This is a genomic window from Pseudomonas sp. MBLB4123 (assembly GCF_051904775.1).
Lineage (GTDB): Bacteria > Pseudomonadota > Gammaproteobacteria > Pseudomonadales > Pseudomonadaceae > Aquipseudomonas > Aquipseudomonas benzenivorans_B.
Genome location: NZ_CP196711.1, coordinates 1,188,671 through 1,301,244 on the forward strand (window position 1 = coordinate 1,188,671; position 112,574 = coordinate 1,301,244).

98 protein-coding genes and 6 pseudogenes (2 of these 104 running past the window's edge) are annotated in these 112,574 nt (G+C 65.8%); 44 read left to right on the plus strand and 60 right to left on the minus strand.

Annotation, left to right across the window (positions count from 1 at the left end; genetic code table 11):
• Positions 1-777: the 5' portion of a TRAP transporter substrate-binding protein gene (locus ACSX1C_RS05675; protein ID WP_439888611.1), read on the minus strand. The gene continues 228 nt to the left of window position 1, outside the view; only the first 777 of its 1,005 coding nucleotides appear in the window; its start codon is at positions 775-777; its stop codon lies beyond the left edge, outside the window.
• A gap of 416 nt (positions 778-1,193) precedes the next feature.
• On the opposite strand from ACSX1C_RS05675, the gene ACSX1C_RS05680 reads away from it, so the two are divergent.
• Positions 1,194-1,928 carry an SDR family oxidoreductase gene (locus tag ACSX1C_RS05680; protein ID WP_439888612.1) on the plus strand — a complete coding sequence of 245 codons (735 nt, stop codon included), beginning with the start codon at positions 1,194-1,196 and terminating at the stop codon, positions 1,926-1,928.
• 90 nt (positions 1,929-2,018) lie between these two features.
• Here the strand turns inward: ACSX1C_RS05680 and ACSX1C_RS05685 are convergent, their stop codons facing one another.
• From ACSX1C_RS05685 to ACSX1C_RS05700, 4 genes are all read right to left on the minus strand, one after another.
• Entirely contained in the window at positions 2,019-3,407 is a 1,389-nt protein-coding gene (locus ACSX1C_RS05685) for an efflux transporter outer membrane subunit (protein WP_439888613.1), read from the minus strand.
• Positions 3,404-6,580 (minus strand): efflux RND transporter permease subunit, encoded by a 3,177-nt coding sequence (locus ACSX1C_RS05690; protein ID WP_439888614.1) that lies wholly within the window; start codon positions 6,578-6,580, stop codon positions 3,404-3,406. Before ACSX1C_RS05690 ends, ACSX1C_RS05685 begins: the two co-directional genes overlap by 4 nt.
• Positions 6,581-6,593: 13 nt before the next feature.
• Entirely contained in the window at positions 6,594-7,841 is a 1,248-nt protein-coding gene (mexE, locus tag ACSX1C_RS05695; protein WP_439888615.1) for a multidrug efflux RND transporter periplasmic adaptor subunit MexE, read from the minus strand.
• 150 nt (positions 7,842-7,991) lie between these two features.
• On the minus strand, positions 7,992-8,909 hold the full coding sequence (locus ACSX1C_RS05700) for a LysR family transcriptional regulator (protein WP_439888616.1): 918 nt from the start codon (positions 8,907-8,909) through the stop codon (positions 7,992-7,994).
• A 212-nt stretch (positions 8,910-9,121) separates the two neighbouring features.
• Between ACSX1C_RS05700 and ACSX1C_RS05705 the strand changes: the two genes are divergently transcribed.
• A complete protein-coding gene (locus ACSX1C_RS05705) occupies positions 9,122-10,135 on the plus strand; it encodes a zinc-dependent alcohol dehydrogenase family protein (protein WP_439888617.1) in 1,014 nt (337 codons plus the stop codon).
• A 178-nt stretch (positions 10,136-10,313) separates the two neighbouring features.
• Positions 10,314-11,006 (plus strand): phosphoribosyltransferase, encoded by a 693-nt coding sequence (locus ACSX1C_RS05710; RefSeq protein WP_439888618.1) that lies wholly within the window; start codon positions 10,314-10,316, stop codon positions 11,004-11,006.
• A 16-nt stretch (positions 11,007-11,022) separates the two neighbouring features.
• On the opposite strand, the gene ACSX1C_RS05715 is transcribed toward ACSX1C_RS05710, so the two are convergent.
• Positions 11,023-12,147, minus strand: a complete 1,125-nt coding sequence (locus ACSX1C_RS05715) for a CapA family protein (RefSeq protein ID WP_439888619.1) — start codon at positions 12,145-12,147, stop codon at positions 11,023-11,025.
• Between the two features lie 437 nt (positions 12,148-12,584).
• Between ACSX1C_RS05715 and ACSX1C_RS05720 the strand changes: the two are divergent.
• A pseudogene (locus ACSX1C_RS05720) lies at positions 12,585-13,738 on the plus strand (IS3 family transposase); the annotation flags it as partial.
• A gap of 285 nt (positions 13,739-14,023) precedes the next feature.
• On the opposite strand, the gene ACSX1C_RS05725 reads toward ACSX1C_RS05720, so the two are convergent.
• From ACSX1C_RS05725 to gorA, 3 genes are read right to left on the minus strand one after another with little or no spacing between them, the layout of a single operon-like run.
• Positions 14,024-14,404 (minus strand): VOC family protein, encoded by a 381-nt coding sequence (locus ACSX1C_RS05725; protein WP_439888620.1) that lies wholly within the window; start codon positions 14,402-14,404, stop codon positions 14,024-14,026.
• A 2-nt stretch (positions 14,405-14,406) separates the two neighbouring features.
• Positions 14,407-15,030, minus strand: coding sequence for a trimeric intracellular cation channel family protein (locus ACSX1C_RS05730; RefSeq protein ID WP_439888621.1), 624 nt, complete (start codon positions 15,028-15,030; stop codon positions 14,407-14,409).
• 7 nt (positions 15,031-15,037) lie between these two features.
• Positions 15,038-16,396: a glutathione-disulfide reductase gene (gene gorA, locus ACSX1C_RS05735; RefSeq protein WP_439888622.1), complete on the minus strand. Its 1,359-nt coding sequence runs from the start codon at positions 16,394-16,396 to the stop codon at positions 15,038-15,040.
• A gap of 94 nt (positions 16,397-16,490) precedes the next feature.
• Here gorA and ACSX1C_RS05740 point away from each other — a divergent pair, with 94 nt between their 5' ends.
• On the plus strand, positions 16,491-16,913 hold the full coding sequence (locus tag ACSX1C_RS05740) for a VOC family protein (RefSeq protein ID WP_439888623.1): 423 nt from the start codon (positions 16,491-16,493) through the stop codon (positions 16,911-16,913).
• A 45-nt stretch (positions 16,914-16,958) separates the two neighbouring features.
• Here ACSX1C_RS05740 and galU read toward each other — a convergent pair whose 3' ends face one another.
• From galU to ACSX1C_RS05780, 8 genes are all read right to left on the minus strand, one after another.
• A complete protein-coding gene (gene galU, locus ACSX1C_RS05745; protein ID WP_439888624.1) occupies positions 16,959-17,798 on the minus strand; it encodes a UTP--glucose-1-phosphate uridylyltransferase GalU in 840 nt (279 codons plus the stop codon).
• A 39-nt stretch (positions 17,799-17,837) separates the two neighbouring features.
• A complete protein-coding gene (locus ACSX1C_RS05750; RefSeq protein WP_439888625.1) occupies positions 17,838-19,199 on the minus strand; it encodes a UDP-glucose dehydrogenase family protein in 1,362 nt (453 codons plus the stop codon).
• A gap of 354 nt (positions 19,200-19,553) precedes the next feature.
• The gene (locus ACSX1C_RS05755; protein ID WP_439888626.1) at positions 19,554-20,681 is read right to left on the minus strand and encodes an acyl-CoA dehydrogenase family protein; all 1,128 of its coding nucleotides are present in this window, start codon (positions 20,679-20,681) and stop codon (positions 19,554-19,556) included.
• A 14-nt stretch (positions 20,682-20,695) separates the two neighbouring features.
• Complete coding sequence (locus ACSX1C_RS05760) at positions 20,696-21,883, minus strand: acetyl-CoA C-acyltransferase (protein WP_439889372.1); 1,188 nt, start codon at positions 21,881-21,883, stop codon at positions 20,696-20,698.
• Between the two features lie 80 nt (positions 21,884-21,963).
• Positions 21,964-22,731, minus strand: coding sequence for a 3-hydroxyacyl-CoA dehydrogenase (locus ACSX1C_RS05765; protein WP_439888627.1), 768 nt, complete (start codon positions 22,729-22,731; stop codon positions 21,964-21,966).
• A gap of 16 nt (positions 22,732-22,747) precedes the next feature.
• Positions 22,748-24,397 carry an acyl-CoA synthetase gene (locus ACSX1C_RS05770; RefSeq protein WP_439888628.1) on the minus strand — a complete coding sequence of 550 codons (1,650 nt, stop codon included), beginning with the start codon at positions 24,395-24,397 and terminating at the stop codon, positions 22,748-22,750.
• Positions 24,398-24,508: 111 nt separating this feature from the next.
• On the minus strand, positions 24,509-25,543 hold the full coding sequence (locus tag ACSX1C_RS05775) for an AraC family transcriptional regulator (RefSeq protein WP_439888629.1): 1,035 nt from the start codon (positions 25,541-25,543) through the stop codon (positions 24,509-24,511).
• Positions 25,544-25,565: 22 nt separating this feature from the next.
• Positions 25,566-27,245, minus strand: coding sequence for an AMP-binding protein (locus tag ACSX1C_RS05780; protein ID WP_439888630.1), 1,680 nt, complete (start codon positions 27,243-27,245; stop codon positions 25,566-25,568).
• 637 nt (positions 27,246-27,882) lie between these two features.
• Here ACSX1C_RS05780 and ACSX1C_RS05785 point away from each other — a divergent pair.
• From ACSX1C_RS05785 to ACSX1C_RS05850, 14 genes are all read left to right on the plus strand, one after another.
• Entirely contained in the window at positions 27,883-29,526 is a 1,644-nt protein-coding gene (locus ACSX1C_RS05785) for a S8 family peptidase (RefSeq protein WP_439888631.1), read from the plus strand.
• A gap of 562 nt (positions 29,527-30,088) precedes the next feature.
• Positions 30,089-31,720: a S8 family peptidase gene (locus ACSX1C_RS05790; protein ID WP_439888632.1), complete on the plus strand. Its 1,632-nt coding sequence runs from the start codon at positions 30,089-30,091 to the stop codon at positions 31,718-31,720.
• A 214-nt stretch (positions 31,721-31,934) separates the two neighbouring features.
• Positions 31,935-32,333 carry a MerR family transcriptional regulator gene (locus ACSX1C_RS05795; RefSeq protein WP_439888633.1) on the plus strand — a complete coding sequence of 133 codons (399 nt, stop codon included), beginning with the start codon at positions 31,935-31,937 and terminating at the stop codon, positions 32,331-32,333.
• 29 nt (positions 32,334-32,362) lie between these two features.
• Positions 32,363-33,526 (plus strand): isovaleryl-CoA dehydrogenase, encoded by a 1,164-nt coding sequence (locus tag ACSX1C_RS05800; protein ID WP_439888634.1) that lies wholly within the window; start codon positions 32,363-32,365, stop codon positions 33,524-33,526.
• 105 nt (positions 33,527-33,631) lie between these two features.
• A complete protein-coding gene (locus tag ACSX1C_RS05805) occupies positions 33,632-35,239 on the plus strand; it encodes a carboxyl transferase domain-containing protein (RefSeq protein WP_439888635.1) in 1,608 nt (535 codons plus the stop codon).
• Between the two features lie 14 nt (positions 35,240-35,253).
• Positions 35,254-36,054 (plus strand): gamma-carboxygeranoyl-CoA hydratase, encoded by an 801-nt coding sequence (locus tag ACSX1C_RS05810; RefSeq protein ID WP_439888636.1) that lies wholly within the window; start codon positions 35,254-35,256, stop codon positions 36,052-36,054.
• Positions 36,051-38,006: an acetyl/propionyl/methylcrotonyl-CoA carboxylase subunit alpha gene (locus ACSX1C_RS05815; RefSeq protein WP_439888637.1), complete on the plus strand. Its 1,956-nt coding sequence runs from the start codon at positions 36,051-36,053 to the stop codon at positions 38,004-38,006. Before ACSX1C_RS05810 ends, ACSX1C_RS05815 begins: the two co-directional genes overlap by 4 nt.
• 184 nt (positions 38,007-38,190) lie before the next feature.
• Entirely contained in the window at positions 38,191-39,093 is a 903-nt protein-coding gene (locus ACSX1C_RS05820) for a hydroxymethylglutaryl-CoA lyase (protein WP_318646250.1), read from the plus strand.
• Positions 39,094-39,315: 222 nt separating this feature from the next.
• Positions 39,316-41,271, plus strand: coding sequence for an acetoacetate--CoA ligase (locus tag ACSX1C_RS05825; RefSeq protein ID WP_439888638.1), 1,956 nt, complete (start codon positions 39,316-39,318; stop codon positions 41,269-41,271).
• A 164-nt stretch (positions 41,272-41,435) separates the two neighbouring features.
• Positions 41,436-42,134: a GNAT family N-acetyltransferase gene (locus tag ACSX1C_RS05830; RefSeq protein ID WP_439888639.1), complete on the plus strand. Its 699-nt coding sequence runs from the start codon at positions 41,436-41,438 to the stop codon at positions 42,132-42,134.
• A gap of 40 nt (positions 42,135-42,174) precedes the next feature.
• Positions 42,175-42,486: a chorismate mutase gene (locus ACSX1C_RS05835; protein WP_439888640.1), complete on the plus strand. Its 312-nt coding sequence runs from the start codon at positions 42,175-42,177 to the stop codon at positions 42,484-42,486.
• Between the two features lie 199 nt (positions 42,487-42,685).
• On the plus strand, positions 42,686-43,324 hold the full coding sequence (locus ACSX1C_RS05840; protein ID WP_439888641.1) for a glutathione S-transferase: 639 nt from the start codon (positions 42,686-42,688) through the stop codon (positions 43,322-43,324).
• A gap of 67 nt (positions 43,325-43,391) precedes the next feature.
• A complete protein-coding gene (locus tag ACSX1C_RS05845) occupies positions 43,392-43,706 on the plus strand; it encodes a cupin domain-containing protein (RefSeq protein WP_439888642.1) in 315 nt (104 codons plus the stop codon).
• Between the two features lie 51 nt (positions 43,707-43,757).
• On the plus strand, positions 43,758-44,201 hold the full coding sequence (locus tag ACSX1C_RS05850; protein WP_439888643.1) for a bleomycin resistance protein: 444 nt from the start codon (positions 43,758-43,760) through the stop codon (positions 44,199-44,201).
• Positions 44,202-44,304: 103 nt separating this feature from the next.
• Here the strand turns inward: ACSX1C_RS05850 and ACSX1C_RS05855 are convergent, their stop codons facing one another.
• Together ACSX1C_RS05855 and ACSX1C_RS05860 are read right to left on the minus strand one after the other, a co-directional pair.
• Positions 44,305-44,907, minus strand: coding sequence for a DJ-1/PfpI family protein (locus tag ACSX1C_RS05855; protein ID WP_439888644.1), 603 nt, complete (start codon positions 44,905-44,907; stop codon positions 44,305-44,307).
• A gap of 152 nt (positions 44,908-45,059) precedes the next feature.
• The gene (locus tag ACSX1C_RS05860; protein ID WP_439888645.1) at positions 45,060-46,271 is read right to left on the minus strand and encodes a PilT/PilU family type 4a pilus ATPase; all 1,212 of its coding nucleotides are present in this window, start codon (positions 46,269-46,271) and stop codon (positions 45,060-45,062) included.
• Positions 46,272-46,419: 148 nt separating this feature from the next.
• On the opposite strand from ACSX1C_RS05860, the gene ACSX1C_RS05865 reads away from it, so the two are divergent.
• Positions 46,420-46,698: a peptidylprolyl isomerase gene (locus ACSX1C_RS05865; RefSeq protein WP_439888646.1), complete on the plus strand. Its 279-nt coding sequence runs from the start codon at positions 46,420-46,422 to the stop codon at positions 46,696-46,698.
• On the opposite strand, the gene ACSX1C_RS05870 is transcribed toward ACSX1C_RS05865, so the two are convergent.
• Positions 46,686-47,114: a group II truncated hemoglobin gene (locus tag ACSX1C_RS05870; protein ID WP_439888647.1), complete on the minus strand. Its 429-nt coding sequence runs from the start codon at positions 47,112-47,114 to the stop codon at positions 46,686-46,688. The two genes, ACSX1C_RS05865 and ACSX1C_RS05870, sit on opposite strands and share 13 nt — an antisense overlap.
• Positions 47,115-47,253: 139 nt before the next feature.
• Between ACSX1C_RS05870 and ACSX1C_RS05875 the strand changes: the two genes are divergently transcribed.
• Both ACSX1C_RS05875 and ACSX1C_RS05880 read left to right on the plus strand, forming a co-directional pair.
• Positions 47,254-48,894, plus strand: coding sequence for a VRR-NUC domain-containing protein (locus ACSX1C_RS05875; protein ID WP_439888648.1), 1,641 nt, complete (start codon positions 47,254-47,256; stop codon positions 48,892-48,894).
• Positions 48,891-51,158 (plus strand): ATP-dependent DNA helicase, encoded by a 2,268-nt coding sequence (locus ACSX1C_RS05880; RefSeq protein ID WP_439888649.1) that lies wholly within the window; start codon positions 48,891-48,893, stop codon positions 51,156-51,158. The genes ACSX1C_RS05875 and ACSX1C_RS05880 overlap by 4 nt, the downstream gene beginning before the upstream one ends.
• Before the next feature lie 19 nt (positions 51,159-51,177).
• On the opposite strand, the gene ACSX1C_RS05885 is transcribed toward ACSX1C_RS05880, so the two are convergent.
• The gene (locus ACSX1C_RS05885) at positions 51,178-51,705 is read right to left on the minus strand and encodes a DUF934 domain-containing protein (protein WP_439888650.1); all 528 of its coding nucleotides are present in this window, start codon (positions 51,703-51,705) and stop codon (positions 51,178-51,180) included.
• Positions 51,693-53,372, minus strand: a complete 1,680-nt coding sequence (locus ACSX1C_RS05890) for a nitrite/sulfite reductase (RefSeq protein WP_439888651.1) — start codon at positions 53,370-53,372, stop codon at positions 51,693-51,695. The genes ACSX1C_RS05885 and ACSX1C_RS05890 overlap by 13 nt, the downstream gene beginning before the upstream one ends.
• A 314-nt stretch (positions 53,373-53,686) precedes the next feature.
• Between ACSX1C_RS05890 and ccoG the strand changes: the two genes are divergently transcribed.
• The 4 genes and pseudogenes from ccoG (at position 53,687) to ACSX1C_RS05910 (ending at position 58,451) form a co-directional block, all read left to right on the plus strand.
• Positions 53,687-55,102, plus strand: coding sequence for a cytochrome c oxidase accessory protein CcoG (ccoG, locus tag ACSX1C_RS05895; RefSeq protein WP_439888652.1), 1,416 nt, complete (start codon positions 53,687-53,689; stop codon positions 55,100-55,102).
• 71 nt (positions 55,103-55,173) lie between these two features.
• A complete protein-coding gene (mapR, locus tag ACSX1C_RS05900; RefSeq protein WP_439888653.1) occupies positions 55,174-56,583 on the plus strand; it encodes a GntR family transcriptional regulator MpaR in 1,410 nt (469 codons plus the stop codon).
• 25 nt (positions 56,584-56,608) lie between these two features.
• Positions 56,609-56,791 (plus strand): annotated as a pseudogene (locus tag ACSX1C_RS05905) (hypothetical protein); the annotation flags it as partial.
• Positions 56,792-56,861: 70 nt separating this feature from the next.
• Positions 56,862-58,451: an ABC-F family ATPase gene (locus ACSX1C_RS05910; RefSeq protein ID WP_439888654.1), complete on the plus strand. Its 1,590-nt coding sequence runs from the start codon at positions 56,862-56,864 to the stop codon at positions 58,449-58,451.
• Between the two features lie 126 nt (positions 58,452-58,577).
• On the opposite strand, the gene cysB is transcribed toward ACSX1C_RS05910, so the two are convergent.
• From cysB to ACSX1C_RS05935, 5 genes are all read right to left on the minus strand, one after another.
• A complete protein-coding gene (gene cysB, locus ACSX1C_RS05915; protein WP_318646232.1) occupies positions 58,578-59,552 on the minus strand; it encodes an HTH-type transcriptional regulator CysB in 975 nt (324 codons plus the stop codon).
• A gap of 116 nt (positions 59,553-59,668) precedes the next feature.
• Positions 59,669-60,169 (minus strand): universal stress protein, encoded by a 501-nt coding sequence (locus ACSX1C_RS05920; RefSeq protein ID WP_318646231.1) that lies wholly within the window; start codon positions 60,167-60,169, stop codon positions 59,669-59,671.
• A gap of 114 nt (positions 60,170-60,283) precedes the next feature.
• Entirely contained in the window at positions 60,284-61,189 is a 906-nt protein-coding gene (locus ACSX1C_RS05925; protein WP_439889373.1) for a 5'-nucleotidase, read from the minus strand.
• A gap of 15 nt (positions 61,190-61,204) precedes the next feature.
• Positions 61,205-62,161 (minus strand): putative 2-dehydropantoate 2-reductase, encoded by a 957-nt coding sequence (locus ACSX1C_RS05930; RefSeq protein WP_439888655.1) that lies wholly within the window; start codon positions 62,159-62,161, stop codon positions 61,205-61,207.
• A complete protein-coding gene (locus ACSX1C_RS05935; RefSeq protein ID WP_439888656.1) occupies positions 62,158-62,544 on the minus strand; it encodes a thioredoxin in 387 nt (128 codons plus the stop codon). Before ACSX1C_RS05935 ends, ACSX1C_RS05930 begins: the two co-directional genes overlap by 4 nt.
• On the opposite strand from ACSX1C_RS05935, the gene ACSX1C_RS05940 reads away from it, so the two are divergent.
• Both ACSX1C_RS05940 and ACSX1C_RS05945 read left to right on the plus strand, forming a co-directional pair.
• On the plus strand, positions 62,543-62,962 hold the full coding sequence (locus tag ACSX1C_RS05940) for a PilZ domain-containing protein (protein ID WP_318646228.1): 420 nt from the start codon (positions 62,543-62,545) through the stop codon (positions 62,960-62,962). The two genes, ACSX1C_RS05935 and ACSX1C_RS05940, sit on opposite strands and share 2 nt — an antisense overlap.
• 161 nt (positions 62,963-63,123) lie before the next feature.
• Positions 63,124-64,200 (plus strand): 3-deoxy-7-phosphoheptulonate synthase, encoded by a 1,077-nt coding sequence (locus ACSX1C_RS05945; protein WP_439888657.1) that lies wholly within the window; start codon positions 63,124-63,126, stop codon positions 64,198-64,200.
• 61 nt (positions 64,201-64,261) lie between these two features.
• Here ACSX1C_RS05945 and ACSX1C_RS05950 read toward each other — a convergent pair whose 3' ends face one another.
• Positions 64,262-64,543, minus strand: a complete 282-nt coding sequence (locus ACSX1C_RS05950) for a GNAT family N-acetyltransferase (RefSeq protein WP_318646226.1) — start codon at positions 64,541-64,543, stop codon at positions 64,262-64,264.
• A gap of 20 nt (positions 64,544-64,563) precedes the next feature.
• The gene (locus ACSX1C_RS05955; RefSeq protein ID WP_439888658.1) at positions 64,564-65,829 is read right to left on the minus strand and encodes a hypothetical protein; all 1,266 of its coding nucleotides are present in this window, start codon (positions 65,827-65,829) and stop codon (positions 64,564-64,566) included.
• Positions 65,830-66,328: 499 nt separating this feature from the next.
• Here ACSX1C_RS05955 and oprI point away from each other — a divergent pair, with 499 nt between their 5' ends.
• Positions 66,329-66,580 carry an outer membrane lipoprotei OprI gene (gene oprI / locus ACSX1C_RS05960; RefSeq protein ID WP_003239826.1) on the plus strand — a complete coding sequence of 84 codons (252 nt, stop codon included), beginning with the start codon at positions 66,329-66,331 and terminating at the stop codon, positions 66,578-66,580.
• Between the two features lie 136 nt (positions 66,581-66,716).
• Here oprI and ACSX1C_RS05965 read toward each other — a convergent pair whose 3' ends face one another.
• From ACSX1C_RS05965 to ACSX1C_RS05975, 3 genes are all read right to left on the minus strand, one after another.
• The gene (locus ACSX1C_RS05965) at positions 66,717-67,673 is read right to left on the minus strand and encodes a L,D-transpeptidase family protein (protein WP_439888659.1); all 957 of its coding nucleotides are present in this window, start codon (positions 67,671-67,673) and stop codon (positions 66,717-66,719) included.
• 75 nt (positions 67,674-67,748) lie between these two features.
• Positions 67,749-68,030, minus strand: a complete 282-nt coding sequence (locus tag ACSX1C_RS05970; protein WP_439888660.1) for a hypothetical protein — start codon at positions 68,028-68,030, stop codon at positions 67,749-67,751.
• A 58-nt stretch (positions 68,031-68,088) separates the two neighbouring features.
• Positions 68,089-68,694 (minus strand): arylesterase, encoded by a 606-nt coding sequence (locus tag ACSX1C_RS05975; RefSeq protein ID WP_439888661.1) that lies wholly within the window; start codon positions 68,692-68,694, stop codon positions 68,089-68,091.
• Positions 68,695-68,704: 10 nt separating this feature from the next.
• On the opposite strand from ACSX1C_RS05975, the gene ACSX1C_RS05980 reads away from it, so the two are divergent.
• Genes ACSX1C_RS05980 through greB form a run of 3 tightly spaced genes read left to right on the plus strand, consistent with a single transcriptional unit; the run spans position 68,705 to position 72,432 of the window.
• The gene (locus tag ACSX1C_RS05980) at positions 68,705-69,388 is read left to right on the plus strand and encodes an ABC transporter ATP-binding protein (protein WP_439888662.1); all 684 of its coding nucleotides are present in this window, start codon (positions 68,705-68,707) and stop codon (positions 69,386-69,388) included.
• Positions 69,388-71,892 (plus strand): ABC transporter permease, encoded by a 2,505-nt coding sequence (locus ACSX1C_RS05985; protein ID WP_439888663.1) that lies wholly within the window; start codon positions 69,388-69,390, stop codon positions 71,890-71,892. The genes ACSX1C_RS05980 and ACSX1C_RS05985 overlap by 1 nt, the downstream gene beginning before the upstream one ends.
• A gap of 42 nt (positions 71,893-71,934) precedes the next feature.
• Positions 71,935-72,432 carry a transcription elongation factor GreB gene (gene greB, locus ACSX1C_RS05990; protein WP_439888664.1) on the plus strand — a complete coding sequence of 166 codons (498 nt, stop codon included), beginning with the start codon at positions 71,935-71,937 and terminating at the stop codon, positions 72,430-72,432.
• A 10-nt stretch (positions 72,433-72,442) separates the two neighbouring features.
• Here the strand turns inward: greB and ACSX1C_RS05995 are convergent, their stop codons facing one another.
• The gene (locus ACSX1C_RS05995) at positions 72,443-72,751 is read right to left on the minus strand and encodes a class I SAM-dependent methyltransferase (RefSeq protein WP_318646217.1); all 309 of its coding nucleotides are present in this window, start codon (positions 72,749-72,751) and stop codon (positions 72,443-72,445) included.
• A gap of 224 nt (positions 72,752-72,975) precedes the next feature.
• On the opposite strand from ACSX1C_RS05995, the gene thpR reads away from it, so the two are divergent.
• The 3 genes from thpR to ACSX1C_RS06010 all read left to right on the plus strand — a co-directional run bounded on the left by thpR (position 72,976) and on the right by ACSX1C_RS06010 (position 75,774).
• Positions 72,976-73,500, plus strand: coding sequence for an RNA 2',3'-cyclic phosphodiesterase (thpR, locus tag ACSX1C_RS06000; protein WP_439888665.1), 525 nt, complete (start codon positions 72,976-72,978; stop codon positions 73,498-73,500).
• Between the two features lie 221 nt (positions 73,501-73,721).
• Positions 73,722-74,666 carry a triacylglycerol lipase gene (locus ACSX1C_RS06005; protein ID WP_439888666.1) on the plus strand — a complete coding sequence of 315 codons (945 nt, stop codon included), beginning with the start codon at positions 73,722-73,724 and terminating at the stop codon, positions 74,664-74,666.
• Positions 74,667-74,739: 73 nt separating this feature from the next.
• Entirely contained in the window at positions 74,740-75,774 is a 1,035-nt protein-coding gene (locus ACSX1C_RS06010) for a lipase secretion chaperone (RefSeq protein ID WP_439888667.1), read from the plus strand.
• 46 nt (positions 75,775-75,820) lie between these two features.
• Here ACSX1C_RS06010 and ACSX1C_RS06015 read toward each other — a convergent pair whose 3' ends face one another.
• Positions 75,821-76,255, minus strand: coding sequence for a DoxX family protein (locus tag ACSX1C_RS06015; RefSeq protein ID WP_439888668.1), 435 nt, complete (start codon positions 76,253-76,255; stop codon positions 75,821-75,823).
• A gap of 112 nt (positions 76,256-76,367) precedes the next feature.
• Positions 76,368-77,759: a transglycosylase SLT domain-containing protein gene (locus ACSX1C_RS06020; protein ID WP_439888669.1), complete on the minus strand. Its 1,392-nt coding sequence runs from the start codon at positions 77,757-77,759 to the stop codon at positions 76,368-76,370.
• A gap of 233 nt (positions 77,760-77,992) precedes the next feature.
• Between ACSX1C_RS06020 and ACSX1C_RS06025 the strand changes: the two genes are divergently transcribed.
• On the plus strand, positions 77,993-78,817 hold the full coding sequence (locus tag ACSX1C_RS06025; protein WP_439888670.1) for a TatD family hydrolase: 825 nt from the start codon (positions 77,993-77,995) through the stop codon (positions 78,815-78,817).
• Positions 78,818-78,827: 10 nt separating this feature from the next.
• On the opposite strand, the gene ACSX1C_RS06030 is transcribed toward ACSX1C_RS06025, so the two are convergent.
• The 9 genes and pseudogenes from ACSX1C_RS06030 to selD form a co-directional block, all read right to left on the minus strand.
• Entirely contained in the window at positions 78,828-79,631 is an 804-nt protein-coding gene (locus ACSX1C_RS06030) for an acyl-CoA thioesterase (RefSeq protein ID WP_439888671.1), read from the minus strand.
• A 114-nt stretch (positions 79,632-79,745) separates the two neighbouring features.
• Positions 79,746-81,740, minus strand: a complete 1,995-nt coding sequence (locus ACSX1C_RS06035; RefSeq protein WP_439888672.1) for a transglutaminase TgpA family protein — start codon at positions 81,738-81,740, stop codon at positions 79,746-79,748.
• On the minus strand, positions 81,737-82,693 hold the full coding sequence (locus tag ACSX1C_RS06040) for a DUF58 domain-containing protein (RefSeq protein WP_439888673.1): 957 nt from the start codon (positions 82,691-82,693) through the stop codon (positions 81,737-81,739). The genes ACSX1C_RS06035 and ACSX1C_RS06040 overlap by 4 nt, the downstream gene beginning before the upstream one ends.
• Positions 82,690-83,607 carry an AAA family ATPase gene (locus tag ACSX1C_RS06045; RefSeq protein WP_439888674.1) on the minus strand — a complete coding sequence of 306 codons (918 nt, stop codon included), beginning with the start codon at positions 83,605-83,607 and terminating at the stop codon, positions 82,690-82,692. Before ACSX1C_RS06045 ends, ACSX1C_RS06040 begins: the two co-directional genes overlap by 4 nt.
• A 221-nt stretch (positions 83,608-83,828) precedes the next feature.
• Positions 83,829-84,213, minus strand: a pseudogene (locus ACSX1C_RS06050) (methyl-accepting chemotaxis protein); the annotation flags it as partial.
• A gap of 348 nt (positions 84,214-84,561) precedes the next feature.
• Positions 84,562-85,671 (minus strand): annotated as a pseudogene (locus ACSX1C_RS06055) (HAMP domain-containing protein); the annotation flags it as partial.
• A gap of 304 nt (positions 85,672-85,975) precedes the next feature.
• Positions 85,976-86,254 carry a hypothetical protein gene (locus tag ACSX1C_RS06060; RefSeq protein ID WP_318646203.1) on the minus strand — a complete coding sequence of 93 codons (279 nt, stop codon included), beginning with the start codon at positions 86,252-86,254 and terminating at the stop codon, positions 85,976-85,978.
• 47 nt (positions 86,255-86,301) lie between these two features.
• Positions 86,302-87,437, minus strand: a pseudogene (mnmH, locus tag ACSX1C_RS06065) (tRNA 2-selenouridine(34) synthase MnmH).
• Complete coding sequence (gene selD / locus ACSX1C_RS06070; protein WP_439888675.1) at positions 87,437-88,471, minus strand: selenide, water dikinase SelD; 1,035 nt, start codon at positions 88,469-88,471, stop codon at positions 87,437-87,439. The pseudogene mnmH and the gene selD overlap by 1 nt, the downstream one beginning before the upstream one ends.
• 111 nt (positions 88,472-88,582) lie before the next feature.
• On the opposite strand from selD, the gene ACSX1C_RS06075 reads away from it, so the two are divergent.
• Positions 88,583-89,602 carry a patatin-like phospholipase family protein gene (locus ACSX1C_RS06075; protein WP_439888676.1) on the plus strand — a complete coding sequence of 340 codons (1,020 nt, stop codon included), beginning with the start codon at positions 88,583-88,585 and terminating at the stop codon, positions 89,600-89,602.
• 27 nt (positions 89,603-89,629) lie between these two features.
• On the opposite strand, the gene ACSX1C_RS06080 is transcribed toward ACSX1C_RS06075, so the two are convergent.
• The 9 genes from ACSX1C_RS06080 to ACSX1C_RS06120 form a co-directional block, all read right to left on the minus strand.
• The gene (locus tag ACSX1C_RS06080) at positions 89,630-90,709 is read right to left on the minus strand and encodes an AI-2E family transporter (RefSeq protein ID WP_439888677.1); all 1,080 of its coding nucleotides are present in this window, start codon (positions 90,707-90,709) and stop codon (positions 89,630-89,632) included.
• Positions 90,710-90,850: 141 nt separating this feature from the next.
• A complete protein-coding gene (locus tag ACSX1C_RS06085) occupies positions 90,851-91,651 on the minus strand; it encodes a DUF4892 domain-containing protein (protein ID WP_439888678.1) in 801 nt (266 codons plus the stop codon).
• A gap of 8 nt (positions 91,652-91,659) precedes the next feature.
• A complete protein-coding gene (locus tag ACSX1C_RS06090; protein WP_439888679.1) occupies positions 91,660-92,322 on the minus strand; it encodes a glutathione S-transferase family protein in 663 nt (220 codons plus the stop codon).
• 51 nt (positions 92,323-92,373) lie between these two features.
• A complete protein-coding gene (locus ACSX1C_RS06095) occupies positions 92,374-93,237 on the minus strand; it encodes an alpha/beta fold hydrolase (RefSeq protein ID WP_439888680.1) in 864 nt (287 codons plus the stop codon).
• Positions 93,234-94,043, minus strand: coding sequence for an alpha/beta fold hydrolase (locus ACSX1C_RS06100; protein ID WP_439888681.1), 810 nt, complete (start codon positions 94,041-94,043; stop codon positions 93,234-93,236). The genes ACSX1C_RS06095 and ACSX1C_RS06100 overlap by 4 nt, the downstream gene beginning before the upstream one ends.
• 195 nt (positions 94,044-94,238) lie before the next feature.
• Entirely contained in the window at positions 94,239-95,906 is a 1,668-nt protein-coding gene (locus ACSX1C_RS06105; protein ID WP_439888682.1) for an AMP-binding protein, read from the minus strand.
• 110 nt (positions 95,907-96,016) lie between these two features.
• A complete protein-coding gene (gene sixA, locus ACSX1C_RS06110) occupies positions 96,017-96,484 on the minus strand; it encodes a phosphohistidine phosphatase SixA (RefSeq protein WP_439888683.1) in 468 nt (155 codons plus the stop codon).
• A 10-nt stretch (positions 96,485-96,494) separates the two neighbouring features.
• Positions 96,495-96,842: a DUF4389 domain-containing protein gene (locus ACSX1C_RS06115; protein ID WP_439888684.1), complete on the minus strand. Its 348-nt coding sequence runs from the start codon at positions 96,840-96,842 to the stop codon at positions 96,495-96,497.
• A gap of 25 nt (positions 96,843-96,867) precedes the next feature.
• Positions 96,868-97,890, minus strand: a complete 1,023-nt coding sequence (locus tag ACSX1C_RS06120; RefSeq protein ID WP_439888685.1) for an NAD(P)H-dependent glycerol-3-phosphate dehydrogenase — start codon at positions 97,888-97,890, stop codon at positions 96,868-96,870.
• Positions 97,891-98,221: 331 nt separating this feature from the next.
• Here ACSX1C_RS06120 and ACSX1C_RS06125 point away from each other — a divergent pair, with 331 nt between their 5' ends.
• The 3 genes from ACSX1C_RS06125 (at position 98,222) to fabB (ending at position 102,103) form a co-directional block, all read left to right on the plus strand.
• Complete coding sequence (locus tag ACSX1C_RS06125) at positions 98,222-100,150, plus strand: ATP-binding protein (RefSeq protein WP_439888686.1); 1,929 nt, start codon at positions 98,222-98,224, stop codon at positions 100,148-100,150.
• Positions 100,151-100,354: 204 nt separating this feature from the next.
• Positions 100,355-100,870 (plus strand): 3-hydroxyacyl-[acyl-carrier-protein] dehydratase FabA, encoded by a 516-nt coding sequence (gene fabA / locus ACSX1C_RS06130; RefSeq protein WP_318646189.1) that lies wholly within the window; start codon positions 100,355-100,357, stop codon positions 100,868-100,870.
• A gap of 12 nt (positions 100,871-100,882) precedes the next feature.
• Positions 100,883-102,103, plus strand: a complete 1,221-nt coding sequence (fabB, locus tag ACSX1C_RS06135; RefSeq protein WP_439888687.1) for a beta-ketoacyl-ACP synthase I — start codon at positions 100,883-100,885, stop codon at positions 102,101-102,103.
• 101 nt (positions 102,104-102,204) lie between these two features.
• Here fabB and ACSX1C_RS06140 read toward each other — a convergent pair whose 3' ends face one another.
• Positions 102,205-102,669, minus strand: a complete 465-nt coding sequence (locus tag ACSX1C_RS06140) for a DUF3859 domain-containing protein (protein ID WP_439888688.1) — start codon at positions 102,667-102,669, stop codon at positions 102,205-102,207.
• A 63-nt stretch (positions 102,670-102,732) separates the two neighbouring features.
• Positions 102,733-103,749 (minus strand): amidohydrolase family protein, encoded by a 1,017-nt coding sequence (locus tag ACSX1C_RS06145; protein ID WP_439888689.1) that lies wholly within the window; start codon positions 103,747-103,749, stop codon positions 102,733-102,735.
• A gap of 256 nt (positions 103,750-104,005) precedes the next feature.
• Here ACSX1C_RS06145 and ACSX1C_RS06150 point away from each other — a divergent pair, with 256 nt between their 5' ends.
• Complete coding sequence (locus ACSX1C_RS06150) at positions 104,006-104,869, plus strand: pirin family protein (RefSeq protein ID WP_439888690.1); 864 nt, start codon at positions 104,006-104,008, stop codon at positions 104,867-104,869.
• Here the strand turns inward: ACSX1C_RS06150 and ACSX1C_RS06155 are convergent.
• The 3 genes from ACSX1C_RS06155 to ACSX1C_RS06165 all read right to left on the minus strand — a co-directional run bounded on the left by ACSX1C_RS06155 (position 104,866) and on the right by ACSX1C_RS06165 (position 109,016).
• Complete coding sequence (locus tag ACSX1C_RS06155; protein WP_439888691.1) at positions 104,866-105,651, minus strand: dienelactone hydrolase family protein; 786 nt, start codon at positions 105,649-105,651, stop codon at positions 104,866-104,868. The genes ACSX1C_RS06150 and ACSX1C_RS06155 overlap by 4 nt on opposite strands.
• 104 nt (positions 105,652-105,755) lie before the next feature.
• On the minus strand, positions 105,756-107,660 hold the full coding sequence (htpG, locus tag ACSX1C_RS06160) for a molecular chaperone HtpG (RefSeq protein ID WP_439888692.1): 1,905 nt from the start codon (positions 107,658-107,660) through the stop codon (positions 105,756-105,758).
• A gap of 99 nt (positions 107,661-107,759) precedes the next feature.
• Positions 107,760-109,016 carry an MFS transporter gene (locus ACSX1C_RS06165; RefSeq protein ID WP_439888693.1) on the minus strand — a complete coding sequence of 419 codons (1,257 nt, stop codon included), beginning with the start codon at positions 109,014-109,016 and terminating at the stop codon, positions 107,760-107,762.
• Between the two features lie 451 nt (positions 109,017-109,467).
• Here ACSX1C_RS06165 and ACSX1C_RS06170 point away from each other — a divergent pair, with 451 nt between their 5' ends.
• On the plus strand, positions 109,468-109,758 hold the full coding sequence (locus ACSX1C_RS06170; RefSeq protein WP_318646181.1) for a hypothetical protein: 291 nt from the start codon (positions 109,468-109,470) through the stop codon (positions 109,756-109,758).
• A gap of 58 nt (positions 109,759-109,816) precedes the next feature.
• Here the strand turns inward: ACSX1C_RS06170 and ACSX1C_RS06175 are convergent, their stop codons facing one another.
• Together ACSX1C_RS06175 and ACSX1C_RS06180 are read right to left on the minus strand one after the other, a co-directional pair.
• On the minus strand, positions 109,817-110,206 hold the full coding sequence (locus tag ACSX1C_RS06175; protein WP_439888694.1) for an MAPEG family protein: 390 nt from the start codon (positions 110,204-110,206) through the stop codon (positions 109,817-109,819).
• On the minus strand, positions 110,203-110,940 hold the full coding sequence (locus ACSX1C_RS06180) for a DUF599 domain-containing protein (RefSeq protein ID WP_439888695.1): 738 nt from the start codon (positions 110,938-110,940) through the stop codon (positions 110,203-110,205). The genes ACSX1C_RS06175 and ACSX1C_RS06180 overlap by 4 nt, the downstream gene beginning before the upstream one ends.
• Before the next feature lie 990 nt (positions 110,941-111,930).
• Here ACSX1C_RS06180 and ACSX1C_RS06185 point away from each other — a divergent pair.
• Positions 111,931-112,119 (plus strand): annotated as a pseudogene (locus ACSX1C_RS06185) (HAMP domain-containing protein); the annotation flags it as partial.
• A 141-nt stretch (positions 112,120-112,260) separates the two neighbouring features.
• Positions 112,261-112,574, plus strand: partial view of a methyl-accepting chemotaxis protein gene (locus tag ACSX1C_RS06190; RefSeq protein ID WP_439889374.1) — the start only. Its footprint extends 415 nt past the window's final position; the window shows 314 of its 729 coding nt (coding positions 1-314); the start codon lies at positions 112,261-112,263; its stop codon lies off the right edge, out of view.

Below are 112,574 nucleotides of genomic sequence, written 5' to 3' on the forward strand. Positions count from 1 at the left end.
GCCCTCCAGTTCAACCCGGATCGCATGGGGAATGGCGTACCAGAAGCGCGGATTGCTCACCAGCATGTAGTCGAGCACGCCGTGGTTGGTCTCGCTGATATAGGGCTGCACGCGGTGCAGGTTCTTGCTGTAGATGTTTGACCAGGGATTCTCCGCCCCCTGTACCCGTCCGCTCTGCAGTGCCTCGAACACCTCGGCGAACGGCATGGCCTGTGACTGCGCCCCGAGTTGCCGGAACTGCGCATCGAGCACCTCGGAAGACTGGATGCGGAAGTTCAGCCCCGCCGCGTCGGTCGGCAGCAGCAAGGCCTTGCTCGCCGACAGTTGCTTCATGCCGTTGTGCCAGTAAGCCAGCCCGACGATATCGTGCGCCTCCATGGCGCGCAGCAATTGGCGGCCCTTGGCGCGTTTCTGGAAGCGATTGACCGCGTCCAGGTCATCGAACAGAAAGGGCAGGTCGAACACCTGCAGCTGCTGGGTGTACTGGCCGAACTTGGCCAGGGACGGAGCCAGCAACTGGACCTCGTTCTTGCGCAGCGCCTCCAGCTCATCGGCATCGCCATGGAGCGAAGAGTTGGCGTAGACCTCGACCCTGACCTTGCCGGCCAACCGCTCCTCGACCAGTTGCTTGAACAGCAGGGCGCCTTGGCCCTTCGGGGTGTTGTCGGCGACCACATGGGAGAACTTGATCAGGATCGGCCCCTGGGAGGCGGCCTGGGCACTGACGACGGCGAGCGCCAGGGCACACGCGGCCATGGCGAGGAATGACTTGAGCATTGAGATGTCCTTTCTTGTTGTCGGGATCGGCGGCTGCGACCGGCCTGCTCGCGGGGCGTCCCGGCAATACCGCGCGCGGCCTTAGCGCCTGGGCTCTGCGTAGTGCAATGCCTGAGCCAAAAGCCGGATACCGCGCGAAGCCGGGGTTCGGCGAAAGAACGGCGTGACGCACCTCACAGCCAGTGGCGGTTTTCCGCCAAGCTGGCGTGCAGCAGTGGCGGATTGTTGCTTATCGGCGGCGCCTGGCCCCGGCCACGGCCCATGCAGTGCCAGTCGAACGTTGCACCTCCGTCCGGGTCGGGGATGGCCGGTCGAACGCGATGGGGCAAAGGCGGCTATACCACAGCGTATGACCTGCACTGCATCCGCCCAGACCTGGGGCGGATGCTCATCCAGCCCCACGCCCAGGAGTGCTCATGTCGAAAGTAGCCATAGTCACAGGCGCCTCACGGGGAATCGGCGCGGCCATTGCCAGGCGGCTGGCCGGCGACGGTATCCGCGTGGTGGTGAACTACAGCTCGCGACCCGCCGATGCCGAGCAGGTGGTGCGCGCTATCGTCCGTGCCGGCGGCGAGGCCTATGCGGTGCTGGCCGATGTCACCGACCCGGTCGCCGTCGAAGCCCTATTCGACCAGGCCGAAGTGCGCTTCGGCGCCGTCGACATCCTGGTCAACAACGCCGGCATCATCCAGCCCGGCATGGTCAGTCTCGCCGACAGCGACGACGCCCTGTACCAGCGCCTGTTCGCGACCAACACCAAGGGGACCTTCAACACCCTGCGTCTGGCGGCGACACGCCTGCGCGAGGGCGGCCGGATCGTCAACTTCTCCTCCAGCGCGGTGGCCATGGCGCTACCCGGCTATTCGCTCTATGCCGCGTCCAAGGCGGCGGTGGAGAGCCTCACCCGGATATTCGCCAAGGAGCTGCGGGGACGGCATATCTGCGTCAACGCCATAGCGCCGGGCCCCACGGCAACCGACCTGTTCCTCGATGGCAAGAGCGCCGAGATGGTCGAACGCCTGGCCAAGCAAGCCCCACTGGAGCGGTTGGGCACGCCGCAGGACATCGCCAATGCCGTGGCCTTCCTGGTCGGCGCGCAGGGCGCCTGGGTCAATGGCCAGGTGTTGCGGGTCAACGGGGGACTGATCTAGAGCGGCGAATAAAAAAAGTCCCACGGCCGGGAGCGGCACCGTGGGACTGCAAAGGGTTGGCGAGCGACACCAACCGAGGAGTAGGTCGAATCAGGCCTGGGGTTGCCAACCGCCGCCGAGGGCCTTGTAGATGGCGACTATGCCGCGGTACAGCTCGACTTCCGCCTGGGCCTGGGCATCCTCGGCGGCCAGCCGTTCGCGCTCGGCATCCAGCAACACGAGGAAGTCCACGGTGCCTTCGCGGTAACGTACGGCAGCCTGCGCGGCCGCGGCGCGGCTGGCTTCGGACTGGCGCAGCAGGGCGAGCAGGCGCTGTTGTCGCTTGCCATAGTCGCTGAAGGCGTTCTCCGACTCCTCCAGGGCCAGCAGCACCCGCTGTTCATAGTTGGCCAGGGCGCCCTCGGCTTCCGCTTCGGCCCCCCGCAGCCGGGTACGCACGCTCCCCAGGTCGAAAGCGGCCCAGTCGATGGTCGGTGCGACGCCCCAGGCACGCGCCGCCGAGGCGCCCAACTGCGAACCCCGGCCGGCGGTGAAACCGAGAAAGCCACTCAGGCTGACCCGCGGGAACAGGTCGGCGGTGGCCACGCCGATGCTGGCGGTGGCGGCCGCCAGTTGCCGCTCCGCGGCCCGCACATCGGGGCGCCGGCGCAGCAACTCGGCCGGATCGCCGATCGGCAGGGCCTTGGCGATCGCCGGCAGCGGCTGCGCCGACAGATCGACGCTGAGCTGCTCCGGACGCTGGCCGAGCAGGGTGGCGATACGGTTGCGAGCACGCACCTGCTCGGCCTGCAGTTGCGGCAGGCTGGCCTCGGTGGCGGCCAGGCGTGCGTCGCTGCGCAGCACGTCCAGCTCGCTGCCGACTCCGGCATCGCGCAGCTGTTCGGTGATGCCGCGGGACTCGCGCTGGTTGTCCAGGTTGGCGCGGGCGATGCGTTCGCGCAGCTGGGCGCCACGCAGGCTGCCATAGGCATCGACCAGCTCGCCGATCAGGCTGACCTGCAGCTGCTGGTAGTCGGCTTCGGCCACCTCGATCTGCGCCTCGCTGGCCTCCAACTGGCGCTGGATGCGGCCGAACAGATCGAGCTCCCACGCCAGATCCAGGCCCAGGTCGTAGCGTTCGGCGTTCAGCCGTCGTTCGCTGACGCCGGGCTGCTGGGCCTTGCCGATCTCGCCGCTGGCGCGCCCGGTAACGGTCGGCAGACGATCGTTGGCGACATCGTCGCGGATGGCCCGGGCGGCACGCAGGCGGGCGAAGGCCACCCGCAGTTCGCGGTTGTCCTCGAGCGACTGCTCGACCAACTGGTTCAGGGTCGGGTCCTCGAACTGCTGCCACCACAACGCCTCGAAACGCGAGCGGTCATGGCCGGCTGCTGCGGCGTGGCTCAGCTGTGCCGGTGCGGTAGCCGGCGTCCGGTAGTCCGGGCCCAGGGCGCAGGCGCTCAGCGCCAGGGCGAGCAGGGCAGGGATGAACGGCTTCATGCGTTCACCTCCTGCAGTTCGGTGGCGCTCTTGCGGGCTTCGCGTCTTTCGACGAAGGCGCGGATCAGCACATAGAACACCGGGGTCAGCAGCAGGCCGAAGACCGTCACCCCGAGCATGCCGGAGAACACCGCCACCCCCATGGCCTGTCGCATCTCGGCACCGGCGCCCGAGGACAGCACCAGCGGCACCACGCCCATGATGAAGGCGAAGCTGGTCATCAGGATCGGCCGCAGGCGCAGGCGGCAGGCCTCCAGCACCGCGGCGATGCGGTCCAGACCTTCCTCCTGTTTCTCCTTGGCGAACTCGACGATGAGGATGGCGTTCTTGCACGCCAGGCCCACCAGCACGATCAGGCCGATCTGGGTGAAGATGTTGTTGTCGCCACCGGACAGGATCACCCCGGTGATGGCCGACAGCAGGGTCATCGGCACGATCAGGATCACCGCCAGCGGCAGGCTCCAGCTCTCGTACTGGGCGGCCAGCACCAGGAAGGCCAGCAGCACGCAGAGTGGGAACACGTAGATCGCGCTGTTGCCGGCGAGAATCTGCTGGTAGGTCAGGTCCGTCCACTCGTAACTCATGCCGTTGGGCAGTTCTTCCTCGAGCAGCTTTTCCATCGCCGCCTCGGCCTGGCCCGAGCTGAAGCCGGGCGCCGCGCCGCCGTTGATCTCGGCGGTGAGGAAACCGTTGTAGTGCATCACCCGATCCGGTCCGGCGCTGGGCTCGACCTTGACGAAGGTCGACAGCGGCACCATCTCGCCACGCTTGTTGCGCACCTTGAGCTGGCCGATCTGCTCGGGCTCGAGGCGGAAGCGCTGCTCGGCCTGGACGTTGACCTGGTAGGTGCGGCCGAAACGGTTGAAGTCGTTGGCGTACAGCGAGCCGAGGTAGACCTGCAGGGTGTCGAAGATGTCGTCGATCGCCACGCCGTGGGTCATGGCCTTCTCCCGGTCGATGTCGGCATCGATCTGCGGCACGTTGACCGTGTAGCTGGTGAACAGCCCGGCCAGCTCCGGTACTTCATGGCTCTTGGCGATGACGTTCTGCACCTGCTTATACAGCTCTTCGTAGCCGAGGTTGCCGCGATCCTGGATCTGCACGCGGAAGCCACCGATGGTGCCCAGACCCTGCACCGGGGGAGGCGGGAAGATGGCGATAAAGGCGTCCTGAATCTCGGCGAACTGGGCGTTCAGTTCGCCGGCGATGGCCCCGGCGCTCATGGACGGATCGCGGCGCTCAGCGAAGGGCTTGAGTGGGGTGAAGACGATGCCGCTGTTCGGGCTGTTGGTGAAGCCGTTGATCGACAGCCCCGGGAAGGCCACGGTGTTCTCCACCCCCGGGTGCTGGCCGGCGATCTGCGACATGCGCTTGATCACCGCCTCGGTGCGGTCGAGTGTGGCGGCGTCCGGCAGCTGGGCGAAGGCCACCAGGTACTGCTTGTCCTGGGGCGGCACGAAGCCGGTAGGCGTGTTGGCGAAGCCCAGGTAGGTCAGGCCCATCAAGCCGCCATAGACCAGCAGGGCGATGGAGCTGCCGCGCAGCACGCGCTTCACGGTGCCGACATAGCCGTGACTGGCGCGGTCGAACACGCGGTTGAAGGGGGCGAACAACCAACCGCCGAACAGCCGGTCGAGCAGTCGGGAGAAGCCGTCCTTGGGCGCGTCGTGGCGACGCAGCAGGGCGGCGGCCAGGGCCGGCGACAGGGTCAGGGAGTTGAAGGCGCTGATCACCGTGGAGATGGCGATGGTCAGGGCGAACTGCTGGTAGAACTGGCCACTGAGACCGGAGATAAACGCGGTCGGCACGAACACGGCGCAGAGCACCAGGGCGGTGGCGACAATGGGGCCGGTGACTTCCTTCATCGCCTGGCGGGTGGCCTCGATCGGCGACTTGCCCAGGCCGATATTGCGCTCGACGTTCTCCACCACGACGATGGCGTCGTCCACCACGATGCCGATGGCCAGCACCAGGCCGAACAGCGACAGGGCGTTGAGGGAGAAGCCGAACAGGTGCATCACCGCGAAGGTACCGATCAAGGACACCGGCACGGCGGCCAGGGGGATGATCGAGGCGCGCCAGGTCTGCAGGAACAGGATCACCACCAGCACCACCAGGACGATGGCCTCGAGCAGGGTGTGCACCACCGCCTCGATCGAGCCGCGTACGAAGATGGTCGGGTCGTAGACGATCTCGTAGTCCACGCCCTGGGGGAAGCCCTGCTTCAGCTCGGCCATGCGCGCGCGCACCGCATCGGAGATGGCGATGGCGTTGGAACCGGGCCGCTGGAACACCGGGATGGCCACCGCCGGTTTGTTGTTCAGCAGCGAACGCAGGGCGTACTGGCTGGAGCCCAGTTCGATGCGGGCGATGTCCTTGAGGCGAGTGATTTCGCCGTTGTCGCCGGCGCGGACGATGATGTTCTCGAACTCCTCCTCGCTGACCAGGCGGCCCTGGGTGTTGATCGACAACTGGAAGCTGTTGTCGCCGGCGGCGGGCGGCGCGCCGAGGGCGCCGGCGGCGACCTGGCGGTTCTGCTGGCGAATGGCATTGACCACATCGCTGGCGGTGAGATTGCGCGAGGCCACCTGGTTCGGGTCGAGCCACACGCGCAGCGAATAGTTGCCCAGGCCGAACAGCTGCACGTCGCCGACGCCGTCCAGCCGCGCCAGCTCGTCCTTGACGTTGAGCGCGGCATAGTTGGACAGGTAGAGCATGTCGTAGCGGTCGTCCGGCGAGGTCAGGTGGACCACCATGGTCAGGTCCGGCGAGGCCTTGTCGACGGTCACGCCGAGGCGCTGCACTTCGCTGGGCAGGGTCGGCATGGTGCGAGTCACGCGGTTCTGCACCTGGACCTGGGCGTTGTCCAGCTCGGTGCCCAGGGCGAAGGTGATGGTCAGGGTCAGCTTGCCGTCGGCGGTGGCCTGGGACGACATATAGAGCATGCCTTCCACGCCGGTGATGGCCTGTTCCAAGGGCGAGGCGACGGTTTCGCCGATCACCTTGGGGTTGGCCCCGGGGAAGTTGGCGCGCACCACCACGGTGGGCGGCACCACTTCGGGGTATTCGCTGATCGGCAGTTGGAACAGCGAGATGGCACCGCCGATCAGGATCAGCAGCGACAACACGGCGGCGAAGATCGGCCGCTGGATAAAGAATTGCGAGAAGTTCATGGTCGTTTACCTGTTAGCCGCGCGGCGCAGTGGCGGTGCGTTCGCCGTGTTCGGCAACCCGGGGGGCATCGCGGTCTTCGACGGCCTTACGCTGGCGGGCCAGGGTGGCCAGGGTGGCCAGGGTCTCGGCATCGGCCATGGGCACCTCCTGCGGGTCGACGGCCGAGCCGGGCAGGGCACGCTGCAGGCCGTTGACCACGATTTTCTCGCCCTTGCCCAGGCCCGCACGGACGATGCGCAAGCCTTCGACCTTGGGCCCCAGCTCGATGGCACGGTAGGCGACGGTGTTGTCGTCGCCGAGCACCAGGACGAACTTCTTGCCCAGGTCGGTGCCGACGGCAACGTCCCGAATCAGGGTGGCGGCGTAGGTGCCGCTGCCGACCAGTTTCAGCCGGGCATAGAGGCCCGGGGTGAAGCGTCCGTCCTGGTTGTCGAACACCGCGCGGCCGCGGATGGTGCCGGTCTGCGGGTTGACCTGGTTGTCGAGGAAGTCCAGTTGGCCCAGGTGCGGGTGGCCATCCTCGCTACTCAGGCCGAGGTACACCGGGCTGGCATCCCGGGCATCGCTGCCGGACTGACGCGCCAGCTCGAGGTACTTGAGGAATACCCGCTCGTCGGCGTCGAAGTAGGCGTAGACCTTGTCGGTGCTGACCAGGCGGGTGAGCAGGCTTTGCCCGGCCGTGACCAGGTTGCCGGCGGTGATTTCGGCGCGGCTGACCCGCCCATCTATCGGCGCGGTGACCCGGGTGAAGCTGAGGTTGAGGCGGGCATTGTCCAGTTCGGCCTGAATACCGGCCACGGCCGCCTGGGCCTCCTGGGCGGCACTGGCACGGGCATCGGCCAGCTCCGCGGAGATCGCGTTGCTCTTGCGCAGGCGCTCGCCGCGCTTGGCCTCGCTGGCGGTACGTGCCTGATTGGCCCGGGCTTGCTGCAGTTGGGCTTGCAGGCGCTTGACCTCGGCCTGGAACGGCCGCGGGTCGATCTGGAACAGCAGGTCTCCCTGCTTCACCAGGCTGCCTTCGGCGAAGGCCACGCGGTCGATGAAACCGGAGACGCGCGGGTGAATTTCCACCGACTCCGGGGCTTCCAGGCGTCCGGTGAATTCGTCCCACTCGTTGAGCGGCTGTTCGATGACTTCGGCGACGCTGACCTGGGCCGCCGGCATCTGCGCGGTGGCCTGGGGCGACTCACCGCAGGCGCCGAGGGTCACTATTGCAGCAAGGGCCAGAGGCAGGCGCCAAAGGTGGTTGAGCTGTTCCATGTGAGGTTCCGCCACTTGAGTTTGGAGTGGGCGGAGTCTGCGACGCGATCCGGGGCAATACGAATCGAACGCCGCGAAGGTGACTATCAGCGGCAGTGATGAACAGCTTGCTGTTATCGATGCGGGCGATAGAGGGGCAGGGGGAGCCTCTCAGCCCAGGCTGTCCGGGTCGCCGACGAACATCTGGATGCGCGAGCGCAGCCAGCGTTCGGCGGGATCGTTGTCCTGTGCGCCGCGCCAGGCCATATGCAGCTCGAAGGTCTGGGCGTCCAGCGGCAGGTCCTCGGCACGCAAGCCACCGGAGGCGGTCAGGGCATCGGCGGTGTAGTCCGGCACCGTGGCGACGATGTCGGTACCGCTGAGCAGGGGGCCGAGGCCATTGAATTGCGGCACGGCCAGCACCACGCGGCGGCGCCGGCCGAGCGCCTCCAGCTCTCTATCGATGAAACCGCTAAGGTCGCCGGCGAAGGACACCAGGGCATGGGGGCGCGCGCAGTAGTCGTCCAGGCTCAGCGGCCCGGGCACGCTGTCGGCGCGCAGCAGCTTCGGCTTGCTACGGCGCATCACCTTGCGCTTGGCATTGGCCGGCAGCTCCTCCGTATAGCCGACGCCCACGGATATCTCGCCGGAGGCGAGGAGCCCCGGCATCAACAGGTAGTTGGTACGGCGGATTACCAACACCACGCCCGGCGCCTCGGCGCGCAGGCGCTTGATCAGCGGCGGCAGCAGGCCGAACTCGACGTCATCGGACAGGCCGATGCGGAACACCGCCGTGCTGGTCGCCGGATCGAACTCGGCGGCGCGGCTGACCGCCGTGGAGATCGAGTCCAGCGCCGGCACGAGCAGGGAGAAGATCTCCTGGGCCCGGGTCGTCGGCTCCATGCTGCGGCCGGTGCGGACGAACAGCGGGTCGTCGAACAGACCACGAAGGCGGGAGAGGGCGGCGCTGATCGCCGGCTGGCCGAGGAACAGTTTTTCCGCGGCGCGCGTCACGCTGCGTTCATGCATCAGCGTTTCGAACACGACCAGCAGGTTGAGGTCGACTCGGCGGAGGTCGTTGCGGTTCATCCGGTGTCCATTCTGGAGAGGGCGCGCGGCGCGCTGCTCGGCTCAGGCTAATGCCGAACACTGCCGCGAAGCAACTCGCCAGTCGCCTCCATTGATATTGGCTGACGCAATCATCACCGACAGACATGGTGAATATCAGGCCTGGCTGGTGGCATTGCCGATAAAGCCCGGATAAAGTCGAGGTCAATAGGGGTCAACCGGCGAGGTTTGCGATGTCCCGCATCATCCGTTTCCATCAGTTCGGCGAGGCCAACGTCCTCAAGATCGAAGAGCGCTCGTGCCCGTCGCCCGCCGCCGGCGAGGTGCTGATCCGGCCCCAGGCGGTCGGTATCAGCTGGTATGACGTGCTCTGGCGGCAGAACCTGGCCAACACCCCGGCACAGCTGCCTGCGGGTCTAGGCCATGAACTGGCCGGCGAAGTGGTGGCCGTGGGCGAGGGGGTCGAGGACCTGGCAGTAGGGGACCAGGTCGCCAGTTTCCCGGGCCACAACGTCAACCGCTATCCCGCCTATGCCGAGGAAGTGGTACTGCCGCGCAGTTCGCTGACGCGCTATCCGGAACAGTTGACCCCGCAGCAGGCCAGCGTGCACTACTTGCCCTCGCTGGTAGGCTGGTTCGGCTTCGTCGAGTTGGCACGTCTGAACCCCGGCGAGACGGTACTGGTGACCGCGGCCAACCGTTGTTGGGGGCCCTATATCGTGCAACTGGGCAAGGCCCTGGGGGCCAAGGTGATCGCCGCGACTGCGGACGCCGAGGACCGGGACTTTCTCCGTGAGCTGGGCGCCGATCACATCATCCTCACCGAGGAGCAGGACCTGGTCAGCCGGGTCATCAAGCTGACCGACGGGCGTGGCGCCGATATCGTCATGGATGCCCTAGGCGGGCCGCAGATGTGCTTGCTCGGCGATGCCCTGGCACCGCGCGGGCGCCTGGTGCTGTACGGCCTGCAAGGTGGCAACGAGACGCCGTTTCCGGCTTGTGCCGCGTTCCAGAAGAACATCCAGTTCTTCGTCCACTGCATCGGTAACTTCACCGGCAAGGAGGAACTGGGCATCCCGCAGGACGAGGCGGCGGTGGCCAAGGCGCTGCAGGGCATCAACCAGCTGACCCGCGACGGCCTGCTGCGGCCACTGATCAACCAGGTATTTCCCTTCGACAAGGTGGTCGAAGCCCACAAGCTGATGGAAACCTGTCCGAGCCGGGGGCGGGTGGTGCTGCAGGTCTGATCCGCTAGAGGTCCACCGACCGACCTGCGTCGGCTCGACAGCGGCTCGTGCACTCGTCCTGCCGTTTCCCTCCGCGATGTTCCACTTGTCGCGACGTCCCGCGCGGAGGGCTGCGACGCTGGATCGAGGGCGTCGCCGGGGGCATAGTTAAGAAAGCTTTCTTGCCGAGGGTGCGAAGATGACGCAGGAAGCCCTTATCCCCGTTCCCATTCCCGACCGAATAGCCGCAGGCCAGGGGCTGGCTCGACTGTTGTCGGCCTATCGCCGTCGCCCCGATGTCATCGTGCTGGCCTTGCCCCGCGGCGGCGTGCCAGTGGCCTATCAGATCGCCGCAGCACTTGAGGCGCCCCTGGATCTGATGCTGGTGCGCAAGCTCGGGGTGCCGGGGCATGCGGAATTGGCCATGGGCGCCATCGCCAGTGGCGGAGTGCGGGTGATGAATCCCGACGTTCTGGACTGTGCCCATGTCGATCAAGCCAGCATCGAGGCCGTCGCAGAACGGGAGGCCGCGGAGTTGCAGCGCCGGGCCCGGGTCTATCGCGGCGAGCGGCCAGCGCCCGTGCTGCGTGACCGGCAGGTGATACTGGTCGACGACGGCGTGGCCACCGGCGCCACCATGCAAGCGGCGGTGCAGGCTGTGCGCCAACAGGCCCCGACGCGCATCATAATCGCCGTGCCGGTCGCCGCCGCAGAGAGTGCTGCGCAGCTGCGTGGCCAAGCCGACGAGCTGGTTTGCCCCTGCGAACCGATGATGCTGATGGCTATCGGCCATTGGTACGTGGATTTCGGCCAGACGCCGGACGAGGAGGTGGTCGATCTGCTCCACCGCGCCTGGCAGCGCGAAGACGAATGGCGGCCCTTGCATCGGTGATGCCCCGATCATGACGCTAGTGTGGCGAGTCGGGCCAGACCAGGGCGAAGCCGTTCTCGCTGGTCGGGCGAACGGTACAACCGAACCGTGCGCACTCACGGCTGAGGGTATGCTGCAGCCATTGCCGGTCCGCGCCTTCGGCTCTCTGGATGCTCAGACGTTGCTGGCGCGTGGGCTGCAACTCCAGGGACAACAGGCGACCATGGGCGTCCAGATCGGCGAAATACAGCAGCCCCAGATCGCCACGATAGGCGGCATAACCATCGATGCCCTCGTAGTCGTCCAGCAGGTCGCCGCAGCCATAGAGGATCAGATGCTGCCGGTAGACCTCGATGGCCTTGATATGGTGCGAGGAGTGGCCGTGCAGCAGGTCCACGCCGGCTTCTTCGATCAGGCCATGGGCGAAGTCGATCTGTTCCTCGGGGATGGCGAAGCCCCAGTTGCCCCCCCAATGAACAGACGCCACCACCCGGTCCCCAGGCTGCTTGGCCGTCTGTATGTGCTGCGCAATCTGCTCCAGGCTCTGTCGCGAGAGATCAGCCAGGCGGGCGACACCCGCGCGCTGCGGTGCGGCCGCCCAGTCTGCCGGGACGCCGCTGTCCTCGGTGGCGAAGGCAAAGAGTAGTAGCCGGCCACCAGGCAGGGGCAGGATGGCCGGCGCCGTGGCGTCCTCCTGGTCGAGCCCGGCCCCGGCATGGCTCAAGCCATGGGCGCTCAGGCCATGCAACGTGTCGATCAGGCCGGACTCGCCCCAATCCAGCACATGATTATTGGCCAGCGCACAGCAGTCGATCCCGGCCACCTCCAGCAATGGCAGGTTGGCGGGATTCATCCGGTAGTTGATGCCCTTGGGTTGCGGCCGCCCGCGACGGGTTACTGCGGTTTCCAGATTGACCAGGCGAAGGTCTGGGCGACGACGCCTGAATTCATCCAGGGCAACCCCCCAGACATAGGCGAAATCCACCGGCCAGGGAATAGGCCCATTGCGCCGTTCAGCCAACTGCACATAGTCACCGGCGTGCTTGACGTAAGGCTCATGGAGACGAGGGTCACCAGGGTAAGGCAGTATCTGATCGATGCCCCGTGCGCACATCAGGTCGCCGCCGAGAAACAGGGTGATGCACGGATTGCAGTGAGGCATGGCAACCTCCCGAGAGATCACGGGCGTCCCTTAAACCTCTGATCGAATTCCCTTGGTTCAGCCTGCAATGTTCAGCGGCAGCATTCAAGACCCTCGCGCCCGTGGCACCGGCCCAACACTTCGCATAATGTATATTATGTTAAGTGAGTGCCGTTTCAGGGGTGTTGCGTTTACGAGCCTCAGGAACCTATTGCAGCCCTCTGCTTCCTTACACGAAGCTTGCCAGTGCTAGTTCTTCGTCTCTAGCATCGCCGTCCTATGGCATGCATCAAGCTTCGAAATTCTTCTATTCCCAAATCGACCAAGGGTTGGCTTCTGATTGATGATCTGAGCCTTCCCAGGTTTTGGGCGACTGTGTGGGCCGATGTCCTCAAGGGGTTCTACCCCGTTAGCACGGACACTTTCGAGTAAGCTCACATCGAGTTAAAGGAGTGTTCATGTCCAAGCGCAAGAAATACAGCCCGGAATACAAACGGGAAGCCATCGAACTGGCTCGTCGCTCTGGGACGAGTTGCCGGCAGGTGGCCCTAGAGATTGGTGTTGCGCCACCCCTGCTCACGCGCTGGGTTAGAGAGGCGCAGCCAGACGGAGAAAGGGCATTACCTGGTACTGGAAGCCCTCGGGATGAGGAGCTTGCCCGTCTCAAGCGTGAGCTGGCCCGAGTGACCAAGGAACGTGATTTTTTAAGAGACGCGGCAGCGTACTTTGCCAAGGAGTCATCGAGCGGTACACGGTGATCCAGCGCTGCCGCAACGAGTACCCGGTGCGATTGATGTGCCGCTGCCTGAAGGTATCTGCCAGCGGCTATTACGCCTGGCAGGATCGCGAGCCCAGTCCGCGCGCTCAAGAGAATGCGCGCCTGATGAAGCGCATTCGTGAAATCCATGAGGACAGCCGTGGCGTGATCGGAGCACCGCGCATGCGCGAAGATCTGCTCGACGAAGGCGAAACCGTGAGCCTGAATCGTATTGCTCGTCTGATGGCGGCAGAGCGAATTCAAGGTTGGCCACGTCGAAAGAGGCGCGGCTTCGGTCGAGCAGCTACCAGCCGCCCAGCAGGCGTAAAAAATCTGCTGGAGCGCAACTTCACCGCCTTGGAGCCGGAACGCAAATGGGTCACGGACATCACGGAGATTGCCACCCTAGAAGGCAAACTGTTCCTGTGTGTGGTGCTCGACCTGTACAGCAAGTTGGTGATCGGTTGGTCGATGCATCATCGCCAGGATCGGTAGATGGTGATCCGAGCGGTGGAAATGGCGATTTGGCAGCGCCAGGGTGACTGGTCAGTGATCCTGCATTCAGATCGAGGCAGCCAGTTCACCAGCGCTGACTATCAACGCTTTCTGAGTCGCAACACGCTGGCTTGCAGTATGAGTGCGGTCGGACATTGTGGCGATAATGCTGCCTGCGAAGGCTTCTTCGGCCTACTCAAGCGGGAGCGGATTGCCCATCAATCGTATCGGACTCGCGACGAAGCACGAGCGGATCTATTCGACTACATCGAACGATTTCATAATCCAAGGATGCGTCGTAGAGTCGCCCGGCAAGATCTGAAGTTTTCAGCCCTTTTAAAACCGTCCGTGGAAATGGGGGAGAACCCAAGGGCCCGCCAATCGTCTAAGAGAAGCAATGAGGAAGCAGGAAGGAGAACGCCGCCGAGAGCGCCTGGGCCCTCCAGCATTCGCGAAAAAATGAGTGCTCTTGAGATTTGTAACTGTCTGTGTGCAACACCAAGGGGGAATCCCAGGTGCAACGGCCTGTCTCTCCATAGAACCCATAAACCCTAGTGTTTACTTGGAATCTGAGCTTGAGAGCAACGCAACACCGTTCGAAACGGCCTTCACTGTTAAAATAAGTTATACCGACAGTGAGACGGCTCAGCGCAAATACCGACCGATCTCTATCAGATTCCCGTCCGGGTCACGGAAATACACCGATTCGATTGGTCCGAGTGCTCCTGTACGCAGGACCGGCCCCTCTTCTATCTCGACCCCTTGCTCAGCCAGATGGCGGAGTATTCGCTCGAGGGCCCAGTCGCTGATCAGGCACAAGTCGATGGCCCCCGGTGTCGGGCGCGCGGCCTTGGGCTCGAATTCGCGACCGGCCTGATGCAGGTTGAGTTTCTGCTTGCCGAACACCAGAGCACTGCGACCACTGCCGAACAGTTCATGACGCATGCCCAGTACACGCTCGTAGAACGCCACGGTGGCGCCGACATCGGCAACGGTCAGCACTAGGTGATCCAGGCGTTCGATCATCGTTAGTCTCGATCCAGCAAATGAAAACGCGGCAAGGAAAAGCGCCAGCGAATGGCCGCCATGCGGATGCTCAGCACGGTCAGCATGGCAATGCCGGTGTCCATCCAGTGCGGCGTGTTGAGCAGGCGCAGGCCAATAAACACCAGCGCACCGGCGATGCAGGCGGTGGCGTAGATTTCCTTTTTGAAGATCAGCGGGATCTCGTTGCAGATCACGTCGCGCATCACCCCGCCCGCCACGCCCGTCATCACGCCCATGATCACCGCCGTACTGAGCGGCACGCCGTGCTGCATGGCTACTTCGGTGCCGATCACGGTGAAGACGGACAAACCGAAGGCATCGGCGATCAACAGGCCGGTCTCGTGGATCGGCTGGGTCAAGCGCACCCAGACGACGGTCCCCACGGCCACCAGGGTCGCCACGGCGATATAGGTATCGTCGCGAATCCAGCTGACCGGGTGGTTGTCCAGAATCAGGTCGCGCAAGGTGCCGCCGCCGAGGGCAGTGATCACCGCGATGACCAACACGCCGAACAGATCCATGGACTTGCGTCCGGCCATCAGCGCACCGGTGATGGCGAACACCGCCACGCCGAACAGGTCGGCCAGGTAGAAGAGTTGTGCCATGTGCTCCTCAGGCCGGAATCGGGGTTCGCATGGTCACGAACTCCTCGGCGGCGGTTGGGTGCACGCCTACGGTGTCGTCGAACACCTGCTTGGTGGCTCCGGCTTTCAGGGCGACGGCCAGGCCCTGGACGATCTCGCCCGCCTCCGGACCGACCATGTGACACCCCAGCACGCGGTCGCTGGCGGCATCGACCACCAGCTTCATCAGGGTGCGCTCCTGGCATTCGGTGAGCGTCAGCTTCATCGGCCGGAACCTGCTCTCGTAGACCGTCACCTGAAAGCCATCCGCCCTCGCCTGTTCCTCGGTCAGACCGACGGTGCCGATATTCGGCAGGCTGAAGACCGCGGTCGGGATCGTCTGGTAATCGACGCGGCGATACTCGTCTGGCTTGAACAGCCGCCGTGCCACCGCCATGCCCTCGGCCAGGGCGACCGGGGTCAGCTGCACTCGACCTATTACGTCGCCGATGGCCAGGATCGAGGGAACGCTGGTCTGGAAGTGTTCGTCGACCCGGATGAAGCCCTCATCGTTCAGCGCGACCGCGGTATTCTCCAGGCCCAGGTTGTCGAGCATCGGCCTGCGGCCGGTGGCGTAGAACACGCAGTCGGCCTCCAGCGTGCGGCCGTCCTGCAAAGTGGCCAGAAGGCTGCCATCGGCCTGCTTGTCGATGCGTACGATGTCGCTGTTGAACTGCAGATCCAGACCGCGCTTGCTCAACTCGTCACGCAGGTGGCGGCGCACCGCGCCATCGAAACCACGCAGGAACAACTCGCGGCGATACAGCAGCGAGGTCTGCGCCCCCAGGCCATGGAAGATCGAGGCGAATTCCACGGCGATATAGCCGCCACCGACCACCAGCACGCGCCTGGGCAGTTGTTCGAGGAAGAACGCCTCGTTCGAACTGATCGCATGCTCGCTGCCGGGGAACTCGGGAATGTGCGGCCAGCCGCCGGTGGCGATAAGGATGTGCCGGGCGCTGTAACGCCGGCCGTCCAGTTCCACGCTGTGGCCATCGAGCAAGCGCGCATGGCCTTCGAGCAGGGTCACCCCGCTGCTTTCCAGCAGGTTGCGGTAGACGCCGTTGAGACGCTGGATTTCGCTGTTCTTGTTGGCGATCAGGGTCGACCAGTCGAACTGGGCCTTGCCGAGCGACCAGCCGAAGCCCGTGGCCTGTTCGAAGTCCTCGGCGAAGTGCGCGCCATACACCAGCAATTTCTTCGGCACGCAGCCGACATTGACACAGGTACCGCCCAGGTAGCGGCTCTCCGCCACCGCTACGCGCGCGCCGAAGCCTGCGGCGAAGCGCGCGGCCCGTACGCCGCCGGAACCGGCACCGATCACAAACAGGTCGAAGTCGTAGGTCATGTCAGCCTCCTTAGCAGGTCGCCAGCATACCGCAAACCTCGCGCCACCCTGCACACCACGCCTATGCTTGGAGGATGTGCACGGGAGAACGCTCATGCCCCCTACCCTCACCCACCTGGCTCTGCATGTGCCCGACCTGGATGCCTGCGTAGCCTTCTACGCCGAGTTCTGCGGTATGCGGGTGATCCACGAGCGGGCCGGCAAGGGTTCGCGCATCGTCTGGATGGCCGAGCCGGGCAAGGAGCACAGCTTGATCTTCGTGATCATGCCGGGCGGTGCGGATCGCCAGCTGGCCGCGGACGATTACAGCCACTTCGGCTTTGCCCTGGCCAGTCGCGAGGAGGTCGACGCCGTGGCAGCCAGGGCGCAGGCGGCCGGCTGTCTCATCTGGGCGCCGCGGGATGAGCCCTACCCGGTCGGCTATTACTGCGGCCTGCGCGACCCGGCGGGCAACTATGTGGAGTTCAGCTATGGTCAGCCCCTGGGTCCGGGCTCGGAGGCCATGCCGATTCCCTAAAGGAAAAGAGCCGCCTTCAGGCGGCTCTTGCTCCATGGCTGTGCCTCAGTAGGCCTTGCCAGGTTTGTAGAGGTTCTGGAAGCAGAAGTTGGTGGCGTCGATATAGCCTTCCGCACCGCCACAGTCGAAACGTTGGCCCTTGAACTTGTAAGCCAGCACGCAGCCGTCCTGGGCCTGCTTCATCAACGCATCGGTGATCTGGATCTCGCCGCCCTTGCCCGGTGGGGTGTTCTCGATGATCTCGAAGATATCCGGGGTGAGGATGTAGCGGCCGATGATCGCCAGGTTGGACGGGGCATCCTCAGGCTTGGGCTTCTCGACCATGTTATGCACCCGGTAGATGTCGTCGCGGATCATCTCGCCGGCGATCACCCCGTACTTGTGGGTCTCTTCGGCGGGCACTTCCTGGATCGCCACGATCGAGCAGCGGAACTGGTTGTACAGCTTGACCATCTGGGTCAGTACGCCGTCGCCCTCCAGGTTCAGGCACAGGTCGTCGGCCAGCACCACGGCGAAGGGCTCGTCGCCGATCAGCGGGCGGCCGCTGAGGATGGCATGGCCGAGGCCTTTCATTTCCACCTGACGGGTGTAGGCGAAGCTGCACTCGTCGATCAGGCGGCGGATGCCGACCAGGTATTTCTCCTTGTCAGTGTCGCGAATCTGGTGCTCGAGCTCATAACTGATATCGAAATGATCCTCCAGCGAGCGCTTGCCGCGGCCGGTGACCATGGCGATCTCGGTCAGGCCGGCATCGAGCGCCTCTTCGACGCCATACTGGATCAGCGGCTTGTTCACCACCGGCAGCATCTCCTTGGGCATGGCCTTGGTCGCGGGTAGAAAGCGCGTGCCGTAACCGGCGGCTGGGAACAAGCATTTCTTAATCATGGGACTCCTTGGAGGGGAACAGAATGCCGACGCAGTCTATCAGGCTGCGCCGGCCAGACAACGGCCGAGCGCCGGCCTCCCGATGCCACGGTAGAGAAAACCCAGCTCGGCGAGCTGCTTGGCGTCGTAGATGTTGCGCCCGTCGAACAGCGCCGGCATGCGCATCAAACCGCGGATGCGGGCGAAGTCCGGCTGGCGAAACTGCTTCCATTCCGTCACCAGCACCAGGGCATCGGCGCCCTCGACGACGCCGTAAGGCGATTCGCTCAGGCGCAGCTGGCCGCTCTCCAGCGCCTGGACATAGCGCGCGGCGACGCCGCTCGTGGCGACCGGGTCGCAGGCCTGAACATTGGCCCCGGCCGCCAGCAGCGCCTCCAACAGCACCAGGCTGGGAGCTTCGCGCAGATCGTCGGTGCCTGGTTTGAAGGCGAGTCCCCAGAGGGCGACCACGCGCCCCTGCAGATGGCCGGAGAAGTGCTCGCGTAATGCCTGGAACAGCAGGGTCTTCTGCAATGCGTTGCGCGCTTCTACGGCACGCAGGATGCCCGGCTCTATGCCCTCCTGCTCCGCCGCGCGGATCAACGCGCGCACGTCCTTGGGGAAGCAGGAGCCCCCATAACCGCAACCCGCGTAGATGAAGTGGGTGCCGATGCGCGTGTCGCTGCCGATGCCCCGACGCACCTGCTCGATATCCACGTTCAGGCGCGCGCAGAGTCCGGCCATTTCATTGATGAAGGAGATCTTGGTGGCGAGGAAGGCATTGGCCGCGTACTTGCTGAACTCCGCAGCACGCACGCCCATGCACAACAAACGCTCGTGGTTGCGCAGGAAGGGCGCGTAGAGACGGCGCAGCAGTTCGGTGCCTGCCGCATCCTCGCAGCCGATAATCACCCGATCCGGGCGCATGAAGTCGTCCACGGCCGAGCCTTCCTTGAGAAACTCCGGGTTGCTGGCCACCGAGACCCGAAACGTTTTGCCGCGCTTCCCCAGGCAACCATTGATCCGCTGGCCGACCCGCTCCGCCGTGCCGACCGGCACCGTCGACTTGTCGACCACCAGGCAAGGCTGTTGCAAGACCGCGCCCAACTCCTCGGCCACCGCCATGACGTGGGACAGATCGGCCGAACCGTTTTCCCCGCTAGGCGTGCCCACGGCAATGAACACCACATCGGCCTGGGCGGTGCCCGCCGCCAGGGACTGGCTGAAGCTGAGTTGGCCGCTGGCCAGATGCGCCTTGAGCATCGGCTCCAAGGCCGGTTCGTAGATAGTCGCCTCGCCGCGCTTCAGGCGTGCGACACGAAAGGGATCACGCTCGACACAGACCACCCAATTGCCCATCTCGGCAAAACAGGCCGCCGTCACCAAGCCCACATAGCCAGCGCCAATCACGCAGATTCTCATCGTCGCCTCTCCGAAAGACCTGCTTCGATTGCAGCCAATCCATGTGGCAGGCAGATGGCGCAGTCATGACAGTGCAGTGACCGGGACGAGGCTTAAGTAGAGGCGAAGACTCCGAGCAGCGAGCGCAACATCTGATGCCATGGCGGTACCACTACAACTCGGCCACGCGCCAGACTCGGTTACGCCCCGTCTTTGAGTCTTGCGCCACCTCCACTGAACAAGGTACGGGGTTTACACCGCTAGACTGAGGCAAGGCAAAACAGCCAAGGAGACTGAGTTTGCTGATTGTGAATGAGCATTCCGAGGCTGCTTTAACGCAGTATCGCCAGCGTGCCGCAGGCCCGAGACCGCTTTTCAGAGGCTGCGGGCGATCACCAGGCGCTGCACGTCGCTGGTGCCTTCGTAGATCTGGCACACGCGCACGTCGCGGTAGATGCGCTCGACCGGGAAGTCCTGCAGGTAGCCGTAGCCGCCGAGGGTCTGGATGGCCGCCGAGCAGACCTTCTCGGCCATCTCCGAGGCGAACAGCTTGGCCATCGAGGCCTCGGTCAGGCAGGCCAGGCCGGCCTCGCGCAGACTGGCGGCGTGATGCACCATCTGCCGCGCCACGGCGATCTGGGTGGCCATGTCGGCCAGGCGGAATGCCACCGCCTGGTGCTCGATGATCGGCTTGCCGAAGGTCTGCCGCTCGTGGGCATAGTCGCGGGCCGCCTCAAAGGCGGCGCGGGCCATGCCCACCGCCTGGGCGGCGATGCCGATGCGCCCGCCCTCGAGGTTGGCCAGGGCGATGCGGTAGCCCTCGCCTTCCTCGCCCAGGCGCAGGCTGGCCGGCAGGCGCAGCTCGTCGAACTGGATCTGGCAGGTGTCCGAGGCGTGCTGGCCGAGCTTGTCCTCGACCCGCACCACCGAGTAGCCGGGCGTATCGGTGGGCACGATGAAGGCGCTGATGCCCTTCTTGCCGGCTTGCGGGTCGGTGACGGCGAAGACGATCACCATGCCGGCGTGACTGCCGGAGGTGATGAACTGCTTGCTGCCGGTGAGCACGTAGTGGTCGCCGTCGCGCCGGGCGCGGGTGCGCAGGTCGCTGGCGTCCGAGCCGGCCTGGGGCTCGGTGAGGGCGAAGGCGCCGAGTTGTTTGCCTTCGGCTAGGGGCTGGAGGAAGCGGCGCTTCTGTTCCTCGCTGCCGTACTTGAGGATGGGCATGCAACCCACCGAGTTGTGCACGCTCATGATGGTCGAGCAGGCGCCGTCGCCGGCGGCGATCTCCTCCAGGGCCATGGCGTAGGCCAGGTGGCCGGTCTGCGCCCCGCCCCACTGCTCCGGCACCAGCATGCCCATGAAGCCCAGCTCGCCCATCTCGCGCAGGGCCTCGACAGGGAAGCGGTGCGCGCGGTCCCACTCGGCGGCGAAGGGCTTGAGCCGCTCCTGGGCGAACTGGCGGGCCACGTCGCGAATCTGCAACTCTTCTTCGGATGGAATCATGACGTTCTCCCGGTTCAGTTCAGCAGTTCGATGGCCATGGCCGTGGCTTCGCCGCCGCCGATGCACAGCGAGGCGACGCCGCGCTTGAGGTCGTATTGCCGCAGGGCGCTGAGCAGGGTCACCAACACCCGCGCACCGGACGCGCCGATCGGGTGGCCGAGGGCGCAGGCGCCGCCGTGCACGTTGAGCTTGTCGTGGGGAATGTCCAGGTCGCGCATCGCCGCCATCGGCACCACGGCGAAGGCCTCGTTGACCTCGAACAGGTCGACCTCTCCCAGGCTCCAGCCGGTGCGGTTCATCAGCCGCTGCAGGGCGCCGACCGGCGCGGTGGCGAACAGGTTGGGCGCGTGGGCGAAGCTGGCATGCCCGCGGATCGCCGCCAGGGGCGTGAGGCCGCGCTTCTCGGCCTCGGACAGACGCATCAGCAGCAGCGCGGCGGCGCCGTCGGAGATCGAACTGGCGTTGGCCGCGGTCACGGTGCCGCCCTCGCGAAAGGCCGGCTTGAGCGTGGGGATCTTGTCCAGGCGCGCCTTGGGCGGCTGCTCGTCGCTGTCGATCAGGCGCGCCTCGCGGCCGGCCGGGGCCTGCACCGCGACCATCTCGGCGCCGAAGCGTCCCTCGGCCATGGCCTGCTGCGCCCGCTTGAGCGAGGCGATGGCGAAGGCGTCCTGCTGCTCGCGACTGAAACCGTAGGCCTGGGCGCAGTCCTCGGCGAAGGTGCCCATCAGCCGGCCCTTGTCGTAGGCGTCCTCCAGGCCGTCGAGAAACATGTGGTCGAGCACCCGGCCGTGGCCCATGCGGTAGCCGCTGCGCGCCCGCTCCAGCAGGTAGGGCGCATTGGACATGCTCTCCATGCCGCCGGCGACCACCACCTCGGCACTGCCGGCCAGCAGCAGGTCGTGGCCGAGCATCGCCGCCTTCATGCCCGAACCGCACATCTTGTTGACCGTCGAGCACGGCGTGCCCTGGTCCACGCCGGCGCCGAGGGCCGCCTGGCGTGCCGGGGCCTGGCCCTGGCCGGCCTGCAGCACACAGCCCATGATGACCTCCTCCACCGCATCGGCGGCCAAACCGGCACGCTCCAGGGTGGCGCGGATCGCGGCGGAGCCCAGCTGCGCGGCGGTGACCTCCTTGAAGTCGCCGAGAAAGCCGCCCATGGGCGTGCGCGCGGCGCTGACGATTACCACCGGATCGGAATTCATGGACATCTTGCTACCTCTCATAAGCAGTCTCGGTGGCCCACTCAGCATTCGGGCCACCCTTTCAGATTAGTTGGACCGTTTTATTTGGCCGCCATGCGCAAGGCGCCATCCAGGCGGATGACCTCGCCGTTGAGCATGGGGTTCTCGATGATGTGCCGCACCAGCGCGGCGTATTCGTCCGGGCGCCCCAGGCGTGGCGGGAACGGCACGTTGGCGGCCAGGGAGTCGCGCACCTCCTGGGGCATGCCGGCCATCATCGGCGTCTCGAAGATGCCCGGGGCGATGCACATCACGCGGATGCCGGAGCGCGCCAGGTCGCGGGCCGCCGGCAGGGTCAGCGCCGCCACCCCGCCCTTGGAGGCGGCATAGGCGGCCTGGCCCATCTGCCCGTCGTAGGCGGCGACCGAGGCGGTGTTGACTATCACCCCGCGTTCGCCTTCCTCGTTCGCCTCCCCCTGGGCCATGGCCTCGGCGGCCAGACGCAACATGTTGAAGCTGCCGACCAGGTTGATCTGGACGACCCGGCTGAAGCTGTCCAGGCCGTGGGCGCCGCCCCGCCCCAGGACCTTCTCCGCCGGGGCAATGCCGGCGCAGTTGATCAGCCCGTGCAGGCCGCCGAAGGCCTGCAGCGCAGCGGCTACCGCACGCTGGCCGTCCTCCTCGCGAGTGATGTCGGTCGGCACGAAGCGGGCGTTGCCGCCCAACTCTTCGGCCCGCGCGGCGCCGGCTTCGGCGTTGATGTCGGCCAGTAGCACCCTGGCTCCTCGCTCGAGCAGCGCGCGGGCGCTGGCCAGGCCAAGGCCGGAACAGCCGCCGGTGATCAGAAATACCCGGTCTTGGATACGCATGCTTTCGACTCCTTATTCAGTGGGCGGCCGCCTGGGCCTTGGCGATCTCCTGGTTGCGCAGGAGAAAGCGCTGGATCTTGCCGCTGGGGGTCTTCGGCAGCTCGTCGACGAATTCCACCTCACGGGGGTAGGCATGGGCCGACAGGCGTCTGCGCACATGCTGCTGCAGTTCTTCGGCCAGCTCGGCCTCGGCGCGGTACTGGCCGTGCAGCACGACGAAGGCCTTGACCAGCTCGGTGCGCTCCGGGTCCGGCTTGCCGATCACGGCAGCCTCGATCACCGCCGGGTGCTCGATCAGCGCGCTCTCCACATCGAAGGGGCCGACCCGGTAGCCGGAGGTGGTGATCACGTCATCGCTACGGCCGACGAAGCTGATGCTACCGTCCTCGTTCAGCTCCACGGTGTCGCCGCTCAGGTAGTAGTCGCCGACGAAGGCCTTGGTCGGCAGGCCCTGGTAACCGGGGAACCAGAACAGCGGCGAGCGCGGCCGGTCGACGGCGAGGATGCCCGGCTGCCCGGCCGGCAGTTCGCGCTGCTGCTCGTCCAGCACCACCACCCGATGGCCGGGTATGGCGAAGCCGGCGGCGCCGACGCGCACCGGATGCTCCAGAGCATGATGGTTGCACAGCACCATGCCCAGCTCGGTCTGGCCGTAGTGGTCGTGGATGGTGGCGCCCAGGCCGCCTTCGAACCAGCGGATCACCTCCGGGGTCAAGGGCTCGCCGGCGCTGCTTACCGCACGCAGGCGTCCCTTGAGTTGCGCTTCGACCTGTTCCCTGGCCGCCAGCAGCAGGCGATAGGCCGTGGGCGAACCGGCCAGGTTGGTGATGCCGTACTTGCGGATGATCCGGCAGGTGCTCTCCACGCTGAACGAGCCTTCGTAGAAGGTCGTGGCGTGGCCCATGGCCAGGGGGCCGGTCACCGCGTAGTAGAGGCCATAGGCCCAGCCCGGATCGGCCAGGTTCCAGAAGGCATCGTCCTCGCGCAGGTCCACGGCGTCGCGCAGATAGCCGACGAACGCCAGGATCGCCTTGAGCGGCACCGGCACGGGCTTGGCCAGGCCGGTGGTGCCGGAGGTGAACATCATCAGGAAGGGATCGGAGGCCGAGCGCATGACCGGCTCGAACTCGGTCGAATGGCGCTCCAGTTCCTCCCAGAAGCCGCACTCGCCGCGCTGGATGCCCTGATCCCGGGGGCCTGCGACCGTGACGATCATTGGTACGCCCTGCACCTCATCGAGCTTGGCGCGGTTGGCCGCGTCGGTCACCACCAGCCTGGCGCCGGAGCTCTGCACCCGGTGTTCGATGGCCTTGGGCCCGAAGGCGGTGAACAACGGCTGATACACCGCGCCCAGGCGCCAGGTGCCGAGCACCGTGATCAGCAGTTCGACGGTGCGCGGCAACAACCCGGCCACGCAGTCGCCGGGGCGCACGCCCTGGGCCTGGAGGAAGTTGGCGAAGCGCGCGGCCTGCTCCTGCAGCTCGCAGAAACTGTAGCGCGCGCTGCCGCCCTCGTGGCCCTCCCAGAACAGGGCGATGCGCCCCGGCACGGCATGCCGGTCGCAGCATTCGACGCAGGCATTGAGCGCATCCAGCGACCCCGCGAGGGTCGTGGCGACGGCAGTCGGATAATCGAACTCGCGGGCGGCGGTCAGGTAATCGCGCATCGGGGGGCTCCCGGTTGTTGTTCTTTGGAGTACCGGCAATAGTCGGCGCGCGACCTCCTGGCGGCAATGTCGACAGGCGTCAACCTGGCCGAGCGGTTTGGACAACCCGGCTCAGGCCGAGGGCAACTCGGGGTGCATCAGCGCGCGATACTGCCCCGGCGTGGTGCCGGTCCATTTCTTGAACGCCTTGTAGAAGGCACTGGCATCGGCGAACCCGAGCTCGAAGGCCAGCTCGGCGAAGTTGCCGGCACCGCCGTCCAGGCGGGCGATGGCCAGGTCTCGGCGCACCTGGTCCTTGAGTCCCTGGTAGGACTGGCCCTCCAGCGCCAGCTTGCGCCTCAGGGTCGAGGGCGCCATGTAGAAATGGCCGGACAAGGCCTCGAAATCCGGCCAGCGCTCGGCCTTGAGGCTGCGCAGATAGGCCTTGATTCGCGCGCCGTGACTCTGCGGATCACGGTAGCGCACCAGGATATTGGCCGGCGCCCCGGCGAGGAAACGCCTGAGCTCGCGCTCGCTGCGGCGCACCGGTTGCGCCAGGCATTCGGCGTTGAACAGCAGGCGGCTGTGGGGCCGGCCGAAGCGCAGGTTAGTGGTGAACATCACCCGGTAGTCGCCGATATAGTCCGGTGCCGGACAACGCAGTTCGGCCGCCAGGATCGGGATGCGCCTTCCGGCCAGCCAGCAGGCCAGGCCATGCACGATCATCCACAGGGTGAAGCAGGCGAAGGCCCGGCTGCCCTGCCCCGGGGCCTCCTCGATGACGATGGCCGCCATTCCGCCCTGGCGTTCCAGGCGCGGGGCAAATCCCTCGAAGACCAGCCGCAGGAAGGCCAGGGCGCTGTCCAGGGCCGTGCCGAGGGTCGGCTCGCGCAACGCCGCCTTGGCCATGAAGGCGAAACTGCCGACCTTCATCCGCCGCGGGTTCATGCCGAAGAACTCGTCGTCCATCGCCTGTGCCAGCGCCCGCCACAGCCGTGCATAAGCCTGGGCGGGCACCCGCGCGTTGCCCCTGCCGAGCAGCTCGGCGGCGATGCCGGCCCTGGCCAGCAAGCCACCGGCGTCCAGGCCCTTCGCCTGCCATTCGCGCAGGGCCTCATCCACCAGCCTGACCGAGATGGTGCCCTTCTCGACCCTTGCGTCGGTCATGCCGCCCCCGCACCCTGCGGCATCAGGGCGCCGCCTGCCCCAGCTCCGCCTGCATCTGCTCGCGCATGCGGAACTTCTGCACCTTGCCGGTCACCGTCATGGGGAAGGCATCGACGAACTTGAAATAACGCGGCACCTTGAAGTGGGCGATATTGGCCTTGCAGTAGGCCCGCAGGGCCTCGGCATCGCAGGCATGGCCGGGGTGCAGCTGGACCCAGGCGGCGATCTCCTCGCCGTACTTCTCGTCTGCCACGCCGATCACCTGCACGTCCGCCACTGCCGGGTGGGTGAAGAGGAACTCCTCGACCTCCCGCGGATAGATGTTCTCGCCGCCGCGGATGATCATGTCCTTGCTGCGTCCGACTATGCGCACGTAGCCCTGCTCGTCCATCACCGCCAGGTCGCCGCTGTGCATCCAGCGCCCCGGGTCTATGGCCTCGGCCGTGGCCTGGGGGTTGTCCCAGTAGCCGAGCATCACGCTGTAGCCGCGGGTGCACAGCTCGCCGGTCTCGCCCCGGGGCAGGATGCGCCCCTCGGCGTCGACTATCTTGGTCTCCAGCTGCGGCTGGGTGCGGCCGACGCTGGTCACCCGCAGCTCCAGCTCGTCGTCGGCGGCGGTCTGCAGCGACACCGGGCTGGTCTCGGTCATGCCGTAGGCGATCTGCACCTCGCCCATGTGCAGCTCGTCGATCACCCGGCGCATCACCTCGATCGGGCAGGTGGCGCCGGCCATGATCCCGCTGCGCAGGCTGGACAGGTCGAACTCCGCGCGGCGCGGATGATCCAGCGCGGCGATGAACATGGTCGGCACCCCGTACAGCACGGTGGCACGTTCCTCGGCCACCGCCAGCAGGGTGGCCTCGGGCTCGAAGCTCGGCGCCGGGTAGATCATGGTGCTGCCATGGGTCAGACAGCCGAGGTTGCCCATCACCATGCCGAAGCAGTGATACAGCGGCACCGGGATCACCAGGCGGTCGCGCTCGCTCAGGCCCAGGCTCTCGCCGACCATGTAGCCGTTGTTGAGGATGTTGTAGTGGCTCAGGGTCGCGCCCTTGGGCGATCCGGTGGTGCCGGAGGTGTACTGGATGTTGATCGGCTCGTCGAACTGCAGCAGCGCCTGGCGTTCGGCCAGCCGCCGCGACGCGACCTCCGCGGCCAGGCCCGCCAGCTCATGCCAGCAGAGGAAACCCGCCGGCGCCTGGCGTGCCAGGCTGATCACCCCGCGCAGCTGCGGCAGGCGCGCGCTGCGCAGCGCCCCCGGCTGGCTGGCGGCCAGCTCCGGCAGCAGCGCCACCAGCATGGCGTGGTAGTCGGAGGTCTTGAAGGCATCGGCGCAGACCAGCCAGGCGCAGCCGGACTGCTTCAGGGCGTAGTCCAGCTCGCTGCCGCGGTAGGCCGGGTTGATGTTGACCAGCACCGCGCCGACCTTGGCCGTGGCGAACTGGGTGATGCACCACTCGGCGCAGTTGGGCGCCCAGATGCCCACCCGTTCGCCCTGCTGCACGCCCAGTGCCAGCAGGGCGCGGGCGCAGCATTCGACCTGCTCGGCCAGCTCGGCCCAGCTGTAACGCAGGCTCTGGTGGCGCACCACCAGGGCCTCGCGTTCGGCGAAACGCGCTACCGTGGCGTCGAAGGCCTGGCCTATGGTCATGGCCAGCAGGGGCTTGTCCTGGGGGCCGCGGGTGTAACTGAGATGGTTCATGGGCTTCCCTTCTTGTACTTGTCATGGGTTATGACTTGCCGCTGGCGACTGTACCGCCGCCGTCAATTTACGTTGACGTTAACGTAAGCAAGCCATTGCAGGCTGTCCATACTCTTTTCGTCGAATGCCGCACGAAGAGCGACCACTCCTCTGACGCTCACGCAACCGGAGCGTGACCGCGCTAGCACTCTGAAGAATCGGGGCTATGCTGACCAGCTCAACTGGGACCATAGTGCATCAAGCCTGCCTCGCGCGCCTTTCCAACCCGATTGGACTGGGCGATCGACGCGGGTCTGGTGGTACCAGGCAATTGAGTATGGCAATACCCGCAACACCAGGAAGTGAAAGGACCACGAGGCGACAACACACCTCGGGCGTACACAGGGATGTGCAGTCCGCAGACAGGGCATGAGCCCTTGCATTCGCGAGAGTTCGGTCGAGGCAGAAGCCGTGCCGGACTCTGCAGGCGCCACAAGCACGCTGCAGAACATCCTTATTTGGTCAGGAACCAACACGGCCGTAATCCGCGGCCGCGTTACCCACCTACTACAGGGGATATGCAAACGTGAATCCTATCCGCACTCGCACTACCCGTGCACTGCGCATCCATGCGCTGGCTACCGCCTGCGCATTGGCGATGGTTGCACCTACAGCCTTCGCCGCACCGGACGTCGGTGCCGCGCGCATCAACACCAGCATGCTCAAGGAAGGCAAGACCTACGACCGCTTCATCGTCAAGTACCGCAGCGGCAGCAGCGAGCTGGCCAGCAGCAGCATGCGCGCCCAGGCCCTGAACCAGGCCGGCATGCTGCAGGGCCTGGGCGTCGGCCATCTGCGTCGCACCTCGGTCGGCGCCGATGTCATCAAATCCGCCCGCAAGCTCGACCGCGCCGGCGCCGAGGCCCTGATGCAACAGATCGCCGCCAACCCCAACGTCGAATACGTCGAGGTGGACGCCCTGCTCAAGCCGGTATTCACCCCGAACGACGCGCGTTACAACGAGCAGTGGCACTACTACGAGGCCACCGCCGGGATCAACGCCCCCACCGCCTGGGATCGCTCCACCGGCAGCGGCGTGGTGGTCGCCGTGCTGGATACCGGGATCACCGACCACCCGGATCTCAACGGTAACGTCATCGCCGGCTACGACATGATCTCCGACACCACGGTGGCCAACGACGGCGACGGCCGCGATGCCGACCCCTCCGACCCGGGCGACTGGACCACCGGCCAGTGCGACGAACCCAGCGACTCCAGCTGGCACGGCACCCATGTCGCCGGCACCATAGCGGCCGTCACCAACAACGGCCTCGGCGTGGCGGGCGTGGCCTATGGCGCGAAGATCATGCCGGTGCGTGTGCTCGGCACCTGTGGCGGCTACACCTCCGACATCGCCGACGGCATCGTCTGGGCCTCCGGCGGCAGCGTCAGCGGCGTGCCGAATAACCGCACCCCGGCCCAGGTCATCAACATGAGCCTGGGCGGCGGCGGCAGCTGCAGCCTCACCACGCAGAACGCCATCAACGGTGCGGTGAGCCGTGGCACCAGCGTGGTGGTGGCCGCGGGCAACAGCAACGCCAACGCGGCCAACTTCAACCCGGCCAACTGCAACAACGTCATCACGGTGGCGGCCACCACCCGTAGCGGCTCGCGTTCGAGCTTCTCCAACTACGGTTCGGTGGTCGATGTGGCCGCTCCGGGCTCTGGCATCCTGTCCACGCTCAACAGCGGCACCACCACTCCGGGGAGCGCCAGCTACGCCGCCTACAACGGCACCTCCATGGCCGCGCCCCACGTCGCCGGGGTGGTGGCCCTGATGCAGGCGGCCGCCCCCAAGACCCCGGCGCAGGTGGAGAGCAACCTGAAGAGCAGCACCCGCCCCTTGCCCGGCAGCTGCTCGGGGGGCTGCGGCACCGGCATAGTCGATGCCAGCGCGGCACTCGACGCTCAGCTCGGTAGCCCGCCGGTCAACAACGATACCCTGTTCAATGGCCAGCCGATCAACGGCCTGTCCGGTAGCAAGGGCTCCAGCAAGACGTACAGCATCACGGTTCCGGCGGGCGTTTCCAGTCTGAGCTTCACCCTGTCCGGCGGTAGCGGCGATGCCGACCTGTATGTCCGTTTCGGCTCGGCTCCGACCACCGGCAGCTATGACTGCCGTCCTTACCTGAACGGCAATAACGAAACCTGCACCTTCAACGCCCCGCAAGCGGGCACCTACCACGTGATGGTGCGTGGTTACTCCAGCTACTCCAGCGCCAGCCTGGTAGCACGCTACTAGGCTCAGGCGCCTCCCCTTGCCCCCGCCGCCTGTGCGGGGGCTTTTTTACCGCCACAGCGCGGCCTGTCCGCTCCGTCCAGCACCTCTTTCCAGCCGCCACCGCCGCTGGTCAGTGTCCGTTCGTCGCAATGTGAAGGCAGTCGCAGTCCAGGGTTCCAGCGCTATGCCGATAAGCAGAAGCGACTCCATAGTGCGCCGCGTCGGCTCACCCAGTTGAGCCAACCATGATGCCCCTCGAGTCTCGCCCCAACGGGCTCGGAGATAGGCGCAGCAGGATCGCGACGGCCCCAGGCAGTCGCCCCCGCACAGGGACGCGCAGTCCGTTAACTAGGAACAGGACCTCTTGGCTTCGCAATCGCCCGGCATCGCCTGACCGTGAACCGGGCACCCCCTGCAAGCGCTGGAAGCACTCTGCAGTAGTTCCCTTAATCGGGGTCGCAGCTTGCGGCCCTTAACCATGCCTATAGGGGTTGCACCAGTGTTTTCTACTCAGACTCGTACCCATCGAACGCTTCGCGTCCATGCATTGGCTGCCGCCTGTGCCCTGGCCATCGCAGCGCCCATGGCCTTTTCCGCGCCCGGCAGCGACGCCGCCCGCATCAACGCCAGCATGCTCAAGGAAGGCAAGACCTACGACCGTTTCATCGTCAAGTACCGCAGCGGCAGTGGCGAGCAGGCCAGCAGCAGCCTGCGCGCCCAGGCCCTGAACCGGGCCGGACTGCGTCGCGGCTTGGCCATCGGCCACTTGCGACGTACCGCAGTCGGCGCCGACGTCATCAGGTCCGTACGCAAGCTCGACCGTCTGGAGGCCACCGCCTTGCTGCAGGAACTGGCGAACAACCCCAGCGTCGAGTACGTCGAGGTCGACGCCCTGCTCCAGCCGGTCTACACCCCGAACGATTCGCGCTACAACGAGCAGTGGCACTACTACGAGCCCACCGGTGGCATCAACCTGCCTACGGCCTGGGATCGCTCCACCGGCAGCGGTGCGGTGGTTGCCGTGCTGGACACCGGCATCACCCATCACCCGGACCTCAACGGCAACATCATCGCCGGCTACGACATGATCGCCGACACCACTGTGGCCAACGACGGCAACGGCCGCGACGCCGACCCGAGCGATCCGGGCGACTGGACCAGCGGCCAGTGCGGCACGCCGAAGAACTCCAGCTGGCACGGCACCCATGTCGCCGGCACAGTCGCGGCCCTCACCAACAACACAGAAGGCGTTGCCGGTGTGGCCTACAACGCCAAGATCATGCCGGTGCGCGTGCTCGGCACCTGCGGCGGCTACACCTCGGACATCGCCGACGGCATCATCTGGGCGTCCGGCGGCAGCGTCAGCGGCGTGCCGATGACCAGCACGCCGGCCCAGGTGATCAACCTGAGTCTGGGCGGCACCGGAACCTGCAGCCTCACCACCCAGAACGCCATCGACAGCGCGGTCAGCCGTGGAACCACCGTAGTGGTCGCCGCGGGCAACAGCAACGCCAACGCGGCCAACTTCACCCCGGCCAACTGCAACAACGTCATTACGGTCGCCGCCACTACCCGTAGCGGCGCCCGCGCCAGCTTCTCCAACTACGGCTCGGTCGTGGATGTCGCCGCCCCCGGCTCGAGCATCCTCTCGCCCCTCAACAGCGGCAGCACCGTGCCGGGAGCCCCCGCCTACGCTTACTACAGCGGCACCTCCATGGCCGCGCCCCACGTCGCCGGGGTGGTGGCGCTGATGCAGGCGGCCAACCCGCAATTGCCGGCGCAGGTGGAAAGCAACCTGAAGAGCACGGCCCGGCCACTACCCGTCGCCTGTGCCGAAGGTTGCGGCAGCGGTCTCGTCGATGCGCGGGCGGCAGTGGATAGGCAGGCCGGTCCACCCGCCGGCAACCAGGACACCCTGTTCAATGCTGTAGCGATCACAGGCCTGTCCGGCGGCAGGCGCTCGATGAAGACCTACAGCATCACCCTGCCGGCAGGCGTCGGCCGCCTGACCATCAGCCTGTCCGGCGGCACGGGCAATGCCGACCTCTACGTGCGCTACGGTGCCGTGCCCTCCAGCTCCAGCTATGACTGCCGCCCACGGCGCAGCAACAACAACGAGAGCTGCACCTTCAACAACCCGCAAGCCGGCACCTACCATGTGGTGGTCAGTGGCGCGTCCAGCTACAGCGGCGCCAGCCTGGTGGCACGCAACTGATAGGTGTTGTTCGTCCTTTATTCCACCGGGTCGCCTCGGCGGAATAAAGGACAGACCCGCCACTGAATCCGCCTTCCTCTACCCGTCCGGGACAGGTCAGGGCCCCGGCGGCGCCCTGCCCGCTCGACCCCGTGATCATTCACCGTACTCGCCCGTTGACTAAATCCTCTTTCAGCCTTACGTTAACGTAAAGGTAAATCAACGGAACCCCGTCATGGCTGCGACCTACAGCATCTCCGATCTGGCCCGCGAGCTGGACATCACCACCCGCGCCATCCGCTTCTACGAGGAGCAAGGCATGCTCAGTCCCGAGCGGCGCGGCCAGGAGCGCATCTACAGCGGCAAGGACAAGGTCACCCTGAAGCTGATCCTGCGCGGCAAACGCATCGGCTTCTCCCTGGCCGAATGCAAGGAACTGATCGAGTTGTACGACCCGGGCCACGGCAATCGCAAGCAGCTGGAGACCTTCATGGGCAAGATCACCGAGCGCCGCGCCCAGCTGCAACAGCAGTTGCTGGACATCCAGCAGATGCAGCTGGAACTGGATACGGCCGAAGAGCGCTGTCTGACAGCTCTAGCCGAAATTGATAAAAAACAAAGCATTAACTCCTGAACCTAATCCGAACAATCACAGGTGGAACCATGAGCTATCCGTCCCTCAACTTCGCCCTGGGCGAAACCATCGACATGCTGCGCGAACAGGTTCAGGCCTTCGTCGCCGCCGAGTTGGCGCCGCGCGCCGCGGCCATCGACCATGACAATCTGTTCCCCGCCGACATGTGGAAGAAGTTCGGCGAGATGGGCCTGCTCGGGGTCACCGTGAGCGAGGAGTACGGCGGTGCCGGGCTCGGCTACCTGGCCCACGTGGTCGCCATTGAGGAGATCAGCCGGGCCTCGGCATCGGTCGGCCTGTCCTATGGCGCCCACTCCAACCTGTGCGTCAACCAGATCAACCGCAACGGCACCGCCGCGCAGAAGGCCAAGTACCTGCCCAGACTGATCAGCGGCGAACATGTCGGCGCCCTGGCCATGAGCGAGCCCAATGCCGGCTCCGATGTGGTGTCGATGAAGCTGCGCGCCGAGCGCCGCGGCGATCGCTTCGTGCTCAATGGCTCCAAGACCTGGATCACCAACGGCCCGGACGCCAACACCTACGTGATCTACGCCAAGACCGACCTGGACAAGGGCGCCCACGGCATTACCGCCTTCATCGTCGAGCGCGACTGGAAGGGTTTTTCCCGCGGCAACAAGTTCGACAAGCTGGGCATGCGCGGCTCCAACACCTGCGAGCTGTTCTTCGATGACGTCGAGGTGCCGGAGGAGAACATCCTCGGCGTGGAGAACGGCGGCGTGAAGGTGCTGATGAGCGGCCTCGACTACGAGCGCGTGGTCCTGGCCGGCGGGCCGATCGGCATCATGCAGGCCTGCCTGGACGTGGTGGTGCCCTACATCCACGACCGCAAGCAGTTCGGCCAGTCCATCGGCGAGTTCCAGCTGATCCAGGGCAAGGTCGCCGACATGTACACCCAGCTCAACGCCAGCCGCGCCTATCTGTATGCCGTGGCCCAGGCCTGCGACCGCGGCGAGACCACCCGCAAGGATGCCGCCGGGGTGATTCTCTACAGCGCCGAACGCGCCACCCAGATGGCCCTGGAGGCGATCCAGATCCTCGGCGGCAACGGCTATATCAACGAGTTCCCCACCGGCCGCCTGCTGCGCGACGCCAAGCTCTACGAGATCGGCGCCGGCACCAGCGAGATCCGCCGCATGCTGATCGGCCGCGAGCTGTTCAACGAAACCAAGTAAGGCTTGGTCGACAGTGATGGTTCCCACGCTTCCGCGTGGGAACCCATGAGAAGCACGCTCCCACGCAGAGCATGGGAGCGATCAGAACAGAGTGGAGCGCCCCAGATGGCCATCCTGCACACCAAGATCAATACCCGTTCGCCGGAGTTCGCCGCCAACAGCGCGGCCATGCTTGAGCAGGTCGACGCCCTGCATACCCTCCTCGCCCGCATCCACGAAGGCGGCGGCGAGAAGGCTCAGCACCGCCATACCTCGCGCGGCAAGCTGCTGCCGCGCGAGCGCATCAACCGCCTGCTCGACCTCGGCTCGCCCTTCCTCGAGATCGGCCAGCTGGCCGCCTTTGAGGTGTACGGCGAGGAGGTGCCGGCCGCCGGGGTGGTCGCCGGCATCGGCCGGGTCGAGGGCATCGAGTGCATGATCGTGGCCAACGACGCCACGGTGAAGGGCGGCAGCTACTACCCGCTGACCGTGAAGAAGCACCTGCGCGCCCAGGCCATCGCCCAGCAGAACCGCCTGCCCTGCATCTACCTGGTGGACTCCGGCGGCGCCAACCTGCCGCGCCAGGACGAGGTGTTCCCCGATCGCGAGCACTTCGGGCGGATCTTCTTCAACCAGGCCAATATGAGCGCCATGGGCATCCCGCAGATCGCCGTGGTGATGGGCTCCTGCACCGCCGGCGGCGCCTATGTGCCGGCCATGGCCGACGAGGCCATTATGGTGCGCCAGCAAGCAACGATTTTTTTGGCTGGCCCGCCGCTGGTGAAGGCCGCCACCGGCGAGGTGGTCAGCGCCGAGGACCTCGGCGGCGCCGACGTGCATTGCAAGACCAGCGGCGTGGCCGACCACTACGCCGACAACGACGAACACGCCCTGGCCCTGGCCCGGCGCAGCATCGCCAACCTCAACTGGCGCAAGCAGGGCGTGCTCAACCACCGCGAGCCGATCGCCCCGCTGTACGGCGCAGAGGAGCTCTACGGAGTGATCCCCTGCGATGCGAAGCAGCCGTTCGATGTGCGCGAGGTGATCGCGCGGATCGTCGACGGCTCGGTGTTCGACGAGTTCAAGGCGCTGTTCGGCGCCACCCTGGTCTGCGGCTTCGCCCATATCCAGGGCTACCCGGTGGCGATCCTGGCGAATAACGGCATCTTGTTCGCGGAGTCGGCGCAGAAAGGCGCGCACTTCATCGAACTGGCTTGTCAGCGCGGCATCCCTTTGCTGTTCCTGCAGAACATCACCGGCTTTATGGTCGGGCAGAAATATGAAGCGGGAGGAATTGCGAAACACGGCGCCAAGCTGGTCAACGCCGTGGCCTGCGCCAAGGTGCCTAAGTTCACCGTGATCATCGGCGGCAGCTTCGGTGCCGGCAACTACGGCATGTGCGGCCGCGCCTACGACCCGCGTTTCCTGTGGATGTGGCCGAACGCGCGGATCGGCGTGATGGGCGCCGAACAGGCCGCTGGCGTGCTGGTCCAAGTCAAGCACGAGCAGGCCGCGCGCGCCGGCCACGCCTTCTCCGCCGAGGACGAGGCCAAGCTCAAGCAGCCGATCCTCGAGCAGTACGAGCGCCAGGGCCATCCCTACTACTCCAGCGCGCGGCTGTGGGACGACGGCGTCATCGACCCGGCGCAGACCCGCGAGGTGCTCGGCCTGGCGCTGTCCGCCAGCCTCAACGCCCCGATCGAGCCGAGCCAGTTCGGCGTGTTCCGCATGTAAGCCAGGGGAAAACCATGACCGACTTCAGCACCCTCGAACTGGACAGAGACCCGCGCGGCTTCGCCACCCTGTGGCTCGCCCGCCCGGAGAAGAACAACGCCTTCAATGCGCAGATGATCCGCGAGCTGATCCTCGCCCTGGACGCGATCAAGGACGACAAGGGCCTGCGTTTCCTGCTGCTGCGTGGACGCGGCAAGCATTTTTCCGCCGGCGCGGACCTGGCCTGGATGCAGGCCTCGGCAGCACTGGATTACAACGCCAACCTGAACGATGCTCGCGAGCTGGCCGAGTTGATGTACAACCTGCACCGCCTGCCGATTCCCACCCTGGCGGTGGTCCAGGGCGCGGCCTTCGGCGGCGCCGTCGGCCTGGTGAGTTGCTGCGATATGGCCATCGGCACGACGGACGCGCTGTTCAGCCTGTCCGAGGTGCGTATCGGCCTGGCCCCGGCGGTGATCAGCCCCTTCGTGGTCCAGGCCATGGGCGAGCGGGCCGCCCGCCGCTATGCCCTGACCGCCGAACGCTTCGACGGAGAACGGGCCCGCGAGCTGGGCCTGCTCGCCGAATGCTACCCGGCCGCCGAGCTGGACGGCGCGGTCGAGGCCTGGATCGCCAACCTGTTGCAGAACAGCCCCCAGGCCATGCAGGCGACCAAGGACCTGCTGCGCGAAGTCGGCAGCGGCGTGCTGACCCCGGCGCTGCGCCGCTACACCGAGAACGCCATCGCCCGCATCCGCGTCAGCGCCGAGGGCCAGGAGGGCCTCAACGCCTTCCTCACTAAACGCCAACCCGCCTGGCAGGAGCCGCAAGCATGACCCTCACGCATATCGACACCCTGCTGGTGGCCAACCGCGGCGAGATCGCCTGCCGGGTGATGCGCACCGCCAGAGCCATGGGCATCAAGACCGTGGCGGTGCACAGCGCCATCGACCGTGACGCCCGCCACGTGCGCGAGGCCGACATGGCCATCGACCTGGGTGGCGCCAAACCGGCCGACAGCTACCTGCGCATCGACGCTCTGATTGCCGCGGCCAAGGCCAGCGGCGCCCAGGCCATCCACCCCGGCTACGGCTTCCTCTCGGAGAACGCCGACTTTGCCCGGGCCATCGAGCAGGCCGGGCTGGTGTTCCTCGGCCCGCCGGCTTCGGCCATCGACGCCATGGGCAGCAAGTCGGCGGCCAAGGCGCTGATGGAAGTCGCCGGCGTGCCCCTGGTGCCCGGCTACCACGGCGAAGCCCAGGACCTGGAGACCTTCCGCGCCGCCGCCGAGGTGATCGGCTACCCGGTACTGCTCAAGGCCGCCGCCGGCGGTGGCGGCAAGGGCATGAAGGTGGTCGAGCGCGAGGCCGAGCTGGCCGAGGCCCTGGCCAGCGCCCAGCGCGAGGCGCAGTCGTCGTTCGGCGACGCGCGCATGCTGGTGGAGAAATACGTGCTCAAGCCGCGCCACGTGGAGATCCAGGTGTTCGCCGACCGGCACGGCCACTGCCTATACCTCAACGAGCGCGACTGCTCGATCCAGCGCCGCCACCAGAAGGTGGTCGAGGAGGCGCCGGCACCGGGCCTGACCCCGGAGCTGCGCCGCGCCATGGGCGAGGCGGCGGTCAAGGCTGCCCAGGCCATCGGCTATGTCGGCGCCGGTACCGTGGAGTTCCTGCTGGACGAGCGCGGCGACTTCTTCTTTATGGAGATGAATACAAGACTCCAAGTGGAGCACCCGGTCACCGAGGCGATCACCGGCCTGGACCTGGTGGCCTGGCAGATCCGCGTGGCCCGGGGCGAGGCGCTGCCGCTGACCCAGGAACAGGTGCCGCTGATCGGCCACGCCATCGAGGTGCGCCTGTATGCCGAGGACCCGGATAACGATTTTTTGCCCTCCACCGGCCGCCTGGCGCTGTATCGCGAAGCCGGCGCCGGCCCCGGCCGCCGAGTCGACAGCGGCGTGGCCGAGAACGACGAGGTGTCGCCCTTCTACGACCCCATGCTCGGCAAGCTGATCGCCTGGGGCGACAACCGCGAGGAGGCACGCCTGCGCCTGCTGGCCATGCTCGACGAGACCGCCGTCGGCGGCGTGAAGACCAACCTGGCCTTCCTGCGCCGCGTGCTGGCCCACCCGGCCTTCGCCGACGCCGAGCTGGATACCGGCTTTATCCCGCGTCATGAAGCGCAGCTGCTGCCGCCCAGCGGCGAGCTGCCGGCCGAGTTCTGGCAGCTCGCCGGCGAGGCCTTCGTGCAGAGCGAGCCACTGCGGCGCAAGCACGAGGACTACCACTCGCCCTGGAGCGCCACCGCCGGCTGGCGTGCCGGACTGCCGCGCGAAATCGACCTGCACCTGGCCTGCAACGGCGAAAGCCAGGTGGTGCGCCTGCGCCACAGCGCGCCGCCTGCGGCGCAGCTGCGCGGCGAACAACTGGTGGTGGAACGGAATGGCCTGCGCCGCAGTCACCTGGCGGTACGCCGCGGCGACAGCCTGTACCTGGAGTTCCAGGGTGAGCTGCACGGCATCAGCCGCGTCGACCCGATCGCCGAGGCCGAGGCCAGTCACGCCCACCATGGCGGCCTGACCGCCCCGATGAACGGCAGCATCGTCCGCGTGCTGGTGGAGGCCGGCCAGGCCGTCGAGGCCGGCACCGCCCTGGTGGTGTTGGAGGCGATGAAAATGGAGCACAGCATCCGCGCGCCCCATGCCGGCACGGTCAAGGCGCTGTACTGCGGCGAAGGCGAGATGGTCGCCGAGGGCAGCGTGCTGGTGGAGCTGGACGAGGGCTGATTGCCGCCCGTAGGGTGGACAACGCGAAGCTTGTCCACCGACATCCGGGACTCGATAACGAGAGACGGCGGAAAACGCTTTGCGGTTTTCCGCGGGGTGGCCATCCACCCCACGCCTGCACCATTGCCCCGCCGGTGCGCACGGCGCACCCTAGGGCAAACCCCGAGAGCAACGAGGAACCCCGATGAGCCTGCCTACCTCCGTCCGCCTGGTCGAAGTCGGCCCCCGCGACGGCCTGCAGAACGAGAAACAACCGATCAGCGTGGCCGACAAGGTGCGCCTGGTCGACGACCTGACCGCCGCCGGCCTGAGCTATATCGAGGTCGGCAGCTTCGTCTCGCCCAAGTGGGTGCCGCAGATGGCCGGCAGCGCCGAGGTGTTCGCCGGCATCCAGCAGCGCCCGAACGTCACCTATGCGGCGCTGACGCCCAACATGAAGGGCTTCGAGGCCGCCGTTGAGGCGGGCGTGAAGGAAGTGGCGGTATTCGCCGCCGCGAGCGAGGCCTTCTCGCAGAAGAATATCAACTGCTCCATCGGCGAGAGCCTGCAACGCTTTCTGCCGTTGCTCGATGCCGCCCGGCAGCAGGGCGTCCGCGTGCGCGGCTATGTCTCCTGCGTGCTCGGCTGCCCCTACGACGGCTTCATCGCCCCCGAACAGGTCGCCCGCGTGGCCCGCGACCTGTTCGCCATGGGCTGCTACGAGGTGTCCCTGGGCGACACCATAGGCACCGGGACCGCCGGCGATACCCGCCGGCTGATCGAGGTGGTCGCCCGCGACATTCCCCGCGACAAGTTGGCCGGGCACTTCCACGATACCTACGGCCAGGCCCTGGCGAACATCTACGCCAGCCTGCTGGAGGGCGTCAGCGTGTTCGACAGTTCGGTCGCGGGCCTGGGCGGTTGCCCCTACGCCAAGGGCGCCACCGGCAATGTCGCCACCGAGGACGTGCTGTACCTGCTCGACGGCCTGGGCATCGCCACCGACGTCGACCTGCAGCGGCTGATCGCCGCCGGCCAGCGCATCTGCAGCGTGCTGGGCAAGGAAAACGGTTCGCGGGTGGCCCGCGCCCGGCTGGCCGGCGCCTGATCGGGCCAGAGGCGTCAGCCATGCTTTACGGGCTGTAAAGCGCCAGCGCCAGGCGCGGCGCAGAGGCGATCCGTCCGGTGCACAGGCTCTACAACGGCGGCCAGGTCGGCAGCCGAGTAAAAAGAGTCGCTGGCGTTCAAGGCACGCGGCGAGCGCTAGGCTAGCGTGCCACCGGTCAGGTTCGATGGCCTGGCACAACAAGAATGAAGATGAGGAGTCGCCATGCAACAACCCCTGTGGGCCCCTTCGGCCGAGCGTATCGCCGCCACCCGGATGGATGCCTTCCGCCGCTTCGTCAACCAGCGCCACGGCCTCGAACTGGCCGACTACCCGGCGCTGCACGACTGGAGCGTGGCGCAGCGCGAAGCCTTCTGGCAGGCCGTGGTCGACTTCTTCGAGATCCGCTTCAGCCAGGCGCCCCAGGCCGTGCTGCAGGAAGGCCCGGCCATGCCCAGCGCCCACTGGTTCCCGGGCGCCAGGCTCAACTTCGCCGAGCACCTGCTGCGCCGCCGCGACGCGCATCCGGCGCTGGTCGCCGTCGGCGAGGACGGCTCGCGCGAACAGCTGAGCTATGCCGAGCTGGCCGCCCATGTCGCCGGCCTGCAGCAGAGTCTGCGCAACGCCGGCGTCGGCGTGGGTGACCGGGTCGCCGCCTTCATGCCCAACACCTGGCAGACGGTGGTCGGCATGCTCGCCGCCACCAGCCTCGGCGCCACCTGGTCGTCCTGCTCGCCGGACTTCGGCACTCAGGGGGTGATCGACCGCTTCGGCCAGATCGAACCCAAGGTGCTGATCGCCGCCGCCGGCTACCGCTATGCCGGCAAGAACCTCGATCTGACCGGCAAGCTCAACGAAATTCTCGAACGCCTGCCGTCGCTGCAACAGCTGATCGTCGTGCCCTACTCGCGGTCGCAGGCCAAGGCCGAGGACTTCACCACCGACGCCCCCGTCGCGCTGTGGGACGCCTTCTACCGGGCCGGCGGCGAGCCGCAGTTCACCCCGCTGCCCTTCGACCACCCGCTGTACATCCTCTACTCCAGCGGCACCACCGGCGTGCCCAAGTGCATCGTCCACGGCACCGGCGGCGTGCTGCTGCAGCACGTCAAGGAACTGGGCCTGCACACCGACCTGGATGACAGCGACACGCTGTTCTACTACACCACCTGCGGCTGGATGATGTGGAACTGGCTGGTCTCGGGCCTGGCCCTGGGCGCCACCCTGGTGCTGTTCGACGGCTCGCCCTTCCACCCCGGCGCCGAGCGTCTGATCGACCTGATCGACGCCGAGGACATCAGCGTCTTCGGCACCAGCGCCAAGTACCTCGCGGCCCTGGAGAAGGCTGGCGCCCGGCCGGGCAGCAGCCACCAGTTGCGCCGCCTCAAGGCCATCCTCTCCACCGGCTCGCCGCTGTCCCACGAGAGCTTCGAGTACGTCTACCGCGAGATCAAGGCGGACCTGTGCCTGTCGTCGATCTCCGGCGGCACCGACATCGTCTCCTGCTTCGCCCTCGGCAACCCGGTATTGCCGGTGTGGCGCGGCGAGCTGCAATGCAAGGGCCTGGGCATGGACGTGCAGGTATGGAACGACGCCGGCCTGCGGGTGCAGGGCGAGAAAGGCGAGCTGGTCTGCGCCCGGCATTTCCCCTCCATGCCGGTGGGCTTCTGGAACGACGAAGACGGCGCCAAGTTCCAGGCCGCCTACTTCGACACCTTCCCCGGCATCTGGGCCCACGGCGACTACGCCGAGGAGACCGAACACGGCGGCCTGGTGATCCACGGCCGCTCCGACGCGGTGCTCAACCCGGGCGGGGTGCGCATCGGCACCGCCGAGATCTACCGCCAGGTGGAGAAGGTCGAGGAAGTGCTGGAATCCATCGCCATCGGCCAGGAGTGGGACGACGACGTGCGCGTGGTGCTGTTCGTGCGCCTGCGCGAAGGCGTCTCGCTGACCGACGACCTGCAGGCGCGCATCCGCCAGGTGATCCGCGCCAACACCACCCCGCGCCACGTGCCGGCCAAGATCATCGCCGTGGCCGACATCCCGCGCACCATCAGCGGCAAGATAGTCGAGCTGGCGGTGCGCAACGTGGTGCACGGCAAGCCGGTGAAGAACACCGACGCCTTAGCCAACCCCCAGGCGCTGGAGCTGTACCGGGGCCTGCCCGAGCTGCAGGACTGACAGCCGCTGTCCGACCTGGGCCCAGGGCGCTCGCCACAAGGCCTGTCCATGGCGGATCATCCGATGGACAGGCCGGGCGCGATCGCCTAGCGTCGGCTGATGAGTGTGCGTGACGGCAAGCGCCCACTCGCATTCGATTCAGCCAGGCACAATGGAGGCAGCGCGTGCACGAACCCGACTACCGCATCCGAACCATGAGCCGCGCGGAGCTCGATATCGCCATCGACTGGGCGGCGGCGGAAGGCTGGAATCCGGGCCTGCACGATGCCGACAGCTACTACGCGGCCGACCCCGATGGCTTTCTGATCGGCCTGCTCGGCGATGAGCCCATCGCCGTCATCTCGGTGGTGAAATACGGCGCCGGCTTCGGTTTTCTCGGTTTCTACATCGTCAAACCAGAGTATCGGGGCCAGGGCTATGGCCTGCAGATCTGGAATGCCGGCCTGGCCTACCTCGCCGGCCGCACCATCGGCCTGGACGGCGTGGTCACGCAGCAGGACAACTACCGCAAATCGGGCTTCGCCCTGGCCCATGCCAACGTGCGCTACCAGGGCGTCGCGGGCGATGAGCCGTGCCACGACGCCGATATCGTGCCCCTGACCGGCCTGCCCTTCGCCGACCTGTGCGCCTACGACCGGGCGCTCTTCCCCGAGAGCCGTGACACCTTCCTTCAGCGCTGGATCGCCCAGCCCGAGAGCACGGCGCTCGGCATTCTGCACGACCGACAACTGGCCGGCTATGCCGTGCTCCGCCGGTGCCGGGCCGGCTACAAGGTCGGCCCGCTGTTCGCCGACAGCGCGCGCTTCGCCTCCCCCTTTGCGCAGCCCGGAAAGCCAACGGCGAAGCACCAATTGCAGTCCTGAGCGGTAATCCCCCATATCCCTGACAGGAGACAAGCAAGACATGGAAGTTGATTGCCAATCCCTCGCCCAAGTGCGGGCCCATATCGACCGCCTCGACCGCCAACTGGTTGCCCTGCTGGCCGAACGCGGCGCCTTCGTCGCCCAGGCCGCACGCTTCAAGAGCGACACGGACGAGGTCAGGGCGCCGCAACGGGTCGAGCAGGTGATCGCCAAGGTACGCGAGCTGTCACGCGAGCTGGGTGCCGACCCGGAGGTTACCGAGCAGGTCTACCGGAGCATGATCGCCGCCTTCATCCAGGCCGAGCTCGCCGAACACGCGGCCCTGGCCCAGCGCCCGACTGAACCGCAATAATCCCCAGGCAACAGCCCACAAGGCGTCTCAGCATCAAAGAGGCCCTCGCGACGCTCAATACATAGGGCCCATCGGCCAAAGCCTTTAGTTTCAACCAGTCGTATCTGGTGCCACAGCAAGCAGCAGTAAGACTGAGCCTTACCTTATCGAGTGTAATGAACGGCAACTGATTCAGCCGGCCCTGGGCCAAGGAGAGAGTATGCAACTGATAGGAATGTTGGATTCGCCCTATGTGCGCCGTGTCGCGGTCTCATTGCAGCTGCTCAAGCTGCCCTTCGAACACCGACCTGTCTCGGTCTTTCTCCACTTCGAGCAATTTCGCCAGATCAACCCGGTGGTGAAAGCGCCTTCGCTGGTTTGCGCCGACGGCTCCGTACTGATGGATTCCACGCTCATCCTCGATTACGCGGAAAGCCTGGCCGATGGGAGCAATTCGCTGATGCCCAGCGCTCCAGACAAGCGTCTCGAGACCCTGCGGGTCATGGGCTTGGCGCTTGCCGCCTGCGAGAAGAGCGTGCAAGTCGTCTACGAACGCAACCTGCGTCCGGCGGACAAACAGCACGCCCCCTGGATAGGCCGAATCACCGATCAGTTGCTGTGGGCCTATACAGCCTTGGAGACAGAGCTGAACCGCACCCCGCTGGAGGTCGAGCGTCATAACATCAATCAGGCTGGCGTTACCGCGGCGGTCGCCTGGTTCTTCACTCAGGCGATGCTGCCCGAGCTTGTCAGAGCCTCGGACTTCCCTGCCCTGCAACAACTCTCAAATGCCGCCGAAACCTTGGAGGCGTTCGTCGCCGCCCCCCATGGCCCCGGTACCTATCAGGCCAAGGGATAGACTCAAGGTTCTATCGGCCCACCCGGGCCTCTATACCCAGGACAATCCCCCCACAAGGAGCCCCAGCATGGCTGGACAGTACCCCGACAAGATCAAGACCCTGCCCCTGTACGACGGCCGCTTCGATGCCTACAAGCTCGCGGCCGAGGGTAGCGATGTGCTCTTCGCCTCCTACCCCGCCGGCACCCGCATCCCGGCCCACGCTCATGACACCGACAACTATGGCGTGATCACCCGCGGCGCGCTGATCCTGACGATGCAGGGCTCGACCACCACCTACGGGGTCGGCGACTGGTATCACGTGCCGGCCGGCGCCGAACATGCCGCCGAATTCGCCGAAGATACCGACGAAATCGAGTTCTGGTTCCGGGTCCCGGCCTGAAACCAACGAGCGCCCTGCTCGTTTCAATAAACATCGAGGAGATTTGCACCCATGCAATGGAATGCACTGGTTCCGGAGCTGGTGGTCGAGGACTACCAGCGCTCCAAGGACTTCTATCAGGAGGTGTTCGGCTTCCGTCTATGCTTCGAGCGCCCGGAAGACCGCTTCGGCTACTTCGAGCTGGAGGGCGCGCAGCTGATGCTGCTGCAGGCGCCCGGCGCGGCAGTCTGCGGCATGCAGCGGCCGGGCCCGAAGGGCAAGGGTATCCACTTCCAGCTGGAGATTGCGACCCTGGCCGACCTGCTGGCGCGCCTGCAGGCCGCCGACGTGCAGCCGGAGACCGAGATCAGCGAATCCTGGTATAGGGCCGATGCCATCGAGCATGGACAGCGCGAATTCTTCGTCAGCGATCCGGATGGCTATCTGTTTCGTTTCTGCGAGTGCCTGGGGGAGCGGGATGCGGCGGTCGAGCCCCAAGCCTCGGCTTCGCCTTGAACAGCCCGCCCCGCGGCTTCGAGGCCCCAGCCAGCTGCCCCGCGGGCGCTGGCGATAACCAGGACATGCCTGGCGGGCTGGCAACCAACCCCGTCAACTAAAACTAAGCCTGCAGATAGGGGCGCACCACCGCCAGCGCCCGCTCGACGAACTGCTGCTTCTCGCCCACCGGCGCCACGTAGTGCAGCGCCTCGGCGCAGGCTGCCTCCCCGGCCAGCTTGGCGATGACCCAGGCGGCCAGGTAAGGCGACGACAGGCAGCCACCGGCGGTGGCCAGCTTGCCCTGGGCATGGAAGGGCTGATCCAGTACCTGCACGCCCGCCTCCGCGACCCAGGGTTTGCTGGTCAGGTCGGTGCAGGCCGGCAGGCCGTCCAGCAGCCCCAGCTTGGCCATGAGCAAGGCTCCCGAGCACTGGGCGCCGATCAACTGGCGTTGCGGGTCGAGGCGCAGGCGCTCGAGGATGGCGGGGTCTTCGGCAATCGCTCGGGTCCGGATACCACTGCCGAACAGCACGACATCGGCCTGGTTGGCGAACTCCAGGGGCTGTTGGGCCTGCACCTGTACCCCGCTCATCGAGACGACCTGGGCGTCTGGGCAGGTGATCTGCGCCTGCCAGCCCTGGCCGCGCAGGCGGTTGAGCAGTCCAGCCACGACGAAGGAGTCCAGTTCGTTGAATCCCTCGAATGTCAGCACGGCAATTTGCATCACGACTCTCCCGATCGCCCCAGTGGCACTGGCTTGGATAGGGAACATAAGTCGTCTCGGCATGAGAGATCATGCACAGTGAAGGTGAATTTTCCCGGTACAGCTGCTGCGCAGGGGCGACCGCCCGGAGGCGGCTCAGGCGGCTTCTGCTCCTAGATCCCCGGCCGCCCCGGGTCCTCGGGCGGCGAATCTTCCTCGATCGCCTCCAGTTTCAGCTCCAGCCCCCAGTCGCCCTTATCGCTCGCCGCGGCAGGCGTCGCGGCGGCCTTCTCGGCCACGGGGGCCGGGCTCGGCGTGGCCGGGTTGTCCCGGTACAGCTTGAGCTTGAGGCGCACGTTGTTCGCCGAATCGGCGTTCTTCACCGCCTCGTCCTCGTCGATGGCGCCTTCGTGGACCAGATCGATCAGGGCCTGGTCGAAGGTCTGCATACCGAGGTTCTTCGACTTCTCCATGATCTCCTTGATCTCGGAGAACTCGTTGCGCTTGATCAGGTCGCGGATGGTCGGTGTGCCCAGGAGCACTTCCACCGCGGCCCGGCGTTTGCCATCGGCGGTCTTGACCAGGCGCTGGGAGACGAAGGCCTTGAGGTTGTTGCCCAGGTCATTGAGCAGCTGCGGGCGGCGGTCTTCCGGGAAGAAATTGATGATGCGGTCCAGCGCCTGGTTGGCATTGTTGGCATGCAAGGTGGAGATGGCCAGGTGGCCGGTGTCGGCGAAGGCCAGGGCGTGCTCCATGGTCTCGCGGTCACGAATCTCGCCGATCAGGATCACGTCCGGGGCCTGGCGCAGGGTGTTCTTCAGCGCGGCATGGAAGCTGCGGGTGTCCACCCCCACCTCGCGCTGGTTGATGATCGACTTCTTGTGCCGGTGGACGTATTCCACCGGGTCCTCGATGGTGATGATATGGCCACCGCTATTGCGGTTGCGGTAGTCGATCAGCGCCGCCAGGGAAGTCGACTTGCCCGAGCCGGTGCCGCCGACGAACAGCACCAGGCCACGTTTCTCCATCACAGTCTTGAGCAGCACCTCGGGCAGCTTGAGGTCCTCGAAGCGGGGGATTTCCATCTTGATGTTGCGCGCGACGATGGACACCTCGTTGCGCTGTTTGAAGATGTTGATGCGGAAGCGGCCGATGCCCGCCAGGGAGATCGCCAGGTTCATCTCCAGTTCGCGCTCGAATTCCTCGCGCTGCGCGCTGTCCATGATCGACTCGGCCACCTGCGCCACATCGCCGGACTTCAACGGCTCCTGACCGAGGGCCTTGAGCACGCCGTTGAACTTCGCACAGGGCGGCGCGCCGGTGGACAGGTAGAGATCGGAACCGTCCTGGCTGGCCAGGATTTTCAGCAGCGAATGAAGGTCCATGGGCGGGGGCTTCCGTTAGGTGGAATCAATACGTTAGGCCAGAATCGGCCGAGATTCCCGGCGACACAAATGTCTTGCGGTTGACGCCATTCTGCTGGCGCGGCGAGAGCTGGCACAATAGGCGCCCCGAGGAAATGAGGAACCCGTCATGGCAAAGGCAATGGCCCGCCACATCCTGGTCAAGACCGAAGCCGAGGCGGCCGCGCTGAAGAAGCGCCTCGCCGCCGGCGAGGCCTTCGATGTGCTGGCGCGCAAATACTCCACCTGCCCGTCGGGCAAGCGCGGCGGCGACCTCGGCGAGGTGCGTCCGGGGCAGATGGTGCGGGTGATCGATCAGATCATCTTCAAGAAGCCGCTGCGCGAGGTGCACGGCCCGGTGAAGAGCCAGTTCGGCTATCACCTGGTGCAGGTGTTCTACCGCGACTGAGCCTGACGATTGCCGCTGGCCTGAACGATGCGCTGCGCCGGCACCCGCAGCTGGGTCAGCAGGTACTCGGCGAAGGCCGGGGAATAGCGCTGCCGGGCGATGGCCTGCGCCATGCAACCGAGCCAAGCCTCGGCATGGGCCTCATCGATCGGCCACTGCGCATGGAAGGCGGGAATCGCGATGGCGCCGTACTTCTCCTGATACAGCCGCGGGCCGCCGAGCCAGCCGCTGAGAAAGCAGGCCAGCTTGTCCCGGGCCTGCTCCAGACTTTGCGGGTGCATGCGGCGGATATCCGCCGCCACGTCCGACTCGTCCATGATCCGGTAGAAGTCGTCGACCAGGCGGCGCAGCCCTTCTATCCCCCCTGCGGCCTGGTAAGAAGCATCGCCTACGCCGAATCGAGCCGTACTGCCCACAGGTCATCCCCCGCTCAAAAGCGTCATTGTACCCTCGGCCCAGGAATATGCCGGCGGCTAGACGGATGGGCGAGCCCGGCGGTTGAATCGAGGCACGGGCACGAGCAGAATACTGGACATAAATCCAGCCAAGCAGCCCATGCCAACCGCCCTCCCCGCCGACTTCTACTACCTGAGCAACTTCCAGTCGGCCCTCGCCTGGATAGGCGAGCGCTATCGCGACCTGCTGAGCGACGCGGAGCAGGCCTTTATCGTCCAGTTCGCCGAACTGGAGCTGGGCGCCCAGGCCCTGCTGGTGCGCCTGCTCATGCGCAAGGGGCCGCACTTTCGCGCCAGCAAGCTGAGCTATGCCGAGATCGGCGCTATCCGGGCCCCGGCGGCGCGGCTGCTGGCCCTTGGCTGGCTGGTCGACGATGCGCCGCTGGCCGCCGCCGAGGTCGTCGCCCTGTTGCGTAAGGACGAGGCCCTCGCCCACCTGCCGCTGGCCGAGCGCCACAATTCGCTGAAGAAAAGCCAGCTGCTCGAACTGCTCACCGCGTCGCCCCCCGGCCCCCAGCCCTTCGCGGCCTGGTGCCCGGGCCTGGGGGACAGCCTGTACAGCCTGACGATAAGCGAGCTGTGCCAGCGCCTGCGCCTGCTGTTCTTCGGCAACCTGAGCCAGGACTGGTCGGAGTTCGTCCTCGCCGACCTGGGTGTGTTGCGCTACGAAGCCGTGGCCATCACCCCGGACTCGCGGGCATTCCGCTGCCGTGAAGACCTGGAGCATTACCTGTTTCTGCGCGAACTGCGCCTGCGTTTTGAGGCCGGGGAGGCTATCGACGCCCTGCTGGGGGACCTGGAAACCTTCGCCTCGGCCAACCCCTACCTGCAGTCGCGTCATGCCAGGCTGCAGTTCCAGCTCGCCCAGCACCAGGAGCGGCAGGCCGAGCTGGAGCAGGCCCTGGACCTCTATCGGCGCTCGGCCTACGGCGAGGCCCGCTGGCGACAGATCCGCGTGCTGGAAAAACTCGAGCGCCATGCCGAGGCCCATGCCCTGGCCCTGCAGGTCGGCGCCGCGCCACGCCACGAGCAGGAGGCCCAGCAGGTGCAACGCGCCTTGCCGCGCCTGCAACGCAAGCTGGGACTGCCGGCGGCCAAGCGCCGAGCCGTGGTACCGGAGGCGCGCCTCGAGCTGACCCTGGCCCAGCCCGAGGCCGGTGGCGTCGAGTACGCGGTGCGCGAGCACCTGCATCGCGATCACGCCCCGGTGCACTACGTGGAGAACAGCCTGATCTGCAGCCTGTTCGGCCTGCTGTGCTGGGAGGCCATCTTCGCGCCCCTGCCCGGGGCCTTCTTCCACCCGTTCCAGAGCGGGCCGGCGGACCTGCTCAGCCCGGACTTCTACGCGCGGCGCGCGGCGCTGTTCGCCGCCTGCCTGCAACGCCTGGATTCGGACGCTTATCAGGAACACATCCGAGCCCTGTACCGGGCCAAGTTCGGCACCCAGTCGCCCTTCGTATACTGGGGCATGCTCGGCGAGGAACTGCTGGAACAGGCGCTGGCCTGCATCCCGGCCGCGCACCTGAAGCTCTGCTGCCAGCGCCTGCTGCGCGACATCAGGGCCAACCGCGCCGGCATGCCCGACCTGATCCAGTTCTACCCGGGCGAACAGCGCTACCGCATGATCGAGGTGAAAGGCCCCGGCGATCGCCTGCAGGACAACCAGAAGCGCTGGCTCGCCTTCTGCGCCGAGCAGGGCCTGCCGATCGAAGTCTGCTACGTGCAGTGGACCCGGCCATGAGCTATGCAGTGGCGGTACGCGCCCTCTGCGAGTTCACCGCCAAGGAAGGCGACCTGGACCTGCGCTTCACCCCTTCGCCCTCGGCCCAAGAGGGCATGGCCGGGCACCAGACCGTGGTCAGCCGCCGTGGCCCGGACTATAGGGCCGAACTGCCCCTGGCCGGCGCCTTCCCCGGCCTGCTGGTCAGCGGCCGGGCCGACGGCTACGACCCCGAGGCCAACCTGCTGGAAGAGATCAAGACCCACCGCGGCGACGTGACGCGCATTCCGCAGAACCATCGCCTGCTGCACTGGGCCCAGGCCAAGGTCTACGGCTGGCTGCTGTGCCTGAACTACGAGCTCGATGCAGTCGAGCTGGCGGTGGTGTATTTCAATGTCGTGACCCAGCAGGAGACGGTCCTGCGCGAACGCTTCGGCGCCGCCGAGCTGAGGGCCTTCTTCGACCTGCAGTGCCGCCGCTTCATCGCCTGGGCCGAGCAGGAGGGCCTGCACCGCAGCGCCCGCGACAGCAGCCTGGAACGCCTGCGCTTTCCCTACCCTGCGTTCCGTCATGGCCAGCGCCAGTTGGCCGAGAATGTCTTCCGTTCGGCTCGGGACGGCCACACGCTGCTGGCCCAGGCCACCACCGGCATCGGCAAGACGCTCGGCACCCTGTTCCCTCAGCTCAAGGCCTTTCCCGCGCAGAAGCTCGACCGCCTGTTCTTCCTCACGGCCAAGACCCCGGGCCGGCGCCTGGCCCTGGACGCCCTGGCCAGCTTGCGCAGGCAGGAGGAGCAGATGCCGCTGCGCGTGCTCGAGCATGTGGCCCGGGACAAGGCCTGCGAACACCCGGACAAGTCCTGCCATGGCGAGTCCTGTCCGCTGGCCAAGGGCTTCTACGACCGCCTGGCCGCCGCCCGCCTGGCCGCCGTCGAACGCCGCTGGCTGACCCAGCAGGACGTGCGCCAGGTAGCCCTGGCCCATCAGATCTGCCCCTACTACCTGAGCCAGGAACTGTGCCACTGGGCCGACGTGGTGGTCTGCGATTACAACTACTACTTCGACCTCGGCGCCCTGCTCTACGGCCTGACCCTGCAGTACGACTGGCGCATCACCCTGCTGATCGACGAGGCCCACAACCTGGTCGAACGCGGCCGCGGCATGTACACCGCCGAGCTGATCCAGGACGACTTCCACGCGCTGTGCACGGCGGCGCCGGTCCGCTTGAAGGGCGCCCTGGAGCGCGTCGCCCGGCACTGGCACCAGCTGCATCAGGATCAGACGCTGCCCTACCAGATCTACCCTGCCCTGCCCGACCTGTTCGTCGCCGCACTGAACAAGGCGGTGGGCGCGATCAAGGACCACCTGACCGATCAGCCCAGCAACAACGAGCGCTCGCTGCTGCAGTTCTACCTGGATGCCTCGCTGTTCTGCCGCCTGGCCGAGGCCTACGGGCCCCACTCGCTGTTCGACATCACCCGCAACGATGCCCAGGGCACCTTCCCCAGCGCCGACCTGTGCCTGCGCAACGTGGTCCCCGCAGTGTTCCTCGCCGAGCGCTTCGCCACCGCCCACAGCACCACCCTGTTCTCCGCCACCCTGCAACCCGCCGACTACTACCGCGACCTGCTCGGCCTGCCCGAAGAGACCCAGTGGCTGAACGTGGCCTCGCCCTTCTCCGCCGAGCAGCTGGACGTGCGCATCGTGCGCAACCTCTCGACCCGCTACCCGCACCGCGAATCCAGCCTCGCCCCCATCTGCCGGGTCCTGGCCGAGCAATACCGCGCCAAGCCGGGCAACTACCTGGCCTTCTTCAGCAGCTATGCCTACCTGCAGCAGGTGCTGGACCTGTTCAGGAGCCTGCATCCCGAGGTGCCGACCCTCCAGCAGTCGCGCAGCATGAACGAGCTCAATCGCCAGGCCTTCCTCGACCGTTTCACCGAGCACTCCCGGGGGATCGGCTTCGCCGTGCTGGGCGGCGCCTTCGGCGAGGGCATCGACCTGCCGGGCAAGCGCCTGATCGGCGCCTTCATCGCCACCCTGGGCCTGCCGCAGGTCAACGCGATCAACGAAGAGATCAAGGCGCGCATGGAACAGATGTTCGGCAACGGCTACGACTACGCCTACCTCTACCCGGGGCTGCAGAAGGTGGTGCAGGCCGCCGGCCGGGTGATTCGCACCACCGAGGACGAGGGCGTGGTGTACCTGCTGGACGACCGCTTCGCCCAGCCACAGACCCGCCGGCTGCTGCCGGACTGGTGGCAACTCACCACCGTCAGGCTGTAATTCGACCGCAGCCGCACTGTCAGTTCTTTAAGCCTTCGTCGCGGCGTCGAAACAACGGCCGTGGCTCGATAGCCGAGCGTCCGTACAGCACACTCGCGCCCGCCAGGCCCTTGAGGGCGTCCGCGGCGGATTTGTCCTCGCGTATGGCGAAGGCATCGAAGCCACACTGGCGCATATGGCTGAGCTGGTCGCGCAGCACATCGCCGACGGCCCGCAACTCGCCCGTCCAGCCCAGACGGGTGCGCAACAGGTAGGCCTGGCTGTAACCACGGCCGTCACGGAAGCTGGGGAACTCGATGGCGATCAGCGGCAGCAGCGGCAGATAGACCTGTATCTGCTCGACCTCGTCTTCCGGCGCCAGGCAGAGCCCATCCGGGCTGGGGCGCCCGCCTGCTAGCGTCGCCTCGTCCTGCCTCTGCAGCCAGGCCGCCACCGGCAGTATCAAGCGGCCGTTCGCCGCGGGTTGTGCCGGATCGGCAAGCCAATGCCAGGGGTCGTCCTCGACTAGCCTGGCCTGCCCGTCGAGCAGGCGAATCAGATTGTGCATGCCGGCACCTCACCCTTGGCATACACCGAGTCTTTGAACGGTTCGAGCCCGATGCGCCGCAGCGTGTCGACAAACTGCTCGTCGCTTTCCCGGTAATCGTCGAAGGTTTTCACCAGGGCCTCGATGACCCCAGGAATCTGTGCGGCGCTGAACGACGGTCCGATGACCTTGCCCAGGGCGCTATCCGTGCCCTGAGTGCCGCCGATGGTCACCTGGTACCACTCGCTGCCGTTCTTATCCACGCCCAGGATGCCGATGTTACCGATATGATGGTGACCACAAGCGTTCATGCAACCGGAGATATTCAGGCTGATGTCGCCCAGGTCGTGCAGGTAGTCGAGGTCCTCGAAACGCTGCTGGATCGAGTGGGCCAGCGGAATCGACTTGGCGTTGGCCAGGGCGCAGTAGTCGCCTCCGGGACAGGCGATCACATCGGTCAGCAGGCCGACATTGGCCGTACCGAGGCCGTGGCGATGGGCGCGCTGGTACAACGCATGGAGGTCGGCCTTGCGCACATCGGGCAGCACCACATTCTGCTCGTGGGCGATGCGTATCTCGCCAAAGCCGTAATCGTCGGCCAGGTCGGCGATGGTCTCCATCTGCATCGAGGTCACATCCCCGGGCGATGCGCTCGCGCCCGGTTTGGTCGACAGCACCACCGAGGCGTAGCCCGGCACCTTGTGCGGGCGGACGTTGCGCGACGCCCAGCGGGCGAAGGCCTGATCCCGTGCCAGGGCGCTGCCGAAGTCCAGATCGGTATCCGCCAGGGCGGCATAGGGCGGCGCAGCGAACGCCGCCGCCACCCGCTGGTATTCGGCCTCGGTCAGCTCGGCCGGCCCCTCCTTGATCTGTTGCCACTCGGCCTCGACTTCCCTGGCGAATGCCTCGATGCCAAGGGCCTTGACCAGGATCTTGATACGCGCCTTGTACTTGTTGTCACGTCGGCCATGGCGGTTGTAGACCCGTAGCACGGCTTCGACGTAAGACAACAGATGCCGCCACGGCAGGCCGTCACGGATCTGCTGAGCGAGGATCGGCGTGCGCCCGAGGCCACCGCCGACCATCACCCGCAGCACCATCGCCCCAGCCTCGTCGCGGTACAGGTACAGGCCGATGTCATGCACCATGACCGCCGCCCGATCTTCCCGTGCAGAACACAGGGCGATCTTGAACTTGCGCGGCAAGTAGAGGAATTCCGGGTTCATCGTCGACCACTGCCGCAGGATTTCCGCCAGCGGCCTCGGGTCGAGCAGCTCGTCGGCGGCGACCCCGGCGAACGCCTCGGTGGTGATATTGCGCACGCAGTTGCCGGAGGTCTGAATCGCATGCATCTCGACGTCGGCCAGCAGCTCGAGAATGTCCGCCACCTGGTCGAGCTCGACCCAGTTGAACTGGATGTTCTGGCGCGTCGTGAAATGTCCGTAGTCCCGGTCGTACTCCCGGGCGATGCGGGCCAGAACGCGCATCTGGCGCGACGACAGGGTGCCGTAGGGAATCGCCACACGCAGCATGTAGGCATGCTTCTGCAGGTACAGGCCGTTCTGCAGGCGCAAAGGCAGGAACTCTTCCTCGCTCAGCTCGCCGCTGACACGCCGCTCGATCTGATCACGAAAGTGCGCCACGCGCTCGCGCACCAGGGCGCGGTCGTAGTCATCGTACTGGTACATCTGCAGGCTACCTCATCAGGACTGATCGCCGGCCGAGCACCACTGAACTGCGGCCGACCGAGTGCCTGCAACTATCCGTGGTGCGGGCATCGCGAAACAGCCTCAGTTCGATCTGAAAAAACCATATCAGCGATGCCGGCACTAGCCGTCTCGACCGCTCGACTCACCCAGGGTCCTCAGCTCTTGAGTGCATCCCTCAGGTGCGACAACCTGTCCATCTGATCCGCTTTTTATTGGAAAATCTGAGTCTGTTATCGGCACAAGGCTGCGCCGATCATGCGCCTCACTTGATTACGCCAGACGAGGCTCTTCCCATGAGCGAACGCATTCCCGCCAAGGTCATCGAAACGATCGACCCGCGCCGGCCCCTCCAGCTCACGCCGGCCAAAAGCGGCGGCGTCATCCACACGCGCAGCTTCACCGGCCTGTTCCGCACGCTGCGCCTGTGCGGCGCCGGCTCGCTGCTGCTGCTGTTCTTCGCGACCGCCTGGGTGAACTGGGACGGACGTCAGGCGGTGCTGTGGGACCTGGGCAACAGCCAGTTCCACATCTTCGGCGCCACCTTCTGGCCCCAGGACTTCGTCCTGCTCTCGGCACTGTTGATCATCGCGGCCTTCGGCCTGTTCTTCATCACCGTATTGGCCGGACGGGTCTGGTGCGGCTACAGCTGCCCGCAGAGCGTATGGACCTGGATGTTCATGTGGGTGGAAAAAGTCACCGAAGGCGAACGCCATCAGCGGATCAAGCTGGCCGCCGCCCCCTGGTCGGCCGACAAATGGCTGCGCCGCAGCGCCAAGCACGGCCTGTGGCTGGCGATCAGCCTGGCGACGGCGATTGCCTTCGTCGGTTACTTCACCCCGGTACGCCAACTGGTGCACGACCTGTTCACCCTGGAACTGGGCCTGACCACCGCCTTCTGGCTGTTCTTCTTCACCGCCGCCACCTACCTGAACGCCGGCTGGCTGCGCGAGCAGGTCTGCCTGCACATGTGCCCCTATTCGCGCTTCCAGAGCGTGATGTTCGACGACAATACGCTGATCGTCTCCTACGACGCGGCCCGCGGCGAGAACCGCGGAGCGCGCCGAAAAGACAGCCAGCCCCAGGCCGAGGGCCTCGGCGACTGCATCGACTGCACCATCTGCGTACAGGTCTGCCCTACCGGCATCGACATCCGCGACGGCCTGCAGCTTGACTGCATCAGCTGCGGGGCCTGCATCGATGCCTGCGACAGCGTCATGGACAAGATGGGCTACGCCAAGGGCCTGATCCGCTACACCTCAGAGCGCGCCCTGGCCGGTGCCAAGACCCGGCTGTTGCGACCGCGCCTGCTCGGCTACGCCACCATGCTGCTGGTGATGATCGGCGCCTTCGCCTGGGCCCTGAACGATCGTGCCCTGGTGCAACTGGACGTGACCAAGGACCGTGGCCTGTTCCGGGAGAACGGCCTGGGGCAGATCGAAAACATCTACCGGCTCAAGGTCATCAACAAGACCCAGCAACCCCATCGCTACCGCATCACGCTGGCCGAGGCCGACCGCTTCAGGCTACAGGGCAAGCAGCGACTGCACCTGGCCCCGGGCGAGATCGCCGATGTTCCGCTCAGCGTGGCCATGCTGGCCGAGGCGGCCGCCAGTGCATCGCAACCCCTGCACTTCAGCATCGCCGACGAGGACGACCCCGAGGTTCGGGTCACCGCCAAGAGCGCCTTCGTGGCCCCGACCCATCGCTAAGTGATCGCATGAGCCGTCACCTGCCAGTAGAGTATGGCGCTCCAGCAACTGAGCCACTGGGCCAGGACAGGATGAAGCGCTACGAGAAGTTTGCCGACGAAATCGCGGAGCTGGTGCGCACAGGCGTCCTGCTACCGGGGCAAAAGGTTCCCTCGGTGCGTCACGCCAGCCGCACCTACGGCGTCAGCCCCTCCACGGTGTTTCAGGCCTACTACCTGCTGGAGAGTCGCGGCCTGATAGTGGCCCGGGCACGCTCGGGCTACTTCGTCCGCGAGCATGCCCAGCGCACGCTGCATGAACCGGAAATCGCCGCGAGTCAGGCGCCGACCACCGACGTGAACGTCAGCGAGCTGGTGTTTTCGGTACTGGGTTCGTTGAAGGACCCGAACACCGTCGCCTTCGGCTCGGCCTTCCCCAGCCCGGACCTGTTCCCCCTGCAGCGTCTGGCCCGCTCCCTGGCGCAGAGCGTGCGCGCCATGCCGCCCCAGGCGGTGATCGCCGACATGACCGAGGGCAATGCCGATCTGCGCCGGCAGATCGCCCTGCGCTACATGGTCAGCGGCGTGATGCTGCCGCTGGACGAGCTGGTCATCACCAATGGCGCCATGGAGGCGCTGAACCTCTGCCTGCAATGCGTGACCCAGCCTGGCGACCTGGTGGCCATCGAGAGCCCCGCGTTCTACGCCACACTGCAAGTGCTGGAGCGCCTCAAGCTCAAGGCCGTGGAGATTCCCGTGCACCCGCGCGAAGGTATCGACCTGGACTGCCTGGCCAAGCGCCTCGCCGAACTGCCGATCAAGGCCTGCTGGTTTATGAGCAGTCTGCAGAACCCGCTCGGCGCGAGCATGAACGAGGCGAAGAAGCGCGGGCTGTACGAGCTGTTGCAGCGCCATCAGGTACCGCTGATCGAGGACGACGTCTACGCCGAGCTGTATTTCGGCACCCAGCCCCCCAAACCGGTGAAGAGTTTCGACCGCGAGGGCTTGGTCATGCACTGCGGCTCCTTCTCCAAGTGTCTGGCCCCGGGGTATCGGGTCGGCTGGGTCGCCGGCGGCCGCTATGCCGAGCAGATCGGCCGACTCAAGTTGATGACCACCATCTCCCCATCGGTGCCGGCCCAGGCAGCCCTGGCCGACTACCTGCAACAAGGCGGCTACGACCGTCACCTGCGCAAGCTGCGCCATGCGCTGGAGGCACAACAGGCCTCGATGCTGGCGTCGGCGGCGCGGCACTTCCCCGCGAGCACTCGGGTGACACGCCCGGCGGGTGGCTACTTCCTCTGGTTCGAATTCCCGCAGCGGGTCGACTCGCTGCAGCTGTTCCAACTGGCCCTGGCCCAGGGGATCAGCCTGGCGCCCGGGCCGATTTTCTCGGCGACCCGTGCGTTCGGCAACTGTGCCCGCCTGAACTACGGCCACCCCTGGGACGCACAGTGCGAGCAGGCGATGGCGGTTCTCGGGCGCATCATCGACTCGTTCTGAAACACCCCCTGCTTTCGTGCTCCGCCTCGAGGCCCTCGCCATCGGACGCCGCCCGCCGTATAAATTGCCAGCCCACCTATGCGACAATCCGCGCAACATCCGGCATACCCCCGCCTTCATCGCCCAGCAACTCGGCCACAACGCCCAGATGTTGCTTTCGACCTATGCCCGCTGGATCAACTGGTACGCCGCCTCAAGTGAGTTCGAGAGCCGAGCATTGCTAGCGGACCGGTACCGGCCGAAGGCGTCACATCGCACGTTATTGATAGGTAACCCGCTTGATTTCCACCGCCAACATCACCATGCAGTTCGGCGCCAAGCCGCTGTTCGAGAACGTTTCCGTCAAGTTCGGCAACGGCAACCGCTACGGCCTGATCGGCGCCAACGGCTGCGGCAAGTCGACCTTCATGAAGATCCTCGGCAGCGATCTGGAGCCTTCCGCCGGCCAGGTGATGCTCGAACCCAATGTGCGCCTGGGCAAGCTGCGCCAGGATCAGTTCGCCTACGAAGACTTCAACGTGATCGACACGGTGATCATGGGCCATGCCGAGCTGTGGCGGATCAAGGCCGAGCGCGATCGCATCTACTCGCTGGCCGAGATGACCGAGGAAGACGGCATGGCGGTGGCCGAGCTGGAGACCGAGTTCGCCGAACTGGACGGCTACACCGCCGAGTCCCGCGCCGGCGAGCTGCTGCTCGGCCTGGGCATCCCGCTGGCCCAGCATTTTGGCCCGATGAGCGAGGTGGCGCCGGGCTGGAAGCTGCGCGTGCTGCTGGCCCAGGCGCTGTTCTCCGACCCGGACGTACTGCTGCTGGACGAGCCGACCAACCACCTGGATATCAACACCATCCGCTGGCTGGAAAACATCCTCACGGCGCGTAACAGCACCATGATCATCATTTCCCACGACCGCCACTTCTTGAACAGCGTGTGCACCCACATGGCGGACCTGGACTACGGCGAGCTGCGCCTGTTCCCGGGCAACTACGACGAGTACATGACCGCCGCGACCCAGTCGCGCGAGCAGCTGTTGGCCGACAACGCCAAGAAGAAGGCACAGATCGCGGAACTGCAGACCTTCGTCAGCCGCTTCTCGGCCAACGCCTCCAAGGCCAAGCAGGCCACCTCGCGGGCCAAGCAGATCGACAAGATCCAGCTGGCCGAGGTCAAGCCCTCAAGCCGCGTCAGCCCCTTCATCCGCTTCGAACAGAACAAGAAGCTGCACCGTCAGGCCGTGACCGTCGAGAACATGGCCAAGGGCTTCGACGGCAAGACGCTGTTCAAGGGCTTCAGCTTCACCGTAGAGGCCGGCGAGCGCGTGGCCATCATCGGCCCCAACGGCATCGGCAAGACCACCCTGCTGCGCACCCTGGTCGGCGAGCTGACTCCGGATGCCGGCACGGTGAAGTGGACCGACAGCGCCGAGCTGGGCTACTACGCCCAGGATCATGCCGACGATTTCACCGACGAGAGCACCCTGTTCGAGTGGATGGGCCGCTGGACCCAGGGCGGCGAACAGCTGGTGCGCGGCACCCTGGGCCGCATGCTGTTCTCCAACGACGAGATCCTCAAGTCGGTCAAGGTGATCTCCGGCGGCGAGCAGGGGCGCATGCTGTTCGGCAAGCTGATCCTGAAGAAGCCCAACGTGCTGGTGATGGACGAGCCGACCAACCACCTGGACATGGAGTCCATCGAGGCCCTCAACCTGGCCCTGGAGAACTATCCGGGCACGCTGATCTTCGTCAGCCACGACCGCGAGTTCGTCTCCAGTCTGGCCACCCGCATCATCGAGCTCTCCGACAGCGGCGTGACCGACTTCAGCGGCAGCTACGACGACTACCTGCGCAGCCAGGGCGTGCTGGTCTGATCGGGCACGGCAGCCGCCGAGCCGCCCGCCAAGGAAAAAGCCCGTATCGCCAGATACGGGCTTTTTTCATTGCCGAGCCCTCGACCTGCGCGTGACGAGTCGGGACAAGAACCTTCGGCTGCCGAACTAGTAGGTCGGCAGCTCGACGCCCTGGAACAGCTCTTCCAGCTCCGACTTGTTGTGGCAATGAATGGCCTTGGCCAGCACGTCACGGGTCAGGTGGGGAGCGAATTTCTCGATGAAGTCGCACATGAAGCCGCGCAGGAAGGTGCCGCGACGGAAACCGATCTTGGTCACGCTGGCCTCGAACAGCTCGCTGGCATCCAGCACCACCAGGTCCGGGTCGAGCTTGGCGTCCACCGCCATCTTGGCCAGGATGCCCACTCCCAGACCGAGGCGCACGTAGGTCTTGATCACGTCGGCATCGGCCGCGGTGAACACCACCTTCGGTGTCAGGCCTCGATGACTGAAGGCCTCGTCCAGCTTGGAGCGACCGGTAAAGCCGAACACATAGGTGACGATGGAATGCTCGGCCAGGGCCTCCAGAGTCAGCTTCGGCATCTTCGCCAGGGGGTGTCCCTGGGGCACCACTACGCAGCGGTTCCAGCGGTAGCACGGCATCATCACCAGGTCGTTGAACAGCTCGAGGCCTTCGGTGGCGATGGCGAAATCCACGGTGCCGTCGGCGGCCATCTCGGCGATCTGCATCGGCGTGCCCTGGTGCATGTGCAGGGCCACATCCGGGTACTGCTTGATGAAGCCGCTGATCACCGAGGGCAAGGCATAACGCGCCTGGGTGTGGGTGGTGGCGATGGACAGCGTGCCCTTCTTCTCGTTGGAGAACTCCTGGGCGATCTGCTTGATGCTCTCGACCTTGCGCAGGATTTCCCCGGCGGTGGTGATGATGCGTTCGCCGGCGGGGGTCACCCGGGTCAGGTGCTTGCCGCTACGGGCGAATACCTCGACACCGAGCTCATCCTCGAGCAAGCGGATCTGCTTGCTGATGCCCGGCTGCGAGGTGTAGAGACTCTGTGCCGTGGCCGAAACATTGAGGTCGTGATGCGCGACTTCCCAGATGTAGCGCAGTTGTTGGAGCTTCATAGAAAACCCTCAAAACAGATAGACGGCCGGGCAATTACCGGTAAGGTCATATAACCATATTAATGGTTCAATAGTTAAATCTAGACGTTTTATATAGAAGTGCGACTGGCCGTCGCCTAAGGCTCCCCGCGACCGCGGTGCTGCAGCATCGGCACCAGGTACACCGGCACTTCCGACAACTGCACCAGGCGTGCGGCCGTCCGCCCCAAGGGGATCTCCAGCTCGGTGCCATGGCTGTGACTGCCCACCACCAGCAGATCCACCCCAAGCTTCTGCGCCTCTTCGAGGATCACCAGGGGCGGATCGCCCTGCACCACTCGCACCCCCCGAATCATGTCCAGCTCATGCTGCGCCTCGTCGATCTCGTCGCGAAAGCCCTCCAGCACCCGCTGCTCGATGCTCGCCATCACCGTGCTCAGCCCTTTGCTGCGCAGTTCCTTGAGGCGCTCCTCATCCAGATAGGTCTGCAGCACCGACTCGGCAAACAACCCCATGGGCTCGACCGCATGCACGACATACAGGCCGGCATCGAAGGCGCGGGTCAGGGACAGGGCATGTTGCAGGACATAGGGGGCGTAGAGGCCGAGATCGGTGGCGTAGAGAATCGAACGAATCATGCGGCCTCCTCGACAGCCGGCACGGCGGGCCCTTTTCTGAGCTTAGCAGCGCCATCTGCAAGTCAACCAAAGACCGACCTTTTAGGACCAATGGCTATATGCGCCGCGCACCGACTACTGCGGCGGTTCGTTGCTCACGCCATGGGGTACGTGTCCGGTGGCCACGACTTCCCGCGCCTTCTCGCAGTGCCCGGCCTGGTCGTCGAAGAACACATCGGCGGCGAAGGTCTCGAGAATCGCCGCCTTTTCCAGGCCACCGAGGAAGAATGACTCGTCCAGACGGATATTCCACTCGCGCAGAGTGCGAATGACCCGCTCGTGAGCCGGTGCCGAACGCGCGGTGACCAAGGCCGTACGAATCGGGCAGGCTTCCTCGGGAAACTCTTGCTGCAACCGATGCAACGCCGCGAGAAAGGGCTTGAACGGTCCGCCGCCGAGCAGCTCGCGGGCAGCATCGCGCTCGTGGCTCTGAAAGGCCTCCAGCCCGCCCTGCTGATAGACACGTTCGGACTCGTCGGAGAACAGCACGGCATCGCCGTCGAAGGCGATGCGCAGTTCGTTGCTCGCCGCCCGCCGCGCTCCGCCGGAGAGGATGGTCGCCGCGCCGAAACCCGAGCGCAGCGCACTGCGCACGTCCTCCACATGGGTGGAGAGGAACAGCTGGCAGCCGAACGCGGCCAGGTAGGGGTCCGGGCTGCGACCGCCGACGAAGGCCGCGCGGGAAATACCCAAGCCGTAATGCTGAATCGAGTTGAACGCGCGCAGGCCGGTGTCGGCGCTGTTGCGCGAGACCAGGATCACTTCCACCCGGGGCTGCCCCAGGGTCAGGTTCAGTCCGAGCAGCTTCTCGACCAGAGGAAAGGCGTCGCCGGGCATGAGTATCTCGTCCTCATGCTCGATCTGATAGCGACGGTAAGCCTCGACGCCCTGGCTTTCGTACACCAGATGGCTCTCGCGCAGGTCGAACAGCGCGCTCGAGGAGATCGCCAGCACCAACTTGTCGCCCATGCCCTTGCCCATAGCCATCCTCACGCGCTAACGCTTAGCCCGATCGAGAAAACACAGCGCCTGATACAAGGCACGAACCCGCGGCATGTCACAACCGGCCTGCTCGGCGGCGGCCAGCGGCGCGGCGTAGATCGCCTGCAGCTCCAGCGGCCGGTGCTGAGCGAAGTCGTGATACATACTCGGCCAATAGTCTGGCATGCGCTCGGTCGCCGCCAACAGTTTGCCCGGGTAACCTTCCGGCAAGCGCTGCCCACAGGCCAGCGCCGCGTCGGCTACCTCCTGCATCAATGCCTGGATCAGCGCACGGCTGTCGGGATCGGCCATCAAGGCACCAGTCCCCGCATCGAGCAGGACCGACAGGCCGTTATAGGGCACGTTCCACACCAGCTTCTGCCAGCGCCCCTGCTCCAGGTCCGCCAGGGCCGTGGAGTCGAGTCCCGCCGCCTTGAACAGGGCTGCGCCTTCCTCGGCGATCTGCTGGCGCTGCGCGCCATCGCTGGCGGGGCCCGAGTGATAACCGAGATTGACCGCCCCCAGCGCCTGGTGCTCGACCACCCCGGGCGCGGCGCGGTGGGCACAGATGAAACACAGGCCGCCGAGCAGGTGCAGAGACTCGGGCAGCAGCGGACGCAGCGCCTCTTCCACCGCCAGGCCGTTCTGCAGTAACAGCACCTTGGCACCGTCGGCGGCGACCTGGGCAATGACCGGCGCCAACTCGGCGTTGCTGGTCGTCTTCGCGCCCACCAGCAACCAGTCGCAGCGCGGCATATCCGCCGCCGCGCGGTAAGCCTGCACGGGCTGCAGGTGCAGGGCGCCATGCACCGCACTATTGAGCTGCAGCCCTTGCTCGGCAACCGTAGCGAACTCGCTGCGCAGCAGGAAGTGCACGTCGAAGCCGGCTCGCGCCAACATCAGGCCATAGAAACCGCCGATCGCACCGGTCCCGATGACGCCTATGCGCGGACTCTGGTTTGTCGTATTCAAGGGAGCTCCTCAGCAGGGCGCGACAGGGCCGCACCCAATGCATCAAGTAGATCGTTGGCACGCAAAGGACTGTGCAACGCGCCGAAAAATTGACCATCGCGCACGACGAACAGCGCCGGCAAATGGAACACCTCGTACCGTGCCACCAGCCCCGCATTATCGGCAGCGTCTATCCAGGCCAAACGCGCCACCGGCAAGGGCAACAGCGGCAGCTCTCGGCGCACCCAGCGGCAACTGGCACAGGCTATGCTAGTGAATATGAGCAGGGAGATGCCAGGCAGATCGAGCAGGCGCCGTTCAGCATCCAAATCTGTGAGTTGCAGTTCGTTCACTATACTGTGGTTAACGATGTCAATTTGATGGCATTGGGAGTCGGTAGTCATGCGTCGTTTCTTGCGTCATCCCAGTGATATGCCGGTGGAGCTGGTGCTCCGTAAACAGGATTTCGTGCCCACCCAGCGCCTGAACAATATCAGCCTCGGCGGCGTGGCGTGCAACTCCAGCCGAGGTTTTCGCCGCGGCACCGCCGTGGAGTTGCGCATTCCACTGCTCGGTGAGCAGGCCCGTTATCCCGGCGTGGTCGCCTGGTGCCACAAGATGGACGACGACTATCTGGTTGGCATCGCCTTCACCGACGAGGACACGCTGTTCCGTGCCCGCATGGTCGAGCAGGTCTGCCAGATCGAGCACTATCGCCGGCAACGCGAGCAGGAACTGGGTCACCAACTGCAGATCGAGAACGTCGCCCGCGAGTGGATCGCCCAGCACGCCGCCGAATTCTCCGACGCCAGCCTCTCGTAGTCGTCCGATCCGACTAACGACCTTCGCCCCATTGTCTCGCCCGCCCTTAACGCGCTAAGGTTCAGCTTCCCCGCTGTGCTCATTCTGCTGTGCTCCGCCACACGGGGATCGCTGGCGGCCGGCACCCGTGACCCGACGACCCTGACCTGATGAAAAGCACGATGGCTGATTTACCGATCGACGATCTCAACGTCGCCTCCAACGAAACCCTGATCACCCCCGCGCAACTCAAGCGCGAAATCCCCCTGACCGAGTCGGCCCTGCACACCGTTGCCACGGGCCGTCAGGTGATCCGCGATATCCTCGACGGCAAGGACCACCGCCTGTTCGTGGTCGTGGGCCCCTGCTCGATCCACGATATCAAAGCCGCCAAAGAATATGCCGAGCGCCTCAAGGTGCTCGCCGCCGAGGTAGCCGACAGCCTGTACCTGGTGATGCGCGTGTATTTCGAGAAGCCGCGCACCACGGTCGGCTGGAAAGGGCTGATCAACGACCCCTACCTGGACGACTCGTTCAAGATCCAGGATGGCCTGCACATCGGCCGCCAGCTGCTGCGCGACCTGGCGGAAATGGGTCTGCCGACCGCCACCGAAGCACTCGACCCGATTTCCCCGCAGTACCTGCAGGACCTGATCAGCTGGTCGGCCATCGGGGCACGCACCACCGAATCCCAGACCCATCGCGAGATGGCTTCCGGCCTGTCCTCGGCCGTGGGCTTCAAGAACGGTACCGACGGCGGCCTGACCGTGGCAATCAATGCCCTGCAGTCGGTTTCCAGCCCGCATCGCTTCCTCGGCATCAACCAGGAGGGCGGCGTCTCCATCGTCACCACCAAGGGCAATGCCTATGGCCATGTGGTGCTACGCGGCGGTAATGGCAAGCCGAACTACGACTCGGTCAGTGTTGCCGTCTGCGAGCAGGAACTGACAAAAGCCGGCATCCGCCCGAACATCATGGTCGATTGCAGCCACGCCAACTCCAACAAGGATCCGGCGCTGCAGCCGCTGGTCATGGACAACGTGGCCAACCAGATTCTCGAAGGCAACCAGTCGATCGTCGGCCTCATGGTGGAAAGCCACCTGGGCTGGGGCAACCAGTCGATTCCCAAGGATCTCGACCAGCTCAAGTACGGCGTATCCATCACCGATGCCTGCATCGACTGGGACAGCACGGAGAAGACCCTGCGCGGCATGCATGCCAAGCTCAAGGACGTTTTGCCGAGGCGCCACCGGGGCTGAGACTTTCCCGAACAAGAAACGCCGGGCACTGCCCGGCGTTTTTTATTCGCTTCGGTAAAGCTCAACCCTTGGCGAGGTGGCGCTGACGCCGCTCGATATAGCGCTCGACGTAAGAGCAGGACGGAATCACGGTGTAGCCGGTACGTTCGGCGTACTGCAGGGCATGCTCGGTCAATGCCGCAGCGATCCCCCTACCACGCAACGAGTTCGGAACGAAGGTCCGGTAGATGTCCAGGGTCTGCTTACCCAGGTCCATATACGCCAGGTAAGCACGATCACCATCCACTGTGGTCTCGAATTGGTGACCCCTCTGGTCATGGTGAATGGACAACGCCTCGCTCATTGCTACTCCTCTCCTAAACCTTAGAACTGCACCCGCACCTTATCGATCTTCTCCAGGCGTAGCGACATCTGCGCCGTGCCATTTCCGGCTTGCAACCTGAGATAGGCCTTGTTGTTCGCAACCCGGGTCAGGATTCCCTGATAGTACATGCCATCGTACGTGACGAAGCGCAAGCGCTTGCCGACATGATCGGCCAAGCTGGATACCGCGACAAATCCGGTGCGCGCACCGGCTGCCACCGAACCGACCCGCTGCGCCGCCTCGGCAGGCTGAGCCGCACGCGTCGGGCGCGAAGTCGGATCGACCCAGGAAAAGCCCAAGGGCTGAACCGCCTGATGATTGACCAAGACCGCCGGCCGCAGCATCGCCATCACATCCTTGGCATCGAAGAACTGCAGGCCATCCCAGACCATCCCTTCGCTCGGCTCGAACTCGACCCGCAGCGCCTGCGGGTCATCCAAATAAGCCCCATAGGCATCAAGGATCGGCTGATCCAAGGCTACACGCTGACTACGCAGTACCTTGTCGAACTGTTCCACAGCACGCTTTCTATAGGCGTCGGCATCCAGCCCCAGCTTGGCTGCACAGTATTCCTGCACCTTACGCTGATACTGGTTGTCGTTGACCTCGACACTCAGGCGCTGGATCCGTGGCGGGTTGACCCGCAGATCTCCGGGGTTATCCGGCATATTGATGACGGACAAGGCGACGCGTAGCTCGCCCATATCCCGGGTATCGGAGGTCAGGTTGAAACTGAGTGTCTGCGCCCCCGGCTGGAACCTGTAGGAAAACTGGCCATCGGCCTCGAAGGTGCGATACCCCATATCCAGCAGCTCATCGGCCCCTATGGCGCGAACCTTGCCGCAAGCCACTTCGCTCATTGCCGTGAACACGCTGCGCTCGGCCGGAACCGCGTAGAGCTGGCGCATGAATGGCCCATGGACGTCCAGGCTCACCCCCTCCAGGTTGACCGCCATCTGCTCGGGAAACTTGCCTTCGGCCAGGCGTTCCTTGAAACGCAACAGCTCGCCAAGCCCCTCGAACTTAAGTTCGGCATGCTCAACCCTCAGACTATCGCCCATGGCCGGCACCCGGATATCAATCTTGCTCAGACCGACCCGACCATCGAAAGAAGAGGTGATACCCCCATAACGGATATCCATGATTGGCGACAGCCGCTGCGCCGCATCGTCCATGATCGAGCGCACCGACAACCACAGTGACAGCTTGATCAGCACGGCAATTGCCAATACCGCCAACACACCCCATTTAATCAACTTCGACATACACGCATCCTTGGCCTGAGACAGGTAGCTCCTCGTTACAGAAGCCGAGCTTATCAGGCCGCCCCGGAGTCGGCCACGCTGAATCAATGACTTAGCGTATAGCCGGAACGGCAGGCGAAGACCTGCACTACCGCGAACTGGTGAATGAGGGCAATAGAGGCACAGCGGAGCGCGGGCCGGAGGCTTTCTTCTATGAGACGCTCACCAATGCCCATGCGACTACAACTTCGACCGCCGAGAACAGGCTCAATAACCGCCCCACCGCTCAAAGCCATGAGGTCCAGTCGCAAGTAATAGCAGCGAACACGACAACGCCTGTATGTTTTTTATACAGCAACAGCAACTTACAGAGGCTCCCTGCGACATCATGAAAAAAAAAGTGCGGCGCCTGCCTCGCCTCCGTTTACTTACTTCAGGTTACGGGTACTATGTACGCCGGCTAATTTCCTACCATTGGGAAATTGCTTTACATGGAAAACTCCACCTCAAGGGGAACACGATGAACAACGTTCTGAAATTCTCTGCTCTGGCTTTGGCCGCAGTTCTGGCCACCGGTTGCAGCAGCATGTCTAAAGAAACTGAAGCTCGCCTGACTGCTACCGAAGACGCAGCCGCTCGCGCTCAAGCCCGTGCCGACGAAGCCTATCGCAAGGCTGATGAAGCTCTGGCCGCTGCTCAGAAGGCTCAGCAGACTGCTGACGAAGCCAACGAGCGCGCTCTGCGCATGCTGGAAAAAGCCAGCCGCAAGTAAATAGTCCGCAACGGCTATTAGAGCCGGCCCAGTCCCTGGGCCGGCTTTTTATTGCCTGGCGAACGACGGCGAGTCAGCTGGCAATAAAAAACCCGCCGCTGTTTGCACAGGGCGGGCTTCGTTCAGCGTCACAACTTCAGAACGCGGCAGCTGCGCTGCTGACCAGCTCGACTTCGGGCTCGGCGATCTCCACCGGCAAGCCATCTTCTGCCGCGACCACCTCGCGCACCACCTCCCAGTCCAGACGGAGGTCGCCCAGCTCTTCACGCTTGAGCAAGGCATTGATGACCGCAGAGTGCTTGTCGACCACCGATGCCGCACCACTGTCTTCGAGTGGGGCATGAGCCTCCAGATAGACCTTGCCGTTGCTGCGACCGAACTTGTACGGCTCGTTGACGATACGTACCGGCGTACCGACCGGCGCCATATCCGCGAGCTGCAACACGTTATGGTTGAGCATGCGGAAACAGCCATGGCTGACGCGCATGCCGATACCGAACTTCTTGTTCGTGCCGTGGATCAGGTAGCCCGGTATCGACAGCGACATCTTGTACGGGCCCAACGGGTTGTTGGGGCCAGGCGGCACATAGGCCGGCAGCGGATCGCCATCGGCGGCATGCTCTGCAAGAATCGACTTCGGCGGGGTCCACCCCGGATTCGGGGTCTTGCCGGTGATACGGGCATCCGCCACGGGCGAACTCCACCCCTCACGACCTATCCCCAGGGGATAGGTATGCACGACGTTTTTCCCCTTAGGGAAGTAGTACATGCGGTATTCGGCGAGGTTGATCACAATTCCCTCGCGCGGCCCCGGCGGCAGAATGAAGCGCGTGGGCAGGACGATCTCGGTGCCCTCGCCGGGCAACCAGGCGTCCACCCCCGGGTTGGCGGCGATCATCTCCAAGTAACCCAGGTCGTTGGCTACGCCAAGGTCGGCAAAGGTATCTTCGTATTTGGCCTTGACCACCTGCACCTGGCCGACGATGTCCTCCCCGGCCGGCGGCAGAGGCAACTCCAGGGCTGTGACAGAGCCCGCGACAAACAGCGTGGCAAGTGGCAGGCAACGGGTTACGGCAGAGATGCGCGACAACATCCGGTAATCCTTGGCGTGAATGGTTGACGAAATTACTGCGTAATTGTACACCGCCGCCTGGCGCTACGGGAGCCCTCAGCACTCGGGCCAGGGAGGACGCATCCCGCGTCGCTGACCCTCGAATGCGCTGCGGCATCCCGGGCACAGGCGCGCATCGCGCAGCATCGGTCTGTCCAATCCGCGCCAGCGCGGCTGCGCCGGCAACAGCCCACCGCACAATGTGCGGTCGGCGAATTCGCCCAGCTCGAGCTGGCGCGCGACCAAGTGCAGGCGCACCTCTCGGCAGGCGAACAGATCCAGCTGCTCGTCCGGCTCGATCAGTTGGTAGGCATGCAAGGACCAAGCAGGACGCGGCATCGGGGGCTCCAGGGCGGGGGCGCCACATTAGCCGAAAGGCCGAAGGCAGGAAAGCCCGTCAGAGCAGCGGTTGCAGCAATGGCCAGACATTGCCCAAGAGAATGGGTTGAGCGTCTGCTGTGGGGTGGATGCCGTCATCCTGCATCATCTCCGGCACACCACCGACCCCCTCGAGAAAGAACGGCACCAAGGGAACCTCTAGCTCCTCGGCGACGCTTGTGAAGACCCCGGCGAATGCATCGGTGTAGCGCTTCCCATAATTGGGCGGCAAACGCATGCCCAAAAGCAGCACCTTGGCCCCCGCCTCCTGCGACTGCCGCACCATGGCCGCAAGATTCTGTTGCAATTGCCCGGGAGGCTGGCCACGCAGCCCGTCGTTGCCACCCAGCTCGACTATCACCAGGCTCGGGCGGTGCTCGGCGAGCAGCCCGGGAAGCCGTGCGGCGCCGCCTGCACTGGTATCGCCACTGAGCGAAGCATTCACCACCCGATGCGCGTAGCCCTGCTGTGCCAGGCGTTGTTCCAGCAGCGCGACCCAGCCCTGGCGGGTATCCAGGCCGAAAGCCGCGCTGATACTATCGCCGACAACCAGCACGGTCTCGGCCATGGCAGTCTGTGCCGTGAGCAACAGCGCCAAGACGATACCCAGCAACCCTGTACGCATCGGACTCTCCATGGGCTCAAGCATTCTCACTGCGCGGAACCTTAGCAAAGTGGTTCCCAGCGCGGAAGGCGAGTTGACCATACTCCACGACCTCTCCCTCGAGCTGGCCGCCGGCGACAGCCTGGCCATAGTGGGCAGCTCGGGATCGGGCAAGTCCACCCTGCTCGGCCTGCTCGCCGGTCTCGACCTGCCGAGCGTCGGCGAGGTCGCCCTGGCCGGTCAGGACCTCGGCCGGCTGGATGAAGACCAGCGCGCCCGGGTGCGTGCCGAGCACGTCGGGTTCGTCTTCCAGTCCTTCCAACTGCTCGACAGCCTCAACGCCCTGGAAAACGTGATGCTGCCACTGGAGCTCGAGGGGCGCCGCGATGCCCGCGAACGGGCCCATGCCCTGCTCGACCGGGTCGGCCTGGGCCAACGCCTGGGCCACTATCCGCGCCAGCTCTCCGGTGGCGAGCAGCAACGCGTGGCCATCGCCCGGGCCTTCGTCGCCGCCCCCACGGTGTTGTTCGCCGACGAGCCGACCGGCAATCTCGACAGTCACACCGGCGAACGCATCAGCGACCTGCTGTTCGAGCTGAACCAGGAGCGGGGGGCGACCCTGGTGCTGGTCACCCATGACGAACGCCTGGCGCATCGCTGCCAGAAGCTGATTCGCCTGGAAGGCGGCCGGCGAATCGACCACGTGCCAGCCTGATGGCCCGCCTACCCTTTCTCCGCCTGCTGATGCTGGCCGTTCGCCAATTGCTGCGCGACGCCCGTGCCGGCGAGCTGCGCGTGCTGTTCTTCGCGCTGCTGGTGGCAGTCTCGGCCAGCACGGCCATCGGCTATTTCAGTGCACGCCTGCACGACGGCATGCTCAGGCACGCCAGCGAGTTTCTCGGCGCCGACCTGCTGCTGACGGGCACCTCGCCTGCCGCACCCGAGCAAATTGCCCGGGGCCGGCAACTGGGGCTGGAACATGCGCAACTGGTCGAGTTCTCCAGCGTGATCACCAGCGATGCGGCCATCCAGCTGGTCAGCGTCAAGGCCGCAGACGATCACTACCCGCTGCGCGGACAGTTGAAGAGCGCGGCGGCCCCCTATGGCACCGAGCAGTCCGGCCCAGGCCCCCGTCCGGGTGAGGTGTGGGCCGAGGCCCGGCTGTTCGCCGCGCTGGGCCTGCGGGTCGGCGACAGTATCGAGCTGGGCTCCACCACCCTGCGCCTGAGCCGGGTACTGACCTACCTCCCGGACGAAGCTGGGGACTTCTACAGCCTGAACCCGCATGTGTTGATGCACCTGGACGACCTGCCGGCTGCCGGCGTGGTGCAACCCGGCAGCCGGGTCCGCTATCGCGAACAATGGCGCGGTGCGCCCGAGGCACTGACTGCCTACCGCCAGACCATCGAACCGACGCTGGCGGCCAACCAGCGCCTGGAGGACGCCCGCGACAGTAGCCGCCAGGTCGGGGGAGCCTTGGGCCGCGCCGAGCGCTACCTGAATCTGGCCAGCCTGGCCGCCGTGCTGCTGGCCGGTGTCGCGGTGGCATTGTCTGCCGCCCGCTTCGCCTTTCGCCGCTTCGACAGCAGCGCCCTGTTGCGCTGCCTCGGCCTGTCGCGCCGACAAGCGCTCGGCCTGTTCGGCCTGCAACTGGCCATGCTGGGGCTGGTCGCCAGCCTGATCGGCGCCCTGCTCGGCTGGCTCGGCCAGCATGGCCTGTTCTATCTACTGGAGGGCCTGCTACCCGCCGACCTGCCAGCCGGCGGACCAGGCCCGGCCCTGGCCGGCATAGCCACCGGCCTGGTGGCCCTGGCCGGGTTCGCCTTACCGCCGCTGTCCGCCCTAGGTCGGGTACCGCCGTTACGGGTGTTGCGCCGCGACCTGCTGCCGGTGCCAGTCAGCTCCTGGCTGGTCTATGGCGCCGCGCTGCTGACCCTGGGCCTGATCATGTGGCGCCTGAGCCTTGACGTGCAATTGACCCTGGCCCTGCTCGGCGGCGGCCTGCTCACCGCACTGCTGCTCGGGGCAGGGCTGCTGGCCGGATTGCGCGGCCTGCGCAGCGCCCTGGCCCGCTCCGCCCTGCCCTGGCGCTTAGGCCTGGGTCAGCTGCTGCACCGACCACTGGCGGCAACCGGCCAGGTCCTGGCCTTCGGCCTGATCATCCTGGCGATGGCGCTGATCGCCTTACTGCGTGGCGAGTTACTCGACACCTGGCAGGAGCAGTTGCCGGCACAGGCACCCAATCATTTCGCCCTGAACGTGCTGCCAACCGAGAAGGAAGCCTTCGCCGCTCGCCTCGCCCAGCTCGCGCCGCACCCCGCCCCCCTGTATCCGGTGGTGCCCGGACGGCTGGTGATGGTCAACGGCGAACCGGTCCGCCAGCTCGTCAGCAAGGACAGTCAAGGCGAGCGCGCCATCCGCCGCGACCTCAGCCTGACCTGGGCCGCCGAGCTGCCCGAGAACAACCGCCTGCTGAGCGGCGATTGGTGGAACCGTGCCCAGGCCAGCGAACTGCCCGGGGTGTCGGTGGAGTCCAAGCTGGCCGAGAGCCTCAACCTCAAGATTGGCGACCGGCTGAGCTTCAGTGTCGGCGGCCTGACCCGCGAGGCCCGCGTCAGCAACCTGCGCGAGGTCGACTGGAACAACTTCCAACCCAACTTCTACATGATCTTCGAGCCCGGCACCCTGCAGGACCTGCCGTTTACCTACCTGACCAGCTTCTACCTGCCCGCCCGCCAGGAGCGCGAGCTGGTCGAACTGGCGCGTACCTTTCCGGCCGTGACCCTGCTCCAGGTCGACGCCCTGCTCGCTCAGCTGCGCAGCATCGTCGCCCAGGTCAGCCTGGCCATCGAATACGTCCTGCTGTTCGTCCTTGCCGCCGGCCTGGCCGTGCTGTTCGCCGGCCTGCAGAGCACCCTGGACGAACGCATCCGCCAGGGTGCGCTGCTACGCGCCCTGGGTGCCGAACGGCGCCTGCTGATCGACGCCCGTCGCGCGGAATTCGCCCTGCTCGGCGCATCCAGCGGCTTGCTGGCCGCCTTGGGCTGCGAGCTGATCAGCTTTCTGCTCTATCGCTTCGCCTTCGACCTGAGCTGGCAGCCGCACCCCTGGCTGCTCAGCCTGCCGCTGTTCGGCGCTCTGCTGGTCGGCGCCGCCGGGGTGCTCGGCACACGCCGGGCGCTGAACGTCAGCCCGCTGACGGTGCTGCGCGAGGGCTGATAAGATCGCGGCTTTCCAGACTACTCGCGTCCTCGCAGCCCCATGAGCCGTTATCGTCCGCCCCGCTCCGCCGGCACCCCCCTGATCACCCCCGAAGGCGAGGCGCGCCTGCGCGCCGAGCTGCATGAGTTGTGGCACGTGCGCCGCCCCCAGGTCACCCAGGCAGTCAGCGAAGCGGCTGCCCAGGGCGACCGCTCGGAGAATGCCGAATACACCTATGGCAAGAAGATGCTGCGCGAAATCGACAGCCGCGTGCGCTTCCTCAGCAAGCGCCTGGAGAATCTCAAGGTCGTCAGCGCCCGCCCGAGCGATCCGGACAAGGTCTACTTCGGCGCCTGGGTCACCCTCGAAGACGAAGAGGGCGTGGCGGCGCGCTACCGCATCGTCGGCCCTGACGAGCTGGATCTGAAGCTGAACCTGATCAGCATCGACTCGCCCCTGGCCCGCGCCCTGGTCGGCAAACCCCTGGACGCCGAGGTGCGGGTGCAGACGCCGACCGGGGAGAAGACCTGGTACGTGGTGGCGATCGACTACCCCTGAGCCTGGGTGGCTAGCGCCGGGTGATCAAACCCTGGCGGGCGACCCGGGTCAACTCGCGCACCGTGTCGTGCAGCTGCTCGGCACTCGGCGCCTGGACCACGGCCAGGTCGAAACTGTCGCTGGCGAACCGGGCCAGGGACTCATCGGCATGGGTGAACTGGATCAGGAAGGTGGGTGAAGCGCCCCAGCGCTTGGGCCAACCGTCCAGATAGCGCAACAGGGTCGGCTGATGGCTGCCGCCGAGGAGTATCTTGGCGTTGCGCAGGCTCAACCCGGTGGTGATGGGGGCCAATCGAATCAGCGGTTGGGGACAGGTCATGCTCGCGTCTCCGCCTCAGGAATCCCGCTGGGCAGCGGTGAGAGGCGACACCGAACCAGCGCTTTAGCGGAATTTCGAGGCGTCCGTGAGAACCCTCTCAGAGCCCTGCCCTCGGCAATGACTCGGCGCCCCGCAAGTAGCTGTTTAAATCGGCGCATGGAGCGGCATCCTAGAGAAGCCTGCGCGATACTGTCAACAGGGAGATGGCAGCCGAAGTCACGACCATGAACGCTACCAGCCTGCGCCTGTTCTTCGCCTTGCGCTGTCCAACTGAACTGGCCGAGCGCATCGCCCTATGGCGCGATGCGCTGGGACTGCACGGCCATCCCGTGCCGCCGGCCAACCTGCACCTGACCCTGGCCTTTCTCGGCCAGCAACCGAGTGCTCGGCTCGCCGAGCTCGGCAGCCTGGCCGCCACGCTGAAGGCCGCGCCCTTCGACCTACGCCTGGACACACTGGTGCGCCGCCGCAACGGGCTGCTGTACCTGGCACCCAGCGAGCCTCCCGCCGCCCTCCAGGATCTGGCCGAACAGCTGCACCAGGCTTTGCGGGCGGCAGGGTTCGGCCTGGAGGAGCGGCCCTTCCTCGCTCACCTGACCCTGATGCGTCGCTGCACTACAAGGCCGCCTGCGGCCAACCCATCCTTCGATTGGTCGGTTGGCCATTATGCCCTGCTGGCTTCCGAAACCAACCCGCGGGGCAGCGTCTACCAACAGATCGCGGAGTGGCCACTGTTGCGAATCCGCTAAGCCCGACGTTTCGCCCCGTAACAAACCCGGCGTGATGCATGCCTCGGGCCCTCGTCGTTAATGGTACGAGAGTACCTGCTACAGAGCGCTTGCGCCCTCTTCGCGGCGAAGCTGGCACATTTCCTGCCGCAAGCCCCAGGCCGCGCCGATCCGTCCTCGACCGGCTGTCGCGGCCGACAGGATCGTATTAATTGCCCAACCCATCCCTTACGAGAGCGCCCATGAATAACAACAAGACCCTGCTCGCCCTCTGCCTCGGAGCCGGCCTCATGGCTTCCGGCCAGACCCAGGCTTTCTGGTTCGGCTCCTCCGGCTACACCCAGACCCAGTACCCGATCGTGCTCACCCACGGCATGCTCGGCTTCGACAGCATCCTCGGGGTCGACTACTGGTACGGCATCCCCACGGCCCTGCGCCGCGACGGCGCCAGCGTCTATGTCACCGAAGTGAGCCAGCTGAACACCTCGGAAGCCCGCGGCGAGGAGCTGCTGGAACAGGTGGAAGAGATCGTCGCGATCAGCGGCAAAGCCAAGGTCAACCTGATCGGCCACAGCCACGGTGGGCCGACCATCCGCTACGTCGCCGCCATCCGTCCCGACCTGGTCGCCTCGGCCACCAGCGTCGGCTCGCCGCACAAGGGCTCGGCTGCCGCCGACTTCATCCGCCAGGTTCCGCCCGGCTCGGCTGGCGAAACCCTGCTGGCCGGCATCGTCAACGGCCTCGGCGGGCTGATCAACTTCCTCTCCGGCAGCTCCAGCACCAGCCCACAAGACGCCCTCGGCGCCCTCGAATCGCTCAACAGCGAAGGGGCGGCACGCTTCAACGCCAAGTACCCGCAAGGCGTTCCGACCAGCGCCTGCGGCGAAGGCGCCTACCGCGTGAACGGCGTGCGCTACTACTCCTGGAGCGGCACCAGCCCGCTGACCCACCTGCTCGACCCGAGCGACCTGCTGCTGGGCGCCAGCTCCCTGACCTTCAACGGCGAAGCCAACGACGGTCTGGTCGGACGCTGCAGCTCGCACCTGGGCAAGGTGATTCGCGACGACTACCGGATGAACCACCTCGACGAGGTCAACCAGACCTTCGGCCTGACCAGCTGGTTCGAAACCGATCCGGTGACGGTCTATCGCCAGCATGCCAATCGCCTGAAGAACGACGGCCTATAAGTACACCCGGGGCCCTAGGGCCCCGCTCTCGGGCCGTAGCGAACTCGTGACGCCCCACTCAGTGAAAGAATCCGTGAACAAACTCTTGCTGCTGTTCCCCCTGGTTTTCACCGGCTGCGTCGCCACCCTGCTGTATCTGGATGGGGAGCAGCCCCCCGGCGCCAAGCCCCGCGACCTCACCTCGCCAATGCCTATCGAGGGCATAGCCTCTGGAGCGCCACGCCCCGCAGTGCAGACACCCGCAACTAGCGAGGGCACTGCGCTCCAAACCCTGCCTCCCTCCTTCGCGGGCACCCAGGTAGACGGGGTGTTGCGCGTCGATGCATCCGGCCAACTGATCATCAGCGAAGACATCCGGCGAATATTCGACTACTTTCTCGCCGCCATCGGCGAGGAGCCCCTCCGCCGCAGTGTCGAGCGCCTGCGGCTCTATATCGCCAGCCAACTGCAGGCACCGGCACGGGAGCAGGCGCTGGCCCTGCTGGATCAATACCTCGACTACCGCCGCGAACTGGTGATGCTGGAGCGTGACTGGCCTCAACAGGCAGGCCTGGACGCCCTTCGCCGGCGCGAGGATGCGGCGCAAGCCCTGCGCGCCCGGCTGTTCAGCCCTGAGGCGCATCAGGCGTTCTTTGCCCGGGAGGAAGCCTACAACCGGTTCAGCCTGCAGCGCCTGGCGATCCAGCAGGACACCGGCCTGGACGACGAGGGCAAGGCCATTGCGGTCGACCAGCTGCGCGACAGCCTGCCAGCGGACTTGCAGGCCAGCCTGCTGCCACAATTGCAGAACGATCTGCGCCAACAGGCCGCCAAGCTGCAGGCCGGGGGCGCAGGCCCCGAACAGATTCGTCAGCTGCGTTTACAGATGGTCGGCGCAGCAGCCACTCAACGCCTCGAGGCGCTGGATCGCCAACGTCAGGCCTGGGCACGACGGCTCGCCGATTACCAGGCGGCCAAGGCCAGGGTCGAGGCCAGCCGCGGCCTCAGCGAGGGCGACAAGGCTGCTGCCATCGCCCGCCTGACCGCAGAGCGATTCGACGAGCGCGAACGCCTGCGCCTGGACGCCGCCGAGCAGCTGGCCGAGACCCGCCGGCAACAAATGCCCTGAAATGCACAAGGCCCGCACAGGGCGGGCCTTGAATGGGAACCTTGGCCTATCCGGCGAAGCGCTTGTCCAGCGACAGGCGCCCGGCGCCCTCGACCAGCACCGTCAGGCTGATCGCCAGCAGGGCCAGGGCGAATTCATAGCCATCGTTACTCATGAAGAAACCATTGGCCAGGTGCACGCTGAAGATCGCCACCAGCATGGTCAGCGCCAGTACTGCTGCGGCGGGACGGGCCAGCACGCCGACGATCAGGGCCAGGCCGCCGAAGAACTCCGCACTTCCAGCCAGCAGAGCCAGCAGATAACCCGGCGCCAGGCCGATGCTTTCCATCCACTGACCAACCCCCTCCAGGCCGTAACCGCCGAACCAGCCGAACAGTTTCTGGGCACCGTGGGCGGCGAAGGTCACGCCGGCGATGACGCGCAGGACGGTCAGGCCGTAGCCGGCTTGAGTGAAGAACAGGGATTTGATCAGGGCATTCATGGGCAGGATTCCTGTGTTGAGGAGAGATGCCCACAGACTATCCGAAAAATACGATAATAAAACCGCAAATAACCGCTAATCATTATCTAACAAATAGATAAAACAAGGACCCTCAATGGGGCTCCAGCAGGTAGCGCTCCCGGTCGTAGGCCAGGTAGTACTTGTTCACGCTGTTGACATAGCTGACCACGCCCATGCCGACCTGCTCCATGGCGATCCGTTCGACCTGGAAGAACCATTGATTGGGGTTGAGCCCCCGGCGCCGGGCCTCGGCACGCATGCCTTGCACCCGGTGCGGCCCCAGGTTGTAGCCCGCCAGCACGAAGGCCATGCGCTCGCGTTCGTTGAGCTGAGCGCTGTTGAAATAGTTGCGCCGAATCATTGCCAGGTAACGGGCGCTGGCTTGCACGTTATTCTCCAGCGCAGCGATATTACCGACCCCGACACTGCGCGCGGCGGCCGGGGTGATCTGCATCAACCCGGTCGCGCCACCGGCGCCCCGCGCCCCCGGGTTGAGCGTGGACTCCTTGAAGGCCAGCGCCGCCAGGGCCAGCCAGTCGAACTGCTGCTCGGCGGCATGGCGCTGCAGCACCGGGCGCAGCTTCTCCAGGCGCTGGCGTTCGGTGCGCCCCAGGGGGTAATGGACCCGGTACAGGCGGCGGTAGATACGCTGGAAGGCTGCGTCCTGATCGGCCGGACTGCGATAGGTCTTGAGGAATCGGTCGATGCTCGCCGCCAGCGCCGGGGCATCGCGCCGGACGAACCAACGCAGGTCGCCGTCGCGGGCCAGGACCAGGTGGGGCTCCAGCCGCAGCTTGGGCATGACCTTGGCCCAGCGCTCGGCAATCGGCTGCTCCACCGCGGTGACGCTGAAGATGCCGGCCTGGACCATCTCCAGCACATCCTCGACGGCCAGGCTCGGGTCGACCCACTCGACGATGACCGGCGGCCTCTTGCGCTCGATCAGTTGCCTGTTGAGCCGCTGCACCGCCTCGCCCGCGGCACTGCCGGCCGGCAGTGCCAGGCTGCGGCCGGACATCTGCTCCAGGCTCTGGTAGCGGCGATCGCCCTGGCGAGCCACGATGATCAGCGGTACGTTGCTGCGAATCGCCGCACTGCCACGGACATTGCCGCCGCCCCCCAGGTCGAGCAGCTCGCCCGGCGCCACCAGATCCCCCTCGCCACGGCGCAAGGCCGCGAGCAACTGATCCTTGGCCTTGGGCACCATCTTCAGTCGCAGGCCCGTGCCGCCCTTCGCGCTGCGATTGAGATACTGTTCGAACGCGCGCAGGCGATGGTACTCCACGCCGATGCTCTGGCCTTTGACCTCGCCGGAGCTGTTACGACTCTGGTTGACCAGTACGCGCAACTCGCCGCTGCTGCGGATGCTCGCCAGATCCCGCGCCGGCACCGGTCGCACCACCTCCGGCGGGCCAGCCAGGCGCGCCACGGCCGCACAGGGCAGCAGTAGCAGCAGGCACAGCAGTAGCAAAGGTCGCGACATCGCGGCTCCAAGACAGGGTCACACGCTTCGGTAACAGGTCGACTGAGAGTACGGCGGCGGCACGCAAGTTCCCCGGTCTCGCGGCGCGCGGAGGGTCGCACAGCCTGCCCCTGGATGCCAGAGCAGCTTGTCACCCGGCCTCAAAACAAGAACGCAGGCTGTTGAAAGTAATGGACTTCTTGGTGAAGTCGAAGCTTTGCTATGCTGCCCCTCTCCAGCCAGCAGGTAGCACCATGCAACTCATCGACATTGGCGTCAACCTGACCCACCCCAGTTTCGCCGGCCAGCACCAGGCGCTGCTCGAGCGGGCCTACGCCGCCGGTGTCCGCCAGATGCTGGTCACCGGCACCAGCCTGGACGAGAGCGAGCAGGCCGTCGAGCTGTGCCAGCACCTGGATGAAGGCGGCCAGCACCTGTTCAGCACGGCCGGGGTCCATCCCCACGACGCCAAGAGCTGGACCAGCGACAGCGCCGCGCGGCTCGAGGCCCTGCTGGCCGCCCCCAGGGTGCGGGCGGTCGGCGAATGCGGACTCGACTTCAACCGCGACTTCTCCCCGCGCCCGCAACAGGAGAAGGCCCTGGAGGAACAGCTGGCCCTGGCCGTCGCCTTGCAGATGCCGGTGTTCCTGCACGAGCGCGACGCCGACCAGCGCCTGCTGGAGATGCTGCGCGATTACCGCGACCGCCTGCCGGCGGCGGTGGTGCATTGCTTCACCGGCGAGAAACGCGCGCTGTTCAACTACCTCGACCTGGACCTGCATATCGGCATCACCGGCTGGATCTGCGATGAGCGCCGCGGCAGCCATCTGCACCCGCTGGTACGGGAGATTCCGACCGGCCGCCTGATGCTGGAAAGCGACTCGCCCTTCCTGCTGCCGCGCAGCCTGCGGCCCAAGCCCAAGAGCGGACGCAACGAGCCGGCGCTGCTCGGCGAAGTCCTGCGCGAGGTGGCGTTGCATCGGGGCGAGTCCCCGGCAAGCCTGGCAGCGCACAGCACCGCCTGCGCCCGTCAGTTCTTCGGTCTGCCGCACCTCGCCGAGGAGCGGCAGACCGACTGAGCAGCTGGTATCAGCCGAATACCGTCACGGTCTGCCGGCTGATGGCCAGCAGCTCGCCGCTCGGGCTCCACAGGGCCGCGGCGATATGGCCGTAGCCATCGCGCGCATGCTCGATATGGGCCAGGTAGCGGCACCAGTCCAGAGTGTTCAACTCGGCCACCGGCTGGACGAACTCGATGGTCCAGGTCAGGGAGCTGCCCGGCGCCGGCGCACGCAGGTGCGAAAATACGGCCGGCGGCCAGGCATCGACCAGCGCCAGCAGGTGCGCTTCGCTCAGCGCCTGCACCTCGCCCTCGGCTTCCGGGCGCAGGCGCACCCAGCCGCCCATCTGGCGCGCCGGGTTGTTGCTGAACGGCATGCCGCCGATGCCCCAGCGCATCGCCAGGAAACGGGTGAATGCCGGGGTCACGTTGGCGATGTAGGGCAGCTCCTGGCACTCTTCCACCGGTTTTATATGCGGCGCCGCCTCGGCGGCGACGGCGATCGCCGAACTTCTCGCGGCGCCGAAGCTGCCCTGCACCAGGGTGACCACCCGACCGTCCTGTACCGCACGCCCCAGCACCTGGCTGACCGCCTTGCCCTCGCGCAGCACCTCGACCTGAAAGCTCACGGGCATGTCCGGTGCGACCGGTCCGACGAAGGTCACGGCCAGGGAGCGGACGGGACGTCCCTCCGGCACCTGGGCCCGCATGGCTTCGTACACCAGCGCCGCCACCAGGCCGCCGAAGCTGGCCCGCCCCTGGGCCCAGGCGGCCGGGATCTGCAGCGATTCGGGATGGCCACGAACGGCCTGCAGCAACGCGGAAAAGGTCATGACTACCTCGGGGCAATGGTTCGCAGAGGATCTTAGGGGAAAGCCGTAGCCGGCCGATAGCCGAGGCGAAGGCCGCTTCGGTCAATCAACACGGGATATCGGCGAGCCTGTCGCTCACTGCACCCGGGTGAAGCGCCAGGGCAGTGCCCGGCGCAGTGCCCCCAGGCGCTGGCGCAACTGCGCCGGGGATGCCGCCTGGCCGGCATAGCGCTGGGCCTCGAAGGCCGTGGCGAAGGCGCGGATAAGGTGCGCCTGCTTGGGCAAGGCGCGGGCCGCTCGCTCGGCAAAGTCGCGACCGCCTTCGCCTGGCTGCCGGCGCAGGCCATGACGCCCCAGCAGACGCTCGAAACGCTGGAAGGCCCGGCGCTGCGGATCGCGCTCACGCCGCCAGGGTTTGAACAGGCCTAGCGCCACCAGGGCCAATAACAGTGCGCCGCCGCCCACCAGACACAGCGCCAGCAGGCGGCCATCGAGCCGCCCGAACCAGCGCTGCAACAGGCGCAGCTGTTGCTCGCCCTGATAACCGAGCACCCAGCGCTGCCAGCCGTAGTTGAGATTGTCCCAGCCCAGGCGCAGCTGATTCAGCCAGGTCAGCTGGCGATAGCGCAGCGGGGAGAACGGCGAGTCTTCGAGGAAGCTCTGCTCGTCGGCCAGGGCCTCCTCCAAGCCCTGCTCGATGCGCTCCGGCGCCACCTGGAAGGTCGGGTCGACGCTGGTCCAGCCCATGCCGGGGCGCCAGTACTCGACCCAGGCGTGCGCATCGAACTGGCGCACCTGCACATAGTCACCGCCCGGGTTGTACTCCCCGCCCTGGTAGCCGGCCACCACCCGTGCCGGAATGCCGGCCGCGCGCAGGACGAAGGTCATGGCACCGGCATAGTGGGCGCAGAAGCCCCGGCGGCTGTCGAAGAGAAACTCGTCGACGCTGTCCCGCCCCAAAGTCGGCGGACGCAGGGTGTAGACGTAGGGCTCGCGGTTGAAATGCCTCAGTAGCGTCTGCACCAGGCGTTCGGGCTGCGGATATTCGCGCCTGAGCTGGGCCGCCCAGGCCCGGCTGCGCGAGTCCCCCCGCTCCGGCAGTTGCAGCGCGCGACGCGTGCCGGCCGGGGTACCTATGCCCTCGGGCTCGCGCAGGGCCTCGGGCCAGGAGGTCACCTCATACAGCAGGGCGCGCTCGACCGGCTGCCCACGTTGCAGGCGGAAGTCGCTCATCTGCCTGACACCCGGCTGCGAGGTCTCGGCGACATCCAGGGCAAACAACCAGGGCTGCGCACTGGGCTGCATGATGATGCTGTAACGCAGCGGCTCGCCCTGCCTCCGCCAGCCGGGCTCGAGGGGCTGGGCGGACTTGGCCTGCGACCAGCGACGGCCGTCGAAGTGCTCGAAGGTCAGGGCGCGCCAGTACAGCTGGCTGCGCGGCGGCACCTCGCCCTCGAAGCTGGCGCGGAACGCCAGCGCGCCGGAACGGCTCAGCTCGGCGATGTCCGCCGGCGCCATGCTGTCGGCCAGGCCGCTGCTCCCCTTGTCGCTGGGCGTCGGCAAGGACCACAGCGGGCCCAGCCGGGGAAAGAAGACGAACAGCAGCAACATCAACGGCAACGCCTGCAGCAACAGGCCGCCGGCCAGCCGCAGGGTCGGCCAGGGCTGGCTCGCCAGGGCGCCCTGCTGCAGGCCGATCAGGGCGGCGAGCAAGGCGGTGACCGGCAGCAGGCTGTACAGCGCGGCGAGCATGCCGTCATCGAACAGGTAGGCGGTGACCACGGCGAAGAAGCCGAGGAAGATCAGCACCAGGGCATCGCGCCGCGTGCGCATCTCCAGCAGCTTGAGGATGAACACGGCGATCAGCAGCACCACCGCGGCATCCAGGCCGACCAGACCGCCGCGGGAAAACCAGACGCCGCCGGCGGCCAGCAGCAGCAGCAGGGCCTTGATCCAGGCACGGGGAAAACCGGCACGCATACGATAGATCTGGATACGCCAGGTGGCGCAGCCGAGCCACAGCAGGATGATCCACGCCGGCAAATGGCCGAGATGGGGCAGGATCACCAGCGCCTGGGCGACCAGCAGCCAGCTCAGGCCGACCCGTGGAATGCCCGGCGACGGACTCATGGCGCCGTTCCGTACAGGGCCAGGGCGCGCAGGCAGGCGTCGCGATGGGCCTCGCCACCATCGGGCGCCAGCGTCTGGCCTGGCAGACGCAAGGCGAACGGCTGTTGCCGTGCGGACAACTGCAGCACCCAGTGGCAGAGCAACGACAGACGCGTCTCGACATCGCCCTCCAGCATCGCGAAGTCCAGCTGCGGATCGCGTCCGCTCAGGGTGGCGAAGTCCTTGACCAGCAGGCCCTGGCCGCGGGAATAGGCTTTCCAGTCCAGCCGCTGTTTGGAGTCGCCCGGCTGGTAGTCTCTCAGGCCGAGGAAATCATCGCAGCCCTGGCCGCGCGCCTGTCGCCCCTGTTCCTGCTGCTCATCGCCACCGCCGGACGACAGCGGCAGCTCGCCGGCCAAGGGCCGCGGGTAGACGAGCAGCGCCTGATCCAGGTCGAGCCAGCTCCAGGCGACCAGGATGCCCAATGGGAAGCGGCTCTCGACCCGCAGGCGTTCCGGCCGTAGCCAGCCGCGGCGCCGGGTCGGCAGGCTCAGCTGACACTCGCCGGTGCCTCGAGGCGGCACATCGACCAGTTGCAGACTGGCCTTCGGCCAACCCAGACCGATCGCCTGATGCGCCCGCCGGCTGCTTTCCAGGCGCACATGGAAGCGCCCCTGTTCGCCGAGGAAGACCGCACCCGCACCGCCGGCCCTGAGAATCAGCCCCGCCAGGTTGCGATAGGTATGCAAGATGGCCACGACGAATACCGCCCCGAGCAGGAAGGTCAGGCCGTAGGCCAGGCTGTTCTGGTAGTTGATCGCCGCCAGCAGCATCAGCAGCAGAAGCAGGACATAAGCCGCGCCGATGCGGGTCGGACGGATGAAGATCTTGCGCTGGTTGAGGCTGACGCTGCTGGCAGCGGGAATCCTTCGGTCCAGCCAACGCGTCCAGTAGGGTTTGAGCAACCCGATCAAAGCGCCGGCACCTCACGCAGCAGCCACTGCACCAAAGCACCGCCGCCATGGCCGGCGGGGTCGGCGCGCTCGCGCAGGCGGTGTGCGACCACCGACGGCAACACCGCCTGCACATCCTCGGGGATCACGTAGTCGCGACCCTCGAGCAGAGCCCAGGCACGGGACGCCGCCAGTAACGCGAGGCTGGCCCGTGGCGACAGGCCCCAGGCGAACTGCGGCTGGCTGCGAGTGGCCTCGACCAGGCGCAGCACATAGTCGACCAGGGCATCGCTGGCCCGTACCTTCGGCACCTCGGCCTGGATCGCCGCCAACCCCTGGTGATCGAGGACCGGCTGCAGGCGCGGCAACAGCGAGCGTCGTGGATCGCCAAGGAGCAACGCCTTCTCCGCGGCCTGGGCCGGATAGCCGAGGGACAAGCGCATGAGGAAGCGGTCGAGCTGGGACTCCGGCAGGGCAAAGGTGCCGCCCTGGCTCACCGGGTTCTGGGTGGCGATGACGAAGAAGGGCTCGGGCAGCGGTCGGGTCGCGCCCTCGATGGTCACCTGGCCCTCCTCCATGGCCTCGAGCAAGGCGCTCTGACTCTTGGGCGTGGCGCGGTTGATCTCGTCGGCCAGCAGCAGCTCGGCGAAGATGGGCCCGGCATGAAAGACGAACTGCCCGGTATCACGGTCGAACACCGAGGTGCCGAGAATGTCCCCGGGCAGCAGGTCGGAAGTGAACTGAATGCGCTGGAAACTCAGGCCCAGCACCTTGGCCAAGGCATGGCTGAGCGTGGTCTTGCCCATCCCCGGCAGGTCTTCGATCAGCAGGTGGCCCCGCGCCAATAAGCAGGTCAGCGCCAGGCGCACCTGGGTCTCCTTGCCCAAGAGCACCTGATTCACCGCGGCCAGGCAGGCATCCAGTTTCGTCCGCATCCGTCACTCCCCATGCAAGTGCGTCGATGCTACTGGCCAGCACGCCGTGGGCAAAGCCTCCTGTAACCTTTGCTCACTAAAGTGTGAGCGGCCCCTGGTTCACAGCCGGAAATGCCCGGCCATGCCCTGCAGCTCACGCCCCAGCTCGGCCAGCTGGACACTGGCGTTGGCGGACTCGTCCATCGCCAAGGCGGACTGGTCGGCGATATCGCGGATGGAGGTGACACTGCGGTTGATCTCTTCGGCCACCGCCGTTTGCTCCTCGGCCGCCGCGGCGATCTGCTGGTTCATCTCGAAGATCTGCGTCACGGCCTCGGCAATGGCCGCCAACGCACCCTCGGTCTGATTGGCGTCCTGCACCACCTGCTCGACCAGGGCGCCGCTCTGACGCATGTCCGTCACCGAACGCCGTGCACCATCGCGCAGGGTGGCGATCAGGCCTTCGATCTCTGCGGTGGACTGCTGGGTACGCCGCGCCAGGGCGCGCACCTCGTCGGCCACCACGGCGAAACCGCGGCCCTGTTCGCCGGCCCGGGCAGCCTCGATGGCGGCATTCAGGGCCAGCAAATTGGTTTGCTCGGCCACGCTCTTGATCACGTCCAACACCGAGTCGATGTTCTGGGTGTCCTGGCTGAGGCGCTCGATGCTTTGGGTGGTGGCTTCCACCGCGGCGGACAGCTCACCGATGCGCTCCAGGGTCTGGCGCACCACCTCGACGCCACTAGTGACCCGGTTGTCGGCCTGGGCCGTGGAGGCGGCGGCGGCCTCGGCATTGCGCGCCACCTCATGCACCGTGGCGGTCATCTCGCTCATGGCAGTGGCCACCTGGTCGGTTTCCTCTTTCTGCCCGCTCACGCCCTGGCGGGTCTGCTCGGTGCTCGCCGACAAGGACTGCGCCGAAGCGGAAATCTGCGTCACCCCGTCCTGCAGACGACCGACCATCTCGCGCAAGTTGTTGGACATGCCCTGCATGGCCGTCAGCAGTTGGCCGACTTCGTCACCGCGCTGCACCTCGATCTGCACGCTGAGGTCGCCCTCGGCGATCTGCCGGGCCTGCAGGATCACCTGCTTGAGCGGGCGGACAATCAGCAGGGTGATGGCCACCGTCGCCAACAGACCGATCAGCAGCGCCAGACCGGCGGCCAGCAGGATCAGCACGGCACTGGCCTGGGACTGCGCCTGCATGTCGCCCTTGCGCAGGTCGTGCGCCTGATCGACCAGGCCGAGGATGCGCTCGGCCTGCTCGACCATGCGGGCGTGTTCCTGTTTCTGCTCCTGCAGATGGCCGGTGTATTCCTTGAGGCGATCGTTGAAGGAATTGACGTTGCCGACGACCTCGGCCAGCACCGAGGCGTAGCCCGGATCGTCCATCGCATCGCGCAGCTCGCCGGCCAGGGCTTGTGCATCCAGGGCCTCCTGAATCACGGTCTGCACCGCCTCGCCGGAGCTGCGACTCTGTTCCAGGCGCACCCGCGCCTGGTCGAGGGCCTGCAGCAGCAACTGGTGAACCTTGCTGATCTGCCCCGCCTGCATGACCGAGTTGTCGCCTTCCAGCCCCTGGCTGCTCTTGAGCAGGTCGACGCCATCCTCGGCCAAGCCTTCCTTGAGCAGGTCGAGGCTATTGGCCGCGCTGACCACCAGCCAGTTGGCCGCCTCCAGCGACAGCCGCATGTTGTCGGTCAGCTCGACATAACGATCGAAGGTGGTCTTGTACTCGCCGATCGCCGCGCCTGCCTCCTCGAGCAGCGCGCGCTCCTCCCCCGGCAACTCGGCCTGCAGAGCCGCGCTGCTGTCGAGAATCGCCTGGGCCTGCTCATGCAGGTGCTTGGCATGTTGTACATCGCCGGTCAGGGCAAACTCCTGCTCGCTGCGCCGCATGCGCTGCACCTGGCTGCCGACCGTGCTCATGCGCTCGAGCAAATCCGCACTGCCGGCCAGATCCCGCAGCGCGGAGAAGCCGGTGGCGGCGACCAGGAGGGTGAGCGAAAGCACTACACCGAATCCCAGGGCCAGTTTCTTCGCCGTGCTCAAACTGGCGAGACGCCGCTGCAGGACAGTCCACATGATTATTTTCCCTTCCCATCAGGATGACGGTTGCACGATCTCGAGTCGTTCGGAACCTGTGTCGGCACGATAGGAGCAAGCATTAGCCGCAACAAGCTGTCTTCGTAAGCCATTGTCGCCGCGTGCTAAGTTCGGGTCGTTTTCTGGTTGTTACGGGGCGGGGGACGCCCGCGCACCGAACGCGCCTTATTGGCTTGCGCCACTGCGCCGTGCCGGCGGGCCGTTCGATCGCGCAGGAGAAATGGGGGTATCGCGCACTCCCCGGCCACCGCATCGACTGGCGGGGAGTGCTCTACGGCCAGGCTCAGCGCCCGGCCCGCGATTCGCGGATATAGAAGCGCGCCCGCTCCGACTTACTGGTGCACCCCTCGTAGGCTTCGAACTGCTGCTGGGTCTTGGCCGCGGTCAGCAGCGACAGCGCCTTCGAATAGCTCACGGTGCCGGCGAAGCCTTCGGCCTTGGCCAGGTCCAGTTCGCGCCAGGCCGCATCCAGCTGATTGGCACAGCTGTCGCGGTAAGCGGTCTTGCCGGCACAACCGGCCAGCACCAGGGCAATCATGGGTAGGCAGATCCAGGCTTTCATTGCGCACACTCCCTCAAACGGCAAACGATCAGAAGCAATAGATTCGATTAAGACGGCCAGACCTGGGAAAAGTGCCGCGGCCTCAGGGCTCGGCCCGCTGTCTCAAGTACTCCAGCACCGCCGCCTGTTCGCCGACGAACTCGATCCGTCCGGCCTTGTTCGCGCGCTGGAAGGCATACATCGGGTCGTAGTACTCCACCAGCAGCGCCTCGATCCAGCCGCGATGCAGGTCGACCGCCCCGCTACGCGCCTGCTCCAGCAAGGCCTGATCCATGATCGCCGCCAGCCGCTGGTAACGCTCGCCTCCCAGGCGCTTGAGGATGTTCGCCAGACTCTGCTGCAGACGCTCGGAGAACGCCTTGAAGCCGGCCTCGGCGCCCAGTTGCTCGACGAACTCGGCGCACAGGTCGATCACGTAGTCCTTGAGAATGCGCTCGATGCGCCCCGTCAGGCTGTCTTCCAGCCATACCAGAGGAAAGTGCTGCATGCCCTGATGCAGTTCAAGCGGCAGCGAGCAGCGGCCGACCAGGCGCCCCTCGTCTTCGAGCACGAACTGCCCCACTCCCTTCGCACGCTTGCGCAGGATGTCCACGGCCAGGGCGTTCTCGAAGTCGATCTGCGCCGGCTGTCCCGTGGCGCGCTTGCCGAAGCTGGAACCGCGGTGGTTGGCGTGTCCCTCCAGGTCCAGACTGTTGTCCAGCTGGGCGATGACCTCGGTCTTGCCGGTGCCGGTCATGCCGCCGACCAGCACGAACTGACACTCGGCCAGTGCCTGCTCGGTGGTTGCGAGCAGGAAGCTGCGCATCGCCTTGTAGCCGCCGATCACCCGCGGGTAGTCGATGCCCGCCTCGCTCTTGAGCCACTGCTGGACGATCTGCGAGCGCAAACCGCCGCGGAAGCAGTACAGATAGCCCGTGGGATTGGCCTCGGCAAAGGCCGCCCAGGCGGCGATACGCTCGGCCTTGAGCGCGCCGCTGACCAGCTGGTGACCCAGTTCGATAGCCGCCTGCTGGCCCTTCTGCTTGTAGCAGGTGCCGACCTTCTGCCGTTCGCCATCGTCCATCAGCGGCAGGTTGACCACTCCGGGGAAGGCACCCTTGGCGAACTCCACGGGCGCCCGGGCATCCATCATCGGCACGCCGTCGAGGAACAACTGGCGATAATCGCTGGTGTTGTCGCGCATCACAGCACCTCGACCGCGTGCTGCCGACGCTCGAGCAATTCGCCGATAGGCTCGAGCGCCAGACCCAGTTCGGCGGCGACCGCCAGGAACTGCGCCTCGCCCTCCGGGGTCACCGCGATCAGCAGGCCGCCGCTGGTCTGCGGGTCGCACAGCAGCAATTTGTGCAGCTCCGGCAGCGGCGCGATCTTCTCGCCATAGCTGTCGAAGTTGCGCAGGGTGCCCCCCGGCACGCAGCCCTGCTCCAGGTAATACTCGACGCCAGCCAGGCGCGGCACTTTGGCGAACTCGATGCTGGCGGTCAGGCCGCTGCCGTCGGCCATCTCCACCAGGTGACCGAGCAGACCGAAGCCGGTGACGTCGGTCATCGCCGTCACCCCGGCGAGCTTGCCGAAATGACTGCCGGGCTTGTTCAGCGTGCACATCCAATCCCGCGCCAGACCGATGTCCTCGGCGCGCAGTTTGGCCTTCTTCTCCGCGGTGGTGAGGATGCCGATGCCCAGCGGCTTGCTCAGGTACAGCTTGCAACCGGCACTGGCACTGTCGTTGCGCTTCATGTGGCGCTTTTCCACCAGCCCGGTCACGGCCAGGCCGAAGATCGGCTCCGGCGCATCGATGGAGTGCCCGCCCGCCAGGGGAATGCCGGCCTCGTCGCACACCGCGCGGCCGCCACGGATCACCTCGCGGGCCACCTCAGGCGCCAGCACGTTGACCGGCCAGCCGAGGATGGCGATGGCCATCAGCGGGTCGCCGCCCATGGCGTAGATGTCGCTGATGGCATTGGTCGCGGCAATTCGTCCGAAATCGTAGGGATCGTCGACGATCGGCATGAAAAAGTCGGTGGTGGACACCACGCCGCGCTCGCCATCTATAGCGTAGACCGCCGCATCGTCACGCGAGGCGTTGCCCACCCAGAGACGCGGATCGAGGTTCTGCGCGCCGCTGCCGGCGAGTATCACCTCCAGCACCTTGGGGGAAATCTTGCAGCCGCAACCGGCACCGTGGCTGTACTGGGTCAAACGAATGGGCGCGCTCATGACATCTCACTAATCGGGTCGACAGGCGGCGGCATTCTAGCAAATGCCACCTTGGCGGCGGCCATTGGCGCGCGTATGTTGATAAAACAATGCGTTACGGGGGATAACGAGATGACTAAGCGAGTAGCGCTGGTCTTGGGGGCCGGTGGCGCGCGGGGTTACGCGCATATCGGGGTTATCGAAGAGCTCGAGGCGCGCGGCTACGAAATTGCCTGTATCGCCGGCTGCTCCATGGGCGCCGTGGTCGGCGGCATCTACGCCGCCGGCAAGCTCAAGGAGTATCGCGACTGGACCCAGAGCCTGGACTATCTGGACGTGCTGCGTCTGCTCGACGTGAGCTTCCGCCTCGGCGCCATTCGCGGCGAGCGGGTCTTCGGACAGATCCGCGAGATTGTCGGCGAGATCGATATCGAGCAACTGCCGATTCCCTTTACCGCCGTGGCCACCGACCTGACCAACCAGCAGGAAATCTGGTTCCAGGAAGGCTGCCTGCACCAGGCCATGCGCGCCTCGGCGGCGATTCCCAGCCTGTTCACCCCGGTGATCCAGGGCAAACGCATGCTGGTCGACGGCGGCCTGCTCAATCCGCTGCCGATCGTGCCGGTGGTATCCAGCCATTGCGACCTGATCGTCGCGGTCAATCTCAACTCGACCAACCAGAAGCATTACGAACTGCCGGTCATCGAGCGGCCACTGGCCCTCAAAGGCCGTTTCGACCAGATGATGACCTCCCTGGGCTCGCACCTGCCCTCCTTCCGCCGCAAGAATGGCGCGGCAGACGATGAGTTGCTGCTCCTCGAGGCCCCTGCCGACGTCGATGCAGTCAGTCCGGACAGTGCGCCCTCGGCGTCCGAACAGGAAAGCGCTGCCGCGACCAAGTCCGCCAGCGGCTCGCGAGTGGCCGACATGAGTGGGCCGGCGTCTCTGCTGGAGCTGATCAACCAGAGCTTCGAGGTCATGCAGACCTCCCTGGCGCAATACAAGATCGCCGGCTACCCGCCAGACATTCTGATCAACGTGCCCCGCCGCGCCTGTCGCTTCTTCGAGTTCTACAAGGCGCCGGAGCTGATCATGCTCGGCCAGTTGATCGCCCGCGAAGCCCTGGACAAGTTCGAGCGAGGAGACAGCTGAGGCGGTCCCCGCTCCTGCGCCTCGCCCCTACAGGTTCAGCCCCGGCGGTGAACCCTCGCCGGAGTCTGGCGGGGGCGCCTTGTTCGCCACCCAGTCGCTGAGCAGACTGTAGGCCACGGCCAATACCGTGGGCCCGAGGAACAGGCCCATGAAACCGAACGCCAGGATGCCGCCGAACACGCCGAGCAGCACGACCACCAGCGGCAGGTTGCCGCCGCGACTGATCAGGTAGGGTTTGAGGATATTGTCCACCCCGCTGATCACGAAGAAGCCCCAGATGCCGAGGAATACGGCCAACCCGTATTCGCCCTGGCTCGCCAACCAGGCCGTGGCGGGCACCCAGACCAGCGGTGGCCCCATGGGAATCAGGCTGAGGACGAAGGTGACGATGCCCAGCAACAGGGCGCCCGGCACCCCGGCGATGTAGAACCCGATCATCGCCAGCAAGCCCTGGGCCGCTGCGGTCCCGATCACCCCGTTGACCACGCGCTGCACGGTGCCGGCGACCAGCTCCAGATAATGTTCGGCACGGGCGCCGATCAGGCGATCGAGCAGGCTGTGGACGAAGGCCGCCAGACGCGGCCCATCACGGTAGAAGAAGAACACCAGCGCCAGGCTCAGGGCCAGCTCCAGCATGCCGCCGCCGATCTGCGCGCTACGCGCCAGCAACCAGTTGCCGACCTGGCCGAGGTAAGGCCGAAGCGTGGCGAAAAAGGCCGAGCCCTGCTCATCGACCGTCTGCCAGGCCGACACCAGCGTCTCGCCCACCAACGGCAAGCCCGCCAGCCAACTCGGGGGCGGCGGCAGTCCCTCGACCTGGAAGCCCTTGATTAGGGCCGTGGCATCGCGGATATGGTCGGCCAGGTTGAAGCCCAGCAACACCAGCGGCACGGCCACCAGCACGATCCAGCAGAAAGTCAGCACGGCCGCCGCCGTGGCCTGCCGGCCATTCAACCAGCGGGTCAGCAGGCGCATCAGCGGCCAACTGGCGAAGGCCAGCACCGCAGCCCAGAACAGCGCCGACCAGAAGGGGGCGAGCACCCACAAACTGGCGCCCAGCAGCCCGAGGAGCAGGATCTGCACCAGCAGGCGATCGTTATTGAGCATTCACCAGGCTCCGCAAGAGGTAGATTAGCGCCCTACCCCAGAGGCAGCGGTCCAGGGCAGGCGCGAGAAGCATGCCCGGACCAAGCGCGGGCCGGCAAGCACGCAGGAGGAGAGCCGAACGCCATGTTTACCCGGCTCCGGCTAACGCAGCACGCTGATCCGCAGGCCGGGCACCTCGCTATCACCCAACTCCAGGCGCGCGGCCCGCACCCGTTGCTCGACCAGGGCCTCGCGCCAGGCCTCTGCCTGGGAGCCGGCCAGGCTGACCCGCAGGGTGCTGTCGAGGTTGAGGCTGCGCGACAGCAGTTTCGTCCAGGCCGGGCTCGGCTCGGTTTGCCTGGACAGGCGCAGCTCGCCACTGCTGCGCAACTGACGCAACAGGGTGGCGGGTGTCGGCAACAGCTCACCCAGCGCCGCGTCGGCAGCCAGCAGCTCGGCGTGCAGGTAGGCCCGGCGGTTGCCGCGAGTGATGCTGTAGAGCGCCAGCAGGCTGTCCTCACGCGGTTCGGCCAGGCGCATCAGGACATAGGCCTGTTGATCGTCGGAACCGTAGAGACTGGAGCGGCCGAATACCGCGTTGGCCCACAGGCTGCTAGAACCGCACTCTCGCCCCTGACACCAGTACAGCAGCTCGGCATCCTGGGCCTGCAGGGTTTCGCGGGCGGCGCTGAACACCTCATCGGACGTGTGGGTCCGTGGTAGCTCGTAGGTGACCGAGGTGAACTGCCCCTTGGCCTGGACTTCCCGCTCGTAACGCAGACGACCGCTGATGCGGCGGATCGACCCCTGCGGATAGATCCGCTCCTCCTCGGGCGCCTCGGCATAGGCGACGATCTGGGCGCCGGGAAAACGCGGCAGGATGTCCAGGTCGCGGCTGCCCGGCAGGTCCGCCCAGGCCGAAGTCCCCGCCAACAGGATCGCAAGCAGGCCGATACCGCGCATACGCCCCCTCATCGGATCAACATCGACTGAGCGGTTTTCACCGTCGAGTCTTCATCGGCTTGGCGCTTTGGCACCAGCAGCCCACGCTGCACCGCCGCACGCCCCTCGAGCGCGGCGAGCCAGCGCTGCAAGTGGGACAAGCCCTCGAGCGAAATCCCGGACCACTCATGGCTGCGCACCCAGGGAAAGGTGGCGATATCGGCGATGCTGTAGTCGTCTGCCAGGTACTCGGCCTCCCCCAGACGCGCGTCGAGCACCTCGTAGAGACGCCGGGTCTCGTGCTGGTAGCGGTCTATGGCCCCCTGCAGCTTCTCCGGGAAGTAGCGGAAGAACACATTGGCCTGACCTTGCATCGGACCGATGCCGCCCATCTGGAACATCAGCCATTGCAGGACCCGCGAGCGTCCCTTGGCGTCCTGCGGCAGCAGTTGGCCCGTCTGCTCGGCGAGATAGATGAGGATGGCACCGGACTCGAACACGGCGAAATCCTCATTGCCACGATCGACTATGGCCGGGATGCGGCCATTGGGGTTGATCTTGAGAAACGCCGGGGCTTTCTGCTCCTTCTTGTCGAAGCTCAGCACATGCACGCCGTAGGGCAGCTGCAGCTCCTCCAGGGCGATGGACACTTTGTGGCCATTGGGGGTGGCGGCGGTGTAAAGGTCGATCATGCGAATCTCCATGGCAATCGGCCACACCTTTCCCCAGTTGCCTTCGGCAAGTCAAGGCGAGCGCAAGAAAGCTTTGAAACAGTCTGCTACCAGCTGTGCGCCGACCTCGTCATCCAGATGCAGGTGATGCCCCCCCGGCAGCCGATTCAGGGTGATCGGCCGACCATCGAGCAGCTCGGCGAAACGTGGCTGCGCAGCCAACATGCCCTGCTCCGCCAGCACCAGATCGACCGGACACTGCAGTCGCTGGACGAAGGCCATGGCATGGGCCTGGGTCAGGCGCAGCGGCGACGGCAGGGTCAGGCGGCTGTCGGTACGCCAAGTATAGCCACCGGGCACCGGCATCAAGCCACGCTGGGCAAGCAACTCGGCGGCCTCGCGGCTGACCGCGCCGACCCCACGCATACGCGCCTCGACCGCCCGGGAGAACTCGGCGTAGACCGGCTTGCGCTTGCCGGTCAGGGCCATCTGCGCCCTGAGCGCCTCGCCCAGGCGCTGCGGTGCCTCTTCGGCCTCGCCGGTGTAGGGAATCAGCCCATCGATCAGCGCCAGACGTGCCACCCGCTCCGGCAACGCCCCGGCCAGCAGCACCGAGACGATCGCCCCCATGGAATGGCCGAGCAGGGAGAAACGCTGCCAGCCGAACTGCTCGGCCACCTGCAGGACATCGTGCACGTACTCCCAGATGGCGTAGCCGGCTCCCGCTGGACGATGATCGGAATGACCGTGGCCGGCGAAGTCCAGCGCGACGATGCGCAGCCCCGGCAACTTCGGCGCCAGCCGGGCAAAGCTCGCGGCATTGTCCAGCCAGCCGTGCAGGGCGATGACCGGTACGCCGTCCGCCGGGCCATAGAGATGTGCCGCCAGTTCGATGTGCGGCAGGCGCAGGCGTACTTCCTCGAATGCCGGACTCATGCGGATGCCTCCCGGCTGCGCTGGCCACCCCAACGCTCGAACAGCGACCTGAGCAGCTGGGCAGTCTCCTGTGGCCGCTCCAGGGGAAACATATGCCCGCCGGGCAGGGTCAGATACTCGCCCCTGGGCACCCGGCGCACCAGCCGCGCATGATGCGGCAGCACCACACGACTGTGGCGCCCGCGCACCAGGGCCAAAGGCACCTGCAGCTGCTGCGGTCGCCCCGGACTGGTATGCGGCACGCTGCGGTAGATGCTGATTTCCGTGGCGGGATCGAAGCGCAGGCGCAGCCTTGCGCCGTTGCTGTGCAGGCCATGACGCACATAGGCGTCCAGGCATTCCGGATCGAAGCGCCGAAACAGCGCCTTGCCCGCGAAATAACGACGGGCCTCGTCGAGGTCGGCAAACTCTTCGCGGCGCCCGAGCGTGCGTCCGGCCGGGGTGATGCGGTCGATGAAGCCGAAGTGCTTGGCCGTCCGGATGACGATCCGGTCGACCCGGGTCAGCACCGGCGAATCGAGCATGACCACCCCACGGTAGAGGTCGGGACGCTGCAGCGCGGCATGGTAGTGCAGCACTCCGCCGAGCGAGTGCCCCACTCCCCAGACCGGCGCGTCGCTTGTTTCCAGGTGATGGACCAGCTCGTCGACCAGGTTGCTCCAGTTGTCATTGACCGGAAAGCGCGGGTCGTGGCCATGCAGCTCGAGGTGCCGCACTCCATAGTCGGGGGCCAGAGCGGCGAACAGCTTGCCATAGGTGGCTGAAGGGAAGCCGTTGGCATGGGCGAAGAATACGGGCTGGGACATGGTCGCGAGCTTCTACGGAGGGACGTGAGAATTGTCCGACACGGCCGCGGCATCGGCAATGGCGAACCCGCCAGCCAATGGCGCCAATAAGGCCAAACTTCACGGGATGCAGGCCACCCGCCTTAGCGCCTGCCCCCGTACAGCGTGACCATGCCCTTGGGCGACCCGAGGTCGCGCCGCCCGCGGGCATGGCACTCAGTCATGCCAGAGCACCGCCTCGCCGCGCTCGAGCCACTCGACGAATTGCCCGGCGTAGCTCCCCTCGACCACGTTGCGCTTGATCTTCAGGGTCGGCGTGAGGAAGCCGTTGTCCACGGCCCAGACCTCCTTGACCAGCACCAGCCCATGCAGGCGCTCATGCTGATCGAGTGCCGCGTTGACCTCCTCGAGCAACGCCCTGAGGCTAGCCTCCAACAGCCCGCGTGCGCCGTTGGCAGCCTCCTGACGACCGACCTCGGACAGCACGCACAGCGCCATCGGCTGCGGCAGGCCATCGCCGACCACGCACACCTGCTCGATGCGCGCATGCGCGGCCAGGCGATTCTCGATCGGTGCCGGCGCCACGTACTTGCCCTTGCTGGTCTTGAAGATCTCCTTGAGCCGCCCGGTCAGGCGCAGGTTGCCCTCGGCATCCTGCTCCCCCTTGTCTCCGGTACGCAGGAAACCGTCGGCCGTGAGCGCATCGGCGGTTTTCTCGGACTCCTTGTAGTAGCCCTGCATGGTCGCGCCGCTGCGCACCTGCACCTCGCCGTCGGCGGCGATACGCACCTCGACGCCGGGGTTGCTGTGGCCGATCCAGCCCGACTTGAAGCGCCCCGGCCGACCGACGTGGGAGTAACCGCAGTTCTCGGTCATGCCGTAGATCTCCAGCACCTCCAGCCCCAGGCGCCGATACCAGCCCAGTAGCGCCTCGGGCACCGGCGCGGCGCCGGACAAGGCATAGCGCACCGCATCCAGCCCGAGACCGGCGAGCACTCTCCTGCCGACCAGACGACCGATGAGCGGCAGACCGAGCAGCAGATCCAGGCGCTTGGCCGGCATCTTGCCGAACACGCCCATCTGGAACTTGGTCCAGATCCGCGGCACGCCGAAGATCACGGTGGGCCGGGCGCGCCGCAGGTCGTCGAGGAAGGTCTCTAGGCTCTCTGCGAAAAAGACCGTTTGCCCGGAATAAATCGAGGCCAGCTCGACGAACATCCGCTCGGCCACATGGCACAGCGGCAGGTAGGACAGCACCCGATCCGCCTCGCCGACGGCGAACAGCTCGATGGCCTGGTTGGCGGCGAAGCCGAAGTTGCCGAAGTTGTGCATCACCCCTTTCGGTGCGCCGGTGGTGCCGGAGGTGTAGATGATGGTGGCCAGCCGATCGGCTGGCGGCTGCGGGTCGTCGCGGATCGGCGCGCTGGCCTGGAGATCCTGCCAGTGATGGCTGAAGCTGCCCTCGGGATGCAACGGCAGAGCCACGCTCGGCAGCGTATCGGGAACGCCCGGCGCCATGCTCGGCCAGTCGTCCAGTTTACCGACGAGCAGCAGCTGCGCCTCGGAATGCTCCAGCACCTGGCGCACCGACTCGGCGGTGAGGTTGGGGTAGAGCGGAACCGAGACATGCCCGGCCATCCAGATCGCCAGGTCGGCGATTATCCAGTGCGCACAGTTCTTCGACAGGATGGCTATTCGGCTCCCGAGCGGCAGCTCCCGAGCGCGCAGCCAACTGGCGGCACGCCGCGCCTGTTCGCCGACCTCCGCCCAACTCAGCTCCTGCAGCTGGCCACTCGGCAACGGCTGCACCAGATAGCGTTTGTGCGGATGACGGGCCTCGCGCTGGTAAAACACCTCCAGCGGCAAACGGACAGCATCGACCATGGGGCTTCCTCCTTTGTTGTTTTTGTGGAGCCGACCAAGCAATTGCTTGGTCGGACTATTCCACGCACAAAGTGGAGCCGCAAGTTAAGAAATGTATCGAGACACCGGGGTCATCGGTCGGGCCGGGGATGCACCAGGGCGAGCAGATCCATGCTGCCGGCGGCCAACAGTTCGCCATCCAGTTCGGCCAGGCTGGCGGTCTGCATGGGCAGGGGCTGTTGCCGGTGACCATGGATCAGCAGCCCGCCCAGGGCGCCGACCAAGGGCTGGTGGCTGACCAGCAGGAGTTCGCCGGCATCGTAGCGATCCAGCTGCGCCAGTACCTGGCGCGGATCGCCGTCGGGCGTCAGCCAGGACACGGTCAGCAGCGGGCCAGCGAACCCCAGGGCATCGCGCACCAGAGCCGCAGTCTGCTGTGCCCGCACATAGGGGCTGGCGAGAATCGTCGTGAGCGGTCGTCCCTGCAACTGCACCGTCACCTGCGCGACCTCCTCGCGCCCATGGGGCGTCAACGCCCGCTCGGCATCGCTCGGCGCCTGCAACTCGGCCTCGCCATGGCGCAGCAGCCACAGCCTCATCGCCCTGCCCTCACAGCTTCGGCTCTTCGTCGCGCACCGGGTGCGGGGCCGGCGGCACGGCATGGGGGGCTTCGCCCTGCGGCGCCCTGGGCGTCGGCCAATCGGAGAACGGCCACGGCTTGTCGTCGCTGTTGAAGGTACCGAAACGACCGATCTGCGCCAGGTACTGGCTGAGGCTGTCGCCGAAGCCGAGCAGGCCGGCATTCGGCGCGCCGTAGAACAGCCGATAGCCCAACTGCAGCAGCACCACGGCGCCGAGCACCAGCTCGGACAGCTGCCAGACGATGGTGAACAGCACCATCCAGAGAATCCTCAGCAGAATGGATTCGCGCTCCAGCTCTTTACTCTCTTCGCTCATGGCTATCTCCCTGAGTGGTGCAGGCCTAGAAGCCCGCAGTGGAAATGAAGTCGACGTCGGTCTTCGGCTCGGCGCGCATCAGCAGCTCGATTACCTGCTCCAGCGTACGCCCTTCGAACAGGATGGCATGCAGGCCGGTCACCAGCGGCATGTAGACCTGCAGCTCCTCGGCCTTGGCCTTGAGCACCTTGATGGTGTTGACGCCTTCGGCCACCTCGCCCAGGCGCTCGACCGCCTCCTCCAGGCTCAGGCCTTCGCCCAGGGCGAAGCCGACCTGGTAGTTGCGGCTCTTGGGCGACGAACAGGTGACGATCAGATCGCCGACCCCGGCCAGGCCGAGGAAGGTCATGGGGTTGGCGCCCTGGTGCACGGCGAAGCGGGTCATCTCCGCCAGCGCCCGGGTGATCAGCATGCTCCTGGTGTTCTCGCCCATGCCCAGGGCCGCGGCCATGCCGGCCATGATGGCATAGACGTTCTTCAAGGCGCCGCCCAGCTCCACGCCGAACCGGTCGCCACTGGCATAGACACGAAAGGTCCGGCCATGCAGCGCGGCCTGCACCTGCTGGCAGAGGGCCTCATCCTCGCTGGCGATCACCGTGGCGGTCAGCGCATGCTCGGCGACCTCCTTCGCCAGGTTCGGCCCGGACAGCACGCCGATGCGCGCCTGCGGGGCGATCTCCTCGAGAATCTGGCTCATCAGCTTGAAGCTCTGTGCCTCGATGCCCTTGGTGGTGCTGACCAGCAGCTTGCCCGCCAGCAGCTCGGCCACTGGCTGCAACGCCTGGCGCAGGGCGCTGGAAGGTAGCGCGACGAACACCAGTCGGCTGGCGCCCAGCGCTGCGCCGAGATCGCTGAGGGGCTCGACATCGGCATGAATCTTCACGCCCTTGAGATAGCGCGGGTTCTCGCGGGTGGCCAGGATGGCCTCGACCTGCTCCGGGTCCCGCATCCAGTGCAGGACATGCCGACCGTTCTCCGCCAGCAGATTGGCCAACGCGGTGCCGAAGCTGCCGCCGCCGAGCACGGCGATGGGGTGCTGCTCAGTCATAACGAGTCCGTAGTGGGTTATGGGGTGGCAATCTGCGCGCATTATACGGGCCAGAGGCATCGCGGCCAGCTTTTAGCCACCTCGATCAGGCTGTGCACCGTTCGGCACAAATGGCAGCGAGCAGGCGCCGAGCGACTGGAAAAGACGGCCGGCTCGGTTAACATGCGCACTTTCGACGCGAACAAGGCCGTTGCGTGAACACCCCTCCATCGAGCTCCTTCCTTCTCTCAGCCACCGACGCCGTTGGCCATCGACCACCACCCGGGCCACGGGCTGTCGAGTCGGCACGGCACTCCGACCTGGCGCACCCAGTGGCCGGGGAAATCCGCCCATGACCCTGCGCCGCGGCTGGGACATCCACACCCGCACGCAACTGATCAGCGTAGGGCCGGCCCTGCTGCTGACCTTGCTGCTGACCGGCTTCTTCACCTTCGAGCGTCTGCAGGACCTGCGCCAGGAGCTCAACCGCACCGGCCAGCTGATCGCCAACCAACTGGCGCCGGCCAGTGAGTACGGCGTGATCTCAGGCAACCGTGAGGTGCTCGACACCCTGCTGCAAGCCACCCTCGATACGCCGCACGTGCGTTTTCTCGAGGTGCGCGACCGCTATGACAATATTCTGGTCTACGTCGAACAGCCCAACAGCCAAGGCCAGGCCAGCGGTCCGGTGGATGTCTTCCAGGCACCGATTCACCTGCAGCGGGTCGACCTGCTCGAAGATATCTCCCAGCGTGCCGCCCGCCACTTGCCCAGTCCCCCGAGAGAACCGCTCGGCCGCGTCCTGGTCGGCATGTCCAGCGATGCACTCAACGAGCGCCAGCAGGCACTGCTGCTGAAGGCGACCACCCTGGCCCTGTTCGCCTTGCTCCTGACCTTCCTCCTGGCCCGGCGCCTGGCCCGACGTCTGTCCGCGCCGCTGAGCGCCGTGGGCGCGGCAGTCACGGCGATTCAGGCCGGGGATTACCACACACGCCTGCCGGACCTGGAGACCGGCGAACTCGGCGAACTGGCCCAGCACATCAATGCGCTCGCCTGTAGCCTGGATCGTGCCAGCCAGGAGCAACGCCAGGCCATGGCCCTGCTGGTCAAGGCCCGCGAAGAGGCGGAGCTGGCCAACCGCGCCAAGTCCGACTTCCTGGCCATGATGAGCCATGAACTGCGCACGCCGATGAATGGCGTGCTGGGCATGCTGCAGTTGCTGGAGACGACAGAACTCAGCGGGGAACAGGCCGAATATGCGGCGCTGGCCGCCGAATCCACCGAACACCTGTTGAAGGTCATCAACGACATCCTCGACTTCTCGCGCATCGAACGCGGCGCACTGGAGCTGGAGAGCATCTCTTTCAACCTGCTGGAACTGATCCAGGGCTCGGCCCAGGCGTTCCAGCATGGCGCCCAGCAGATGGGGCTGGCGCTGGAGCTGGACATCCAGGACGGACTGGGGCAGCTGGAGGTACAGGGCGACCCGACACGGATACGCCAGATCCTGGTCAACCTGATCGGCAATGCCCTGAAGTTCACCGAGCGAGGCGGTATCCGCGTGGAAACCCGTTGGCAGGCGCTGGATGGACAAGTGCTGTGGTTCAGCTGCGCCGTTCATGACACCGGCATCGGCATCTCGCCGGAGCGTCTGGAACACATGTTCGATGCCTTCCAGCAGGCCGACAGCACCATCTCCCGCCGCTACGGCGGAACCGGCCTCGGCCTGCCCATCGCCCGCACCCTGGCCGAACGGATGGGCGGCATGTTGCACGCGGAAAGCCAGGAGGGGCACGGCTCGACCTTCACCCTCGAGGTGCCTCTGCCCTTCTCGCTGCAGTCCCGCCCCACTCCGACCAACGCCGAGACCGAGGACTATCACGGCCAGAACCAGAGGGTGCTGCTGGTCGAGGACAACCCAGTCAATCAAACGGTGATAGAAGCCATGCTGCGCAGCCTCGGCTACCGGGTCGACCTGGTCGGCGATGGCGTCCAGGCGCTGCACCGTGTCGGACAACAGTCCTATGCGGCCATCCTGATGGACTGCCGCCTGCCGATCATGGATGGCTATGAGGCTACCCGGCAGATTCGCCGACTCGACGGCCAGGGCAACCTGCCGATCATCGCACTCACCGCCAACGCCCTGCAGGGTGATCGCGATGCCTGTCTGGAATGCGGAATGAACGACTACCTGGCAAAGCCCTTCAAACGGGCCGACCTGCAACGGATATTGCAGCGCTGGCTGCCAGTTCAGGCATCGATCGCCAGCCAGGACTGTTAAACTGCCCCGGCTTACCGTCACAGGCGCGCAAGTCGGGCGCCTGTGACAACAAACCCGCAGCAGAGTACAACTGTACTCGACAGGCTGTGACTTTCAGCACATCGCAACAGTCTATGACTAGGCTGCTGGCCGGCGCAGACTTTAGCGCGGCCAGCCAGGACGACTTGCCCAGCCTTGGCGCGTGGGGATTATTGAGGAGCTCGCATGACCAAACAAAACGCCTTCACCCGGGAAGACCTGTTGCGCTGCAGCCGCGGCGAACTGTTCGGCCCAGGTAATGCGCAACTGCCCGCGCCGAACATGCTGATGATCGATCGCATCACCCACATCAGCGACAGCGGTGGCAAGTACGGCAAGGGCGAAATCGTCGCCGAGCTCGATATCACCCCGGACCTGTGGTTCTTCGGCTGCCATTTCGAAGGCGACCCGGTAATGCCCGGCTGCCTGGGCCTCGATGCCATGTGGCAGCTGGTCGGTTTCTTCCTCGGCTGGCAGGGCAACCCCGGCCGCGGCCGCGCCCTCGGCTCCGGCGAAGTGAAGTTCTTCGGCCAGGTCCTGCCGACCGCCAAGAAGGTCACCTACAACATCCAGATCAAGCGCACCATCACCCGTTCGCTGATCCTGGCCATCGCCGATGGCAGCGTCAGCGTCGATGGCCGCGAGATCTACAGTGCCGAAGGCCTGCGCGTCGGCCTGTTCACCTCCACCGACAGTTTCTAAAGGACACTTTCCATGCGTCGCGTCGTGATTACCGGTCTGGGCATCGTTTCCTGCCTGGGCAATGACAAAGAAACCGTCTCCGCCAACCTGCGGGCTGGCCGCGGCGGTATTCGTTTCAACCCGGAATACGCCGAGAAAGGCCTGCGCAGCCAGGTATCCGGCTCCGTCGACCTGAACCTGGAAGAGCTGATCGACCGCAAGGTCTACCGTTTCATGGGCGACGCCGCCGCCTTCGCCTACCTGTCGATGCAGCAGGCCATCGCCGACGCCGGCCTCAGTGCCGAAGAGATTTCCAACCCGCGCGTCGGCCTGGTCGCCGGCTCCGGCGGCGCTTCCACCTTCAACCAGATGGAAGCCATGGACATCCTGCGCGAGAAGGGCGTCAAGCGCGTCGGCCCCTACCGCGTGCCGCGCACCATGGGCAGCACCGTTTCCGCCTGCCTGGCCACCCCGTTCAAGATCAAGGGTGTGAACTACTCGATCTCCTCGGCCTGCGCCACCAGCGCCCACTGCATCGGCACGGCCATGGAGCAGATCCAGCTGGGCAAGCAAGACATGGTCTTCGCCGGCGGCGGCGAGGAAGAGCACTGGAGCCAGAGCTTCCTGTTCGACGCCATGGGCGCCCTCTCCACCCAGTACAACGAGAGCCCGGAAAAGGCCTCGCGCGCCTACGACGCCAAGCGTGACGGTTTCGTCATCGCCGGCGGCGGCGGCATGGTGGTGGTCGAGGAACTGGAGCACGCACTCAAGCGCGGCGCCAAGATCTACGCGGAAATCGTCGGCTACGGCGCCACCTCCGACGGCTACGACATGGTCGCGCCGAGCGGCGAAGGCGCGGTGCGTTGCATGCAGCAAGCCCTGGCCACCGTCGACACGCCGGTCGACTACCTGAACACCCACGGCACCTCGACCCCGGTCGGCGATGTCGCGGAAAGCCGCGCGGTACGCGAAGTGTTCGGCGACAAGGCGCCGGCGATCAGCTCGACCAAGAGCCTGTCCGGCCACTCCCTGGGCGCCGCCGGCGTGCAGGAAGCCATCTACTGCATGCTGATGATGGAAGGCAACTTCATCGCCGGCTCGGCCAACATCGAGGAACTCGACCCCGAGGTCGCCGATCTGCCGGTGCAGCTCAAGACCGTCGAGAACGCCAAGATCGACACGGTGATGAGCAACAGCTTCGGCTTCGGCGGCACCAACGCCACCCTGGTGCTCAAGCGCTGGACCGGCCAGTAAGCGGAGCTTACTGGCGATGAGAAACGGCGCCTGCAGGCGCCGTTTTTCTTTCTATCGCACAGGCTTCGGGGCTTTCTCCCTGCCGTCCCGGGCCACTTGCGTCAGCGCACCAGAAAGCGCTGCTCGGCCAGTTTGCGGTCATCCTGGAACACCATGAAGTGCCACTCCCCCGCCACGATCTCGTGGGCTTCGCTGAACTCGAACGCCATCAGATCCTGAGGCGCGCCGGGCACCAGCTTCTGCGTCACCACGAATTTGTCATGGCGGACACCCTCGGGGGTCGTCACCCCGGGCGTGAGGTACAACAGGGTCAAGGGCGCCCCCTCGGTCGTTTTGCCGCTCAGCTGGTAGCGCAGGCCGAACTTGGTGCCGAGCCTGGCCGGAATCACCTCGGTGCGCTGGATATCCTGATTGCTGCGGGTCAGCACCCGCTCGCCCGGTTCGAAGTCCTGGTACGGGGTCGTGAAGATACCATACTCCACCTCACCCTCGACTTGCACCTGCGCCTGGACCAGTCCGGTCATCAGCATGAGTGCGGCCAGCGCACTGAAACGGGTGTATTGCATGACGCGCTCCTTGGTTGAGATGACGCGAGCCTATGACGCCCGAATGACAGGCTGATGACAGGGTTATTCCGCCACTCCGGCACGGACGCGCCGCGGCAGCACGGCGAGGAAGTTGTCCCGAGCCACCTGACGAGCTACGGGCTCCGGCAGGGCGTCGAGAAAGGGCGCGAAGCCTTGCAGGTAGTCGCCCAGCTTGTCGAAGCGCCCCACCACGTCGGAACCCAGCATGAAACGCGCCGGATAGCTGCTGACCAGCCGCAGCCATTCGGCATCGGGCCTGCCCTGCCGGTCCAGCAGGTAGGGCCTGAGCACGCTCCAGGACAGGTCGATATACAGGTTCGGATACTCCTCGAGCATGCGCCACAGGGTCGGCAGGAGGAAATCCAGCTTCTGTTGGTGACGGTGGATCTCCATGCTGGTGCCGGCATGGGCCCAGATGAAGCGCACGTGGGGATGATTGCGCAGCGGCTCTTCGATCTCCGCTAGATACAGCGGGTTGCGCTCGCGCTTCGAAGTGATATTGGCATGCAGCATCACCGGCAGGTCGTATTCCGCGGCGAGGTGGTAGACCCGTGCCAGCGCCTCGTTGTTGGCCCGCGGCACGTCGCCATGTATCAGCGCGGTGAGGTCGTCGTGACGGGTGAATATCTCGCCTATGCCCTGCCACAGGCCCGGGTCCAGCTCCAGCATGCGCCGGATATGCGCGTCCGAGTTCTTGTCGTTGGGGTTGAAACCCGAGAGAAAGGGGTGGAAACGCTCGCGCTGTGCGGGCGGAAGGCGCTTGTAGGCATGGGCGACCAGCACATCGGTGGCGCTGTACCAGTAGGCATTGGCATCGTCGCCGGCATAGTAGCGGGGACGTTTCGGCTCGTTCTCGTGCCACTTCTTCGCCACCGGAATGCCTGAGAGCATCGCATGCTCGACCCCACCGGCGGCCATGGCCGCCAGCAGTTCGTCCATGCCGGCGCTTTCCTGAAAGAAGTCCACGTAGTGCAGATGGGCGTCGCTGAAACGGTAGTCCCGCGCCTGGGCATCGGCGACGACCAACAACAACAGCACGCAGCATCGAATAACAAACAAGGAAGAGCCCTCCGCGGCATCCGAGCAGGATAGACCCTGACGGCCCAGGCCGAGTTCAGTTGCCCGCCAGCACCGCGAAAGCCGACATCTGCTTGGTAGAGGCGCGGATACAGGGTCGCGACCGTGCTGCTTTCGGGGGCGCCATAGGCAATACTGACAGCGACAACCACCTGTCGCTGCGCCGAACTGCAGCGGAGCGAGGCCCCATGAAAGCCGCCCCTAACCAGTCGACCAGCCCCTCCTACGAGGGACCGCCATGAGCGCTCCACTCCTGCTCCGGGCACGGCCCGAGGTGCTCGAGGGCCAGCCGATCCTGCGCCTGCTGCCCACGGCCCAGTGCCGCAGCATCGGGCCCTTCGTGTTCTTCGACCATATCCTGGAGAAGGACTACCCCCCCGGCGGCGGCCTGAACATCGACCAGCATCCGCATATCGGCCTGTCCACCCTCACCTACCTGTTCGAGGGCCGGCTACAGCACAGGGACAGCCTCGGCTCGGATCAACTGGTCAAACCCGGCGAGGTCAGCTGGATGACCGCCGGCCGTGGCGTCGCCCATGTCGAGCGCACCCCTGCGCCGCTGCGTGAACGTGGCTCGCGCCTGCACGGCCTGCAAATGTGGCTGGCACTGCCGGAGAGCGAGGAACAGTGCCAGCCGAGCTACAGCCACCATAGCGCCGACGGCCTGCCCCATAGCCAGGCCCTGGGCGTGGAAATCCGCCTGATCGCCGGAACCGGCTTCTGCCTGGAATCCCCGGTGCCGGTGCGCTCGCCGACCCTGTACGCCGAGCTCCGCTTGGCCGCCGGCGCCAGCCTGGCCATACCGGCGGAGCATCCCGAGCGCGCGCTCTACCTGATCGACGGCGAAGCCTTGCTGGACGACCTGCCCCTGCCCCTGCGCGGTCTCACCGTCCTGCCCCCAGGCGGCAGCTTCACCCTCGGCGCCTGTGGCGAGTGCCACCTGGTGATGATCGGCGGCCAGCCCCTGGGCGCCAGGCGCATGTTCTGGAACTTCGTCGCCAGCGACCCGGCGCTGATTGCCAGCGCCCGCGCGCGCTGGCAAGACAGGGACTGGCCAAAGGTGCCGGGCGAGACCAGACGCATCGAACTGCCGCAGGGCTAATCCGCGACGAACACCTCGTCGAACAGATCGTTCATGGCTCGATAGGCCCGCGCCGCCACCCGCGGGTGGTACTGATTGCGTTCCGGGTTGTTGGCCTGAGGGTTGGTGAAGGAATGCACCGCGCCACCATAGCTGATCAGCTGCCAGTCTACCTGCGCCGCCTTCATCTCGGCCATGAAGGCACCGACCTGGGCCGGCGGCACCGAGGGATCGTCCGCGCCATGCAACACCAGCACCGGCGCCCGGATATTCTGCGCATCGGCAGGGTTCGGCGTGTCCAGGTTGCCGTGGAAGGAGACGAAGCCCCGCAACGGTGCGCCGGAGCGCGCCAGCTCCAGCACCGAGCCGCCGCCGAAGCAGAAGCCGATGGCGCCCAGCCTGCCTGCGTCCAGGGCCACTTCATCGCCCAGCGTCTTGAACACCTCGACCGCGGCTTGGGCACGCTTGCGCATCAGCGCCCGGTCGGCGCGCACGGCGCCGGCCGCCGTCCCCGCCTCCTCGGCATTGGCCGGGCGTATCGCCTTGCCGTACATGTCGGCCATGAACACCACATACCTATCGCCGGCGACCAGCGCGGCCTGCTGTTCGGCATTCTCGCCCACCCCCAGCCAGTCCGGCACCATCAACAGGCCGGGGCGCGCCGTGCTGACGCTGTCGTCGTAGATCAGGCGCCCTTCGAAGGCGACTCCGTCGATCTCGTAGGGCACCGCCTTGACCACCACGGCGGCCTGGGCCAGGCCGGCCAGACCGCACAACCCCAGGGCTATCAGTGACTTGCTCATCGACCCGCTCCTGTTGCATGGGTAACACTTCAACAGTAGCCCGTGGCAGTCGACAGCCATGAAAAAAGCCCGCACGAGGCGGGCTTTTTTCATGACCGGTGCAATCAGGCGGAGAGCTCGACCAGCAGCTTGTTCAGGCGCTGCACATAGGCGGCCGGGTCCTTCAGGCTGTCGCCGGCGGCCAGGGCGGCCTGATCGAAGAGGATGTGCGACAGGTCGCCGAAGCGGTCCTCGTCCGGCTCGGCATCCAGGCGCTCGATCAGCGGGTGGTTTGGGTTGAACTCGAAGATCGGCTTGGACTCGGGCACCTTCTGTCCGCTGGCCTCGAGGATCTGGCGCATCTGCAGGCCCAGGTCCTGCTCGCCGATCGCCAGGATCGCCGGCGAATCGGTGAGACGGTGCGACACCCGCACCTCGGCCACCTGCTCGCCCAGCGCCGCCTTCAGGCGCTCGACCAGCCCTTCCTTGGCCTTGGCCGCATCGATCTGAGCCTTCTTGTCCTCATCCGAGTCCAGCTTGCCCAGGTCCAGGTCGCCGCGGGCCACGTCGACGAACTGCTTGCCGTCGAACTCGGTCAGGTAGCTCATCAGCCACTCGTCGATGCGGTCGGTGAGCAGCAGCACCTCGATACCCTTCTTGCGGAACACCTCCAGGTGCGGGCTGTTCTTCACCTGGGCGAAGGACTCGCCGGTCAGGTAGTAGAACTTGTCCTGGCCCTCCTTCATGCGGCCCAGGTAGTCGGCCAGGGACACGCTCTGCTCGCCGCTGGTCTCGTTCGACGAGGCGAAGCGCAGCAGGCCGGCGATCTTCTCCTTGTTGGCGAAGTCTTCCGCCGGGCCTTCCTTGAGCACCTGACCGAAGTTCTTCCAGAACGCCTGGTACTGCTCCGGTTCGTTCTTCGCCAGCTTCTCGAGCATGTCCAGCACGCGCTTGGTCAGCGCCGACTTCATCGAGTCGATGATCGGGTCCTTCTGCAGGATCTCCCGGGAGATGTTCAGCGACAGGTCGTTGGAGTCCACCACGCCCTTGATGAAGCGCAGGTACAGCGGCAGGAACTCGTCGGCCTGGTCCATGATGAACACGCGCTGCACGTACAGCTTGAGGCCCTTGGAGGCGTCGCGCTGGTACAGGTCGAAGGGCGCGCGGCCCGGCACGTAGAGCAAGGATGTGTACTCGAGCTTGCCCTCGACCTTGTTGTGGCTCCAGCTCAGCGGGTTCTCGAAGTCGTGGGCGACGTGCTTGTAGAACTCCTGGTATTCCTCGTCCTTGATTTCGGTGCGCGGACGGGTCCACAGGGCGCTGGCGCGGTTGACGGTTTCCCACTCAGGCTCGGCCGGCTTGTCCTTCTCCTCGCCGTGGAACTCCTTGGGCAGCTCGATCGGCAGGGCGATATGGTCGGAATATTTCTTGACGATGTTGCGCAGGCGCCAGCCGTCGGCGAACTCCTCCTCGCCCTTCTTCAGGTGCAGGACGATGCGGGTGCCGCGCTCGGCCTTGTCGATGCTGGCGACGCTGAACTCGCCCTCGCCATGGGATTCCCAGTGCACCCCTTCGGCAGCCGACAGACCGGCGCGGCGGGTGAACACCTCGACCTTGTCGGCGACGATGAAGGCCGAGTAGAAGCCCACGCCGAACTGGCCGATCAGGTGCGAATCCTTCTTCTGGTCGCCGGTCAGGTTCTTGAGGAAGTCGGAGGTGCCGGACTTGGCGATGGTGCCGAGGTGGGTCACGGCCTCTTCGCGGCTCATGCCGATGCCGTTGTCTTCCAGGGTGACGGTGTTGGCGTCCTTGTCGAAGCTGACGCGGATCTTCAGCTCGGCGCCGCCCTCGAGCAGCTCGGGCTTGGCCAGGGCCTCGAAACGCAGCTTGTCGACCGCATCCGAGGCGTTGGAGATCAACTCACGGAGGAAGATCTCCTTGTTCGAATACAGCGAATGGATCATCAGGTGAAGCAGCTGCTTCACCTCGGTCTGGAAGCCCAGGGTTTCTTTTTGAGTTTCCACACTCATGGTCGTCTAACTCCCCATTGATGACTAAGCCGCAATGCGACGGATGTCATGCAGATGGGGGCTTGGGCTGGGATTTCAAGTGCTTAGTCGACTTCTCGCTCAGGGTTCGAGCAGTTCGATGCGGACGAGCTCTTCCGGGCGCAGGCGGAAACTGGCCTGCCCCGTACCGCCCATGCGCTGCTGCAAGACGATTCGGCCTTGCTGATCGATGCCTTGGAAACGCCCCTCGGCCGTGTTGCCGCGCGCGGTGACGGCACGCATGCGCAAATCCTGGTAGCGACTGGGGCTGCGCAACAGGCCCTCCAGACTGAAGCGCCGGCGGCGGTCCAACGGCCGACTGAGGGGTTCGCCGGCGTGCTTTGCCAACGCCTCGGCACTCGCCGGGCGGTCCTCCGCTGCGCGGGTCGCTTCCGGCAGGGCCGGGAAGCGATCGGAACGCACCGCCCAGCCACGGCTCTCGCTCTTGTTCAGTTGAATCGGCAGACGCTGCTCCTGGCCATCGATCAGCGCTTCGACCTCCAGTTCCAGACTCTGCGCCGGCAGCAATGCGGGAGGCAGTGGCCGCAGCTGCACCCGGCGGGTAGCGAAGCGGCGTTGCAGATAGTCCTCGATGACATACGCCAGGGTGTCGCGGGAGTCGACATGACGGTCGACCTGGCCGGCGCGATAGCGCAAGCCATCGCGGAACAACTCGACCCTGCCGCTCAGGGTGGTCTTGAATCGCGGCGGCAACACCAGGTGGAAGTCGCCGACCAGCTTGTTCGGCGGCTGCGGTTGCAGGTTCAAGTGCAGACTGTAGCCACGGCTCAAGCGGCGCGCCTCGGGCAAGTCCTGCTCGGGCAGCAGCCAGCTGATCTCGACCTCCGGCAACACGCCCTCGTCGGTGGGCAACACATCGGCACGGACACCCCCCGGCCCCGATTGCGGCAGGCGGACCATCAGCTCTCGGTGGGCAAAGAAGTCCTGCCCCTCGCTAAGCCTGAGCACACCCTCGATCAATTCGCCATGCTGAGGCGCGAAGGGCTGGCCATTGAGCTCGCCCCGCAATTCGATTTCCAGTTCTGCGGGAGGGTTTCTCTCGGGCTCCAGCCAACGCAGACTGAGTATGGCGTCCATGCGCTGTGCATCATGACTGGCGAGCAGGACCAGGCCGATCACCAGCGGAATAACGCCCATGAGGCTGAGCGCCAAGGCCGGTCGGGCACGGCGCCAGTGGCGCGCCACATACAACAGGGTCAGCGGTGGCAGCAACGCGAGCCAACCCCAGAGCAGGCCGGTGCTGAAGGCGCGCATCACCAGCCAGATCAGACCGGCCAGGATCACGAGCAAGCCGCAGAGGATCAACAACGTATCCATCCAGATTTCCTTAGTTGGCAGGCGTCGCCCCCAGCTCGGCGCGCCTGATGTGCCTGGCCTCCGGGACAGAAGGGTCTCGGCGATGCCGAGAGTCGAGTACGCCGCCAGGTGGCAATAATCGTTGAAAGAGGCGGCATTGCCCCTGTCACCAGGGCCGGCGTTGAGATGAGCGCCACGATAATCGTCCGCGCGTAACCAATCTATCGAAAAGTCGAGGGTTCTCGGCAAATGTGGAAGCGGCGGTTCGCTCGCAGGCATCCGCCCAGCCATAGGCTCGTAGCTCGATTCACCCGATCGGCGCATCGCGGCGAACAGGCATCCACTGCACTCCACACGGTCTGCCAGTGGAAACTCCAAGCGCCGCTCCGGGGAACTTCGGCGGACCGCCTGCGCTCAAACGGCCCATGCCAGGACAAATCCGGCAATAACCAACACTACAAGGAGTACAACCGTGCAAAAGCCCTTTTCCTATGCCCTGCTGCTCGCCGCCACCCTGGCCCTCGCCGCCTGCGAGGACACCCCGCAAAGCAAGATGGACAACGCCAAGGAGTCGGTCTCCGAAGCAGCCGAAGCCATGGGCGACGCTATCGAGGAATCCGGCGAAGCCATCGAGCAGAAAGCCAACGAAGTCATGGGCAACGAACCGACCACCGGCGAGAAGATCGAAGCCGCTGCCGACGATGCGGCAGACGCCATGAAGGACGCGGGCGACGCCGCCAAAGAGGCAGTCGACGGCCAATAGTCCCTCGTCTCGTCGCGCACACGGCCCCGCACAAGCGGGCCGTGGCGCACCGGGCGTCTCACACTACCGGCGTGAGCATCAGCATCAGGCTGCAGATCAAACCCACCGCCCACACCAGGCTGCGTTGCCAGTGCCAATCGGCCCAATAGCACAGCAGATAGAGCACCCGCGCGACCACGAAGGTCACTGCCAAGCCATCCACTAGCAGCCCTCGGGTGTCGGTCACATGAGCCATCAACACACCCACGGCGAACAAGGGGAATGCCTCGAAACTGTTCAGGTGGGCGGCCAGGGCCCGGGCGCCGAAACCTGTCAGGTGCGACTGTTGAGTACGCGGGTGGCGATTGTCATAGCGACCACCCTGCTCTTGCATCGCCTTGGCCACCGGCGCCTTAGCCAGAAAGATCAGCAGTGCGCTGATGAAGATGCACCAGAACGGCAGGCTCACTCGCTCTTCTCCTTACTCGCTTCGAACATCGGGGTCTGGGTGTAGACCATTACCTCCAGCACGTCGGAATGAAACTCGCGACGATATAACACCACCACCACGCCACTGGTCACCAGCATGAAGCACCAAGGGTTGATGAACCAGGCCAGCGTCGCCATGCCGAAGTAATAGGCCCGCAGCCCATAGTTGAACTGGTTGGCGGCCATCGAGATCACCCGCGCGGTCCGCACGGCGTAGGCATTGCGCTCCTGCTCGGTGACATGCCGCTCCCCGGCCATGGGTGCCGACCCCACCAACACCGCCGAGAAGTTGTACTGACGCATGCACCAGCTGAAGGTGAAGAAGGCGTAGACGAAGATCACGCCCAGACACAACAGCTTGACCTCGGACATTTCCCGGCTGGCGACCTGCACGAAAGGCAGGTCGGCGAGTAGCGACACCGCGCGGTCGGAGGCGCCGAGCACGGTGAAGATACCGGCCAGGATGATCAGGGTGCTGGAAGCGAAGAACGAGGCATTGCGCTCCAGATTGCCGATCACGTTGGCATCGGCAATACGGTTGTCCCGCAGCAGCATGCGACGCATCCAGTCTTCCCGGTACAGGTGCAGGACACTGGCCAGACAGGGTGTGCTACGCCCTTTGGCATGTGCATAGCGGGTATAGCCCCCCCAACACAGCAGAAACCAAAAAATGGCCAGCAACTGCTGCCACAGGTTGTTATCGATGATGCCCATGATTCCCCCCAACAGAGGCGTCATTATAGCCAGCAAGTATTACTACCGCTGGCTTATGCATTTTTACCCGAAGGTTTTCCATACCCACCCTGTCCTCCGAGAAAGCAGTCCCAGCGGTCAAGATTCTTGGCGCCGTACGGTGATTGCAAAGCGCCTGCATCTGGACGAAGCTGTAATGGCGCATAGCCGAATATGCAGAGGGTGCATTCTCTGCTTCGCGCCCTTGACCTGCGCCGCTCAAGCGCATGCATTGTCGCTACGACAGGAAGTCCGAGTCATCACTGCTTAAGGAGAGTCGCAGTGTCCATACAGCGCCTGTTTTCCTTTATCTTTGCCACCATCATCGCCTGTACCGCCTTACTGGCGCTCCTGGTTTTCCTGATGATCGAAAACCAGCACCGCTTGACCGAGAGCCAGAAGAACCGTTACCAGTCCTATCTGCTGGCGGACGAACTGAGACAAAGCTCCGACGATCTCACCCGCCTGGCGCGTACCTACGCCGTCAGCGGCGAGGCGCGCTACGAACAGCAGTACTGGCAGGTGCTGGACATCCGCAATGGCAAGCTAGCGCGTCCGCAGCAATACGAGCGGCTGTACTGGGACTTCCTGGCCGCCGGCCAGGCCGCACCGCGAGCCGATGGCGAACGCGCGCCCCTGCTCGAGCTGATGCGCCGCCAAGGCTTCACCCAGGCCGAACTGGACAAGCTGGCGGAGGCCCAGGCCAATTCGGATACCCTGGTGCTGATCGAAACCGAGGCCATGAACGCGGTCAAAGGGCGCTTCGCCGACGGCCAGGGTGGTTTTACCCGCCAAGGCGAACCCGACCTGGCCCTCGCCAGTCGACTGATGCACGACGACACCTACCATCGGGAGAAGGCCAAGGTCATGCAGCCGGTCGACGCCTTCTATGCCCTGCTCGACCGGCGCACCGGCGATGCCGTGGCGCACCATGCGCGGGTCGGTGAGCGCTACATGCTCGCCGTGTCCCTGATGGTCGCGCTGCTGATTGTGGTATCGGCCGTGGGCATCTTCGCGATTCGGCGCAAGGTCAGTGGCGCCTTGTTGCGCCTGAGTGACGAGGCGCGCAAGGTCGCCGCCGGCGAGCTGGGCGCTCGCCTCGACGAGCGGAGCGGCGGAGAGTTCGGCGTACTGTCGCACTCATTCGGCCAGATGGTGGGCAAGCTGCGGGAGATCGTCAGCAATGTATTGAGCTCCAGCAACCAGCTGAGCGTTTCCGCCTCGCAGCTGACCAGCACCACCGCATCGACCCAACACAACCTGCAGCAGCAGGAACTGCACACCACCGAGGTGGCCGCCGCCATGACCGAGATGGCGGCCACTGTGCAGGAAGTCGCCCGCCACTCGACACACACCGCCGAGGCCGCGCAGCGTGCCGATCAGGCCGCCAATTCGGGCCAGCAACAGGTTGCACAAATGGTCGAGTCCATCGGTGCCCTGTCCCATGACATCGGTGCTGCCACAGCCGCCGTACAGGCCCTGGCGCAAGATACGGCCGATATCGGCGGCATTCTCGATGTGATACGCAGCATCGCCGACCAGACCAATCTGCTGGCCCTCAACGCCGCCATCGAAGCCGCCCGCGCCGGCGAGCAGGGCCGGGGGTTCGCCGTGGT

What these genes read in the sequence shown, in the direction of transcription:
- selD (WP_439888675.1), bottom strand. Translation starts at nt 88,471, where the DNA reads ATGAGCGCGCCCATTCGTTTGACCCAGTACAGCCACGGTGCCGGTTGC.
- ACSX1C_RS06080 (WP_439888677.1), bottom strand. Translation starts at nt 90,709, where the DNA reads ATGCTCAATAACGATCGCCTGCTGGTGCAGATCCTGCTCCTCGGGCTG.
- ACSX1C_RS05780 (WP_439888630.1), bottom strand. Translation starts at nt 27,245, where the DNA reads ATGAACCATCTCAGTTACACCCGCGGCCCCCAGGACAAGCCCCTGCTG.
- ccoG (WP_439888652.1), top strand. Translation starts at nt 53,687, where the DNA reads ATGAGCGAACGCATTCCCGCCAAGGTCATCGAAACGATCGACCCGCGC.
- ACSX1C_RS06025 (WP_439888670.1), top strand. Translation starts at nt 77,993, where the DNA reads ATGCAACTCATCGACATTGGCGTCAACCTGACCCACCCCAGTTTCGCC.
- ACSX1C_RS05750 (WP_439888625.1), bottom strand. Translation starts at nt 19,199, where the DNA reads ATGAGAATCTGCGTGATTGGCGCTGGCTATGTGGGCTTGGTGACGGCG.
- ACSX1C_RS05805 (WP_439888635.1), top strand. Translation starts at nt 33,632, where the DNA reads ATGGCCATCCTGCACACCAAGATCAATACCCGTTCGCCGGAGTTCGCC.
- ACSX1C_RS05825 (WP_439888638.1), top strand. Translation starts at nt 39,316, where the DNA reads ATGCAACAACCCCTGTGGGCCCCTTCGGCCGAGCGTATCGCCGCCACC.
- ACSX1C_RS06115 (WP_439888684.1), bottom strand. Translation starts at nt 96,842, where the DNA reads ATGAGCGAAGAGAGTAAAGAGCTGGAGCGCGAATCCATTCTGCTGAGG.
- ACSX1C_RS06045 (WP_439888674.1), bottom strand. Translation starts at nt 83,607, where the DNA reads ATGCGGACGAAACTGGATGCCTGCCTGGCCGCGGTGAATCAGGTGCTC.
- ACSX1C_RS05795 (WP_439888633.1), top strand. Translation starts at nt 31,935, where the DNA reads ATGGCTGCGACCTACAGCATCTCCGATCTGGCCCGCGAGCTGGACATC.
- ACSX1C_RS05690 (WP_439888614.1), bottom strand. Translation starts at nt 6,580, where the DNA reads ATGAACTTCTCGCAATTCTTTATCCAGCGGCCGATCTTCGCCGCCGTG.
- ACSX1C_RS05850 (WP_439888643.1), top strand. Translation starts at nt 43,758, where the DNA reads ATGCAATGGAATGCACTGGTTCCGGAGCTGGTGGTCGAGGACTACCAG.
- ACSX1C_RS05775 (WP_439888629.1), bottom strand. Translation starts at nt 25,543, where the DNA reads ATGACCGACGCAAGGGTCGAGAAGGGCACCATCTCGGTCAGGCTGGTG.
- ACSX1C_RS05970 (WP_439888660.1), bottom strand. Translation starts at nt 68,030, where the DNA reads ATGCCGCGTCCTGCTTGGTCCTTGCATGCCTACCAACTGATCGAGCCG.
- ACSX1C_RS05950 (WP_318646226.1), bottom strand. Translation starts at nt 64,543, where the DNA reads ATGAGCGAGGCGTTGTCCATTCACCATGACCAGAGGGGTCACCAATTC.
- ACSX1C_RS05705 (WP_439888617.1), top strand. Translation starts at nt 9,122, where the DNA reads ATGTCCCGCATCATCCGTTTCCATCAGTTCGGCGAGGCCAACGTCCTC.
- ACSX1C_RS05865 (WP_439888646.1), top strand. Translation starts at nt 46,420, where the DNA reads ATGGCAAAGGCAATGGCCCGCCACATCCTGGTCAAGACCGAAGCCGAG.
- cysB (WP_318646232.1), bottom strand. Translation starts at nt 59,552, where the DNA reads ATGAAGCTCCAACAACTGCGCTACATCTGGGAAGTCGCGCATCACGAC.
- ACSX1C_RS05765 (WP_439888627.1), bottom strand. Translation starts at nt 22,731, where the DNA reads ATGCGTATCCAAGACCGGGTATTTCTGATCACCGGCGGCTGTTCCGGC.
- ACSX1C_RS05800 (WP_439888634.1), top strand. Translation starts at nt 32,363, where the DNA reads ATGAGCTATCCGTCCCTCAACTTCGCCCTGGGCGAAACCATCGACATG.
- ACSX1C_RS05685 (WP_439888613.1), bottom strand. Translation starts at nt 3,407, where the DNA reads ATGAAGCCGTTCATCCCTGCCCTGCTCGCCCTGGCGCTGAGCGCCTGC.
- ACSX1C_RS05785 (WP_439888631.1), top strand. Translation starts at nt 27,883, where the DNA reads ATGGTTGCACCTACAGCCTTCGCCGCACCGGACGTCGGTGCCGCGCGC.
- ACSX1C_RS06140 (WP_439888688.1), bottom strand. Translation starts at nt 102,669, where the DNA reads ATGCAATACACCCGTTTCAGTGCGCTGGCCGCACTCATGCTGATGACC.
- ACSX1C_RS05995 (WP_318646217.1), bottom strand. Translation starts at nt 72,751, where the DNA reads ATGACCTGTCCCCAACCGCTGATTCGATTGGCCCCCATCACCACCGGG.
- galU (WP_439888624.1), bottom strand. Translation starts at nt 17,798, where the DNA reads ATGATTAAGAAATGCTTGTTCCCAGCCGCCGGTTACGGCACGCGCTTT.
- ACSX1C_RS05740 (WP_439888623.1), top strand. Translation starts at nt 16,491, where the DNA reads ATGCCCCCTACCCTCACCCACCTGGCTCTGCATGTGCCCGACCTGGAT.
- greB (WP_439888664.1), top strand. Translation starts at nt 71,935, where the DNA reads ATGAGCCGTTATCGTCCGCCCCGCTCCGCCGGCACCCCCCTGATCACC.
- ACSX1C_RS05855 (WP_439888644.1), bottom strand. Translation starts at nt 44,907, where the DNA reads ATGCAAATTGCCGTGCTGACATTCGAGGGATTCAACGAACTGGACTCC.
- ACSX1C_RS06075 (WP_439888676.1), top strand. Translation starts at nt 88,583, where the DNA reads ATGACTAAGCGAGTAGCGCTGGTCTTGGGGGCCGGTGGCGCGCGGGGT.
- ACSX1C_RS06095 (WP_439888680.1), bottom strand. Translation starts at nt 93,237, where the DNA reads ATGAGTCCGGCATTCGAGGAAGTACGCCTGCGCCTGCCGCACATCGAA.
- ACSX1C_RS05835 (WP_439888640.1), top strand. Translation starts at nt 42,175, where the DNA reads ATGGAAGTTGATTGCCAATCCCTCGCCCAAGTGCGGGCCCATATCGAC.
- ACSX1C_RS05885 (WP_439888650.1), bottom strand. Translation starts at nt 51,705, where the DNA reads ATGCACAATCTGATTCGCCTGCTCGACGGGCAGGCCAGGCTAGTCGAG.
- ACSX1C_RS05860 (WP_439888645.1), bottom strand. Translation starts at nt 46,271, where the DNA reads ATGGACCTTCATTCGCTGCTGAAAATCCTGGCCAGCCAGGACGGTTCC.
- ACSX1C_RS05945 (WP_439888657.1), top strand. Translation starts at nt 63,124, where the DNA reads ATGGCTGATTTACCGATCGACGATCTCAACGTCGCCTCCAACGAAACC.
- ACSX1C_RS06015 (WP_439888668.1), bottom strand. Translation starts at nt 76,255, where the DNA reads ATGAATGCCCTGATCAAATCCCTGTTCTTCACTCAAGCCGGCTACGGC.
- ACSX1C_RS05680 (WP_439888612.1), top strand. Translation starts at nt 1,194, where the DNA reads ATGTCGAAAGTAGCCATAGTCACAGGCGCCTCACGGGGAATCGGCGCG.
- thpR (WP_439888665.1), top strand. Translation starts at nt 72,976, where the DNA reads ATGAACGCTACCAGCCTGCGCCTGTTCTTCGCCTTGCGCTGTCCAACT.
- ACSX1C_RS06100 (WP_439888681.1), bottom strand. Translation starts at nt 94,043, where the DNA reads ATGTCCCAGCCCGTATTCTTCGCCCATGCCAACGGCTTCCCTTCAGCC.
- ACSX1C_RS05725 (WP_439888620.1), bottom strand. Translation starts at nt 14,404, where the DNA reads ATGATCGAACGCCTGGATCACCTAGTGCTGACCGTTGCCGATGTCGGC.
- ACSX1C_RS05985 (WP_439888663.1), top strand. Translation starts at nt 69,388, where the DNA reads ATGGCCCGCCTACCCTTTCTCCGCCTGCTGATGCTGGCCGTTCGCCAA.
- ACSX1C_RS06125 (WP_439888686.1), top strand. Translation starts at nt 98,222, where the DNA reads ATGACCCTGCGCCGCGGCTGGGACATCCACACCCGCACGCAACTGATC.
- fabA (WP_318646189.1), top strand. Translation starts at nt 100,355, where the DNA reads ATGACCAAACAAAACGCCTTCACCCGGGAAGACCTGTTGCGCTGCAGC.
- ACSX1C_RS06120 (WP_439888685.1), bottom strand. Translation starts at nt 97,890, where the DNA reads ATGACTGAGCAGCACCCCATCGCCGTGCTCGGCGGCGGCAGCTTCGGC.
- htpG (WP_439888692.1), bottom strand. Translation starts at nt 107,660, where the DNA reads ATGAGTGTGGAAACTCAAAAAGAAACCCTGGGCTTCCAGACCGAGGTG.
- ACSX1C_RS06005 (WP_439888666.1), top strand. Translation starts at nt 73,722, where the DNA reads ATGAATAACAACAAGACCCTGCTCGCCCTCTGCCTCGGAGCCGGCCTC.
- ACSX1C_RS05710 (WP_439888618.1), top strand. Translation starts at nt 10,314, where the DNA reads ATGACGCAGGAAGCCCTTATCCCCGTTCCCATTCCCGACCGAATAGCC.
- ACSX1C_RS05700 (WP_439888616.1), bottom strand. Translation starts at nt 8,909, where the DNA reads ATGAACCGCAACGACCTCCGCCGAGTCGACCTCAACCTGCTGGTCGTG.
- ACSX1C_RS06060 (WP_318646203.1), bottom strand. Translation starts at nt 86,254, where the DNA reads ATGAAAGCCTGGATCTGCCTACCCATGATTGCCCTGGTGCTGGCCGGT.
- ACSX1C_RS05810 (WP_439888636.1), top strand. Translation starts at nt 35,254, where the DNA reads ATGACCGACTTCAGCACCCTCGAACTGGACAGAGACCCGCGCGGCTTC.
- ACSX1C_RS05965 (WP_439888659.1), bottom strand. Translation starts at nt 67,673, where the DNA reads ATGTTGTCGCGCATCTCTGCCGTAACCCGTTGCCTGCCACTTGCCACG.
- ACSX1C_RS05790 (WP_439888632.1), top strand. Translation starts at nt 30,089, where the DNA reads ATGGCCTTTTCCGCGCCCGGCAGCGACGCCGCCCGCATCAACGCCAGC.
- ACSX1C_RS05845 (WP_439888642.1), top strand. Translation starts at nt 43,392, where the DNA reads ATGGCTGGACAGTACCCCGACAAGATCAAGACCCTGCCCCTGTACGAC.
- ACSX1C_RS05820 (WP_318646250.1), top strand. Translation starts at nt 38,191, where the DNA reads ATGAGCCTGCCTACCTCCGTCCGCCTGGTCGAAGTCGGCCCCCGCGAC.
- ACSX1C_RS06150 (WP_439888690.1), top strand. Translation starts at nt 104,006, where the DNA reads ATGAGCGCTCCACTCCTGCTCCGGGCACGGCCCGAGGTGCTCGAGGGC.
- mexE (WP_439888615.1), bottom strand. Translation starts at nt 7,841, where the DNA reads ATGGAACAGCTCAACCACCTTTGGCGCCTGCCTCTGGCCCTTGCTGCA.
- ACSX1C_RS05840 (WP_439888641.1), top strand. Translation starts at nt 42,686, where the DNA reads ATGCAACTGATAGGAATGTTGGATTCGCCCTATGTGCGCCGTGTCGCG.
- ACSX1C_RS05955 (WP_439888658.1), bottom strand. Translation starts at nt 65,829, where the DNA reads ATGTCGAAGTTGATTAAATGGGGTGTGTTGGCGGTATTGGCAATTGCC.
- ACSX1C_RS06165 (WP_439888693.1), bottom strand. Translation starts at nt 109,016, where the DNA reads ATGGATACGTTGTTGATCCTCTGCGGCTTGCTCGTGATCCTGGCCGGT.
- fabB (WP_439888687.1), top strand. Translation starts at nt 100,883, where the DNA reads ATGCGTCGCGTCGTGATTACCGGTCTGGGCATCGTTTCCTGCCTGGGC.
- ACSX1C_RS05815 (WP_439888637.1), top strand. Translation starts at nt 36,051, where the DNA reads ATGACCCTCACGCATATCGACACCCTGCTGGTGGCCAACCGCGGCGAG.
- mapR (WP_439888653.1), top strand. Translation starts at nt 55,174, where the DNA reads ATGAAGCGCTACGAGAAGTTTGCCGACGAAATCGCGGAGCTGGTGCGC.
- ACSX1C_RS06085 (WP_439888678.1), bottom strand. Translation starts at nt 91,651, where the DNA reads ATGCGCGGTATCGGCCTGCTTGCGATCCTGTTGGCGGGGACTTCGGCC.
- ACSX1C_RS06105 (WP_439888682.1), bottom strand. Translation starts at nt 95,906, where the DNA reads ATGGTCGATGCTGTCCGTTTGCCGCTGGAGGTGTTTTACCAGCGCGAG.
- ACSX1C_RS06030 (WP_439888671.1), bottom strand. Translation starts at nt 79,631, where the DNA reads ATGACCTTTTCCGCGTTGCTGCAGGCCGTTCGTGGCCATCCCGAATCG.
- ACSX1C_RS05760 (WP_439889372.1), bottom strand. Translation starts at nt 21,883, where the DNA reads ATGAATTCCGATCCGGTGGTAATCGTCAGCGCCGCGCGCACGCCCATG.
- ACSX1C_RS05920 (WP_318646231.1), bottom strand. Translation starts at nt 60,169, where the DNA reads ATGATTCGTTCGATTCTCTACGCCACCGATCTCGGCCTCTACGCCCCC.
- ACSX1C_RS06180 (WP_439888695.1), bottom strand. Translation starts at nt 110,940, where the DNA reads ATGGGCATCATCGATAACAACCTGTGGCAGCAGTTGCTGGCCATTTTT.
- ACSX1C_RS05755 (WP_439888626.1), bottom strand. Translation starts at nt 20,681, where the DNA reads ATGATTCCATCCGAAGAAGAGTTGCAGATTCGCGACGTGGCCCGCCAG.
- ACSX1C_RS05875 (WP_439888648.1), top strand. Translation starts at nt 47,254, where the DNA reads ATGCCAACCGCCCTCCCCGCCGACTTCTACTACCTGAGCAACTTCCAG.
- ACSX1C_RS05730 (WP_439888621.1), bottom strand. Translation starts at nt 15,030, where the DNA reads ATGGCACAACTCTTCTACCTGGCCGACCTGTTCGGCGTGGCGGTGTTC.
- ACSX1C_RS05925 (WP_439889373.1), bottom strand. Translation starts at nt 61,189, where the DNA reads ATGGGCAAGGGCATGGGCGACAAGTTGGTGCTGGCGATCTCCTCGAGC.
- ACSX1C_RS05980 (WP_439888662.1), top strand. Translation starts at nt 68,705, where the DNA reads ATGGGCTCAAGCATTCTCACTGCGCGGAACCTTAGCAAAGTGGTTCCC.
- ACSX1C_RS05890 (WP_439888651.1), bottom strand. Translation starts at nt 53,372, where the DNA reads ATGTACCAGTACGATGACTACGACCGCGCCCTGGTGCGCGAGCGCGTG.
- sixA (WP_439888683.1), bottom strand. Translation starts at nt 96,484, where the DNA reads ATGAGGCTGTGGCTGCTGCGCCATGGCGAGGCCGAGTTGCAGGCGCCG.
- ACSX1C_RS05935 (WP_439888656.1), bottom strand. Translation starts at nt 62,544, where the DNA reads ATGACTACCGACTCCCAATGCCATCAAATTGACATCGTTAACCACAGT.
- ACSX1C_RS06155 (WP_439888691.1), bottom strand. Translation starts at nt 105,651, where the DNA reads ATGAGCAAGTCACTGATAGCCCTGGGGTTGTGCGGTCTGGCCGGCCTG.
- ACSX1C_RS06020 (WP_439888669.1), bottom strand. Translation starts at nt 77,759, where the DNA reads ATGTCGCGACCTTTGCTACTGCTGTGCCTGCTGCTACTGCTGCCCTGT.
- ACSX1C_RS05715 (WP_439888619.1), bottom strand. Translation starts at nt 12,147, where the DNA reads ATGCCTCACTGCAATCCGTGCATCACCCTGTTTCTCGGCGGCGACCTG.
- ACSX1C_RS05940 (WP_318646228.1), top strand. Translation starts at nt 62,543, where the DNA reads ATGCGTCGTTTCTTGCGTCATCCCAGTGATATGCCGGTGGAGCTGGTG.
- ACSX1C_RS05975 (WP_439888661.1), bottom strand. Translation starts at nt 68,694, where the DNA reads ATGCGTACAGGGTTGCTGGGTATCGTCTTGGCGCTGTTGCTCACGGCA.
- ACSX1C_RS05770 (WP_439888628.1), bottom strand. Translation starts at nt 24,397, where the DNA reads ATGCGCGATTACCTGACCGCCGCCCGCGAGTTCGATTATCCGACTGCC.
- gorA (WP_439888622.1), bottom strand. Translation starts at nt 16,396, where the DNA reads ATGACCTACGACTTCGACCTGTTTGTGATCGGTGCCGGTTCCGGCGGC.
- ACSX1C_RS06035 (WP_439888672.1), bottom strand. Translation starts at nt 81,740, where the DNA reads ATGAGTCCGTCGCCGGGCATTCCACGGGTCGGCCTGAGCTGGCTGCTG.
- oprI (WP_003239826.1), top strand. Translation starts at nt 66,329, where the DNA reads ATGAACAACGTTCTGAAATTCTCTGCTCTGGCTTTGGCCGCAGTTCTG.
- ACSX1C_RS06090 (WP_439888679.1), bottom strand. Translation starts at nt 92,322, where the DNA reads ATGATCGACCTTTACACCGCCGCCACCCCCAATGGCCACAAAGTGTCC.
- ACSX1C_RS05880 (WP_439888649.1), top strand. Translation starts at nt 48,891, where the DNA reads ATGAGCTATGCAGTGGCGGTACGCGCCCTCTGCGAGTTCACCGCCAAG.